109 protein-coding genes and 1 tRNA gene (2 of these 110 cut by a window edge) are annotated in these 115,343 nt (G+C 41.5%); 43 read left to right on the forward strand and 67 right to left on the reverse strand.

Going from position 1 to position 115,343, the window contains the following annotated elements; all coding sequences use genetic code 11:
* From N6H18_RS03635 to N6H18_RS03655, 5 genes are all read right to left on the reverse strand, one after another.
* Positions 1–162 carry the 5' end (the start) of an IS3 family transposase gene (locus N6H18_RS03635; protein WP_262308138.1) on the reverse strand. Its footprint begins 699 nt before the window's first position, so the window shows 162 of its 861 coding nt (coding positions 1–162); it begins with the start codon at positions 160–162; its stop codon lies beyond the left edge, outside the window.
* Positions 159–473, reverse strand: coding sequence for a transposase (locus tag N6H18_RS03640; protein WP_262308139.1), 315 nt, complete (start codon positions 471–473; stop codon positions 159–161). Before N6H18_RS03640 ends, N6H18_RS03635 begins: the two co-directional genes overlap by 4 nt.
* A 31-nt stretch (positions 474–504) precedes the next feature.
* Positions 505–816: a hypothetical protein gene (locus tag N6H18_RS03645; RefSeq protein WP_262310479.1), complete on the reverse strand. Its 312-nt coding sequence runs from the start codon at positions 814–816 to the stop codon at positions 505–507.
* Positions 817–1,009: 193 nt separating this feature from the next.
* Positions 1,010–1,675: a hypothetical protein gene (locus N6H18_RS03650; RefSeq protein WP_262310480.1), complete on the reverse strand. Its 666-nt coding sequence runs from the start codon at positions 1,673–1,675 to the stop codon at positions 1,010–1,012.
* 247 nt (positions 1,676–1,922) lie between these two features.
* Positions 1,923–2,384: a hypothetical protein gene (locus tag N6H18_RS03655; protein ID WP_262310481.1), complete on the reverse strand. Its 462-nt coding sequence runs from the start codon at positions 2,382–2,384 to the stop codon at positions 1,923–1,925.
* Between the two features lie 644 nt (positions 2,385–3,028).
* On the opposite strand from N6H18_RS03655, the gene N6H18_RS03660 reads away from it, so the two are divergent.
* Complete coding sequence (locus tag N6H18_RS03660; protein ID WP_262310482.1) at positions 3,029–3,220, forward strand: cold-shock protein; 192 nt, start codon at positions 3,029–3,031, stop codon at positions 3,218–3,220.
* Positions 3,221–3,340: 120 nt separating this feature from the next.
* Entirely contained in the window at positions 3,341–4,582 is a 1,242-nt protein-coding gene (locus N6H18_RS03665; protein ID WP_262310483.1) for a flavohemoglobin expression-modulating QEGLA motif protein, read from the forward strand.
* A gap of 6 nt (positions 4,583–4,588) precedes the next feature.
* Here the strand turns inward: N6H18_RS03665 and N6H18_RS03670 are convergent, their stop codons facing one another.
* The gene (locus N6H18_RS03670; RefSeq protein ID WP_262310484.1) at positions 4,589–5,314 is read right to left on the reverse strand and encodes an SDR family NAD(P)-dependent oxidoreductase; all 726 of its coding nucleotides are present in this window, start codon (positions 5,312–5,314) and stop codon (positions 4,589–4,591) included.
* Between the two features lie 150 nt (positions 5,315–5,464).
* On the opposite strand from N6H18_RS03670, the gene crtD reads away from it, so the two are divergent.
* The 6 genes from crtD to N6H18_RS03700 all read left to right on the forward strand — a co-directional run bounded on the left by crtD (position 5,465) and on the right by N6H18_RS03700 (position 9,980).
* Positions 5,465–6,931, forward strand: a complete 1,467-nt coding sequence (gene crtD / locus N6H18_RS03675) for a 1-hydroxycarotenoid 3,4-desaturase CrtD (protein WP_262310485.1) — start codon at positions 5,465–5,467, stop codon at positions 6,929–6,931.
* Positions 6,932–7,000: 69 nt separating this feature from the next.
* Positions 7,001–8,089, forward strand: a complete 1,089-nt coding sequence (gene gcvT / locus N6H18_RS03680; protein ID WP_262310486.1) for a glycine cleavage system aminomethyltransferase GcvT — start codon at positions 7,001–7,003, stop codon at positions 8,087–8,089.
* A gap of 4 nt (positions 8,090–8,093) precedes the next feature.
* Positions 8,094–8,804, forward strand: coding sequence for a 2-phosphosulfolactate phosphatase (locus N6H18_RS03685; protein ID WP_262310487.1), 711 nt, complete (start codon positions 8,094–8,096; stop codon positions 8,802–8,804).
* A 175-nt stretch (positions 8,805–8,979) separates the two neighbouring features.
* Entirely contained in the window at positions 8,980–9,366 is a 387-nt protein-coding gene (locus N6H18_RS03690; protein ID WP_262310488.1) for a DUF4783 domain-containing protein, read from the forward strand.
* A gap of 118 nt (positions 9,367–9,484) precedes the next feature.
* Positions 9,485–9,694 (forward strand): hypothetical protein, encoded by a 210-nt coding sequence (locus N6H18_RS03695; RefSeq protein ID WP_262310489.1) that lies wholly within the window; start codon positions 9,485–9,487, stop codon positions 9,692–9,694.
* 88 nt (positions 9,695–9,782) lie between these two features.
* The gene (locus N6H18_RS03700) at positions 9,783–9,980 is read left to right on the forward strand and encodes a hypothetical protein (RefSeq protein ID WP_262310490.1); all 198 of its coding nucleotides are present in this window, start codon (positions 9,783–9,785) and stop codon (positions 9,978–9,980) included.
* Positions 9,981–10,064: 84 nt separating this feature from the next.
* On the opposite strand, the gene N6H18_RS03705 is transcribed toward N6H18_RS03700, so the two are convergent.
* The 4 genes from N6H18_RS03705 to N6H18_RS03720 all read right to left on the reverse strand — a co-directional run bounded on the left by N6H18_RS03705 (position 10,065) and on the right by N6H18_RS03720 (position 14,155).
* Positions 10,065–11,066, reverse strand: coding sequence for a glycosyltransferase (locus tag N6H18_RS03705; protein WP_262310491.1), 1,002 nt, complete (start codon positions 11,064–11,066; stop codon positions 10,065–10,067).
* Between the two features lie 96 nt (positions 11,067–11,162).
* Positions 11,163–12,011: a hypothetical protein gene (locus N6H18_RS03710; RefSeq protein ID WP_262310492.1), complete on the reverse strand. Its 849-nt coding sequence runs from the start codon at positions 12,009–12,011 to the stop codon at positions 11,163–11,165.
* Between the two features lie 31 nt (positions 12,012–12,042).
* Complete coding sequence (locus N6H18_RS03715) at positions 12,043–13,395, reverse strand: deoxyguanosinetriphosphate triphosphohydrolase (protein WP_316044829.1); 1,353 nt, start codon at positions 13,393–13,395, stop codon at positions 12,043–12,045.
* A 4-nt stretch (positions 13,396–13,399) separates the two neighbouring features.
* Entirely contained in the window at positions 13,400–14,155 is a 756-nt protein-coding gene (locus tag N6H18_RS03720; protein ID WP_262310493.1) for an SDR family NAD(P)-dependent oxidoreductase, read from the reverse strand.
* Between the two features lie 179 nt (positions 14,156–14,334).
* On the opposite strand from N6H18_RS03720, the gene N6H18_RS03725 reads away from it, so the two are divergent.
* On the forward strand, positions 14,335–16,128 hold the full coding sequence (locus N6H18_RS03725) for a DUF885 domain-containing protein (RefSeq protein WP_262310494.1): 1,794 nt from the start codon (positions 14,335–14,337) through the stop codon (positions 16,126–16,128).
* 36 nt (positions 16,129–16,164) lie between these two features.
* On the opposite strand, the gene N6H18_RS03730 is transcribed toward N6H18_RS03725, so the two are convergent.
* Together N6H18_RS03730 and N6H18_RS03735 are read right to left on the reverse strand one after the other, a co-directional pair.
* Complete coding sequence (locus tag N6H18_RS03730) at positions 16,165–17,445, reverse strand: sterol desaturase family protein (protein WP_262310495.1); 1,281 nt, start codon at positions 17,443–17,445, stop codon at positions 16,165–16,167.
* A 100-nt stretch (positions 17,446–17,545) separates the two neighbouring features.
* Positions 17,546–17,980 carry an SRPBCC domain-containing protein gene (locus tag N6H18_RS03735; RefSeq protein ID WP_262310496.1) on the reverse strand — a complete coding sequence of 145 codons (435 nt, stop codon included), beginning with the start codon at positions 17,978–17,980 and terminating at the stop codon, positions 17,546–17,548.
* Positions 17,981–18,329: 349 nt separating this feature from the next.
* Between N6H18_RS03735 and N6H18_RS03740 the strand changes: the two genes are divergently transcribed.
* The 4 genes from N6H18_RS03740 to N6H18_RS03755 all read left to right on the forward strand — a co-directional run bounded on the left by N6H18_RS03740 (position 18,330) and on the right by N6H18_RS03755 (position 23,342).
* Positions 18,330–18,800, forward strand: a complete 471-nt coding sequence (locus N6H18_RS03740; protein WP_262310497.1) for a ribosome maturation factor RimP — start codon at positions 18,330–18,332, stop codon at positions 18,798–18,800.
* A gap of 4 nt (positions 18,801–18,804) precedes the next feature.
* Positions 18,805–20,049 (forward strand): transcription termination factor NusA, encoded by a 1,245-nt coding sequence (gene nusA / locus N6H18_RS03745; protein ID WP_262310498.1) that lies wholly within the window; start codon positions 18,805–18,807, stop codon positions 20,047–20,049.
* 36 nt (positions 20,050–20,085) lie between these two features.
* Positions 20,086–23,001: a translation initiation factor IF-2 gene (infB, locus tag N6H18_RS03750; protein ID WP_262310499.1), complete on the forward strand. Its 2,916-nt coding sequence runs from the start codon at positions 20,086–20,088 to the stop codon at positions 22,999–23,001.
* 267 nt (positions 23,002–23,268) lie between these two features.
* Positions 23,269–23,342, forward strand: a tRNA-Arg gene (locus N6H18_RS03755).
* 190 nt (positions 23,343–23,532) lie between these two features.
* Here N6H18_RS03755 and mutS read toward each other — a convergent pair.
* A complete protein-coding gene (gene mutS / locus N6H18_RS03760; protein ID WP_262310500.1) occupies positions 23,533–26,136 on the reverse strand; it encodes a DNA mismatch repair protein MutS in 2,604 nt (867 codons plus the stop codon).
* Positions 26,137–26,455: 319 nt separating this feature from the next.
* On the opposite strand from mutS, the gene N6H18_RS18625 reads away from it, so the two are divergent.
* Positions 26,456–26,773 (forward strand): helix-turn-helix transcriptional regulator, encoded by a 318-nt coding sequence (locus N6H18_RS18625; RefSeq protein WP_316044830.1) that lies wholly within the window; start codon positions 26,456–26,458, stop codon positions 26,771–26,773.
* 139 nt (positions 26,774–26,912) lie between these two features.
* On the opposite strand, the gene N6H18_RS03770 is transcribed toward N6H18_RS18625, so the two are convergent.
* Entirely contained in the window at positions 26,913–27,878 is a 966-nt protein-coding gene (locus N6H18_RS03770) for an App1 family protein (RefSeq protein ID WP_262310501.1), read from the reverse strand.
* Positions 27,879–27,986: 108 nt separating this feature from the next.
* Between N6H18_RS03770 and N6H18_RS03775 the strand changes: the two genes are divergently transcribed.
* Complete coding sequence (locus tag N6H18_RS03775; RefSeq protein WP_262310502.1) at positions 27,987–28,868, forward strand: diacylglycerol/lipid kinase family protein; 882 nt, start codon at positions 27,987–27,989, stop codon at positions 28,866–28,868.
* A gap of 9 nt (positions 28,869–28,877) precedes the next feature.
* Here N6H18_RS03775 and N6H18_RS03780 read toward each other — a convergent pair whose 3' ends face one another.
* Together N6H18_RS03780 and N6H18_RS03785 are read right to left on the reverse strand one after the other, a co-directional pair.
* Positions 28,878–29,561 (reverse strand): response regulator transcription factor, encoded by a 684-nt coding sequence (locus tag N6H18_RS03780; protein WP_262310503.1) that lies wholly within the window; start codon positions 29,559–29,561, stop codon positions 28,878–28,880.
* 2 nt (positions 29,562–29,563) lie between these two features.
* Positions 29,564–30,823, reverse strand: a complete 1,260-nt coding sequence (locus N6H18_RS03785; RefSeq protein ID WP_262310504.1) for a sensor histidine kinase — start codon at positions 30,821–30,823, stop codon at positions 29,564–29,566.
* Positions 30,824–30,973: 150 nt separating this feature from the next.
* Between N6H18_RS03785 and N6H18_RS03790 the strand changes: the two genes are divergently transcribed.
* A complete protein-coding gene (locus N6H18_RS03790) occupies positions 30,974–31,345 on the forward strand; it encodes a DUF1573 domain-containing protein (protein ID WP_262310505.1) in 372 nt (123 codons plus the stop codon).
* Positions 31,346–31,377: 32 nt separating this feature from the next.
* Here N6H18_RS03790 and N6H18_RS03795 read toward each other — a convergent pair whose 3' ends face one another.
* The 7 genes from N6H18_RS03795 to N6H18_RS03825 form a co-directional block, all read right to left on the reverse strand.
* Complete coding sequence (locus tag N6H18_RS03795) at positions 31,378–31,893, reverse strand: DUF3124 domain-containing protein (RefSeq protein ID WP_262310506.1); 516 nt, start codon at positions 31,891–31,893, stop codon at positions 31,378–31,380.
* A gap of 31 nt (positions 31,894–31,924) precedes the next feature.
* A complete protein-coding gene (locus tag N6H18_RS03800; RefSeq protein ID WP_262310507.1) occupies positions 31,925–34,129 on the reverse strand; it encodes a tetratricopeptide repeat protein in 2,205 nt (734 codons plus the stop codon).
* 57 nt (positions 34,130–34,186) lie between these two features.
* Entirely contained in the window at positions 34,187–34,885 is a 699-nt protein-coding gene (locus tag N6H18_RS03805; protein ID WP_262310508.1) for a hypothetical protein, read from the reverse strand.
* A gap of 62 nt (positions 34,886–34,947) precedes the next feature.
* Positions 34,948–35,733 carry a type I methionyl aminopeptidase gene (map, locus tag N6H18_RS03810; RefSeq protein WP_262310509.1) on the reverse strand — a complete coding sequence of 262 codons (786 nt, stop codon included), beginning with the start codon at positions 35,731–35,733 and terminating at the stop codon, positions 34,948–34,950.
* A 128-nt stretch (positions 35,734–35,861) separates the two neighbouring features.
* Complete coding sequence (locus tag N6H18_RS03815; RefSeq protein ID WP_262310510.1) at positions 35,862–36,467, reverse strand: Ezrin/radixin/moesin family protein; 606 nt, start codon at positions 36,465–36,467, stop codon at positions 35,862–35,864.
* A gap of 97 nt (positions 36,468–36,564) precedes the next feature.
* A complete protein-coding gene (fumC, locus tag N6H18_RS03820; protein WP_262310511.1) occupies positions 36,565–37,968 on the reverse strand; it encodes a class II fumarate hydratase in 1,404 nt (467 codons plus the stop codon).
* Positions 37,969–38,120: 152 nt separating this feature from the next.
* The gene (locus tag N6H18_RS03825) at positions 38,121–38,648 is read right to left on the reverse strand and encodes an RNA methyltransferase (protein ID WP_262310512.1); all 528 of its coding nucleotides are present in this window, start codon (positions 38,646–38,648) and stop codon (positions 38,121–38,123) included.
* A gap of 209 nt (positions 38,649–38,857) precedes the next feature.
* Between N6H18_RS03825 and N6H18_RS03830 the strand changes: the two genes are divergently transcribed.
* Positions 38,858–39,175: a hypothetical protein gene (locus N6H18_RS03830; protein ID WP_262310513.1), complete on the forward strand. Its 318-nt coding sequence runs from the start codon at positions 38,858–38,860 to the stop codon at positions 39,173–39,175.
* A 177-nt stretch (positions 39,176–39,352) separates the two neighbouring features.
* Here the strand turns inward: N6H18_RS03830 and accD are convergent, their stop codons facing one another.
* The 5 genes from accD to gltX form a co-directional block, all read right to left on the reverse strand.
* Positions 39,353–40,192, reverse strand: a complete 840-nt coding sequence (gene accD / locus N6H18_RS03835) for an acetyl-CoA carboxylase, carboxyltransferase subunit beta (RefSeq protein WP_262310514.1) — start codon at positions 40,190–40,192, stop codon at positions 39,353–39,355.
* Positions 40,193–40,292: 100 nt separating this feature from the next.
* Complete coding sequence (locus N6H18_RS03840) at positions 40,293–41,513, reverse strand: NAD(P)-dependent oxidoreductase (RefSeq protein ID WP_262310515.1); 1,221 nt, start codon at positions 41,511–41,513, stop codon at positions 40,293–40,295.
* Between the two features lie 69 nt (positions 41,514–41,582).
* Entirely contained in the window at positions 41,583–42,350 is a 768-nt protein-coding gene (locus N6H18_RS03845; protein ID WP_262310516.1) for a TIGR00266 family protein, read from the reverse strand.
* Between the two features lie 21 nt (positions 42,351–42,371).
* Positions 42,372–42,545: a hypothetical protein gene (locus N6H18_RS03850; protein ID WP_262310517.1), complete on the reverse strand. Its 174-nt coding sequence runs from the start codon at positions 42,543–42,545 to the stop codon at positions 42,372–42,374.
* The gene (gene gltX, locus N6H18_RS03855; protein WP_262310518.1) at positions 42,542–44,080 is read right to left on the reverse strand and encodes a glutamate--tRNA ligase; all 1,539 of its coding nucleotides are present in this window, start codon (positions 44,078–44,080) and stop codon (positions 42,542–42,544) included. The genes N6H18_RS03850 and gltX overlap by 4 nt, the downstream gene beginning before the upstream one ends.
* Before the next feature lie 288 nt (positions 44,081–44,368).
* Between gltX and N6H18_RS03860 the strand changes: the two genes are divergently transcribed.
* Complete coding sequence (locus N6H18_RS03860) at positions 44,369–44,893, forward strand: hypothetical protein (protein ID WP_262310519.1); 525 nt, start codon at positions 44,369–44,371, stop codon at positions 44,891–44,893.
* 821 nt (positions 44,894–45,714) lie between these two features.
* On the opposite strand, the gene N6H18_RS03865 is transcribed toward N6H18_RS03860, so the two are convergent.
* The 3 genes from N6H18_RS03865 to N6H18_RS03875 form a co-directional block, all read right to left on the reverse strand.
* Positions 45,715–46,095, reverse strand: coding sequence for a RidA family protein (locus N6H18_RS03865; protein ID WP_262310520.1), 381 nt, complete (start codon positions 46,093–46,095; stop codon positions 45,715–45,717).
* A gap of 232 nt (positions 46,096–46,327) precedes the next feature.
* Entirely contained in the window at positions 46,328–47,914 is a 1,587-nt protein-coding gene (locus N6H18_RS03870; RefSeq protein ID WP_262310521.1) for a RagB/SusD family nutrient uptake outer membrane protein, read from the reverse strand.
* A gap of 48 nt (positions 47,915–47,962) precedes the next feature.
* Positions 47,963–50,977: a SusC/RagA family TonB-linked outer membrane protein gene (locus tag N6H18_RS03875; RefSeq protein ID WP_262310522.1), complete on the reverse strand. Its 3,015-nt coding sequence runs from the start codon at positions 50,975–50,977 to the stop codon at positions 47,963–47,965.
* Between the two features lie 479 nt (positions 50,978–51,456).
* Between N6H18_RS03875 and N6H18_RS03880 the strand changes: the two genes are divergently transcribed.
* From N6H18_RS03880 to N6H18_RS03910, 5 genes are all read left to right on the forward strand, one after another.
* Complete coding sequence (locus N6H18_RS03880; protein ID WP_262310523.1) at positions 51,457–52,851, forward strand: polysaccharide lyase family 7 protein; 1,395 nt, start codon at positions 51,457–51,459, stop codon at positions 52,849–52,851.
* Between the two features lie 146 nt (positions 52,852–52,997).
* Complete coding sequence (locus N6H18_RS03885; protein WP_262310524.1) at positions 52,998–54,455, forward strand: polysaccharide lyase family 7 protein; 1,458 nt, start codon at positions 52,998–53,000, stop codon at positions 54,453–54,455.
* A gap of 409 nt (positions 54,456–54,864) precedes the next feature.
* Positions 54,865–55,701 carry a PKD domain-containing protein gene (locus N6H18_RS03890; protein WP_262310525.1) on the forward strand — a complete coding sequence of 279 codons (837 nt, stop codon included), beginning with the start codon at positions 54,865–54,867 and terminating at the stop codon, positions 55,699–55,701.
* Positions 55,702–56,018: 317 nt separating this feature from the next.
* Positions 56,019–57,362, forward strand: a complete 1,344-nt coding sequence (locus N6H18_RS18630) for a PKD domain-containing protein (RefSeq protein ID WP_316044831.1) — start codon at positions 56,019–56,021, stop codon at positions 57,360–57,362.
* Between the two features lie 85 nt (positions 57,363–57,447).
* Positions 57,448–58,458 carry an alpha/beta hydrolase gene (locus tag N6H18_RS03910; protein WP_262310526.1) on the forward strand — a complete coding sequence of 337 codons (1,011 nt, stop codon included), beginning with the start codon at positions 57,448–57,450 and terminating at the stop codon, positions 58,456–58,458.
* 199 nt (positions 58,459–58,657) lie between these two features.
* Here the strand turns inward: N6H18_RS03910 and N6H18_RS03915 are convergent, their stop codons facing one another.
* The 5 genes from N6H18_RS03915 to N6H18_RS03935 form a co-directional block, all read right to left on the reverse strand.
* Positions 58,658–59,419: an SDR family NAD(P)-dependent oxidoreductase gene (locus N6H18_RS03915; protein WP_262310527.1), complete on the reverse strand. Its 762-nt coding sequence runs from the start codon at positions 59,417–59,419 to the stop codon at positions 58,658–58,660.
* A 25-nt stretch (positions 59,420–59,444) separates the two neighbouring features.
* On the reverse strand, positions 59,445–60,710 hold the full coding sequence (locus N6H18_RS03920) for an MFS transporter (RefSeq protein WP_262310528.1): 1,266 nt from the start codon (positions 60,708–60,710) through the stop codon (positions 59,445–59,447).
* A gap of 66 nt (positions 60,711–60,776) precedes the next feature.
* Positions 60,777–61,148: a cupin domain-containing protein gene (locus N6H18_RS03925; RefSeq protein WP_262310529.1), complete on the reverse strand. Its 372-nt coding sequence runs from the start codon at positions 61,146–61,148 to the stop codon at positions 60,777–60,779.
* Positions 61,149–61,193: 45 nt separating this feature from the next.
* Positions 61,194–63,497 carry a heparinase II/III domain-containing protein gene (locus N6H18_RS03930; protein WP_262310530.1) on the reverse strand — a complete coding sequence of 768 codons (2,304 nt, stop codon included), beginning with the start codon at positions 63,495–63,497 and terminating at the stop codon, positions 61,194–61,196.
* 409 nt (positions 63,498–63,906) lie between these two features.
* On the reverse strand, positions 63,907–64,647 hold the full coding sequence (locus tag N6H18_RS03935) for a FadR/GntR family transcriptional regulator (RefSeq protein WP_262310531.1): 741 nt from the start codon (positions 64,645–64,647) through the stop codon (positions 63,907–63,909).
* A gap of 310 nt (positions 64,648–64,957) precedes the next feature.
* Between N6H18_RS03935 and N6H18_RS03940 the strand changes: the two genes are divergently transcribed.
* Complete coding sequence (locus N6H18_RS03940) at positions 64,958–66,745, forward strand: polysaccharide lyase family 7 protein (RefSeq protein ID WP_262310532.1); 1,788 nt, start codon at positions 64,958–64,960, stop codon at positions 66,743–66,745.
* Positions 66,746–66,970: 225 nt separating this feature from the next.
* Here the strand turns inward: N6H18_RS03940 and N6H18_RS03945 are convergent, their stop codons facing one another.
* The 8 genes from N6H18_RS03945 to N6H18_RS03980 form a co-directional block, all read right to left on the reverse strand.
* Positions 66,971–67,267, reverse strand: coding sequence for a type II toxin-antitoxin system RelE/ParE family toxin (locus tag N6H18_RS03945; protein ID WP_262310533.1), 297 nt, complete (start codon positions 67,265–67,267; stop codon positions 66,971–66,973).
* A complete protein-coding gene (locus N6H18_RS03950) occupies positions 67,252–67,476 on the reverse strand; it encodes a hypothetical protein (RefSeq protein ID WP_262310534.1) in 225 nt (74 codons plus the stop codon). Before N6H18_RS03950 ends, N6H18_RS03945 begins: the two co-directional genes overlap by 16 nt.
* Before the next feature lie 164 nt (positions 67,477–67,640).
* Positions 67,641–67,892 (reverse strand): hypothetical protein, encoded by a 252-nt coding sequence (locus N6H18_RS03955; RefSeq protein ID WP_262310535.1) that lies wholly within the window; start codon positions 67,890–67,892, stop codon positions 67,641–67,643.
* A gap of 161 nt (positions 67,893–68,053) precedes the next feature.
* Complete coding sequence (locus tag N6H18_RS03960) at positions 68,054–68,707, reverse strand: hypothetical protein (protein WP_262310536.1); 654 nt, start codon at positions 68,705–68,707, stop codon at positions 68,054–68,056.
* The gene (locus N6H18_RS03965) at positions 68,691–69,713 is read right to left on the reverse strand and encodes an RHS repeat domain-containing protein (protein ID WP_262310537.1); all 1,023 of its coding nucleotides are present in this window, start codon (positions 69,711–69,713) and stop codon (positions 68,691–68,693) included. Before N6H18_RS03965 ends, N6H18_RS03960 begins: the two co-directional genes overlap by 17 nt.
* A 308-nt stretch (positions 69,714–70,021) precedes the next feature.
* A complete protein-coding gene (gene glmS, locus N6H18_RS03970) occupies positions 70,022–71,860 on the reverse strand; it encodes a glutamine--fructose-6-phosphate transaminase (isomerizing) (RefSeq protein ID WP_262310538.1) in 1,839 nt (612 codons plus the stop codon).
* Positions 71,861–71,865: 5 nt separating this feature from the next.
* Positions 71,866–73,293 carry a DUF4270 domain-containing protein gene (locus N6H18_RS03975; RefSeq protein WP_262310539.1) on the reverse strand — a complete coding sequence of 476 codons (1,428 nt, stop codon included), beginning with the start codon at positions 73,291–73,293 and terminating at the stop codon, positions 71,866–71,868.
* Positions 73,277–74,089: a glycogen/starch synthase gene (locus N6H18_RS03980; protein WP_262310540.1), complete on the reverse strand. Its 813-nt coding sequence runs from the start codon at positions 74,087–74,089 to the stop codon at positions 73,277–73,279. The genes N6H18_RS03975 and N6H18_RS03980 overlap by 17 nt, the downstream gene beginning before the upstream one ends.
* 118 nt (positions 74,090–74,207) lie before the next feature.
* Between N6H18_RS03980 and panC the strand changes: the two genes are divergently transcribed.
* From panC to N6H18_RS04005, 5 genes are all read left to right on the forward strand, one after another.
* The gene (gene panC, locus N6H18_RS03985; RefSeq protein WP_262310541.1) at positions 74,208–75,062 is read left to right on the forward strand and encodes a pantoate--beta-alanine ligase; all 855 of its coding nucleotides are present in this window, start codon (positions 74,208–74,210) and stop codon (positions 75,060–75,062) included.
* Complete coding sequence (locus tag N6H18_RS03990; protein ID WP_262310542.1) at positions 75,059–76,069, forward strand: lysylphosphatidylglycerol synthase transmembrane domain-containing protein; 1,011 nt, start codon at positions 75,059–75,061, stop codon at positions 76,067–76,069. Before panC ends, N6H18_RS03990 begins: the two co-directional genes overlap by 4 nt.
* A 46-nt stretch (positions 76,070–76,115) precedes the next feature.
* Positions 76,116–76,805, forward strand: coding sequence for a zinc metallopeptidase (locus N6H18_RS03995; protein WP_262310543.1), 690 nt, complete (start codon positions 76,116–76,118; stop codon positions 76,803–76,805).
* A gap of 130 nt (positions 76,806–76,935) precedes the next feature.
* The gene (locus N6H18_RS04000; protein ID WP_262310544.1) at positions 76,936–78,075 is read left to right on the forward strand and encodes an acyl-CoA dehydrogenase; all 1,140 of its coding nucleotides are present in this window, start codon (positions 76,936–76,938) and stop codon (positions 78,073–78,075) included.
* 123 nt (positions 78,076–78,198) lie between these two features.
* On the forward strand, positions 78,199–79,119 hold the full coding sequence (locus N6H18_RS04005; protein WP_262310545.1) for an AraC family transcriptional regulator: 921 nt from the start codon (positions 78,199–78,201) through the stop codon (positions 79,117–79,119).
* Here the strand turns inward: N6H18_RS04005 and N6H18_RS04010 are convergent.
* From N6H18_RS04010 to N6H18_RS04065, 12 genes are all read right to left on the reverse strand, one after another.
* Positions 79,102–79,872: a phosphoglycerol geranylgeranyltransferase gene (locus tag N6H18_RS04010; RefSeq protein ID WP_262310546.1), complete on the reverse strand. Its 771-nt coding sequence runs from the start codon at positions 79,870–79,872 to the stop codon at positions 79,102–79,104. The two genes, N6H18_RS04005 and N6H18_RS04010, sit on opposite strands and share 18 nt — an antisense overlap.
* Entirely contained in the window at positions 79,835–80,203 is a 369-nt protein-coding gene (locus N6H18_RS04015; RefSeq protein ID WP_262310547.1) for a hypothetical protein, read from the reverse strand. Before N6H18_RS04015 ends, N6H18_RS04010 begins: the two co-directional genes overlap by 38 nt.
* Complete coding sequence (locus N6H18_RS04020; RefSeq protein ID WP_262310548.1) at positions 80,193–80,555, reverse strand: phage holin family protein; 363 nt, start codon at positions 80,553–80,555, stop codon at positions 80,193–80,195. Before N6H18_RS04020 ends, N6H18_RS04015 begins: the two co-directional genes overlap by 11 nt.
* Positions 80,556–80,610: 55 nt before the next feature.
* Positions 80,611–82,050 carry an SLC13 family permease gene (locus N6H18_RS04025; protein WP_262310549.1) on the reverse strand — a complete coding sequence of 480 codons (1,440 nt, stop codon included), beginning with the start codon at positions 82,048–82,050 and terminating at the stop codon, positions 80,611–80,613.
* Complete coding sequence (locus N6H18_RS04030; protein ID WP_262310550.1) at positions 82,047–83,237, reverse strand: M20 metallopeptidase family protein; 1,191 nt, start codon at positions 83,235–83,237, stop codon at positions 82,047–82,049. The genes N6H18_RS04025 and N6H18_RS04030 overlap by 4 nt, the downstream gene beginning before the upstream one ends.
* Before the next feature lie 133 nt (positions 83,238–83,370).
* Positions 83,371–83,877 (reverse strand): SPOR domain-containing protein, encoded by a 507-nt coding sequence (locus N6H18_RS04035; RefSeq protein WP_262310551.1) that lies wholly within the window; start codon positions 83,875–83,877, stop codon positions 83,371–83,373.
* A gap of 57 nt (positions 83,878–83,934) precedes the next feature.
* Positions 83,935–87,297: a preprotein translocase subunit SecA gene (gene secA / locus N6H18_RS04040; RefSeq protein WP_262310552.1), complete on the reverse strand. Its 3,363-nt coding sequence runs from the start codon at positions 87,295–87,297 to the stop codon at positions 83,935–83,937.
* 175 nt (positions 87,298–87,472) lie between these two features.
* The gene (gene dapF, locus N6H18_RS04045) at positions 87,473–88,240 is read right to left on the reverse strand and encodes a diaminopimelate epimerase (RefSeq protein WP_262310553.1); all 768 of its coding nucleotides are present in this window, start codon (positions 88,238–88,240) and stop codon (positions 87,473–87,475) included.
* A 110-nt stretch (positions 88,241–88,350) separates the two neighbouring features.
* Positions 88,351–88,704 carry a 50S ribosomal protein L19 gene (gene rplS / locus N6H18_RS04050; RefSeq protein WP_262310554.1) on the reverse strand — a complete coding sequence of 118 codons (354 nt, stop codon included), beginning with the start codon at positions 88,702–88,704 and terminating at the stop codon, positions 88,351–88,353.
* A gap of 119 nt (positions 88,705–88,823) precedes the next feature.
* A complete protein-coding gene (trmD, locus tag N6H18_RS04055) occupies positions 88,824–89,513 on the reverse strand; it encodes a tRNA (guanosine(37)-N1)-methyltransferase TrmD (protein WP_262310555.1) in 690 nt (229 codons plus the stop codon).
* On the reverse strand, positions 89,503–90,036 hold the full coding sequence (gene rimM, locus N6H18_RS04060; RefSeq protein ID WP_262310556.1) for a ribosome maturation factor RimM: 534 nt from the start codon (positions 90,034–90,036) through the stop codon (positions 89,503–89,505). The genes trmD and rimM overlap by 11 nt, the downstream gene beginning before the upstream one ends.
* A gap of 6 nt (positions 90,037–90,042) precedes the next feature.
* Complete coding sequence (locus N6H18_RS04065) at positions 90,043–90,618, reverse strand: 30S ribosomal protein S16 (protein WP_262310557.1); 576 nt, start codon at positions 90,616–90,618, stop codon at positions 90,043–90,045.
* 393 nt (positions 90,619–91,011) lie between these two features.
* On the opposite strand from N6H18_RS04065, the gene N6H18_RS04070 reads away from it, so the two are divergent.
* The 4 genes from N6H18_RS04070 to lpdA all read left to right on the forward strand — a co-directional run bounded on the left by N6H18_RS04070 (position 91,012) and on the right by lpdA (position 97,215).
* Complete coding sequence (locus N6H18_RS04070) at positions 91,012–93,750, forward strand: 2-oxoglutarate dehydrogenase E1 component (protein WP_262310558.1); 2,739 nt, start codon at positions 91,012–91,014, stop codon at positions 93,748–93,750.
* A 37-nt stretch (positions 93,751–93,787) separates the two neighbouring features.
* Positions 93,788–95,320 (forward strand): 2-oxoglutarate dehydrogenase complex dihydrolipoyllysine-residue succinyltransferase, encoded by a 1,533-nt coding sequence (odhB, locus tag N6H18_RS04075; RefSeq protein ID WP_262310559.1) that lies wholly within the window; start codon positions 93,788–93,790, stop codon positions 95,318–95,320.
* 95 nt (positions 95,321–95,415) lie between these two features.
* On the forward strand, positions 95,416–95,766 hold the full coding sequence (locus N6H18_RS04080; protein WP_262310560.1) for a four helix bundle protein: 351 nt from the start codon (positions 95,416–95,418) through the stop codon (positions 95,764–95,766).
* A 54-nt stretch (positions 95,767–95,820) separates the two neighbouring features.
* A complete protein-coding gene (lpdA, locus tag N6H18_RS04085; protein ID WP_262310561.1) occupies positions 95,821–97,215 on the forward strand; it encodes a dihydrolipoyl dehydrogenase in 1,395 nt (464 codons plus the stop codon).
* A gap of 92 nt (positions 97,216–97,307) precedes the next feature.
* On the opposite strand, the gene N6H18_RS04090 is transcribed toward lpdA, so the two are convergent.
* The 4 genes from N6H18_RS04090 to N6H18_RS04100 form a co-directional block, all read right to left on the reverse strand.
* Positions 97,308–97,565: a DUF6952 family protein gene (locus N6H18_RS04090; RefSeq protein WP_262310562.1), complete on the reverse strand. Its 258-nt coding sequence runs from the start codon at positions 97,563–97,565 to the stop codon at positions 97,308–97,310.
* Positions 97,566–97,753: 188 nt separating this feature from the next.
* Positions 97,754–98,053 carry an IS3 family transposase gene (locus N6H18_RS18785; RefSeq protein ID WP_407692839.1) on the reverse strand — a complete coding sequence of 100 codons (300 nt, stop codon included), beginning with the start codon at positions 98,051–98,053 and terminating at the stop codon, positions 97,754–97,756.
* Between the two features lie 136 nt (positions 98,054–98,189).
* Positions 98,190–98,558: a hypothetical protein gene (locus N6H18_RS04095; protein WP_262310563.1), complete on the reverse strand. Its 369-nt coding sequence runs from the start codon at positions 98,556–98,558 to the stop codon at positions 98,190–98,192.
* A 111-nt stretch (positions 98,559–98,669) separates the two neighbouring features.
* On the reverse strand, positions 98,670–99,518 hold the full coding sequence (locus N6H18_RS04100) for an SDR family oxidoreductase (RefSeq protein WP_262310564.1): 849 nt from the start codon (positions 99,516–99,518) through the stop codon (positions 98,670–98,672).
* Positions 99,519–100,988: 1,470 nt separating this feature from the next.
* Here N6H18_RS04100 and N6H18_RS04105 point away from each other — a divergent pair.
* From N6H18_RS04105 to N6H18_RS04120, 4 genes are all read left to right on the forward strand, one after another.
* Entirely contained in the window at positions 100,989–101,339 is a 351-nt protein-coding gene (locus N6H18_RS04105; RefSeq protein ID WP_262310565.1) for a T9SS type A sorting domain-containing protein, read from the forward strand.
* Positions 101,340–101,457: 118 nt separating this feature from the next.
* Complete coding sequence (locus N6H18_RS04110; RefSeq protein WP_262310566.1) at positions 101,458–102,537, forward strand: sensor histidine kinase; 1,080 nt, start codon at positions 101,458–101,460, stop codon at positions 102,535–102,537.
* On the forward strand, positions 102,512–103,297 hold the full coding sequence (locus tag N6H18_RS04115; RefSeq protein ID WP_262310567.1) for a LytR/AlgR family response regulator transcription factor: 786 nt from the start codon (positions 102,512–102,514) through the stop codon (positions 103,295–103,297). Before N6H18_RS04110 ends, N6H18_RS04115 begins: the two co-directional genes overlap by 26 nt.
* A 195-nt stretch (positions 103,298–103,492) precedes the next feature.
* A complete protein-coding gene (locus tag N6H18_RS04120) occupies positions 103,493–104,194 on the forward strand; it encodes a flavodoxin family protein (protein WP_262310568.1) in 702 nt (233 codons plus the stop codon).
* 61 nt (positions 104,195–104,255) lie between these two features.
* Here N6H18_RS04120 and N6H18_RS04125 read toward each other — a convergent pair whose 3' ends face one another.
* Genes N6H18_RS04125 through N6H18_RS04135 form a run of 3 tightly spaced genes read right to left on the reverse strand, consistent with a single transcriptional unit; the run spans position 104,256 to position 108,304 of the window.
* Entirely contained in the window at positions 104,256–106,811 is a 2,556-nt protein-coding gene (locus N6H18_RS04125; protein WP_262310569.1) for an ABC transporter permease, read from the reverse strand.
* 1 nt (position 106,812) lies between these two features.
* On the reverse strand, positions 106,813–107,508 hold the full coding sequence (locus N6H18_RS04130; RefSeq protein WP_262310570.1) for an ABC transporter ATP-binding protein: 696 nt from the start codon (positions 107,506–107,508) through the stop codon (positions 106,813–106,815).
* Between the two features lie 49 nt (positions 107,509–107,557).
* Positions 107,558–108,304 (reverse strand): LytR/AlgR family response regulator transcription factor, encoded by a 747-nt coding sequence (locus tag N6H18_RS04135; RefSeq protein ID WP_262310571.1) that lies wholly within the window; start codon positions 108,302–108,304, stop codon positions 107,558–107,560.
* Between the two features lie 138 nt (positions 108,305–108,442).
* Here N6H18_RS04135 and N6H18_RS04140 point away from each other — a divergent pair, with 138 nt between their 5' ends.
* Positions 108,443–108,823 carry a MotA/TolQ/ExbB proton channel family protein gene (locus N6H18_RS04140; RefSeq protein ID WP_262310572.1) on the forward strand — a complete coding sequence of 127 codons (381 nt, stop codon included), beginning with the start codon at positions 108,443–108,445 and terminating at the stop codon, positions 108,821–108,823.
* A gap of 66 nt (positions 108,824–108,889) precedes the next feature.
* Here the strand turns inward: N6H18_RS04140 and panD are convergent, their stop codons facing one another.
* Positions 108,890–109,252 (reverse strand): aspartate 1-decarboxylase, encoded by a 363-nt coding sequence (gene panD, locus N6H18_RS04145; RefSeq protein WP_316044832.1) that lies wholly within the window; start codon positions 109,250–109,252, stop codon positions 108,890–108,892.
* Between the two features lie 156 nt (positions 109,253–109,408).
* Positions 109,409–110,662 (reverse strand): hypothetical protein, encoded by a 1,254-nt coding sequence (locus tag N6H18_RS04150; protein WP_262310574.1) that lies wholly within the window; start codon positions 110,660–110,662, stop codon positions 109,409–109,411.
* Between N6H18_RS04150 and N6H18_RS04155 the strand changes: the two genes are divergently transcribed.
* The 4 genes from N6H18_RS04155 (at position 110,661) to N6H18_RS04170 (ending at position 113,433) form a co-directional block, all read left to right on the forward strand.
* Entirely contained in the window at positions 110,661–111,332 is a 672-nt protein-coding gene (locus N6H18_RS04155) for an arylesterase (protein WP_262310575.1), read from the forward strand. The genes N6H18_RS04150 and N6H18_RS04155 overlap by 2 nt on opposite strands.
* Before the next feature lie 10 nt (positions 111,333–111,342).
* A complete protein-coding gene (locus N6H18_RS04160) occupies positions 111,343–112,710 on the forward strand; it encodes an alanine/glycine:cation symporter family protein (RefSeq protein WP_262310576.1) in 1,368 nt (455 codons plus the stop codon).
* Between the two features lie 214 nt (positions 112,711–112,924).
* Positions 112,925–113,179, forward strand: a complete 255-nt coding sequence (locus N6H18_RS04165) for a type II toxin-antitoxin system Phd/YefM family antitoxin (RefSeq protein WP_262310577.1) — start codon at positions 112,925–112,927, stop codon at positions 113,177–113,179.
* Positions 113,176–113,433 (forward strand): Txe/YoeB family addiction module toxin, encoded by a 258-nt coding sequence (locus tag N6H18_RS04170; protein WP_262310578.1) that lies wholly within the window; start codon positions 113,176–113,178, stop codon positions 113,431–113,433. Before N6H18_RS04165 ends, N6H18_RS04170 begins: the two co-directional genes overlap by 4 nt.
* On the opposite strand, the gene N6H18_RS04175 is transcribed toward N6H18_RS04170, so the two are convergent.
* Positions 113,430–114,404, reverse strand: coding sequence for a YpdA family putative bacillithiol disulfide reductase (locus N6H18_RS04175; RefSeq protein WP_262310579.1), 975 nt, complete (start codon positions 114,402–114,404; stop codon positions 113,430–113,432). The genes N6H18_RS04170 and N6H18_RS04175 overlap by 4 nt on opposite strands.
* The gene (locus N6H18_RS04180; protein WP_262310580.1) at positions 114,397–114,981 is read right to left on the reverse strand and encodes a 5-formyltetrahydrofolate cyclo-ligase; all 585 of its coding nucleotides are present in this window, start codon (positions 114,979–114,981) and stop codon (positions 114,397–114,399) included. The genes N6H18_RS04175 and N6H18_RS04180 overlap by 8 nt, the downstream gene beginning before the upstream one ends.
* A gap of 125 nt (positions 114,982–115,106) precedes the next feature.
* Here N6H18_RS04180 and N6H18_RS04185 point away from each other — a divergent pair, with 125 nt between their 5' ends.
* Positions 115,107–115,343, forward strand: the 5' end (the start) of a protein-coding gene (locus tag N6H18_RS04185; protein ID WP_262310581.1) for an RNA polymerase sigma factor. The gene runs 306 nt beyond the window's last position; only the first 237 of its 543 coding nucleotides appear in the window; its start codon is at positions 115,107–115,109; its stop codon lies beyond the right edge, outside the window.

Below are 115,343 nucleotides of genomic sequence, written 5' to 3' on the forward strand. Positions count from 1 at the left end.
TTTACTGCTAAGATGAACCTTTTTGATGTCCTCCATGAGCTGTTTCCTTTGTTTATACCTTTTGGAAGGCTTGTGATGTAACCAACGATAGTAGCCGCTCCGACTTACCTTGAATACTCGACACATCTTCTCAACGGAATGTTTATCGTGGTTTGCCTTCATGAAGAAGAAAACTTCCCGTCGTTCTTGGAGAAGATGCTCACCGCCTTTTTTAGGATATCCCTTTCTTCCTGGGCATCTAGGAGCGCTTTGCGTAGTCTGGCTATCTCTTTTTGTTCATCAGTCATATTTGTGTTTCCCTGTCCAGAAAAACTCCCTTCCTGATATTGTTCATGTTCTCGTCTCCACCGTCTGACTAGGTCTGGTTTGATCCCCAGCTCCTCGGCTACTTCTTTGGTAGGCTTTCCTGATGAAACCAGGTTAACTACCATCATTTTAAACTCCTTATCGAAGTTCCTCCTTTCTCTTTTCATATGCAATAAATTTAACTCCTACGAGCTTAACTTACTGTCTCTTCAAATGTAGCAAGTTCAAGCGGTATTCATAGCCAATTGTATCGTTGACAAAGTTCAAGGTATCGACACAGTTAGGGAAGTCCTCAAATGGTCGGTGAATCCAAATCGTTCCGGTTAAGCTCTTAATTTCAATAACCTCTTCGGTTTCATTCGCCTCTGAAGGTTTGGTTGGTTCTGAAGTTGGTTGTTCAGCTGCGGATACTGCAGAGGTATCTTGTTGTTGGGAAGAATTGTTCTTCTCAGTTCCAGTAGAACAGCCGATGGCCGATAAAATAATGATTGATAAGATTAGGTTCTTCATGATATTACCGCTAACGCCTGTGTATAAATCGTGCGCTTTTTGGAAAGTTAATGCTTCTGATACTAAATAGCCAAATCTGTGAAATGGTCTATAATTTTTTTCTTTTCAATAGGCCAATTCGCAGAATTGGCGGGGCTTCCAAAACCGCCGCCCTTTCGTCTAGCACCGCCCGCGCATGATTTTATACACCATGTTATGCTTTTTTTCTTAGTCGGTTTATATACCCTTTTATTTGAAATATGAGTCTTGCCAAAACTAAAGTTCCTATTGTGAAAAATGCGATTGAAACTTTATTTGAAAAGTCATTCTCAACCATTTTTGAATAGCTTATTCCAATTACGAAAACTGTGACTATCAATATTAATGTAGAAAACCAAATGTTAGTTTTAGCTTGGTCATATCTGTTTTGGTTCCTAGTTTTTAAGTTAGGTTTATGGCTCGATGAGTTAATAATAACCTGTTCAAGGGAGTCGAAATTCTGAAATTCTAGATCGGAAATAGTAATCAATTGACCAGACTTGAAAGTAATATCTAGCATTCTATAGTCTCCAGCTCTAACTGTTCCCCAAAGTCTCCATGATAGCTTTTTTACTTCTGATAGCTCAAGTCTAATTATATGAAGTTTAAGAGGGTAAATAGCCGTAATTGAATTGCTGTTCAAAATTATCCATTTCGTTTTAATGGCTATAAAAAGAAGGGCTGCTGGAAAAATAAGATAGAAGCATAACATCCCTAATTGTTTAAAAGTATCTGCTTCATCAGTGAATTTGATTCCTGTTGAATAAATCAAATAACCACTTACCCAAAGGATTGATCCAAAGTAAAGAGATGTGAAAAATGATGGGATACTGATCTTCATTCAAGTCCTATAAAGCATAACGCCCATGTATGAGGCGTGTGCTCTCACTTTATGGACAGCACTAAAGTAGTGAAGTCTGCCGATGCTTCCAAAGTTTGTAGAATGCACTGCGTTCCAAAAGTCAAAAAATCCCGCGAGCTGAAGCTTCCAAACAGCACAGAACTTTCTCGGTGGCAGACTGTCCCGATGCAGTCTGTAGAAAGCACGTAAGCACATGCCTCATACATAATGTTGTGGTGCGTTTAGTTTAGAATTCTGGCATTTTCTTTAGAAGGTTTCTTCGGTCTATTCCTTCAAGTTCGGTAATGTCAATCTGCTGTTCCTCCTTCCCCTTAACTTGCCAGTTGGTATTGGTATGAATGCTTAGAATTAAATGATTCTTATTATGTTCCGATGTTGTTGGGTTGTTGAAGTTAGTCCAGATAGTTATCTCAAGCCTCATTAGGTTTTCTGGATCGCAGTTGTGTTTCAAGCAATGTTCTGGAAGCCAATCCATGTAGTCGTTCAAAAGTTGTTTGCTACTATCTGATATTGCTTCATTCGGTTCAATCGTTCCTTTCAAAAAATCGAAAGTTGCTTTTGGTTCTAGACCCAAGTTTGCAAGTTCCACCAGTACATTAAAAGACTGTTTTGGACTCTTCATATAGTCCAGACTCTGAAAGGAGTGCGCAAAGTTGTGAATTGCCGATTTGTAGTTCTTGTACTTCATGAGTTTCTATGCAGTGCTATGCACCACAACATTCGTGTATGCGGAACTTTTGTCCGCATACTTGCCTTATGGCATGAGTAAATCTAAGTTTTTTAATTTGTCGATAAGATAGCTTTTCTCACTCATGCCTCCTGCCAAATCTAACACCTCACCCTCATATCTCACCAAAAGATGGATGCTTTGTTGCACTGTTCATAGCAATATACCCAAATCTTGGTAGGTGATTTTCGTGCTTAGGGAGCCGTTTTCCTGGCTATCCGTTACTTCGACTCCTATGTAAGCTTACATCAGGTCCCAGGATAGCTTACATGGAGGCTCAAGTAAGCTATCTTGGAGGGTCATATAAGCTATCATGAAGGCTATAGTAAGCTTACTCCCAAACTACCTTAAAATACTCGTTTAGAAGGAGATAGAGCATGAAAACTATTGATCACAATTTTGTATCAAGACTTGTGGGTAAAAGCACCCATGAGCGCATAAAAAGCCAAAAGAGTCTTGTGTTTTTTTATTTCTCTTGATCAATAATTACAATTCATTTGATTTTTTATGGTCTGGTATTTTTCTTCCAATCTCAGAACTTTAGCTATAAATGATGCTGGATAGCGATAAAGCTCTACATTTGCGTTTCATTTAATATATAAGACATGAGTACCGGAACAGTAAAATTTTTCAATGACTCTAAAGGATTCGGATTCATCACTCCAGATCAAGGAGGTAAAGATGTATTTGTCCATGTAAATGGATTGACCGACGAAATAGCTGAAGGAGACAAAGTAAGCTACGACGTAGAGGAAGGAAAAAAAGGATTGAATGCAGTTAACGTAGAAGTTATCTAATTCAAGTTTTTTCCACATTGCAAGAATTGAAAGCCTGTCGTTATTGATAGGTTTTTTTATTTTATATCCCTACGCTTTAGCATTACTTCTATTTCGTTTTTTTACTAAATTCGGTGCATTATGACCGAAAAAGAACGAATCATTGCCATCTCGGATATATTGGATGGTGCCACTGCCCACATCAACATCCTGCGCAACATCGCCTGGCCCAACCAAGTTCAAACAGATTTTTTTCGGAACAAAGCCCAAAAGCTCCCAGTAGTAGTATATGCTCCATATGATGCCAAACCCGTATTGGATGAGGTCAAAAAAGCTCGAAACCTACTCTCTGGCAATGACGTCATCGACCAATGGGCAGGACGTATTGCTGATATGCTAGAAAGTAGCGCACTGTTGCTACAAACGAGAGGCACGCAGGAATTTTTCGAGCACTCCACCACCATGTACGGCAGTCCCAAAGACCTCTTGCCTGATGGTGAAAGTACGGCGCTAGATCTCGCCAACCACTTTGGGACACTGTTTGAGAACATCAAAAACTTCGACCTAGGCACACCGCCCAAAGACTCTGTCATGCCTGAATACTTGGCAAAAAAAATGAAACGAGCGGTCAAAAAAATGTTTGGGAAACTAGGTCCTAAAATAGAAATGGATGACAGCATCTCTTCCAACGCCATCGCTGGACGTAGAAGGATCGCTATCAATCCCAACGCCATCTTTAGCGACAAAGACATCAAGCAACTGATCGAGCATGAGGTGCACATCCATGTAGCTACCTCCATGAACGGCATGGCTCAGGATCAACTCAAAATCCTCGCAGCAGGGCACTCAGGGACGACAGAAACACAAGAAGGCTTGGCCGTGTTTTCTGAATTCATCACTGGATCGATAGATCTAGACAGAACCAGACGTCTGTCTGATCGTGTCATTGCCACCCAAATGGCCATAGATGGTGCAGATTTCATCCAAGTCTATCAATATTATTTAGAGAAAACAGACAATCCTGGCAAGGCCTTCGATGGTGCCAAAAGAGTCTTCCGTGGAGGTGACGTCAAAGGAAGAGCTCCCTTTACCAAAGACATTGTCTATCTACAGGGGCTAGTCAGAGTGCAAAATTTCCTAACCGTAGCGATCTCCACTGGCAAGTTTGAGTACATCAACTTGCTGTTTTGTGGCAAGCTGGATTTATCAGACATCCCTGCTCTCAAGCAACTCAACGAGATGGGGCTGATCCGTCCTCCACAATATTTGCCACCATGGATTGTTGACAAACGATACCTCCTGACTCACCTGACTTACACGTCATTCCTGAGCAACAAGGAATCGTCCGTTTTGCATGATCATTACAAGTCACTGTTGGTATAGAAAACCCTAGGGCAACTTGGCCACCAACTGCTCTGGCATCCATCGCAGTACGTGGTAGATCAGTTTCCACTTCAGTCCTGGAACAGACACAAACTGATTGCCGACATGTACTACGGCTCTGGCGATGTATGACGGCTCCAGCATCAGAGATTCGGTCAAGTCAAGACCTGCGGTCATTTTGCTACGGATATATCCCGCTACAATCACATTGACGGTGATGTTCCGATCATACAAATGCTGCCTTAGCCCCGCTAGATATTGAGTAAAGGCCGATTTGGAACTCCCATATACAAAATTGCTCTTCCGTCCTCGAACACCAGAAAGAGAAGACAAGCCTACAATTCTCTCCAAACCTACATTCTCTTGATCGGACACGATGAGATTCAATATTGATACCGCCCCACAATAATGCACATTCATCATCTGATAGGTACGATCCCAATCCAAGAGTGCCTCTTGGTTGTCTACCAGGTACCCCGCCGCGTAGAGTACAATGCTGGGTTTCGTCTTTATTCCCTGATAAAATCCCGCATGACTGGCGAAATCTACAGCATCAAAATACAGTACTTCAACTTTAGATGCGTCGAGACTTCGGTCTTGAACGAATCGATGCAAGGCATCTATGCTCCGAGATGCAGCGATTACGTGGCAACCATGCTGGAGGTATTGAACGATGGCTTCTTTGGCCACATCAGAGTTAGCTCCGAGGATAAGTACGGTTTTGGTATTCATGGAGGACTGTGGAAATATCTTTTGATCCAAAACTAACGACTCTTCGCTGAGTTGAAGACATATGGATGTAAAAATCGATAGCGACCTGTTGGTATAGGATATCATCGATAATGATAGCAAATTTGCAGTCATTGCAAAAAAGGAAGGAAGATGCATAAAAGTGTGGTGATAGGTGCAGGGATTGCTGGGCTAGCCTCAGGGATCAGGCTAGCAGCAAAGGGACATTCGGTAGATATATATGAAGCCAACAGCACTCCTGGAGGCAAAATGAGGCAGCAATTTGCACAAGGTTTTCGTTTCGACATGGGACCTTCCATCGTGACCTTACCACATCTGATTGACGAACTATTCGTCTTGCACAACAAAAACCCCAGAGATTATTTTGATTATTCTTTGCTCAACCGACCTTTCAAATATTATTATGAAGACGGTACCGTCATCTCTGCCTATGCTGATATTGAGCGGTTTGCCGAAGAGATTGAAAACAAAACCAAGGACAGCAAAAAAAGTTTTTACAAATACCTCAAAAACATCCGTAGAAAATACAGCATCACCAGACCCGTTTTCATCGAACGCTCCATTCACCGCGTCAAGGATATTCTTCATCACAACGTATTTCTTGGCATACTTCGATTCAGCAAAATCGAAGCTTTCAAAAGTATGGACAAGGCCAACAGAAACCACTTCAAAGACCCTAAATTGGTTACTTTGTTCAACAACTACGCCACCTATGTAGGCTCCAATCCCTTCGTGGCACCTGCCACCCTCAATGTGATTCAACACCTAGAGATGAGCCTAGGTATGTACCTGCCCAATCGTGGGATTTACTCGATCGTCGAAGCACTCTACCAGCTTGCAAAAGACGTAGGTGTACAATTTCATTTCAACACCAAAGTAGAGAAAATCATCACCGAAGAAAAGAAGGCAATTGGCATCATAGCCAATGGTCAAGCCCTCTCATATGACATAGTAGTTAGCAACATGGATGTTTACCTAACTTACCGTCATTTACTCCCCGACACAAATCCCCCACGACATGTCATACAGCAAGCCAAATCTAGTTCTGTGATCGCCTTCTATTGGGGAATTAATCGCGTATTCGAAGACTTGAATGTTCACAACCTGTTGTTTACTGAGAATCAAAAAGAAGAATTCCGCAGCATATACAGCGATCAAAAAATCAGCTCTGACCCCTCTCTCTATTTGTATATTTCTTCCAAGCATGTACCGACTGACGCACCGAGAGGAAAGGAAAATTGGTTTGTACTCATCACTGCGCCAAACAACCAAGGTCAAGACTGGAACTATATAGTGTCTCAGGCCCGAAAAGATGCCATAGCCAAACTCAACCGAGTCCTCAAGACTGACATCACCTCTCATATCGAGTATGAAGACCACATCGATCCCAAAAGCATCGAAACAGACCTTCTAAGTGCCTTTGGGTCAGTGTATGGCAATAGCTCCAACAGCATGTTTGCTGCCTTTCTGCGTCACGCCAACTTCTCCCGAAAGATCAAAAACCTCTACTTTGTGGGCGGCAGTGCCCACCCTGGAGCGGGCATCCCTATGTGCCTCAACTCAGCCAAAATCATGGAGCAGGTACTCAAGCAGTCCTAAAGCTGTTTTAGCACCAATCCTATCCATGATGGGAGATTTCTATTAGATTTGCGTCCTAAATTTGACAACATGACTGCAAAAAACATTACCCTCAATGATTTGCATGTTTCCCTTGGAGGAAAGATGGTTCCCTTCGCAGGCTTCAACATGCCTGTGAGATATAGCTCTGACAAAGAAGAGCACCTATGTGTAAGAGAAAATGTAGGCGTATTTGACGTCTCTCACATGGGAGAATTCCTCCTCGAAGGGCCTCACGCACTAGACCTAATCCAAAGAGTCACTAGCAACGATGCATCCAAAATCGTAGATGGCCAAGCACAATACTCCTGCCTACCCAACGAAGATAATGGGATCGTCGATGACCTGATCATATACAAAATGTCAGATGACAAGTACTTTCTAGTCGTCAATGCCTCCAACATCGAAAAAGATTGGAACTGGATCAGCCAGTACAACACCAAAGGCGTAAAGATGACCAATGTATCGGATGACTACTCGCTGTTTGCCGTACAGGGACCAAAAGCCATCTCAGCCCTACAAAAAATCACAAAAGTAGATTTGTCTGCGATTAAATTCTATCATTTCAACATAGGAGAGATAGGAGGAATTCAAGAAGTAATCATCTCTGCTACTGGATACACAGGCGCAGGAGGGTTCGAGCTCTATGTCAAAAATGCAGATGCCGAAACACTTTGGAATGCAGTATTTGCTGCTGGTGCAGAATTCGGCATCAAACCAATCGGTTTGGGTGCACGAGACACTTTGAGATTGGAGATGGGTTATTGCCTCTATGGCAATGACATAGACGACACCACTTCCCCTATCGAAGCAGGTTTAGGTTGGATCACCAAATTCACCAAAGAATTCACCAACAGTGCTGCCATTCTTAAGCAAAAAGAAGAAGGAGTAGACAAAAGACTTGTCGCCTTCATCATGGAAGACAAAGGGATTCCTAGAGGAGGGTATGAAATCCAAGATGCCAATGGCAAAGCCATCGGAAACGTGACCTCTGGTACGATGTCTCCATCTATGAATGTAGGAATCGGCATGGGCTATGTACAGACAGGCTTTCATACTATAGACAGCGAAATCTTCGTTCAGGTAAGAAATAAATCATTAAAAGCTATCATTACCAAGCTTCCACTTTATAAGAAATAGAAAATTGAATCACAGCATTGACGTATGTCTATCTCCTAACTTGATAGACCTGTATGACCTCAAGGGAAAAATTGTAGTAGTAGTGGACATACTTAGAGCCACTTCTGTCATGACCACTGCCCTGGCACATGGAGCCAAGGAAATCATCCCCGTAGAGCATCTCGATGAGGCCAAGGGGTATTTAACAAAAAAGGGATATTTGTGTGCCGCGGAGAGAGGTGGCCAACAAATAGAAGGATTTCCTCTCGACAACTCACCGTTTAGCTACATGGACGAAAGCATCGTAGGTGCATCCATTGTGATCACAACTACCAACGGTACTTTGGCAATCAAGCGATCAGAAGAAGCAGATGAAATCCTAATTGGGTCGTTTTTGAACCTATCGAGTATCGCAGATTACATCAAGATGCAAAACAAAGATGTGTTGGTACATTGTGCAGGATGGAAAGGCAAGACCAACATGGAGGATACACTCTTTGCAGGTGCATTGGTAGAAAAACTCAAACTCAGTCACCAACTGGGCTGTGACACACCTCATATGGCTCTTACCTACTGGGAAGCTGTGAAGGCGGACCTATCAGAGACCATCGCCAATTCATCTCATGCCAAGCGACTCAATGGACTGAACATCACAGAAGACATATCGTTTTGCATGCGCATAGATGAGTACCAGGTAGTCCCAAAAATGAAAGGAGACAAACTCGTCGCTGTCTAAATAGTCAGCGTCATCCGAAGGATCGTCAGGATGGCTCGGATGACGCTGACCAACTACATTTTCGTAGCAAATCAAGACCTATTGAGCCATTGGTTCATTCATTAGTTGCAAGATCTGCCTCATTATTCCTATCAAAAAGTTCAATTGGCACTATATTAGCTGCATGAATCTTCTCATGAGAAAACAAATCGTCACGACCCTTATCTTAGCATCCCTTTCGTTTTGGAGCTATGGACAAAGTACCACAGATCAAATTGAGCAAGCTTTCAATGCAGGCAGTGCCAAGGAATTGATCAAGTATTTTAACCAAGTGACAGAAGTAAAAATCAATGACGTAGGAGCCAATTATAGCAAAGCACAAGCTGAGCCCTTGCTTCGAGATTTCTTTCAACAAAACCCTCCAAACAGTTTTGAGTACATTCACAAAGGAAATTCTCCTGAAGGACTCAAGTACAACATAGGACTCTACTCCTCGCGATCCAAAAACTACCGTGTCGTTCTCCTCCTCAAAAAAGTAAAAGACGAATATGTAGTCGATACCATCAATTTCAATGAAGATTAAGACTTCAAAATACTGACACATCTCTTCAGCAGAGCCAGTTGGCAGGTTATTGAACTAATCTGACAGTATTGAAATATCCATATTGATTTGTTTTGATCAAAATTCAAAACCTGATCCTATGAATATAATTTGGTACAATTCAGAACTCAAAGCATACAGTACTGGTAGTTCTGCAGATTACATCAAACAAATCACCGCAGCCCAAAGCCCTTCTTCTCTCATCATCTTGATGAAATTCGATTCCAAATCGAAGAATCTTGCTAACAAAGTGCTGAAGCAACTCAACCTCGTAAACACTGAAATGAAAAAAACATGGTTGGTCTCGTAGTTGTCATCCTGATCATTATCTTCTTCTTATAATCTATCGTCTTACAAATTGATTTTCAGTAACTTTAATAAGAACTAACCAAAAAAGCATGAAACTCATCTGGTACAATTCGATCACCAAATGCTACGAATACGGCGACACAAAGGAGTTTAGAACGATCAAGAGCAACTTGGTAGACACCTCTACTATCACCATTTTGATGGAGTTTTCGCAAAACAACGACATGCTAGCTCAGAAAGTCATCAGCGAACTCAACATGGCAAAAAAAGAATCACTGACTGCATGATTCACAAAACACAAAAGGTCTTTTTCTCATAGCTTATCCCGTAGACGACAGGAAAGTGCTAATAATAAACCCTGACTAAACCGGTCAGGGTTTCTTTTTGTCGAAGAAAAAAGAAGGAAAGGCCTTTCGCTCTGGCAGACCCAAAACGTGAAGTTTCCACATTGACTTGAGAAACCCAAAACCATAAGCCAATAACTGAATCCAAGCTGCGGGTATAGCCATCAGTGACACTTTGAGAGAATTACCCAGTCGGATCGCGTCCACTAGCAGTAGGACCGAGTAGAGTATCAGCGGCAAGAAGAAAACCACTCGATAACACACAGCAAGTAGCACCGTGAGGCTCACTCCTATAAAAAATAGAGAGGGCAAAAAATAAACTGTTTTCTTGGTAGCAGGATACCATTTGTTCAGAATGACACGTACCACACCGAATTTATAGACTTGTTTGAGAAATTTAGAAAAATCTATTCTGCGCTTGTGAAACACCTTGGCCTGAGGGATCAATACTACCTTGAAACCTTGCTCCATGATACGAAAACTCAAATCAGGATCCTCTCCAGGGTGAATGTCCGAGAACCCACCTACTCGTGCATACACTTCCTTGGATATCCCCATGTTGAAACTCCGAGGTTGGTACTTGTCTAATTGCTTTTTGCCACCACGAATGCCCCCTGTTGTCAAGAAGGAGGTCATCGCATAATTAATGGCCTTTTGTACATCTGAGAAAGATGCATGAGCAGCATCCGGCCCTCCAAAGGCATCTGGCTGCTGGTGTGCGATCCCCCTATCCAACTGCTCAAAATAATCCTCCGGCAGTAAGCAATCCGAATCGAAAAAAAGCAAATAGTCTCCTTTGGCTTTGGTCATCCCAAAATTCCTACTATCTCCTGGTCCCGTATTCGGCTTGTAGAAATAATCAATATTCAGATCATACCCACTCATCAGATGATCACAGCGATCCGTTGATCCATCCTCCACCACAATAATCTCAATATCCTTTCGGGTTTGAACTGCCATACTATCTAGGAGTTCCTTCATCTCATGGGGACGGTTGTAAACTGGTACGATGACAGAATATTTGATCACGTTGAAGTATTTGAATAATGTATAATACTAAATCTACGACAAGGTTAATGTCAATAGTCAACACAAGCAATTTTTGATGCCTTGACCCAAAATAAACTACAGGTTTTTCAAGCTTTCAATTGCCGTTTCATAAAATCCCCTGACAGTCCGAATCTGATCTTGTATCAAATCCATTTTATTCATCTCGGAATAAAGCAGTACCGCTCCGATCCAATTGTTGCTATGCCAGTGTCCCAAAGTAGCCGAAATATCTGGTAGTTCCTTGACGGGGTATGGCCATGGTGCCACATAAAAATAGGGTTCATCATAGTGCTCATCCCCAGGGGACATCCCTATACTGATTTTTTTAGACGTATCAGGATCCCCCGTGTCTAATAAAATAATTGATCCTGCTATATCAAAATGATGGGGCCAGCATTTTATCTCAGAGACTTTCTCCTCTTTGGACAAAACCTCTGTAATAGCCAAAACCGAATTGTGATACAAACGACTCAACTCATGACTAGCCAATGGATTGACCACACCAAATGCCTCACCAGAGGCAGTAGGATAAACAGGCAGATCATAGGGATAATGTAAGTTAATTTTAGAAAAATCAGCTCCCAATTTACCTAGCTGCTGTTCTAGCCAAACCATCACATCTCTCTGTCTGCTGTCCTGCATGGAAATAGATGAAATGGTCTCAAATTGCTCATCCACCAGATAAACGATGAACTCATGTATGCTAATAGAAGATCGAAAAGTAATATCTGCATCAACCCAACGACCTACGAGACGTTGCAGTTTGGCATCCCATTCCAAATTGGCAGATTCATCACTTGGGCTCGGTGGCAAAAATGATCTGCCTACTGCTGCTACATTCTGTATCGCCTGATGACTCTGCTCTCTCGCTTGCTTGATGTCCTCCAAAGAGGGGTAGATAAACCGCTGCCAGTTCTTATTCATGGGTTCAATTGCTTTCACTCAAAATAGGGGCTTAATTTATACTAATTCCCTTTAATATTCTGAACAACTTGATGGCAGATCGATCAGTCATACCAGAAATATAATCTGTAATTAACAACATGGACTCATATGGAGTCTTTGCTTCATGATCGAGTTTGTAAATGATATCTTGAGGTAGTAGTCCAAATACACTTTTGAAACGTCCCGTGAAAGATTCCTTGCGGTAGTATTTGTTATATGTAGCCAACACAAAAGCCTCCAATAAGCCATCGATCACTTCAAAACCAGCAGCCTCTTTTTCTAAAACTTGACGACTCTGATACAGGTGTCTGATCGAAAACTTGCTGATCTCAGCCAAAACACTCGCCGAAGGAATCAAATCGGTAATTGCCTTGTCAAAGGTTCCAGCCAACATTTCTTCTTCATGGCTCAAGAATACCTCAGTACTCTCCTCAATCAACACCTGTATGGCAACAGCTCTCAGTACACCTATTTTCTCTTTGTCACTCGGTATTTTTTCAAGTTTGTCAGGCATGTACTTTTCTTTGAGAATAGCAGCCAAAAAATCTCTCGCCTCTACATAGCTCACCAAGCCTAATCCAAAGCCATCTTCCAAATCAATAATGCTGTAACAAATATCGTCTGCCGCTTCTACCAAAAATGCCAATGGATGCCTTGCCCAAACATGTTCAGTTAAGGAAATCAAACCCACACTTTCGGCCATTTCTTTGAATATGTTGCTTTCGGATTGAAAAAAACCATATTTCTTCTGACTCTTTCTAGATTTGTCTCTCCCTTCAAATGCGGCATAACAAGGATACTTGGTAAAGGCAGCCAAAGTAGCCTTGGTCAGTTTCAATCCCTGTCTTTGATTACTTGTCAACAGACGAAAACCTTGTGCATTGCCCTCAAAATGAGTCAAATCCTCCCATTCTTCCTTGGTCATTTCTTGTTTCAATTGTTGACCCATGTGATGATGCGAAAAAAAGTCAGAAATGGCAGTTTCTCCAGAATGACCGAAAGGCGGATTACCCACATCATGTGCCAATGCTGCAGCACCTACCACCGCTCCAAAATCACTAGGAGTCAGGTTTTCCAAAGTTGGGTATTTATGTAAAATCCTGGCACCAGCGTTTTTGCCCAACGAGCGACCCACACTAGACACCTCCAAGCTATGTGTCAATCTGGTATGTACAAAATCCTGATCCGGGAGAGGAAAGACTTGCGTTTTGTCCTGAAGGTTGCGAAACGGACGACTAAAGATAATTCGATCATAATCTGCCTCGAACTCGCTCCGCAAATTACCCTCGGGATGAGGCTTAGGTTTGAAATCCTCTCCCAATCGCTGAGAGGACATCAAATCATTCCAATTCATTTGGATCATGCTTTTATTTTTTAAAAACTTTAGTAGCACTGGCCTGTGCCCTTGCCAAAACCGTGGTATCGGCAAGATTAACATGAGCGGGCCTGTTCACCGCAAAATGCACCACATCGGCAATGTCTTGCGCCAGAAGAGGCAGCATCCCTTCGTACACAGCAGATGACTTTTCTTCATCTCCCTTGAATCGTACACTTGAAAACTCCGTATTAACCAAACCAGGATTGATGGACATCACACGTATGTCATGTTCTATCAACTCCATCCTCATGCTTTTGGTGATGGCATCTACCCCGAATTTGGTCGCGCAGTACACATTCCCATTTTCATAGGCTTCTTTGCCAGCAATAGACGATATATTGATTACATCACCAGATTTGGCAGCCACCATATTGGGCAAGATCGCACGAGTGACATGCAGTAGACCTTTGAGGTTAGAGTCGATCATGGCATCCCAATCAGCAATATCTCCTTCGTGCAAAGGAGCTCTACCATGAGCATTTCCTGCGTTGTTGACCAACAGGTCGACAGTTGACCAGTCCGTAGGCAAAGAAGCAACCGCATCTTGTACTGCCTTATTGTCTCCTACATCAAATGTCAGTGTTTTCACCTCAGTGATTGCCTCCAGCTCCACTCTCAATTCATCCAAGCGATTTTGTCTTCTCCCACAAATAATTAAGCGAAATTCGGGCGCAAGAGTACGTGCGATTGCTTGACCTATCCCAGAAGTAGCACCTGTCACAAAGGCTATTTTCGGTGTATTCATATTTCCATCTTTGTTGCGCTGGCAAGTTAATAAGGATAGATATAAAGCACGTGCTAAAACCAATCCCGAACCACTTTTAATAAGATACTCTCGATTCAAAGCACCAATTTGCCGCTCAAACAAAGCTCCTTAGCAATCGGTATTAAAACATATACCTTTATACAAACAACAAAATAGCTATGAAACTAAACATCATTACCCTTGGGTTATCTTTGCTTATTTTTTCATCCTGCAAAAAAGAAAAAGCAGTCATTGATTATGACAATAAGCTTAGTTCCTTTTTCCAGAGAACATTTGAAGCCAGAGTGGAAAGATCTCCAGAATTCCAAACTTCATTGGGATACAAAACCAACATGGACAAATGGGATAACAGATCTGAAAAATTTAGACTTGAGGAACTCCAAATTCAGAAAGAGCAACTGCAATGGATTAAAGACTCTATTGATTTTGAATCCCTCAATCCTGATTCTAAAATCAGCTATCGCCTATTTGTAGACAAAGCTCAAGACCAAATCGACAACTTCAAATTTAGTCTATACAACTATCCCGTCAATCAAATGTTTGGGGTACACTCAATGGTACCTAGCTTGCTGATCAATATGCACAAAATAGACAGCATCCCTGATGCTCAGGCATACATCTCTCGAATAAAAGCACTACCTGATCTATTCTCGCAATTGATTGACGAATTAAAACTTAGAGAAGAAAAAGGCATTATCCCACCCAAATTTGTATTCAGCAGAGTGATTGACGATTGTCAAAACATCATCTCTGGTTATCCATTTGTAGGGACTGATACTACCACACTGTACGAAGATTTCGTTGCTAAAATCACCAAGTTGGAATTAAAAGATTCTGCTAGTTCTGCCTTGAAAGAGCAGTTGACCACAGCATTGACAATGAATGCCAAACCTGCCTATGATTCCTTGATATCGTTCCTTAGCGATCAAATGTCAAGGGCCAACGATGAGGCTGGAGTCTGGAAGTTCCCTGAAGGAGCGGCTTTTTATCAAACAGCACTCAACCAAACCACAACCACCACGCTCACTGCAGAACAAATTCACGAAATAGGATTAAAGGAGGTTGATAGAATCCACGGGGAGATGAAAGAAATCATGTTAAAAGTAGGTTTTGAAGGAGATTTGCAGTCTTTTTTTTCCTACTTAAAGGAAGATGATCAATTTTATTACCCCAATACTGATGAAGCAAAAACCCTCTACATGGACTCTGCTACTACAATCATCAACAACATGAAAGCTCAGCTTGACAAACTTTTCATCACCAAGCCAAAAGCTGATATGATAGTCAAACGTGTAGAAGCATTCAGAGAGAAGTCAGCAGGCAAGGCATTTTATCAAAGACCCTCTAAGGATGGCAGCCGACCAGGTATTTATTATGCCAACTTGCACGACTCTCGCAACATGCCTAAGTTTGAAATGGAAGCACTCGCTTATCATGAAGGTATCCCTGGACACCATATGCAATTATCCATTGCACAAGAATTAGAGGGTATCCCTGAGTTTAGGAAATACGCTAGATACACCGCCTTTTCTGAAGGATGGGGACTCTACTGTGAGTTTATCCCCAAAGAGATGGGCATGTATAGCAACCCTTATTCAGACTATGGCCGATTAGCTATGGAGCTATGGAGAGCTTGTCGACTTGTGGTAGATACCGGTATTCATAGTAAAAAATGGACACGCGAAGAAGGTATAGAATACTATAAAAACAATACTTCTGGCACAGAGAGAGAGTGTACTAGAATGGTAGAGAGACACATAGTGATGCCTTCACAAGCTACTGCTTATAAAATTGGGATGATGAAAATTCTAGAGTTAAGAGAAATGGCGAAGGAAAAACTAGGTGAAAAGTTTGATCTCAGAGAATACCACGACGTGGTAATTACCAACGGCATGATCCCTTTGGACTTGCTGGAAGAGTTGGTCAATGACTGGATTGTATCCAAAAGTTAAGTAGGGAAATCATAAGACCATCCCATTTGTATGGTCTTATGATTTTAGATTTGAATTCAAACTGATTTGGACACTCTTCAATTCCCACAGTGTAAAACCCAAAACTACCAATACTGATACCAAAAAATACCCCATCAGCAAGAGGCTACCCTCAGCCACAAAGGCATTCAATCCAAACCAATCTCCCGACTCGGAGATCCAATACATGCCAGCAGCGCATTTGAGCAATTCTAAGTAAATCGCATACTTGTTCAAATCCATCAGGGTCGTGTAAGCATAGACGTGCAGAAACAAGATTGCCCCGTAAGCAAACAGACCTGGAAAACCAATAGCCTCAAAATTGTACAGCATAAAAAGCAACAAGAGCAACGCAATGGTCATTTGAACCCAAGACCAGGCATGTAGCCATCGAGATGCTGGTGTACTGTATTTGATCTGATCAAAAGGGTTTGTAATAACTTCTATTGGATACTTGACCGCCACATCAGCTGGTCTCCAGCCAGTAGGCTTGAACCAAATCGTGAATTTTGCCTTCCAATCCTTGGTTCGCCAAGCATCTTGGATCAAGATCCAAATGTGCTGAAAGTTGATCAAAACGGGATTCCAGGTTTGAGCAGGTTTTTTAATCCCATAGACACAAGGCACATCCTTCAATTCCTCTTGAAATGTCCCAAACATACGATCCCACCAAGGAAAGATCTGCCCCATGTTTTTATCCAAATACTCAGGGTTGATCGCATGATGAACACGATGTTGTGAAGGTGTGACGAGGATGTATTCTACCCATCCCAATTTAGGAATATGCTGCGTATGGTACCAAAACTGTAAGAACAAATGAATCGGAGCAATTGTCGCAATCACCACTGGAGACATACCTATCAAAGCGGCAGGAATTAATAAGAATGCGCCAATCGTAAAAAACTCTGAAATAGTCTGGCGCAATGCACAAGCCAAGTTGAACTCTTCACTGCTATGATGGATGACATGTTCATTCCAAAAATAGTTGACACGATGAGACAAAAAATGCTTGATATACCCTGCAAAATCAATCAACAAAAAACTAATGACATATACCAACCAAGTAGCCTCAATATGAATCAAAGCCATGTGCTCATACATCCAAGTGTAGCCAACAATGACCAAAGTCAGTCCCAATACAGTTTTGAGCAAATTGGTAATCCCCGAACTGAGGCTAGAAATAGTATCAAAACTTCTAAAGGTTTGCCTATTTACGAACCATCCATAGCTACCCTCGATGATGATGAGGACAACAAAAAATGGAATAGCAATGAGTAATACTTGGGCGTATGTAGTCATAATCTCTGCTGCTTAGTTTTCAAAAATACCGCACAACAGCTCAAAAGAAAAGATAAACGGGAGTTTTGTTATGCATGCATAACTCTTAAATACAAAGACACTATATCACCAAATCTTCAGCATATTCTTTGAGTGCTCGATTGAAAGCAACGAAGCCTTCTTCTGTCGATTTCCCAATCTTCTTCAAAATCGCTCGGCTAAAAATGCCAGAAAATCGCTCTCCATGAATAAAACGCGTTTGTCCCTCCCCCTCAGGGTAAAAATGAAAATAATGAGTCCCTGAAAATAAACGACCATGTCCCCAACTTCCCTTCCATTCAAATTTGCGTTCATCTTCTATCAAACTGACTTTGGGTTTGAAACTTGAGGCTTTACCGTTCAAGGAAACATTTACATGCAATCTATTCCCCAGCTCCGCTTCTCCTGAGACTGTCATCACTGTATTCCAATCTGGATAAGCAGAAAATAACATAAAAGCCTTCCACAATACCTCTATAGGCGCCTTTATCAAAATATTCGTTTCTATTGATTTCATATCTCACTCTTCTAGTCAACCGACCTTGAACCTAATATACCCTTGTGATAAGTTACAAAAAATAATTGAGCCAAAACCCTGCCAAATGAAACAAGTGCTTTGATTCAGGGGAGAACGCATGACTCCCGAGTCTCAAAAAATATTTTCTATCGTAAAATATCACTAGTTGCGGATCAGTGTACTTTCTATTCAACAGACAGCTCCTTGGGATGATTTCCAGACATGGTCTCCGTTTCAATATCCATCCATTTATTTGCTTTCATCGATATTTAAGCTATTTTTGCATCGAAATACCGTTTTCAAGGAGTGAGGGGACAACAGTCCCCTCTATTTTTATACTGAAAAATTAGTGAGCGAAGTAGTCAAACATATAGCGTCTTGGACAGCAGAGTGTCTTTCTGATCAGGAGGATTTGTTTTTGGTAGACATCATCCAAAAAGGGTCTGGTGCCATGAGCAAAGTCATCGTCCTATTGGATGGAGACAACGGTATATCCATTGACAAATGTGTGGAAGTAAGCAGAAGCATCTCCCGTCGTTTGGATGAGGAGTTGGAATTGCAAGAGCCACTCACATTAGAGGTTTCTTCACCAGGTCTTGACCATCCATTGAAATTGGATCGTCAATATCAAAAAAACATTGGGAAATCAGTGAAGATTACTTTACTAGATGGCTCTCAAATAGAAGGGGTTTTATCTAAGGCTGACCCAGACCATGTGGTGCTGGAGGTGCTTGTGGATAAAAAGAAAAAGATCTCTGAAAACAGAGAGCTTAAATTAAGTGAGATAAATAAAACTATTGTTCTAGTTTCATTCAAATAATAAAATGGATAGTTCTGTACTAATAGAATCATTTTCGGATTTTGCGAAAAGCAAAAATGTTGATAGACCAACAATGATCAGAATACTGGAGGATGTATTCAAAACAATGATCCGAAAGAAATTTGAATATGATGATAATTTCGACATTATCATCAACGCAGATAAAGGTGACCTTGAGATCTGGAGATTTAGAGAAATCGTAGACGACAACTCGGAAGATATCTGGGATCACGACAAGATCAGCTTGAGCGAAGCAAAGAAGATAGAACCTGATTTTGAAATTGGAGAAGAAGTAGCTGAAGAAGTAAAGCTGTTGGATTTTGGCCGTAGGATGGTCATGACAGCTCGTCAGACTTTGATCCAAAAAATCAAAGACCTTGAAAAAGACATTCTATTCCAAAAATACAAAGACCTAGTAGGTGAAATCATCGTCGGCGAGGTGTACCAGGTATTGGGTAGAGAAGTACTACTGATCGATGGAGAGGGCAATGAATTGACCATCCCTAAATCAGAGCAAATAAACAAAGACAGATACAGAAAAGGTGATTCTATCAGAGCCATCGTAGATCGCGTAGAAATCGTGAACGGTAACCCTAAGATCATCTTGTCTAGAATATCTCCGACTTTCTTGGAAAGACTGTTTGAAAGTGAAGTACCAGAAGTATATGACGGTCTGATCACCATCAAAAAAGTAGTAAGAGAACCAGGAGAAAGAGCAAAAGTAGCCGTTGAATCTTATGACGATCGTATCGACCCAGTCGGTGCCTGCGTGGGGATGAAAGGTTCTAGAATCCACAGCATAGTGAGGGAATTACAAAACGAGAATATCGATGTAATCAACTACACTGAAAACATGGATTTGTATATCTCTAGAGCACTTAGCCCTGCAAAAATCTCTAGCATTAAGATAGAGGCGGAAAGTAAAAGAGTTTCTGTATATCTGAAACCCGATCAAGTATCTCTTGCTATCGGCAAGGGAGGCCAAAACATCAAGTTGGCTAGTAGATTGGTAGATATGGAGATCGATGTGTTCAGAGAATTGGATGGTGCAGAGGACGAAGATGTGGCCTTGACCGAGTTCTCAGATGAAATCGAAGAGTGGGTAATTGAAGAATTGAGAAAAATCGGTTTGGACACTGCCAAAAGTGTATTGAACCTATCTGTCGAAGAGCTTCAAAGGAGAACCGACCTAGAAGAGGAAACAATTCAGTTCGTTCTCAACACCCTCAAGCAGGAATTTGAGCAATAATTAAGAATAAAGAATAGAAGGATAGTAAATTAGCATATGACAGAAGGTAAAATGGTTCGTCTCAATCAAGTGGCTCGTAAACTCAACGTGGGTATTGACACTGTCGTTGAATTCTTGACAGAAAAAGGACATGACGTAGAGCGTAGTCCTAACACGAAAATATCGTCTGAACAATACGATCTTCTTGCTAAAGAATATGCTGGTTCTGCTCACGAAAAAGAAGAAGCTTCTGGTTTAGTTATTGGTAACAAATCAGGAGAAAACTATGTGATCAAAGCAGGCTCGCCTGCTCCTGAAGAGAAGAAAGAGGAAGAATATTTCGTCCCTGAAAGTTCGACCCCTACAGCTCCTCCAAAAAAGGAAGAACCTAAGGAAGAAAAACCTAAAGAAGAATCTGTCATTCTTGAAAATAAGCTGCAAGGCATCAAGGTAGTTGGGAAAATTGATCTCGATCAAAACAAAAAGAAACCTACCGAAGAAGTCAAAGCTGAAGAGCCAAAAGTAGAGTCTCCTGCTCCAATCAAAGAAGAACCCAAAGCTGAAACTAAAGTAGAAGCGAAGGTAGAACCTGCAGTAAAAGCAGAACCCAAACCCGAAGCGAAAGAAGAACCTAAAGTAGAAGAAGTAAAAGCCAAAGAAGAGCCTAAAGTAGTTGCAGAGGAGAAGAAAGAGGTGAAGCCAGCCACACCTGCACCAGATGCTCCTAAAGTTGAAGAAATTAGTACGGCCTCAAAGCCCCAAGAATTCAAAACAATAGAAGCCAAGGCTGATTCACTCAGAGGACTCAAAGTACTCGGGAAAATCGAACTACCTTCTACCAACAAAAAATCTGATAAGCCTGTTGCTTCTTCTGACAAAAAAGACGCTGACAAAAAACGTCCTAGAAAACGCATCAGTAGATCAAAAACACCAGGAGGACCACAAGGACAAGGCGGTCAGGGAAATAACGCACCTCGTACGACTGGTGGGCCAGGCAATGGCAATGGTCCAAGAGGAAAATTCGGCAGCAAAGACACCAAGAAAAAGATCGTCAAGGAGGAACTGACCGACAAAGAAATTCAAGACAAGATCAAAGCAACCTTGGCCAAATTGAGCGGTGGAAAACCTAACTCAAATGTAAGCCGATCAAAATACCGTAAGGACAAAAGAAATGCAGTTGCAGAAGCCAACGAAGAAAGGCTCATGCAGGAAGAGGAAGACTCTAAAACACTAAAAGTAACAGAGTTTATCTCAGCCAATGATTTGGCTAGCTTGCTAGATGTGTCAGTCAACGAGGTAATTTCTACCTGTATGTCATTGGGTATGTTCGTATCGATCAACCAAAGATTGGATGCCGAGTCTATCACGATTATTGCTGATGAGTTTGGCTACAACGTAGAGTTCACTACCCATGATGACGATGTGGATGTCGCTGAAGAAGAAGATTCTGAAGAGTCATTGGAAGACAGAGCACCGATTGTTACGATCATGGGACACGTCGATCATGGTAAAACATCATTACTAGATTATATCCGTGACTCCAGTGTTACTTCGGGTGAAGCTGGAGGTATTACTCAACACATTGGTGCTTACGATGTAATGACACCATCTGGCAAAAGAGTGGCATTCCTAGATACTCCAGGTCACGAAGCGTTTACAGCGATGCGTGCAAGGGGAGCTAAAATCACAGATATTGTGATCATCGTAGTAGCGGCAGACGATGACGTCATGCCCCAAACCAAAGAAGCTATCAACCACGCACAGGTAGCAGGAGTTCCGATTATCATTGCGATCAACAAGGTGGATAAGCCAACGGCTAATCCTGATAAAATAAAGGAAGCACTTTCTGCAAACAATATCCTTGTAGAGGATTGGGGAGGAAAGTACCAATGTCAAGAAATTTCTGCTAAGACAGGACAAGGTATCGAAGACCTATTGGAGAAAGTATTGCTCGAAGCAGAAGTCCTTGAACTAAAAGCCAACCCCAAGAAAAAAGCAGTGGGTTCTGTCATAGAAGCAACATTGGACAAAGGTCGAGGCTATGTAACAACCATGATGGTACAAAGTGGCACGCTAGCTATAGGCGATGTAGTACTAGCAGGTTCTTACTTCGGCAAGGTCAAGGCGATGTTTGACCACACAGGTAAAAAATTGGCAAAAGCAGGGCCATCTACCCCTGTACAAATGCTAGGTCTAGATGGAGCAGCTCAAGCAGGTGACAAATTCAACGTCATGGAATCTGATAGAGATGCCCGAGAAATTGCAACCAAAAGAGAGCAGATACTGCGTGAGCAAAGTATCAGAACTAAAAAGCATATCACACTGGATGAAATCGGTAGACGTTTGGCTATTGGTTCGTTCAAGGAACTCAATGTCATCGTCAAAGGTGACGTGGATGGATCGGTAGAAGCCTTGTCTGATTCTTTGTTGAAGCTATCAACAAGCGAAGTTCAAGTCAACATCATTCACAAAGGTGTGGGTCAGATTTCTGAATCTGATGTATTGTTAGCTTCAGCATCTGATGCAGTCATCATTGGTTTCCAAGTGAGACCATCAGGCGGTGCGAAGAAAATTGCTGAGAAGGACGAAATTGAGATCAGATTGTACTCAATCATCTACGATGCGATCAACGATGTGAAAGATGCAATGGAAGGTCTGCTGGCACCAACAGTTGAAGAAATCATCACAGGTAACATTGAGGTAAGAGAGGTATTTAAAATCACTAAGGTTGGTACAGTAGCAGGATGTTATGTAACGGATGGTTATGTGAAGAGAGCCAACCATATCCGATTGATCAGAGATGGTATCGTGACCTACGAAGGTGAAATCGGTCAATTGAAACGATTCAAGGATGACGTTCAGGAAGTGAAATACAGCTACGAATGTGGTATCAGCATCAAAGGATTTAATGACATCAAAATCGGTGACGTAATCGAAGGTTACGAAACACGTGAAGTCAAAAGGTCTCTTTAACTAAAGAATAGTGGAAGCAATTGGTCACTTGGCTAATTTTCTTTTTTACTTTTCTTTATCGTGTGTCGTGATTGGATTGTTTTACAAACCATGGGTGGTACTCTGGTGGATGGATCAACAAAATCGGATGATGGTGTTGAAGTATTACGGGACGATTGGTCTCGCAAGTTTCCTAATAAAATATCTCCTCAATTGAACATAGTTTTTCTAAGAGAGGCTATATTTGCAGCTCGAAAAAAGTAGCTAAAGTGCTACACTAAGATAACTGGCCTTGTAGCTCAACTGAATAGAGCACCTGATTACGGCTCAGGAGGTTTCAGGTTTGAATCCTGACAAGGTCACAAAGGTCTGAGTAATACTCAGACCTTTTTTTGTTTCCCGATTCAATAAACCCAAAAGAGGGATCAATCTGGGAATAGAAAAGAATTCTCAAATGAGTTATTTTAAATGACCGAAACTTCTACCGCTATCCAAAAAACTCTTGGAGAGTTGTTTTGGATAATTACCCCTGTTACTTGTCTAATTATGGGATCAACTTCCCTTCAATATAGACTTGATCTCATTGAGCTTGAGCAAGGCCTCTACGGGGGAAATGGTATTGATGTCTAGCTTGCTCAGCAAAGCCAGTACCTCTTCGAAATGAGGGTCTGTCTCAAACATGCTCAGCTGAAAATTGTTCTTCGGCATGGTTTCAATTCTTTCGAGTTGATTTTCCTTGATCTTATCTTTTTCTAAGTGACCCAAAATTTCATTGGCGCGGATGACTACTTCATTGGGCATCCCAGCCATTTTGGCTACATGAATACCAAAACTATGCTCACTACCCCCTTCTTTGAGCTTGCGCATGAAAATGACGCGGTTGTCAAGTTCCTTGACGGACACGTTGAAGTTCTTGACACGAGGAAAATCCTGAGCGATCTGATTGAGTTCGTGGTAGTGTGTGGCAAACATCGTCTTGGCGCGGTGCTTGGGATGATTGTGCAGGTGCTCGACGATAGACCATGCGATGGACACACCGTCGTAAGTACTTGTCCCTCGTCCGATCTCATCCATCAGCACCAGCGTACTCCCACTTAGATTATTCAAAATACTGGCGGTCTCGGTCATCTCCACCATAAAGGTCGATTCACCTTTGGACAAGTTGTCTGAGGCACCCACTCTCGTAAATACCTTGTCGATGATCCCTATTTTGGCGTATGCTGCGGGCACATAGGAGCCCATCTGTGCCATCAGCACGATGAGCGCAGTCTGCCTCAGAAGTGCCGACTTACCCGCCATGTTGGGGCCCGTGATGACCATAATCTGTTGAGAAATATCGTCCAGCATCACACTGTTGGGGATGTACTCCTCTCCAGTCGGCAACTGCGCCTCGATCACTGGGTGACGTCCCTCTTTGATGTCAATGATATTCTCATTGTGGATGGATGGCTTACAATAGTTCTGTTTCTTCGCTACATGAGCAAATGACATCAAGCAATCGATCTCTGCGATGCACTTGGCGTTGGCCTGAATCTCGTAGACATAGTCTGCTGTGAAGGTGATCAACTCGTTGTAGAGTTTGAACTCTATCGTACCGAGCTTTTCCTCCGCTGTGAGGATTTTCTCTTCGTATCCTTTGAGCTCCTCGGTGATGTAGCGCTCGGCGTTGACGAGGGTCTGTTTTCTGATCCACTCGACGGGCACTTTGTCTTTGTGTGCATTGGATACTTCGAGGTAGTAGCCAAAGACCTTGTTGTAGGCGATCTTTAGGGATGAAATCCCCGTTCGTTCCTTCTCTCTCTCCTGAATCTGAAGCAGGTAATCTTTGCCAGAGAAAGCAATTTTCCTCAGTTCATCCAGCTCAGGATCTATCCCACTCTTGATGATGTTGCCTTGTGTGGCATTGAGAGGCACCTCTTCCTGCAGTTGGCTCTCAATTCTATCCAACAACTGTGCACAGGGGTTGAGTTTGTCACCGTATTTGGCAAGGGCTGCTTCGGACGAATTCTCCAGCTCCGCTTTGATGGGCTGGATGTGAGCCAATGCCTTTTTGAGGTAGAGCAACTCACGCGGATTGATGCGGAGAGCGGCTACTTTAGACACCAATCGCTCGATATCGGAGATTTGTTCCAGATGTGATTTGATCACTTCGGCTGTTTCCGTAGCGACGAGCAGAGATTCGACGACAGACAACCTGCTCTCGATCAAGGTCTTTTCTTTTAGAGGTAGCACCATCCATTTTTTGAGCAGTCGTGCTCCCATAGGAGTGGAAGTGTAATCCAAGATGTCCAATAGAGGGACACCGTCTTGCTGCTGGGGATAGACGAGTTCGAGATTACGGATGGTGAACTTGTCCAGCCAAACGTATTTTTCGGTATCGATCCTAGAGATCGACGAGATATGACTGATCTGCTTGTGTTCAGTCTCTTCGAGATAATAAAGAATAGCACCCGCGGCAGCTATGCCTTCCTTGGTTTCTTCTACGCCAAAGCCTTTCAGACTTTTGGTCTTGAAATGGGTGTTTAGTTTTTCGTATCCGAAATCAAAACCGAAGATCCACTCCTCCAGACAGAAGGTATTGTGATCTGTGCCGAGTAGTTTTTCGAAGTGGTTTTTCTGGTTCTTGCAGTAGATGATCTCGGCGGGGCTGAAACTCTGGATCAGCTTGTCGACATAGTCGTCCTGACCAGCAGACAACATAAATTCACCAGTACTCAGGTCGAGGAATGCCACACCATGAATCTCCTTGCCAAAAGCTATGGCTGCCAGGTAATTGTTTTTTCGTTGCTCAAGAACATTGTCGTTGAGTGTGAGCCCAGGGGTAACCAGTTCTGTAACGCCACGTTTGACGATACCTTTGACATCCTTTGGGTTTTCCAATTGGTCGCAGATAGCGACTCTGTTGCCCGCCTTGACGAGCTTGGGCAGGTAGGTGTCCAGCGAATGGTGCGGGAATCCTGCCAATTCTATGTGAGAGGCAGAACCGTTGGCTCGTTTGGTGAGTACGATGTTGAGAATTTTGCTGGCTCGGACTGCATCCTGCCCGAAGGTTTCGTAGAAATCCCCCACTCTAAAGAGTAGCAATGCATCAGGGTGTTTGGCCTTGATGGCATTGTATTGGGTCATTAGGGGTGTTTCTTTTTTTGCGACTGCCATGTTGATAGGTTCCAACCACGAATTTAAAAACTAGTGGGGTTTTTGGGAGGCTTGCACGGATTTCTTTTTGGGAAGAAGGGGAAAGAGTTGATGGTTGACTGTCAACGGTCGATCATCAACTGTAAAAATCAGACTCAGATCGCAACAATCGTAATCCAGGTCACTACTTATTAAAGTAGTAGTGTAGTAAAAAATCAATGATTCTCAAACCGCGTAAAACATGCTGTATCCCTTTTACTTTAACTGATTAATTTATACCCGATCAGGTATATCGCTTGGGTAAAACATAAATTTATACCCGATAGGGTATAATGTGACTATGAGAAAATTGAATCAATTCGCAAAAGAAAGGCGCAAAAGCCTAGATCTAACACAAGCAGATCTTTCGTTTAAAGCTGGAGTTGGCTTACGATTTATTCGCGACTTAGAACAAGGGAAAGAATCATTAATGATTGATAAAGTCAATCAAGTATTGTCATTATTCGGTCATGAACTTGACCCATTGCCAACGGCAACGAAACGAATACTCATAAACAACATCCTATTTAAAAAAAATGGTCAGGGGCGAGTCCCATGGGATCTGAAAGAAGAATACAAATTATTGCTTCATCTCAAATCGATCCAAATTGAACTCTAAAAATTAGGGTCAGCCATAAACCTCGGTACACCCTCTCAAACCATCAAACACACTGTTCATCTCATCCTGACCATTCACTACATCGAAATTTGACCTTAAAAAAGTAACCAATTGTTGACAATGCACAGTCAATTGACAATCAAAACAATCCCAAACCTTTGGCATGAATGTATGCCTCCGCCGTATCGTTGACCAAGAGCATCTCTACGCCATGTACAGCGGTTGACTTGACGAGGGACTGATCCAGTTCCTTTTTCTTGCCTATGGCTCTGATGTAGATGGCTTTGATTCTATGAGGGTAGTGCGCGACTGCATCCGCATAGATCTCTGGGTCTCGTTGTCCGCTGTCCCCTATCAGGACAAATGACAGACTAGGAAACAAATCCATGAGTCGTTTGATTTTTTCGATCTTGTGGGCATGACTGCCTCCTCCCGAAGAGATCAATTCTTTGAGTCCTGACTTGAAATTTTGCAGTAAAAATGGCCCCTTGGGCAGTTGCTTGGTAGCGAAGAAATCCACAAGGAAATCATAGAGATTCCATTCGCTGCTGCTCACATAAAATATCGGATTGGCAGCCTCTCCTGCCAAGGCATGATAAAATTCGCTGACTCCCGCAAAGGGCAGTCTGGTCTTGGCATTTTGTGTCAGAATCAGTCTGAGTTTGCGCAACAACTCTGTAGCGTGCGAAACAAGAACAGTGTCATCAATATCCGAAATGACACCATAGGTAGCTGTAGGATTGACGATCAAGACCTCACCATGCTCTACCGACTCACCCCACTCTGAGTCTTGGAGTTGGTACTCTACGCCTAACCATCCGGTATGCTTCAACTCCTCCTCCATCACAAACCAAGTAGCAAAGTAGCCTACTTCGTCTGTACGCACTGTTTTTTCATGTCCTGCAAAAGAAATCCGAATCTCCACATCGGGTATGGCGGTACTCAGATACCTCGCCACCATGTGTTTCAGATTTTTACTTCTCTTGTCATCGGCATGCGCCAAAAACTCAGGCCTATTTTCCAATACCATGCCTTTGATGTACACTTTCTTATTTGTACCATATCCGCGATAGGGCACAATCACTGGAGGATGAATGATACCCAAGGTTTTTTTTAGCCAAAGGGCAACCCGAATGCTTATTTTTCTGAATATTGCGATGAGTATGTATTAGTTTGGTCTTACAATACTAAAATAACGCTATTTCAAGAACCTATGAGCACAGCATCGCTTTTGTTTGTCATCAATCCCAAATCAGGCGCCTCAGACAAAAAAAATTTGGATGCGACCGTCTCAGAATTTTGTAATAGAAATGATTTGACATTTCATCTATACAAAACCACAGGAGATCAGGATGTCTCTCATATCAAAGAACTGATCGAAAAGTTGAAGCCTCAGATCGTCATAGCTGGTGGTGGTGATGGTACCGTCACGCTCGTCGCTGAACTGGTCATGGACACGACGATCAAGCTTGCGATATTGCCACTGGGATCCGCCAATGGTCTGGCAACAGAGCTAGGTATTCCAGAAGATTGGGAAGAAAATCTCTCTCTACTGCTGCATCCGAAAACCATGTCGATGCACGCTATCAAAATCAACGACAAATACCTATCCCTGCACTTGGCAGACTTAGGATTCAATGCAGACCTCATCAAAGAGTTTGAAAAAGAAGGCCAGCGAGGTATGCTAGGTTATGCCAAATCCTTTATCAAAAAAATGAGTCAACGCAAATCTGGCAGATTCAAGGTACAGACTCCAGAATCTGTCAACCGGTACAAAGCGGATATGATTGTCATTGCCAATGCGTCTAGCTACGGTACTGGCGCCATAGTCAATCCACGCTGTGACTTAGAAGATGATCTCTTTGAGGTATGTATATTCAAACCTCTGCCTTGGCACAATTTTTTGGAGTTTACCTGGTACAGTTTTGCAGGACAATTAGAGAACTCTAAATATTTTTCTATCTATCAAACCAATCAAGTGACTATCACATCCACTAAACCACATACATTGCAAATAGATGGAGAGGTGATCGGATCAGTGAACAAAGTCACTGCACGACTGTTGCCAAAGGCAGTGAATTTGGTGATTCCTTGAATTGTAATTTTAGTGCTTCAAGCTGAGTTTGAAGCCTACTCCATGTATATTTTCAATGTCAAGACAAGGATCATGAGAAAGGTATTTCCGGAGCTTAGAAATGAAAACATCCAAACTCCTGCCTTTGAAGTAGTCATCATCTCCCCATAGTGCCAAGAGCAATTCTTCCCTTTTACATACCACATTTATACGCTGATAGAGGTAATACAAAATCTCAGATTCCCGACGCGTGAGTTTGGTCATTTGATCCTGATAGTACAGTTTAAACTCGACTGAGTCAAAACGGTAGTTCCCCAAATGAATGTCTCCAGATGATTGGGAGATGATCATGCTTCGCTTCAAAAAGACCTCTATGCGGTAGATCAACTCTTCCATAGAAAAGGGTTTGGTGATGTAGTCATCCACACCTATTTCAAATCCAGCCAATTTATCCTCCTGCATAGATCGAGCCGTGAGGAAAATGATTGGAATTGCTCTGTTCACTCCACGGATATTCTTAGCCAAAGACAATCCATCCATATGAGGTAGCATGATATCCAAGAGGCAAATATCATAGTCACATGTCTGGTATTCCTGCCAGGCAGTGCTACCAGTCTCAAAGAGATCCACTGCATAACCTCGCAGTACCAAATTGTCCTTGATGACAAATCCAAGACTCTCGTCATCCTCCACTAGCAGTATCCTTTTGCTCATAATTATTCCATTGGTAATATGATTGATATCGTAGTTCCTTCATTCAGTTGGCTCACAACATTAATTTTGCCTCCATGTGCTGCTACCACCATTTTGACATAATACAGTCCCAAGCCAAATCCCTTCACATCATGCCTGTTTCCTGTAGGTACTCTATAAAATTTATCAAAAATCAAGGATTGATGCTTAGGATCGATCCCCTTACCGTGATCTTTAAAATTGATTTCTATGCGTTTTCTTCCATGTTGAGACCACGAAATTTCAACCATAGGCTCTTTGTCGCTGTATTTGATGGCATTGTCAATCAGGTTGTCAAAGACATTGCTCATATGTAGCTGATCTACAAATAGACGAGGCATCCCTGTGTCTACCGAGATCGAAACGTTAGGGTTGGACAAGGCACTTCGTTGAACTAGATCATGTATGATCAGATCAATTTCAATCCACTCTTTGTTGAGTTGAATCTGCTCCTGTTTGATACTGGACATCTGCAATACTCGCTCGACCTGACCCTGTAGTCGATCGATCTCCTTATTGATAATTTCGGTATATGTACTCAATCGTTTCGGGTCATCTGTTATCTCTGGTGATCTGAGTACATCCGCTGCGATCCTCATGGTAGCGATTGGTGTTTTGAATTCGTGGGTCATATTGTTCACAAAATCCTTTTGTATTTCGGACAAGCGCCTCTGTCTAAAAATCATGAACAAACTAAAGCCAAAAAAAAGCACGACGATCAACAATACTGCTGATGAAGAAATCCAGATTCCCATCTGTCCTACCAAATCCAAGGTCTTGCTAGGAAAGTAAATCCCAAAATAATACTCGTCTTTGGATAGGTTTGGAAAGGCATGCAGTGTATTTTCTCCCTCAATGGCTGTCATAGAGGGGTTGACACGTTGGCCATACACCATCTCTCCATTGCTACAATCAAAAATACCGTACTCGAATACCTCCTTGATTCCCCTACTTTTAAACTCTCTGGTAAGCAAGGTTTCTAGTGTCAAAGGTGTTATTTTGTTGTTGATTTTGACGATGAAATAATTGGATGAAATCTGCTCAATCGCGTCAGGTCTGGTTGCTTCTAGGTTGATAGAACAAAGAATCTCCGTAATATTTAACAAAGCACTTTTGACATTGTGATCAAATTGCTGACTCCTCACGTCAAAGGCCTTCTTCATCCAAAAAAGCTGAATTGTCAATGTCCCTCCTATTGAAATCACTGCCAATATCACCAATATCCGATATGCTCTTCGATTCATCTAGGTTAAAATCAGTCTATATTTTCTAAATCCATACAATCCGTATGCACTTTAACATTTCATTAACAACTAATAAGATTTCATTAACAGTCCATCAGATCATCCCACACCATCTTTGAATCATTATCTAAACAATTAAACATAACTATTATGAAACATGCAATAATGATTTGTATCACGGTACTCAGCTTGAGTTCGTTCAAAGTTCACGATGACAACACCACTTTCTCTTGGAACAAAACCACACATGATTTTGGAAAGATCGCACTGAATAATCCAGTGACTACCGAGTTTGAGTTTCAAAATCAAGGAGAAGACCCAATTGTAATTGTATCAGCCAAGGGCTCTTGTGGATGCACAGTTGCCAGTTTTACTAAAGGTGAGATATTGCCTGGTGACTATGGCAAAATCAGTGCTACATACAATGCAGCCAAGATTGGAACTTTCAATAAATCGGTGACAGTCACAACCAACATGGGCGACCCTGTCACACTTCAAATCAAAGGGGAAGTGATACAATAATAAGTAGAGTCCAGGTGGGTAGCGCAATGCTGCTACTCACCCATTTTGTCTCTCCTAATCCCTCTCGTGGTAAAAGAAATACCTTGTTGCCCTGACGAACGGATCATGACTGCCTCAAAAAATGGTTCAAGGCCAGTGCCTGCCTGCCAATCGAAAATGAAATTCCCTCCAGTACCTCCGTGTTCTTCTTCTTCGTCAATGATGATTTCTAAAGTCTCTAGTGGCAACAAATATATCGGCGATGTGAGGTAGGTGTGCAATAATTCTCCCGCTGTGTCATAGCTTTTGATCCCAGATAGATAGAGAGTGTCTGCATCGTAGATATTTCTCATACTCACCGTGACTGTCAAGCCTTGTTTGGTATCCCTGTCAAAACTGTTGATCTGACTGTATATGGACAAATAACTACTGGCCGACTCCAAAGAGTCCAAAGTTGACTTAGCCACCACTCTATTCGTCCATCCCAAATCATGGTGACTCTGTCGTGTACCTTGTTCATCACATGCGAACAGAGATACGACAGCTAGTATGGTTAATAGTTGTTTCATGTGACTCAATCGTTTGCTTGTTTGTGCTTCCTTACAATTTAGATTTTAGTTGGGAAAATATCTGCTGGTACTGCTGATTATTTGGAGACATCTGGATCAAAACCTGGCAAGTGGATACTGCACTTGTCACATCCCCATTTTGCATTTGAGCCAGCATTTTGACGTAGAGTAAATCCTCGAATGCATCAAAATACAATTCCCCTTTCTGCGCTACAGAGATGGCCTCCTCAAACTGCTGGTGCTGCAACAAAAGCGTGGCGTAATTGTAAAAAGCACGTGGATTAGCTGGTTGCTTTTCAGTGGCCAATTTCAAATACTTCATTGCAGATACAGCGTCTCCTTGTTCATTGTAGAGCAGCCCCAGCATATAGTAAGAATAACTGTAATCAGGCTCCTGAGTCGTGACCTTCTTATAGAGTGCTATCGCTTCCTCAGCCTTACCTTGATTGTACAGTGTCAGCGCTAGATTCATTCTGGCCTGATTGTAATAATTATCAATAGCGATGGCTTTTCGGTATGCTGCTATGGCTGCTTGCACATCACCTTGTCGTTCATAGTAGATAGCCAAGGCATGTTGTCCGGAGGCAAAATCCGATTGCAGTTTCAAGGATGTAAGGTTTTCTCTCATCGCGTTTTGATAAGCTGGAATATTCCGTGCCTGCGGGTCTATTCCCACCATGTACTGCGCAGCACTAATCCTCACCAAACGAATGCTATCATTCAAAAGCCCCGCAACTAAATCTCTCGAATCTACATCCGGTCTGTTGCTCAGCACATTGATCACTTCTTCGCGTACGATAGCGGAACTATCGTGTAGGAACTGCGTGATTTTCCTCATCTCCTCTGTAGTGGCGTTTCGTCCATAATAATTAACCGCAGTGGCTCGGGCAATATCTGGATATTTGGACCCCATGATCAGCGTCATCAACTTGTCCTGATCGCCATGATAACCTTCCAGAAACAAGTCCGAAAAATGATCAGGCCTGTTTGTGCCATATTCCTTCGTGATGAAGTCACTGGCCCATTTGGCTGATTTATCTGCATGACAGCCATTGCAAGCATTGGGCGTACCATACTTGACAGTCTGATCTGGACGCGGCACTCTAAAACTATGATCCCGTCTAAAATCATTGCCCATATAGGTCTTGCCTGTCATATGACAGTTGATACAGAGACTAGCATCGGTATTCATTTTGTGCTTGTGATGACTCACCTCATTGTATTTGGGCTCATGACACTGCAGACACAAAGCATTGCCTTGTCTTTTTAGTTTTAATGAATGTACATCGTGACAATCCTTACACGATACATTGTTGTGATACATTTTGCTCTGGGTGAAGGAATTGTACACGTACACCTCATCTTTGATCTGACCATCCAGTTCATACAAATCACTGGTCAGCAATGCAGGCCGATAGTGATCCAAAAAACTCCCTGTATAATCAAAATACGGCGTGATTTGTCCCCTACGAGAGTGACATCTGGCGCATTTGTCTACCAGCTCATGGCTTGACATATCCGATTTCATGTATAGTTCTGGGGCTTTACCCTGTTTGCCATTTTGATAAAAAGAAGCATGCTCACTGGCAGGACCATGGCAACTCTCACATGCTACATTGATTTCGCTGAAAGTCGTATGATAGGATTCATCCGTTGGGTTATAATTTTTATGGAGGTTGGTACTATGGCAATCAGCACACATGGTATTCCATCTGGCAGCACCTCTACTCCAGTGAAGCCATTCGGTGGTATCAATCTTTAAGTGTGATTGAACATTGAACCATTGACTTTTTTGGTCATCCCACGCTGCATGCAACGTCTGATAGGATCCTTTCGGGAAAGGGATCAAATATTGCTGCAAAGGAGTCACTCCAAAAGTGTACTCAATCATAAAATCTTTGTATTGGCCATCTCCATCTTGTGTATTGACCCAATATTTACCGTCTTTTTTGAAGAAAAAATACTTTACGTCATTAGAAACAAAAGACACGTTGTTGAAGTCACCCTTCACCGTGGTAGAGTCAGCCGCTTTCATCGCTTCGTCGTGATGTGATCCTTCCCAAGCAGCGTATTCTTTGGCATGACAAGTTTTACAAGTTTCAGCACCTACGAACGTGGACTGAGTGGGCAAGGTCGTCGAAGCGCTCGGGGTACTAGGCTGATAGCCCTCTTCCTTTTTGCTACAGGCCAATAGTAAAGTGATACCTAATATTACAGGGGTGATTTTCCAATTCATAGTCATGCGCAATTTGAAGCTTTATTATCAAAAAAGGGAGTTATTAGCTCCCTTTACTTATGCTCCTACGACCTTTTCTTTGTTCCCGCAATGCGAACAATTGTAGTATTTGGTTTTGTCGTTAGATATTTCATCAACTTCCTCTTTGACCATTTTCAAGGTACGGAAATTACATTTCCCACAGATTCTATTGGTTGTACCCTTATAGGTTTCTATGATGGTTTCACCTGTTCTATCATCAATCCACACATCAAAGTCAAACTCAAAGTCCTCCTCTTGTTTCATCATCTCTTCAGATAGATGTTCATCTTCCTCTTCCTCGTTGAGTAACCTCATCGCATGACCATTTTTTGGGTTTTTTCTGACTCTGAATCGGATATCTGCCAATCGTCTTTCAAGAATGAATGGATAATAGGTATTTAAATAAGCATTGAATGCAAAAGCAATCGTAATACCTATTCCGAGAGATAAGCCTGCCTTTAAGGAAAATACGAAAATATGGCTAAAATCTCTCTCGTTGAGCATAAACGCGTTGAGGATCAATGCTACTGCAATAGATACCCCTACTGCGGAGACCATCATCACTTTGGACTCATTGTTGAGCACGAAGCTGTATTTGCCCGAGCGATGTCCCATCACTGTGACAATCAACATGTAAACTATGTAATTCACACAAGCCATCAGTATAAGCACCAGCGCAGATATGTGGGCAATGTATGTCCATGATTCTAAATAGTTAGTAGGTTCAGCATTCATAATTCGGGATAATTAGGATAAACAATAGACTAAAAATAACTAAAAGCAACGAATATCTAGAACTAGCTTTGTCCCATGCTCTTCAGTGCTTCTTCTATGTAACTAAATGTTGATAGAACTTCGGCTTTTCCATCCACTACAGCTACGTCATGTTCAAAATGTGCAGACGGTTTACGATCTCCAGTGATGATCGTCCACCCATCGGACAATTGCCTCACATCTTTAGTACCTAGATTGATCATCGGTTCGATGGCGATGACAAGACCCTCTTTGATGACAGGACCTCTACCACGCTTGCCAAAATTGGGGACTTCAGGTCCTTCGTGCATTTTTCTACCCAAGCCGTGTCCTACCAACTCTCTCACGACACCATAACCGTGTTTTTCGGCATGTTGCTGGATGGCAAAGCTGACATCACCTATTCGGTTGCCCTTTTTTACTTGAGCTATGCCTAGGTCTAAGCATTCTTTGGTTACCTTGAGTAATTGCCGCACTTCTGGAGCTACCTCGCCGACTTCAAAAGTATAAGCATGATCACCATAAAACCCATTCTTCAACGCACCGCAATCAATGCTGATCACGTCTCCACTTTCGAGAGGACGGTTGTCAGGAATACCGTGGACTACCTGCTCATTGAGTGACATACAAAGCGTATTGGGAAAATCATAGAGCCCCAAAAAACCAGGAATTGCACCATGATCTCGGATACAGGCCTCAGCCATTGTGTCAAGTTGTAGAGGCGTCACTCCTGGTTTCACCTCAGCAGCCAACATTCCCAATGTTTTGGAAACAATGAGCGCACTCTCACGCATCAACTCTATTTCTTCTCTTGTTTTGTAATGAATCATATTGCTTTCATATTGTCAATCGGCAAAAGTATATCAAAATACAGTCCCCCTACAACAAAAAACCCTGATCCAAACACCAAGCTCACTCGGTCCTCAGATCAGGGTTTGTATCCTGAATGGTGTAATAATTATATTACCCCTTCTAAAACTTCTTTGATTGGCACTCTTTTGCCGTCTTTGTAAGCTACGATCCAAGCGTCCTTCACTCCCATTTCTCTTAGGTATTTTTTGAACGTATCTGCTTCCCAGTAATCCTTAAATACACCAATAGTGTATCTCATAGTTCCATCTTCACTGTCCACTTCGAAAGAAGGGTTTCCTTGAGAGAATTTAGATAAATCCTTTTGTTTGAAAGCCCCAATTTGGACTTTAAACAAAACTCCTTTTTGAGAAACGGTTCCCCTGCTTGCCAACCCCTCTTCTCCAGATCCTGATGAATTCTTCTTAGCTTCGGCCAATTCTTTTCTCAAACTAGATACTTGATCTTGATAATCTGAAATTTGATCATCCTTCTCTCTGAATTTACTGTCAAAATCAGCAGCCTCAGCTTTCAAGCTGCTCAACTGACCTTTCAGTGATTTGTTCTCTTCTAGCAGCGCCTTATATTGTTCTGGTGTCAGCGATTTGATTCTTTTTTTCCATTCTTTACTCTCACTTTTAGACATCTGTGCTGTAGCATCAAATGACATGCTTAGTGCTAGTAGAACAGAGAAAATTGCTAGTATACTCTTCATAATTTTATGATTTAATCCAATTTATAGTTACTAATGTACAAATATATTCATCTAATTAAAGTAATAATTAGACTTTTTTAGGCTATCTTTTAAAAGATCAGTCCTTTAAGCTGCCCACCATATCCGCTGGGACGACCCATTCGTCAAACTGCTCATTGGTCAATAACTCCAATTCCAAAGCAGCTTCTCTCAGTGTTTTCCCTTCTTTATGTGCCTTTTTTGCAATTTTAGCAGCATTTTCATATCCGATGTGTGGATTGAGTGCTGTCACCAACATCAAAGATTTTTCCAACTTGTCTGCAATCACAGGATAGTTCGGCTCGATACCTATGGCACAATGTTCATTGAACGATTCGCAAGCATCCCCCAGCAATCTAGCGGAATTGAGCAAGTTATAAATCATCATTGGTTTGAACACATTCAGCTCAAAATGTCCCGTCATACCTCCTACTGAAATCGCCACATCGTTACCGATTGCTTGAGCACAAACCATAGTCATGGCTTCACACTGGGTAGGGTTTACTTTGCCAGGCATGATTGACGATCCTGGTTCATTCTCTGGTATGGTGATTTCGCCGATTCCGCTTCTAGGTCCTGACGATAGCATTCTTATGTCGTTGGCAATTTTCATCAAACTCACAGCCAGTTGCTTCAATGCTCCACTGCTCTCTACGATCGCATCGTGAGCCGCCAATGCTTCAAATTTGTTTTGTGCTGTGACCAATGGCAAACCAGAATGCTTGGCAATGATGCTAGCCACTAATTCTGAATACCCCTTGGGTGTGTTCAAACCTGTACCAACTGCAGTACCTCCTAGTGCCAATTCTGACAAATGAGTGAGTGTATTGTTGATGGCTTTCATCGCAAAATCCAATTGCGCTACATAGCCAGAAAACTCATGACCCAAAGTCAATGGAGTAGCGTCCATGAAATGGGTGCGACCGATTTTCACCACGTCTTTGAATGCTACTGCCTTCTCATTCAAAGTATCTCTGAGCATTTTAACTTTTGGCAGGGTAGTCTCCACGATCATCTTGTATCCTGCGATGTGCATCGCTGTAGGAAAGGTATCATTAGATGATTGTGACTTATTCACATCATCATTGGGATGGATAAATTTCTTTGCATCCATTAGGTTTCCACCCTTGATCACATGTGCTCTGTTGGCAATCACCTCATTGGCATTCATATTGGATTGGGTACCTGACCCTGTTTGCCACACAACCAAGGGGAATTGATCATCGAGTTTTCCTGCTAAAATCTCGTCGCAAACTTGTCCGATCAAATCAGACTTTTCTTTGTCAAGCACGCCCAATTGGCAATTGGCCTCAGCAGCAGATTTTTTCAGAATGGCAAAAGCTTTGATGATTTCATTAGGCATATGCATGCTCTCTCCACCAATCTTAAAATTCATTTTTGATCTTTGGGTTTGAGCACCCCAATATTTGTCAGCGGGGACTTGCACCTCGCCCATCGTGTCTTTTTCGATTCTGTATTCCATGTCGTATTTGTTTGAGTCAAAATTAATCATAGAATCACTAGAATCAACAAATAATGAGTTTCAAATAATCTTCAGTCAATCAAAGAACACAGACTGGGCTAAAGAAACCCGAATATCTCTAGCTACGCCACGAGCTGAGAGCTACACACAGACTATAGTATCTTGTTGATATAGTGCCAAAGCACCACACCTATGGTTACAGAAATATTGAGCGAGTGTTTGGTGCCGAATTGTGGGATCTCCAAACAGCCATCACTGGCGGTGACTACTGTTTGTTCCACTCCAAACACCTCATTACCAAAGACAAAGCAGTATTTACCACCGTCAATGGGATGAAAATCATTGAGCATCGTCGCACCTTCAGCCTGTTCAATCGAGAACACCGTCCAACCATCTGCTTGCAATTGTTTGACAAGAGCCGTCGTGTCCGCGGCATGTTCCCAAGCAACCGTTTCTGTGGATCCCAGAGCTGTTTTGTTGATGTCACGATGTGGGGGGGTCCCTGTGATCCCACATAGATAAATCTTGCGTACATTGAATGCATCTGAGGTTCGAAAGGCAGATCCAACATTGTTCAAACTGCGAATATTGTCCAAAATAACAATTACGTCGTTCTTATCCTGTGCTATGAACTCCTCGACACTTGGACGGTTGAGCTCCTCATTTTTCAATTTTCGCATTTGTAAATTCATTGGCTGGCGCAAAGAAAAGGATAGTCTTTGCATTCTCTTAGCGATGAAGAAATAAAATCATCCGCTGGTCAAAATAGATAAACGCATCAGATTCAGGCTAAAAGAAAGAAATAATTGAATTCCTCTTTCTTTTCTTGGACAAGAGGATTTAACATTGCCAATAGGAAAAACAGGTTAACACTAAAATTACCATGACTATGTTTAAATCAATAGGTGCCTTTATCAGCGGTATTTTTACGCCAGAGCCAAAAGAATTGATCGTCAAAATCTCTAAAGCCAATCAAGAAGGTCTATACAAGTCTATCGAACTCGCTAAAAAAGTAGCTGAGGAACAAAAAAGACATGCCATTCTCGCCGAAAAAAGGGCTATCAAACAAGCCGCTATTGACAAAAAACTTGCAGAAAAGAAAGCCAAGCTAGAAGCAAAAGAAGCTTCGAAAAAGGCCGCTCTTGAAGCGAAAGCTGCACAAAAGGCAGCGAAACTTAAGGAAAAAGAGGCTAAGCAGAAAGCTTAAACGCTGACCGCAACACACTGTCCTCTCCAAAATGAATTGAGCAGCGAGTATTGTGACAATGCTTGTTTGGCTTCAACAAAAAAGGAACCCAAGCTTATCAGTTTGAGTTCCTTTTTTTGTTTCTTCATTTCACATGATCAGGTGCAAAACGCAAGTGGATAGTGTTCAGCCATAAGCCTACTCCAACATCCCTAGCAAAGTGGTCAACTTGCTCTTGAGTGTCCGACGATCTACAATGAAATCTAAAAACCCGTGATCCTGTACAAACTCTGCACTTTGGAATCCTTTTGGCAAATCCTTGCCTATAGTCTCTCTAATAACCCTAGGGCCAGCAAATCCGATCAGCGAGCCTGGTTCTGCTATGTTGAAATCGCCCAACATCGCATAAGATGCCGTCACGCCTCCAGTAGTCGGATCCGTGAGCAAAGAGATATATGGAATCTTGGCCTCAGCCAACAATGCCAATCTTGCTGAGGTCTTGGCCATCTGCATCAATGAAAATCCTGCTTCCATCATTCTCGCACCGCCAGATTTGGAAATCATCAAGAAAGGAATCTTGTGTTTCAATGAGTAATTGATCGCTCGTGCGATTTTTTCTCCCACCACAGATCCCATAGATCCTCCGATGAATCCAAAGTCCATACAGGCTACCACCAAGGGTTTTCCATTCATCTTGCCCACGGCACTTCTGAGTGCATCCGTCAAGCCAGACTTTTTCTGTGTCGCGACGATTCTCGCAGGATATGGTTTCGTGTCAGTAAATTTGAGCGGGTCACCAGAAGACAACTCTGCATCCAATTCGGTGAATTTATTACCATCAAACAAAATCTCAAAGTATTCTTTGGATCCGATTCTTACATGATAATCATCCTCAGGGCTGACATATGCATTGTTTCGAAGCTCTCTCATATGGACGATCTTCCCGCTAGGGGTCTTGTACCACAATCCGTCGGGCGCTTCTTTTTTTGATTCTGTAGGCGTCTGAATGCCTTTATTTGTTCTTTTAAACCAAGCCATAATTAACTTTTCTGTCCTCTCCAATTCCCCGAAACCCGAGTTTTGAAGGATTGCAAAGATAGGAATTCAATTGAAGATATGTGATCGTAAAGATTGTTTTTTAGCCTTCTGTAGTTTGACCATCGACATAGTCTTGCAGATAGGCGTATTTAGGTGTCAAGACGCCATCTTTTGCCAAGGTGGCTCGTGCGATGACTTGTTCTCGATCTTCGCCGATCAAATGAGGAATCACATTGTTGACCAATTCATACCCAAAATCTTCTGAGGCATTGCGAGGGAGCTCACAGGGGAGATTATCCACTGCCATCACAGTAATATTGCCTTCATCAGATAGAGGTGGGGCGATTTTTCCTTGTGTAGGATCATAATCATAGATCGGATCTGAGATGGTAGCAGGCTGCACTGTAGAAGGGATGGACCCCTGAATATCACAAGTCACATCTGCAATCACCTTGATACTAAAATCTCGCTGCGTCATGTGCTCACGCGTAAAAAGAACTGGTGCCTTAGGATGCCAATAGGCGCAAGCGATCAGTACATCCGCAGAGGTGGCAAAATCCATAAATGTAGATTCAAAATCTTGTGGATTGGCAAAAAACTCAGCTCTACTAAACGCCCTCCCATCACTGTGCTGATGATAGTCTCGGTTGTTGAGCTGACAATAAACTGGCTCACTGTATTCCTGATGGATGAATTTGTACGCTGACACACGTTTGATCCCAATACCGTTTAGAACTTCCATGGCCCCCTTGGCGACTCTACCTCCACCCGTAATCACTATTTTGATATTAGGCAGTTTGATTTGTTTAAATTCTGTTTTGAGATCATCCCAATCGAAACATTCGTGTGCTCTGCGAATATCGAAAAGGTTGTAGCGCTTGCCAAAAGTCCACAGTGCGTTGTATGCCCCTACCAATCCTGCATAGCGCCCAAATGCTATGATGCGCTGATTGGCGGTATTTGTTAAAGTTTCATAGTCTATGAGTGTGATGTTTTTCTTCAGTACTGCCCGCAACAAGTCACGGTTATAGGCTTGTTTTTTGATCGTGTGAGAGAAGAAAAAGTAGGTTTTGCTATCCATCAATTGTTCGATAGGGACTTCCTTGACACCAAATAGAATGTCACAATCTTCTACTGAATCTACCAGTTCGATCCCTGCCTTTGCATAATCATCATCCACAAAGCAGCGAATGTCACTGCGCATGCATACAATTTGCACATCAGGGTACTGCTCTTGGATCTGTTTGGCCTGATCAGGAGTCATAGGTACTCGCCTATCGACTGGAACTTTACCTTCTTTTAGTATTCCTATCTTGGGCATGGATTGTTGTTTTTGTTGTGTCCAAAGATGGCAAGAAGGAATGAATCTGCTATTAACTACCGAGACGATTTACTCTAAAAAGTCGCCAAGTATAGAAGAAGCTTCTTTTTTGGAGTTTTTGCCATATGGTGCGATGGCCTGAATAAGTTTTCGGATAGGCATAGATTGCAGCCAAACTTTGCCAGTACCTCTAATTGTCGCTAAGAACATACCCTCACCGCCAAACACCATAGATTTTAAACTACCCGATGATTCGATGTTGAAGTCCAGCGTAGATTCAAATGCCACGACACAACCAGTATCGATGCGCAAGGTCTCCCCATGCAATACTTTCTCGATCACTGTACCACCTGCATGTACGAAAGCCATGCCATCCCCCTGTAGTTTTTGGAGAATAAAGCCCTCACCTCCTAGAAGCCCCGAGCCAATCTTTCGGTTGAGGGTGATCGAAACTTTGGTGCCGAGAGCAGCGCATAAAAAGCCATCTTTCTGCACAATCAATTCCTGATTGGGTAACTGCTGCAAGTCAATGGGAATCACTGTCCCTGGATAAGGAGCAGAAAATGCTACCTTTCTCTTGGCAGCACCTAGATTGGTAAAATGCGTCATAAAAAGAGACTCTCCAGTCAACACGCGTGTACCAGCAGACAAGAGCTTGCCCAAAAATCCCTGATCTGGACTAGAGCCATCACCCATTTTGGTTTCAAAATTGATGCCTTCTTCCATGTAGAGCATCGCGCCAGCTTCGGCAATAACTGTTTCACGAGGATCTAATTCTACCTCTACGATTTGAATGCTTTCGCCTTTGATTTCATAATCAATTTCGTGACTTCTCATAGTAGTGTTCACTTTTTGGTGTTACTTTAGACCTTCTCTGTCTTTGAGTTTTTTATCCTCTACATGCTCATTCAAAAACTGATTGAGCTCATCAATATTCATAGAAGATTTGATCTCACCAAAACTATCTATGTTCAGTTCAAAGCCTTTGAGGGCAGAATTTACCTTGGGCTGTGTCGCTTTCTTTTTTTTCATAAAGTAGAGGTCATGGAAGAAAATGACTCCATGGCCTTTTTTATACGATCAGCCACTTCATTTGTTCCTAAGACTTCCATGGTTTTCATCAAATCAGGCCCTCCAGCCTCACCTGTGACTGCCACGCGCAAAATTTGCATCACCATACCTGCCTTGGTGTCATTGGCGGCTAAAACCTCTTCAAACACTGAATGAATCTCTTCTGCAGACAGTCCGTTCTTCTCCTTTAATCGAGCTGAAAAGGTCGTCAAGACAGATTGAGATAGGTCATTCCATTTCTTCTTGACCACTTTGTCATCAAAGCTATCGGGTGCAGAAAAGAAGAACTTTCCTTTAGAATATAACTCAGGGATGAAATCAATTCTTTCTTGGAGCAAAGCAGCTATTTTCTTTGCGTTCTCTGTGGTACATTCTACTTGGTTTTCTTTGGTCTGAGACAAAAGCTCCGTAGCTAGCACTTCCACCGAACTAGTTCTGATATATTGTTGGTTGAACCAGATAGCCTTTTGAATGTCAAATTTGGCTCCTGATTTATTGATTCTTTCGATGGTGAATGCTTCAATCAGTTCATCCAAAGTAAAGATTTCGTTTTCCGTCCCGGGATTCCATCCCAAGAAGGCCAAGAAATTAACAAAAGCATTGGATAGATAGCCCTCTTCTTTGAAGCCTTTGAGTTCTTCGTCCTGTCCTTGCCATGCCAATGGAAAAATAGGAAAACCATGCTTTTCTGCATCACGCTTACTCAACTTGCCATTACCATCAGGCTTGAGTAGCAGTGGCAAGTGCGCAAACTCTGGAATCTCATCTCCCCAACCCAAATACTGATAGAGCAACACGTGCAAGGGCGCAGAAGGCAACCACTCTTCTCCTCTGATCACATGAGTGATCTTCATCAGGTGATCATCTACGACGTTGGCCAGATGGTAGGTTGGCATGCCGTCGGACTTCATCAGCACCTTGTCATCCATGGTAGAGCTGTGTACATTGACCCACCCTCTGACCATATCCTTGAGTCTTATATCTTCTTTGGCTGGTACTTTGATTCGCACTACATAGGCTTCTCCTGAATCCAATCTTTCTTTGACCTCAGCTGCGGAGAGGGTCAAAGAGTTTTTCATGTTGTTTCTGGTGATGGAATTGTAGTTGAGCGAATTGGCCTTGGCAGCTTTCAACTCTTCGCGCATCACGTCCAGTTCCTCCGGGGTATCAAAAGCGTAGTAGGCCTTGTCCTCTGCGAGCAACTGATCTACATATTGCTTGTATAAATCCTTTCTTTCGGATTGCTTGTAGGGGGCATAAGGGCCGCCTTGATCAGGACCTTCGTCAGGAACAATCCCGCACCAAGCCAATGAGTCTTTGATGTATTTTTCGGCACCCTCTACAAACCTAGATTGGTCAGTATCTTCTATACGCAACAGGAATTTACCACCATGCTTTTTGGCAAACAGGTAGTTATACAATGCGGTACGAACTCCTCCTATATGCAATACTCCAGTTGGGCTGGGCGCAAATCTTACTCTAACTTCTTGACTCATTTTTGATTAATTATTCCTTCAAAAAAATACCGGATAGCATCCGGTAGCGCAAAGGTCGATATTTTAATTTTCTTAGCTAACTGCAAGGCTGGAAATTTATAAAGGGAGGCGATTTTGGAGAGGGTATAATTACCTGCATTGCACCAGTATGCCGGCCGGGAAGGATGTTCAAAAGGTTTGTTTGAGTCGCCTTTAGAAATACAACAGCGTGGAAGCTTAATTGCACGTGGATTCCAACCATATCTGAAAATACAGAGTCTATGAGTTAGTAACTAATCCTAAAACATTATGTATAAATACCGCTACACACTACTTCTTCTATCTTTGGCTATGCTAGGCTGTGTTGATGAACACTCCTCTCAAATCGAATCAAAGAGAACCCAACTGTTAGCCCACTGCGAATCCACCGATCGCTACAAGGACAATCAAATAATCGGAACCTGGGGATTGTATCCTGATCCCAATACAGGTTATTTTTCATTTACTGCTTACACTTTTACGTTCTACGAGGACGGTACTTTCGACATGCTGATCAATGGATTTACAGATGCCATTAGTCTGGAGGATCCATGCGGATATACCTGGAAACATTATATCCATGGAGGTTTATTTAATAATGGTGACCAAAAATACTTCTGTGGCATCTACACAGATGAGAAATATAAGGAACCAGCAGCCAACTGCAATGGAGATCAGTTTTATCACCAGATGTTCACGGTAGATGATATCAAAAACGAACAGCTTACCCTGATTTTTTATGAAACCCATAATGAAGAAGAGTATACTTACGAGGTGGTCTTGACAAAGGAATGATTCTGTAGTAAGGGTTGTTGGAAAAAGTAGATTCAGGATTTGCTATGTCTCTTCCAAAAGCAACATTAACCACGTCTGTAGGATGGGTATGCTATAGCTGGATTTTAGAGTTCTGGGGGAATATACATTTATAAAGGTTGAGCATGTTTATTTCCTGTTTAAAATCGTTTAGTAGTTCAATCATCGGACGTTTCTGATATTTACTCCACTTTTGATCCATATCACCTCATTTTTTTGATTTACAACAAATGAAATCCTTTTTGGTATCCCAATTATCGAATTCGCCCGAACTCGGTTTTTAGCACCTTCTAGAACAGACTCAACAATGACTGACTTGTATTATTCCAAGTGATCGTCTTCAAAGTCCTTTAAGAAAGGAGCATCTTTATCTCTATTATGTTGGATGTGCTCCAGTCTGTCCGCATATCACCGAATATCACATAGCAATCAATGTCAGCGTTTCGTTCGATCTTCCTAAAAAGTCTGATGAATTACATGCAAAAAGCATGATATCAACACTATCTAATATATTTAGAAAACTGATTCTCGCCATAATCATTCAAGCTCCCACACAGTTGACTAGGTGCGTCATGTCCTAAAAAAACACTAGTTCAGTTTCATCCATAATGGAAGAGCCATATGTTTCCTCTCCAGATCTTGGATGAGTAAAATAATCCAAAGCGCTGAAAGCATCAAACATTTCGCAGAATCTGATCAATGGCAGTTGATTTTGGAATGACCGTTAAGCAATGTATAGCATCACACTGTAAAACGGTCTCGCTGTAGTGAGACCGTTTTTGTTTTGTAGTGCTTAGAGTTAATTATGCGATGTAAGCGATGCAGGAGATCTCCACATTGACATTTTTGGGCAAAGCGCTTACTTCTACCGTTTCTCTGGCTGGAGGGTTGTCCAAGAAATATTGACCATACACCTCGTTGACCTTTGCAAAGTCCCCCATGTCTTTGACAAAGATGCCACACTTCACTACGTTCGAGAAATCAGCTCCAGCCTCTTTGAGGATGGCAGCTATATTTTTCATCACTTGGTGGGTTTCTTCTTCTATGCTAGACTTGATCAACTGAGTGGTCTCAGGATTGATAGGAATCTGTCCAGATACATAGAGTGTATTACCAGCTAAGATCGCTTGACTATATGGGCCTATTGGCTCAGGAGCGTGTTTGGTGTATATTACTTCGTGCATATTTGATTGTTTATTACAGTAGCTTTCTAGAAATCTAGTTGCCCAAAGATAGCTATATGTCATTCTAATTATTAGTGCTTTTCAATCCTATAAAAACTCGCGTTTGTCTCTTTCTTATGGCTAAGGAAATTCGCTCCATCCAGAAACCAATTCTCAGAAGTGTCAGATAAAAATTGACATAAAAAAAACCGAGCCATTAGACTCGGTTTTTTTTTATATCAATTATGTTGAATCAATTGTAACCTGGATTTTGATTTAATCCTTTCAGAAGAGTCACATCAACCTGATATTTAGGGAACAAGTAATCCTTGGCTGGATTAAATGTTCTGTTTTCCAATGCTGGTGCAGCACCAGAGAAAACATTACCCATCTTTCTTCTTACAATATCATACCATCTACCTCCTTCGAAGGCAAGCTCCAATCTTCTCTCTTCCACTACATCTTCCCAAGTCACTGTTCCAGAGATATCAGCAGGTACTGCACTCGGTGGGTATTTAGCGTCTCCAGCTCCAGCAGCAGCCCTTGCTCTGGCTCTCACCATATTCACATAGGTAACTGCAGATGCATTGTCTCCCAACTCTACTGCAGCTTCTGCAGCAATCAACAAGACCTCAGCGTATCTCAATATGATTTGCTTCGTATTTGAATCTCTCAAACTAGGACCTGTATTGACTCCATTTCTCAAACCAGACTCCCCAGTCGCTCTAAAGTACTTGGCAATATGCGGTCTTGCTACGTTTTGAGAAATAGTTCCCCAGTTGGTATAAGAATAATTCTCCGCACCTTGATATGTAATAGCCGTATCTAAACTAACAGCCTTGCGGTAATCCTTGCCATTCCAAGTTGAGTAAACTGAAAGCTCAGGAACAAGTGCACTCCATCCAAAAGCATCAGTATGTAAGGCCTTGAATCTTTCATCACCTCTTGGACCAGTGATAGAAGTAACCTGATCTGTACCAGAATTCGAGCCCCCTAGGCTACCATCTACTTTTTCATATGAATCATTTGCATTGAATCGTAGTTCCCACAAGATCTCATTAGAAGAGACAGCAGGATCAAAAAGATCATAATAATCTGCTTCCAAACCTACATTGTACTTACCTGCATTATCAATGACCTCTTTAGCATTGTCATAAGCCTTTTGCCACTCACCTCTAGTCAAGTAGACTGATGCTAACATACCATAGGCCGCTGCCTTTCCAGGGTGGAATCTATCTACTGGTACATCAGGTAATCCTGCAGCTGCCAACTCCAAATCGCTAATAATACCTGCATAAATATCGTCTACTTCAGATTCTACTTCGTCGTAAGGGTTAAGAATATTAGAACCATCCATGTATATGAATTTTCCATAAAGTCTAACCATAACATAATGGATATGTGCACGGATAAAATACGCCTGACCAACCACGCCATCAATTTCCTCTTGTGATCCAGACACTAAATCCTTAGCATTGATTACCTGATTAACCGCTGCCAAAATTTTGTAACCCATCGGCCAAGATATATCAACAAACGCATTGTTATTGACACTCATAGCCATCTTGTCACACTCCTGTCTATAGGCTGCAGTTGATGGATCTCCAATACCACACATGTCACCTCTGACCAAAAGAGCCAAAGATAATTTTCTCCCGTAGAAATTCTCGTCACATAAGAATGAATATGCACCATTCACTCCAGATTGCAAATCAGTTGGTGTATTAAACAACCCTTCGGGAGCCAAAACACTAGTTGGTCTTTCTTCTAAGTCCTCGCAAGACATCCCAAAGACCATCACTATGGCAAACATTGCCGATATTATATATGATTTTTTCATGATTTTATTTTTAAAAATTTACTGTTAGAATTGAGAATTAAGCCTTACTTAGAAACCTAAGTTCAGACCAACAGTATAAGTTTTTACGTTAGGATATCCAGCATAGTCCAATCCTAGGTTTCTATTAGAATCTCCATCATTGGTTCCCTCTCCTTCGTTTCCATACGCAGTTTCTGGATCCAAGCCAGAATAGTTAGTAATCGTAAAGAGGTTTTGCGCACTTACATAAAATCTCAAAGATCTAACTCTTACTTTCTCTAAAACTGACTGAGGTACTGTATAGCCCAATGCAATATTTTTCAATCTTACATAGCTACCATCTTCAACCCATCTAGAAGATATTTTTTGTGTTCTTGATGGATCTACAGAAGGAATTTTGCCATCTGGGTTATCAAATCTATATCTGTCTGCTGCAGTAGCAGAAGCATTAGCCGTACCTCTCATTGATTCCAATTCCATTCTAGTAATGTTCATCATGTCATTACCATGAACTCCCTGAATGAAAACATTCAAATCAAAATTCTTATATGTAAGATCATTGTTGAATGACCATGTAAAGTCAGGGTGAGGATTACCTATTATTTTCTTATCCTTTTCTGTCAATGCACCATCGCCATCCAAATCAGCAAATTGCTCACCTCCAATTTTTGCATCAGAACCTGTCAACAACACATCTCCAGGCTGTGTTACCCCTTCATAAACAAACCCATAGTAAACACCAACTGGCTGACCTTCCTGTAGCAATTGCCATCCAGAATTAATATTGAAATGACCTGGAGTAGAGCTATATGATGATGTAGTAGTGTCTGGCAATGACAATACTTGGTTTCTGTTCATTGAAAACACCAAGTTAGACGTCCATTTCAATTCTCCTACCAAATTTCTAGTGGTCAACATGAGTTCCACTCCTTGGTTTTGAACCTCACCGTAATTCTGTAATTGTACAGATGGAGTTGAATTCACACCAATAAATGATGGGATAGGTCTAAAAAAGAGCAAATCGGAAGTGATTTTATCATAGTAATCGCCTGTTAAAGTCACACGATCACCAAATAGGCCCAAATCAAACCCAATATCCAATTGAGCTGTAGTTTCCCAAGTCAGATCAGGGTTAGCTACACTACCCAAAATCAAAGAACCTTCACCAACCATATTAGAATAACGAGGATCTAATGTAGCAAGTGACTGATAGGCGCCAATACCTTGGTTACCAGTCAATCCATAGCTACCTCTCAATTTAAAGTTTGAGATGGCATCAATTGATTGCATAAATGCCTCATCTCCTAAATTCCATGCAACTGCAGCAGATGGGAAAAATGCCCACTTGTTGTTCTTTGCAAAGTTTGATGCTCCATCATACCTAATTGTACCAGTCAATACATATTTGTCTGACAATGTATATTGCGCTCTAGAATAATATGATTTCAAGATTCTAGTATCACGATAAGAAGTAGAAGGGTTAATACCTGCACCACTTTCTAGTAACCAGTAACCTGTACTCTCAGACAAGAAATCAGAAGCACTTGCTGTAAGGTTTTCACCTACTCTCTTCTGATAAGAATAACCATTCACCCAATTGATTCTATGAACACCTAACTCCTTATTGATAGTGAAATAATTCTCTGTCAATAAGTTGGTTGATTTATCAAACTCCAATGAGGCATTACCAGTGGTTCCTCCTCTTTTTAATTGAGAAGATGCAAATTGTCCTTCTCTGTATGAAGTAACACCTGCCCCCAAAGTAGATTTGAAACTCAACCAATCCAATATTTTAATATCTACAAATCCATTGGCTTGGAAGCGATCTGTTACCTTTTCTCTATCCAATGAATTGGCAATATTTACAGGGTTATCAATGTTGTCACCGATTCTTGAAAAGTTGTAATTCCCATCAGCGTCAAGAGGTGCGGTATCTGGCTCCAGACGCATGGCAGCTCCAATCACACCTGTTGAAGCAGATCCCCCAGTTGATTCCTGTGTCAAGATACCTGTATCAGTACTTCTTCTGCCATATAGGTTCATCCCTACATTGATTCTGTCTGAAGCTTTTACCTGTACATTACTTGTAATTGAGTATCGCTCATAACCAGAGTTTAATACTACCCCTGTTTGATCATATTGTGTAGCTGAAATATAAAACTTCGTGTTTTCACCCCCACCGCTTAATGATATTTGATTGTTCAAAATAGAACCCGCTTGGTAGATTTCATCCTGCCAGTCAGTATTCACTGTAGGGTCGTAGGCATAAGCTGGTAGAGCTTCTTTAATGTAGCTTTCGAAATCTTCTCCTTGAAGCAGATCCAATCTGTTGCTAGTTTGCTGATAAGAGTAAGAACTATTGAAGTCGATCTTTGTTTTGCCTACAGCTCCAGTCTTAGTAGTCACTAGTATTACACCATTGGCAGCTCTAGAACCATAGATAGCAGTAGCGGAAGCATCTTTTAGGATTTCCATGGATGCGATATCAGCTGGAGGAGGCATTTCTCCACCTACGAATCCGTCCACGACAACAAGTGGCGCACTACTTGCATTGATAGAGCTACCTCCTCTGATCTTCATGCTCATTTCTGCACCAGGCTGGCCTCCATTGGTAGATTGAATTTGCACACCTGCAGCTCGTCCTTGTAAACCTTGAACTGCACTTAGCGTAGGGAATGCATTCAAATCTTCTGCTTTCACTGAAGACAATGATCCTGATACGTCACTCTTCTTGACAGTACCGTATCCTACTACGACTACTTCTTCTAATTGCTTGTAATCAGGCTTAAGAGCCAAATCCACTACAGATCTACCAGCAACTGCTACCTCGGTCATTTCAAAACCAACGAAGCTAAATACTAATGTAGCTGATTCAGGAGCTGAGATACTGTATTTACCATCCAGATCAGTTACTGTACCATTGGATGTGCCTTTTACCAATACAGTTGCTCCTGGAATAGTCTCTCCATCTTCGGAGGACGTCACGACACCTGTCACAGTACTCTGCGCAGATGACCAAAACGACATCAAACACATGGCACCAATCGCCATGTATTTACTTTTTAATAGTAATAGTCTTTTCATAATTATTAGTTAAAAAATTTAGCAATTCACTCTAATTGGACGATCAATTAATTGGTCTACCAATTAATTGAGACGCCAATATAGATAATATCCAAATAAGTCCACAATGTTTTCAGAAAAAATCTGTGCTTTATGTAATCTGATCAAATTGATTACCCGCTATACAATATAACTTCTTTCACACTCTCCATCAAGCGAAAACACCTCCCACTCCGTGAATTTTAGAATGCTGAATACAGCTTCAAGAGATTTAACAGATCAGCACGACACTTAGATTATGAAAAACTGTCTGCCTCAAATAATGTAAGTGCCTAATCCTTATGCCCTCACATCTATAACATTATAGGTCAGTATCATGACAATTGATTTATTTTGGTCAACCAATTTAATATTTTTTAATCAACCAATAGATAGTATTCTAATAAATAGTTAGGTTTGTTTCATTCATCTGGGAATGAAACAAGATTAAAAGAAAGATTATGAAGCAGTATTTAATATTACTATCCAGTATTATATGCATCCTATTCCTTGTATTGACGGGGTGCAAAGAAGATGAAGGCGAAACCCAAGAGCTACTCAGTGATGCCAAGCAAATAGAAACATTTGTTTTTGATGAATTTGACCCAATCATAACAGGTACCATCACAGCAGACCATACAATTGAAATAACCGTTCCTTATGGTACAGATTTGACTAGCATTGTGCCTAGTATTAATATATCTAATTTAGCAACTGTATCTCCAGAATCAGGTGTCAGTCAAGACTTCACAAATCCAGTCAGCTATACAGTAACAGCAGAAGATGGCACAACACAGATCTATGTGGTGACAGCAGTGATTTCATTAAATGATGCCAAAGAAATCACCTCATTTATATTCAATGAACTTGATCCCGTTTCATCTGCCTACATAGAGGACGGTGAAATCAAGGCGTGGGTTCAAGTGGCAACAGACGTCACGAATCTAGTCCCTACTATAGTCACTTCTGACAATGCTACAGTTTCACCCCTCTCTGGAGTAGGACAAGATTTTTCAACTCCTGTCACTTATACAGTCACAGCTGAAGATGGTACAACGCAGACTTATACAGTCACTGTAGTAGAAGAAATGGAGTTAGATGTAGATTCAGGCCCTGCCTTCAACTGGATCAATTGGTATCTATCAGTACCTATAGGCACTAGTGGGGCTACTTCTATCTATTATGAAGACATCGAAAACGATGCATTGAGTGATGAAGCATCCGAATACTTCTATCTAAACGAAGATGATAGCTATACGATGTACACCAAGTTCACAGGACAAACTACCTCGGGGGTTTCTGGCATTAATGGTGGTAAGTATTGTAGAACAGAATTAAGAGAGTACTGGAGAGGAAATCAAAATACAAATGACAACTGGTTTATGGATGGAAAAAGTTCGCATGCTATGGCTTCTACATTAAAAGTAGATTTCTGCAATGGTATCGGACAAACATACGTGGCACAGATACATGGAAAATCTACTTTTGGTGTGCCTGGCGATCCTGCAACAGTCAAAGTACTATGGGATAACGGCGAACTGCTGATCGAATATTACAGAAAGCCTACCCAAGAAGGTGACGAATGGACTAGCAAGTACATCTTCAAGAAGGATATTGGACAAGTGGACAATGAAATCTTCACGATCAAACTCAAAGTTCAAAGAGGTGTACTCTACTATGCTCTGCACTGTGAAGCCAAGGACATTGATACTGAATACGTTGAACTATATGATTATGCGGCTAATGGCTATGTACATCACAATTACTTCAAAACAGGCAATTACTTTAAATGGAACAGTGACATGACGGAAGACAGTCAGGTCACATTGTATTCTGTAAGAACAGCCCATAACTAGTACTAAAAAATTAACAAAACTTCAGGGATTGATAAAAATGACGGCACTAGACATGATTTAACCACAAAAGAACGGGAATCAATGTCATTAAGATCAAACACTATCAATTCCTGAAACACTTAATTCAGGTTAAATAAAATACGATAATGAAACAATATTTACTATTACTATCAGGCATAACGCTCCTATCAATAATCACACTTGTGAGCTGCAAGGAAGATGAAGGTGAAAAAATACTCAGTGATGCAAAGCAAATAGAATCATTTGAGTTCAATGAATTGGATCCGATTATTACAGGAGTCATTTCTGAAAATAACATTGAACTTACTGTTCCTTATGGCACAGATTTGACTCAGCTAGTAAGCAGTATCACTATTTCAGACTTAGCTACAATTTCACCTGCTTCGGGCGTAGCCCAAGACTTTTCCGCTCCAGTGAATTATACAGTAACAGCGGAGGATGGTTCTACACAAGAATATGTAGTGACCGTGATCACTGCAGAAAACCCTTTTGATGAATCGAAGGAAATACTGTCTTTCGTCTTCGCCGATCTGAATCCTGAAGTCGAGGCTCACATTGATGAAAAATACAAAGAAGCAGAAGCTTGGCTTCCGTTTCAATCAGACCGCACGAATCTAAAGCCAACCATTGTAGTTTCCGAAAAAGCGACCATTTCTCCAGCATCTGGCGAGAGTCAAGATTTTTCTTCTCCAGTTACTTACACTGTCACGGCTGAAGATGGAACAACACAGGAATACATAGTATCAGTTTTTGAAGATGAAGATGAAACTGGATTTCCTCATGCCGTCCTCAATATGAGAGGTAAATGGAAAATAACATTGCCACTCAATAAATCCGACGAATATGTAACGGACAGCCATGCAGGTGATGCCAAAGAAATAAAACCAGAAGAACTCATCACTTATGAAGAGTTGACATACGGTTTTTTCAAAACAGTGCAACACCCAGATACCGATGAGTATGGAGTAGCTTTCTCAGCCAACTGTGGAGGAGAAAGAACCTCAACTGGCACACTTTACTCTAGGTCAGAACTGAGAGAATACAATAGAAATGGCGCCAGAGATTGGAGCAACGAAGGAAACACTCTTCATAAAATGGTTTTGCGTCAAGCCGTCACACAAGCCCCTACCAACAAACCTGAAGTAGCTGCCGGACAAATTCACAATGGCGATGACCAAATTCTCATTCGATTCACTGGCAATGGCAGAGGTAGATATGATGCATACACTGATGGAGATGGAGATATCTGCACAGGGACTATCACTGAGGCTGGAGATCCTAACAACAAGACTGGAGATTTAAGATGCTACTACGAAAACAGTAAGCGATATGTCGTACTGGATAACGACTATACACTAGGAGAAATATTCACTGTCGAAATCATTGCTCAAAACAATCAGGTAATCGTCAACTACAATGGTGAAAATAAATTGACCTGGGATGTCACTCTGAAAAATTGCTACTTCAAAGCAGGTTGTTACTCACAATCGAGTTCAAAAAACCAATGCAATGGCAAAAGTTACCCTGATGATGATGTGGATGACTTGGCAGAGGTTGTTATCTACGATATGGAACTCTACTAATTTCAGCACTGCATTTTATTTAGATTGGAAGTTTTGAGTTTTATCATCTATGCTAATCAAGATGTAAACATTTGGAGCAATCAAATGTTTACATCTATCTCTAGCTTTATTACTCTCTTCCATTTGGTATTCCAATATATTAATGTACCAATTTACAGCTTGACCGATAATATTGTCCCAAATCATCCATTTCTCAATATTTTTCAATTCTAAAACGTACTATTAGTTGTAAAAAAGGAATGTATTAATTAATTTGGTCTACCAATTTTTGGAACACCATTTCATGTTCCAGTTAAGATTAGGAAAAATTACTATACTAAAATTAAGAATGACTATGAAAAGAACGATTCTAACAAACAACAAGGTTGTAGCCTTCCTTTCAAAAGGTTTTGTAGCCTCAATAATGGCTATGAGTGTATTAATATTTGCCACTTCATGTGGCGAAGACGATGGTGGGGGGAAAAAAGTAGATCCTGTTGCTTCATTTACTGCTCAAGTAGAAGTATTTGAGGTCACTTTCTACAATACCTCTGAAGGAGCTGTAAGCTATGCTTGGAATTTTGGGGATGATGCAACATCTACTGATCAAAATGTTATACACACCTACGCATCTCCAGGCGACTACACTGTTACATTGACTATCACTGGTGCTGATGGCACTACTTCTACTGCAGAGAATGTCGTTTCTATTGTAATCCCAGAAGCCGCATTCAAAAATGGAAACTTTGATTTATATGCTAGTGATAGCCCTGACTATCAATTGAATAATGATGATTGGGAGCCTGTAGCAGAGAATGGATGGGTAATAGATGAAGCAGTATTTAGAGCTGGTGGTATGACTACTGACGGCAAGTTAGACGCAGAAGGCAACAAAACCAATGGCATTAAATACAATGCTCCAAACAGAGGAGTTTACCAAGTGGTTGACGTTACTGTTGGAGCTACATACGAGGTTAAATTCGAGGCTACTACAGAGGCGCTAGATGTACCAGAAGTTGACCTAGCTACTTTTTATATGTTGAGTGAAATCATCACGAACAAAGATGGCGTAACAGATGCAAACACTTTAGGCAAAGTCTCTGTTCAAAGTGATCCAAATGGTGGTAAAACATCTTGGAAAACTTTCACATTTGAATTCACTGCTACAACTGACAAAGTTCTTTTCTTCGGAAAATCTGTGGATCCAGTAGGATCAGACAGTAATCGTGAAGTTTGGTTTGACAACTTCGAGATCACGTTAAAATGATACCCTAGCAAAATATAGAATACAAAAAGCATTGAGTTTGACTCAATGCTTTTTTTTTACCTCTCCGTATTAGGACAGGTAAATTTGGCAAGATGGTGTAGTTATTTAGAAGAAATAAACTGAAGAAATATACTGTTCCAATCCAAATTTATTCTCTCAAAAAAATTTGCGTCATATTTGGAAAACCAATATATTGGTACACCAATCATTGGAAATCCAATGATTGGTACTAATTACTATATATTTAACATGAAAGACAGATTATGAAAAATTTTACTATTTTCAAAAAGCCATTATCAGGGCTAAAAACATTTACCATGATAATGGTATTAGGAGTAGTCTTTACCGCGTGTAAAGACGATGATCCTAAACCAGGTACTGAGCCTGTAGCTAATTTCACCTCAGTGGTGGATGAGTTGAAAGTAACCTTCACCAACACTTCCACTGACGCGACATCTTACGCGTGGAACTTCGGTGACGATGCTACATCTACTGATGAGTCTCCTGTTCATACTTATGCAGAATCAGGAACTTATACCGTCACGCTCGTAGCAACTGATGACGATGAGCAATCAAACACAAAAACAGAATCTATCACAGTAGAAGTAGCTGTAGTTGGACCAACTGCTGGGTTCACTTCTGCGGCTGATTTCTTGGTAGTTACATTCACCAATACCTCAGAAAATGCAACCAGTTATGCTTGGACATTTGGTGATGACCAAACCTCTACTGATGCTGCACCAGTGCATACTTATGCAGCGGCTGGTACGTACACCGTCACTTTGGTAGCTACAGGTGCCAACAATTTAACCAACACGACGACCGCTAGTATTACAGTTGAAGCATCAACTGAGCCAGTAGCAAGTTTTACCTCTGTAGCCAATGGACTTGAGGTGACATTTACCAACACATCCACTAATTCAACTACCTATTCTTGGGATTTTGGGGTAGATGGTGACGATACAGACGTCTCTACAGACAAAGATCCCGTTTATACTTACGCTACAGATGGCACCTACACTGTTAAATTGATAGCAAGTGATGACAATGGAACAACAAACGAAATTACTGCAGAAGTAACTGTGGCAGCTGCTGCTGTCCTTGTTGTAGAATTTAATAATGGCACATTTGATTTGTATGCTAGTACTGATACAGAAAACTATCAGAAAAATAACGATATGTGGGAAGAGCCTGATGGATGGGATGACGCTAATTTCCAAGTAGGGGGAATGAGTACTGACGGTAAAAAAATTGGTGAGACTAAAACCAACGGTATCAAGTTTGCTGATGCATTACGAGGATTGTACCAAGAAATAGTGGTTGAAATAGGTACCTCATACACTGTTACCTTCGATGCCTCAACAGAAACATGGATTGATGGTGTGCAAGTAGATAAACTAAAAGCCTATTTGCTAACAGGCCCTATAACTTCTGAAACGCAAATAATTGATGACGGGGGTGCAAGTGATAACGTTTATACGTCTGTTACAGCTAAGAGTCCCGTATTGCAAGCAGATGCTACTAAATCTGGATGGGTCACTTATACAATGAACTTCACAGCAGAAACGACGTCTTTGGTCTTCTTTTTGAAGAGCATTGATCCAGCAGCTGATAGTAATAATGAGAGCTGGTTGGACAACATCATCATTACTAAGGATTAATTAATATTAATCCTATAATTAAAAGCCGCTTAGAAACCCTAAGCGGCTTTTTTCTAACCAAACCTGAGAAAAAATTGCATTAAAAATGAAAAAGATAGCCCCTCTATTCACTTTACTTGCTTTCATTGTTTTTGCTTCATGTTTGCATGAAATCATTTATTCTGACGATACTCAATTTGCACCCTATCAACAAAATCCACCATTCACACTTCCAGACAATAGTACCTTTTATCAAAATATCCCCTATGATCAACATGAAAGGAATCAATTAGATATTTTCCTACCCGCCCCATCGAATGGAAACTCCTCACCATTGCTAATCATTATTCATGGAGGTGGTTTTGTACAGGGAGATAAAAAACAAGCATACTCCAGCTCTTACCACCGCCATTTGATCAATAATTTATTGTCCAAAAACATAGCCGTGTCTACCATCAATTACCGCTATGTAGATGACAATGGAGGCATCATGAGAAGCATCAATGATTGTAAAAGAGCCTTGCAGTTTATCAAACACCACCGCGATTCTTTAGGCATAAACAGCTCCAAAATCATCCTAATGGGAAGCTCTGCGGGCGCTGGGACAGCACTGTATATCGGACTAAGCAGTGACTTAGCCGACCTCACTAGTGCAGAGCCCATACTACACCAGTCTACCCAAGTACTAGGAGTCATAGGCACCGAAACACAAGCTACCTATGATATAGCCAAATGGGATCAATTGGTATTTTCAACGTACCAAACACTAGGATTTAATCATCAAGACATAATATCCATCATCGGAAAATCTAGAATTGAACAATACCTTGGAGCGAAGGATACAGACGTGAATTCTGATGAAACATGGGGTTCTCACCTAGATATACTGAGTCTGATGACTACCGATGATCCAGAAATCTACATTGCCAACCAAAAAATTGCCAATAGTGTCCCTACAAATAGTTCAGAGCTATACCATCATCCGTTACATGCCAAAGTACTGATGGATAAGGCAAAGGAAGCTGGTCTTTCTTCCAGATTTTACATTCCAGAACTGGATATTGACACCCGGGATGAGGAGTCGATAGAAGATTTTATCTTAAGAAAACTATTGTAAAAGGTAGGAAAAAATCATCCCCATGCAAGAATGAATAAACTGCCGTTCATAAAAGCCCACACTAGCCAATTAATTATCAGTCTTAATTCCAATTGAAACGTTGTAATAGGATAAAAGAAAAGGGAGATCTCGTTGAGATCTCCCTTTTCTTTTATAACATCTTTAAATAAAAATTATTCACTCAATTGTGCAAACAATATTAGATTCCTAAAGCCTGACCTCCACCAATTTGGATCGTCTCTGCTGTAATGAAAGATGCATCATTGCTAGCAAGGAATGCTACGACAGAAGCAACCTCTTCTGCTTCGCCTAATCTACCCAACAAAATGCTGTTCTTCCATGTAGCAAATACTTCAGGCTTAGTTTCCTTTATTTGCGCGTGGAATGGAGTATCAATTGTTCCAGGTGATACGGCATTTACTCTGATTCCATACTCAGCCAAGTCTTTAGCCAATGCTCTTGTAATTGCATGAACTCCAGCTTTAGAAGTACCATAAACACCAGCGCCTGGTCCACCTGCATTCCAACCTGCGTTAGATGTGTAATTGATGATTGAAGCATTCTCACCCTTTTTAAGGAATGGAATGGCAGCTCTTGAAGCAAAAAATACTGAATCAAGGTTGAGAGCCATCACGAATCTGTAAAATTCTGTTGTCATTTCTTCAAACCTAGCTCTTCCTCCAAGTCCACCTGCATTGTTTACAAGAAGATCAATTTTACCGTACTTTTCACCGATTTTAGTAATGTTTTCTGTTACAGCTTCATCGCTAGTCACATCAAACCCAACATATTCAGCCTTTATACCTTCTGCAGCTAACTCCTCTACGCATTTAGCTCCTTTTTCATCCTCAATGCCGTTTAAAACAACAGTGTAGCCATCTTTACCTAATCGTTTGGCTACTGCGAAACCGATTCCACCTGTGGCTCCCGTTACTACTGCTACTTTACCTTCTAATTTCATAGTTGTATAAATTTAATATCTAGTTCTATTTTATTTCTATTCTCTTAATTTCCTTACATAGTACAAATATTGCAATCACACTCAATGGCACGAATGCACCAATGATCACAAATGCTGGCGTGTATGAAGTCTCCGTAATGAATGGGATGAGGAAATTCATTCCTATCACACAGAAAAGACCAACTGTCCCTCCAAATCCAGCCAATGCACCCACAGATTTTCCGCTCAACAAATCACTAGGGATAGTCTGTACATTGCTAATTGAAAACTGAAAGCCAAACAGGACAACAGCCACAATACCTACAAACTTTTCAGGTGTATCTGCCATGAAAATGGTAGCTAGCAATCCCAAAAACATAAGTACCGCGCCAATGGAAATAGTTGTTTTTCGTGCCTTATCTACTCCCTTTCCTTGTGAGATCAGCTTTCCAGCGAACCATCCACCTGCCATACTACCAATAGCTGCACCTACATAAGGTACCCATGCAAACATCCCGATTTCTTTAACATCAAAACCATATGTGTCAGCCAAGTAAATAGGCATCCATCCTGCAAACAACCACCACAGTGGCTCTAGAAAGAATCGAGATGCAGGTACAGACCAAGCTTCTTTGTGAGATAAAATCTCACGCAAAGACAATACTCGTTCTTCCTCATCGCTAGTCTGAGCAGGCTGATCAGATAATATATGATCTTGCTCTTCTTTGGTAATCCAAGGGTGCTTCTTAGGAGCAGCCTTGTTGATGATCAACCATGGAATCACCCATAGCAATACCAAACTACCAACTATCACAAATGTCAATCTCCACCCATATCCAAGATATAGCATGGCAATAAGCGGTGGTGCAATCACAGATCCCATAGAGGCCCCAGCATTGAATATACCTTGTGCCATGGCTCTCTCCTTTGCGGGAAACCACTCTGCATTACTCTTCACGGCTCCAGGCCAATTACCCGCTTCGGATACGCCGAGCATCACTCTGAACAATCCAAATGACATGAGTCCTGATGCCACCGCATGCAAAGCAGTCGAGGCTCCCCAAGCCATAATACTGACGACATAGCCCATTCGAGTGCCTATTTTATCAAACATCCTCCCCGAGACTGACTGCCCAATAGCATAGGCCACCATAAACACATTCAACATGATAGAGTAATGATGCTTAGTAAATCCAAGCTCTTCTGATATACCAGGCCACATCACACTGATAGCCGTCCTGTCAATGTAGTTGATTACCGTCGCTATAAAAATCAACACTATAATCCACCACCTTAGTCCTTTTACTTTCATGTTCTAATATTTAGTCTTTCAATTCCAGTTGCAAACACTGTGTATTGCACTGCTTAGTACCCTAGCTTATTTATTTCCAAAATATGATACTTCACCTCCCTCAAGAAAATCCTCTCGTACGGGGCTAAACACATCAATAAGTATCCCTGCTTCTAGACAAACTGCACTATGAAGTACATTTGGTTCCATGTAGATACCATCGCCAGCTTTTACAATTTGCTTTTCTCCACCTACAGTAAACTCAAATTTACCTGCGGCACAATAAGTAGACTGTGTATGAAAATGAGCGTGAGGCGACCCCAAAGCACCTGCTTCGAATTTGACCTGTACCATCATGATCTGATTGTCATATCCTAAGAATTTACGAGAAACCCCTCCTCCCAATTCTTCCCATTCCATCTTATCAGCTAAAATAAATTTGTCACTAAACCTCTTCATAATATTCGTTTGTTAATCGCTTTTACTTGTCAGCAAACCATACGTCTACTTGACTTGATAATAATAAGGCCCTGTCCAGACCAATTTTTCTGCATCAATTTCTATTTCGTGTGTTGTATCTGTGCCATTGTCCAAGCGGCATACAACCAATCTGAGCTCAGATCCCCCCGTATGTCTGATACTCAAGGCAATGAATTCCTCGGATTGAAAAGTAATGGAGATGTTATCGACCATAGAAAAGGCATTGGTAGAAAACTCACTCACTGGCGAATACTGTCCATGTGACTCCAATACAGAAGCAAAAACCGCATTTTTGGCTTGTCTTCTCAACATAAACATCGGATCAGAACGTAGGTTGTGATGTGGATCATTGGCTCCTATTCTACCCAACAAAAACTCATCGCCATCACCTGTCACAGCAGTCCAAGAATAAAATTTATAATCCTGCATCCAAGTCATCTTGGTATTGGATGGCAACTGATCTGAGCGGCCTTCTTCCCAAATATGCTGGTAGCCATTTTTCTCACCCATTGGCTGGAGTGTCGCGTTTGTCTTGTAATTTGAATTGCTAGACAAAATCTGTCCGAAATAATAGTAGGGTAAATCGTAACTATGTGACTCAACTGCACGCACATCAAACAGATCTATAACGAGCGGCTTTTCAAACAATGAATCTGCGACGAGACAAATGGTTCTCTGCATAGCGACCCCTTCATAGGCATTTACATCTTTGGCACTAGCTATCTGAATATCAGAGCGGTTCTTATCAAAGAAAAATCGATCTGAATGATGGAGATTGGCTTTGTCTATTTTACCTCCATAGTTGGTGTTTTGATCCACTACCAGCGTATTGTGAGCAATCGTTTGCTTCGAAAAAGTCTTGTTTTCTTTGAGGTATCCTCCCCCATCCTTTTGTTCAATATTAACAAATCTCGCCACCCCATAATCCTGTAGCACTTCATCGCCATTTTCATACAGCGAATAAGAAAGTTTGTCATAGTGACCATGTCCCATTCCTTGGGCAGTGTATTTCAATACAGCGTTGATATCTCCACCACTGTGATTCATTCTGAGGATGCCTACACCACCTTCGCTACCGTCAGCTCCATCTCTCAGCTCCAAAGACTTGGGAATGAATGGTTTGGCTTTACCCTGAGTGATAGCTTGCGCCACACTAAAGCCCGTAGCATCCAAGAGTACTTTTTCTTGTTTTTCTGCTATAGAAAGTAGCTCAGGGTTTTGACCCGCAAAATGATACACAATATCTACTGCAGACACGAGTTCTCTGGAGTAATAAGACATGCCCTTTTGCGCATCATTGATCGGATAAAATTCCCCATCACTGTCTGCTAGATTGACCAGTGCATATACAGCTTTGGCCAAGATATTTTCTCTATGTTCGAATATTTTCAAATCAGGTCTGGCATTCTCAAGGCTCGCTGCAAATACCACAAAAGGATAAATTGCATACCGCTGATAATAGGGACCTTCGGCATAAAAGCCATCAGGTGAGAACAGCATATCCATCTGTGCCAAGAAGCCTGCTCTATTTTGACCAGGAGCCAAAATACTGCCTCCGTCGTTATCCTTGACACCCACTGCCAAAGTATCAATTTCTAATCCATACAAAGCACGTTGAATCAATTCTTCGTCCTTCATTACCAAGCCCATCATGCCTACACCTGCACAGGCCCAAGTACTATGATTATGAATACGGTTAAAGAACTGGGGATTTTCTACCGAAAGAAAATCTGCGTAGGGTCTGAATAAGTTTTTCTCTAGATTTTCTTTCTGCTCCTCATTCAACCAATCATATATACAATCATAGGCCTGGCTTGTGTACACCATCCAGTTGGCATCATTAAGAGACTGCCAAAAAAGCTTACCTCTAGTATAGGATTTTTCACTTGGGTGCAACGACAAGGTAGGGAAGAGTTTCGCATATTGCAGTAGCATATCATGGATATAAACAGCATATTTCTCATTACCAGTGATCATGAAAAGATTACCTGCCTTTTGCATGGTCAAGTAGTTCAGCTTGTGACGCTCATGGGTATATCCACCTGCCAAATCCTGAGGTACAGGAACCTCTATACCGTTGGCAATCTCCTGTTCCACTTGCCTCATCGCCTCTTGAATTGATTCATTGAACAAAGGAATATTTTTATACTCCTTTTGAATCAAAGCAAGAGACTGTTTATCAAACAAAATACTTTGGTGATTCAAACCCACTGTTGTCTTTTGTTCCTGACTGCATGATGCCATGACGCACAACAGCAGCAGGTTCAAACACCCAATAAGCACTATACGATGTACTACTAAATCTATCTTCACTATACGATCACTCATATTCAATTTCCTAGTCTTTATCATGCAGTTGATTAACCCAGCTCACGCTAGACACTTTTCATAAAGTGCATTTTGAGTCTGTCAGCAAAGTATTGGCGGACTTTCATCCACCAATATTCACATTCAAACTAATTATTAATTGTAACCCAAATCTTATTAGAGATATACCAAAATTGAGTTTTGCAAATCTGAATGGACATCAGAATGGCACTGTGACCAGGAGAGATTCTAATAAAATATAGTCGACCTGTAGAATTACAGATAATTACTATATTTGTAATGGTGATTAATCTAATTCAATGAAGATACCGACGGCCAAATTGATATTTATATTGATGTGATTATCCCTCCTAAATGGATTAGCACTTGGTTAATCCATTTTTTTTGCACTAACTTTTTAGTACCCCTTTTATTTTTTTCTCTTCTTAAGATTAAATTGTTCCACTTGTAGCGTATTTGAAAAATCCAATATATCGCTAAGGTGATCCCTCATCGCCTGAGTAGCCTTTTCAATATCCTGCTCTTTTATGTAGAACAATATTCTTTCGTGCAACTCCAATGCCGTGTCAGACCTTCCATCCCCACAAGCATCTAGTTCTCTATAATTTGTCAAAATATCGGGCGTAATCACCAACATCAACGATTTAAGCACCGAATTTTTACTAGCCTCTGCAATACTCAAGTGAAACATCAAATCCTCATCTACCGCATGAATACCTGCATCCTTTTTTTTCTTATAAGCAGCCAGAGCACTTTCAATATTTTCAATATCCTCCTCTGTCCTGTTTTGTGCAGCCAAAGCAGCAGCATTGGTTTCCAATATAACTCTGGTCTCTACGAGAGATCTAAAATCTTTCACTTCAAGTCTCAAAACATCTGAAATCAAACCTTCCAGGGCTGTCATTCCTAGTCCAGCAACGACTGTCCCACTTTGTGGAAGTGTCTTGAGGATCCCATAAAATTCAAGCTTTTTTATCGCATCCCTTACATGTGATCGACCGATACCAAAAACTTCACAAAGCTTCCTTTCTGGTGGAAGTTTATCTCCTGGTTTGAGTTGACCAGAAGTGATTAACTCCTTTATTTGGTTGATAATCTTATCTACTGGTGTTTCGATTACGATTTGTGTGAAGTTATTTAACAATTCCATTCGTTATTTGTTGACCCATTGTTAATTGGTTGACCAATTTAGTTATTTATTACCCAAGGACAAATTTTTTAAGAAAAATTTTATTTTCTAACAAAATATATCACAGGCAATTTACCATCAAAAACCATATTTTGCTATTCATAAAGTAGCTTTTTAGCTACGTCATGCCTGTGACAAACACGTGAGAAACAATCTCTTATTTTGATTTCAGGTCTTTTTTTGCGACATTCACTTTTGGTTAACCAATAATTGACATTCCAGTTTTTGGGAAGCCAAAAGAAAGACTATTTTTTAACTATTAAAAATTATTATGAAAAACTACCTGTTTAGATGGGGGGACTTTTATCAAAGTTTCGTCATCACAATCTTAGTTGCTGCCTTAGCCATAGGCTTTCAAGCATGCGACGAAAATCTTGATTTACAAGAACAAGATTTACTATTAAACTCACCATTAGCAGCTGGTGACCAAGTAAGTATCACCAATCCAGGGTTTGAGAGTAATTGGTCCGGATGGATCGATACAGACCCTTCGGCAACATCAAGTGACGCACATTCAGGATCCAAATCAGCTAAAATCACAGGGTCTAGTGGCAAATTCGAGCAAAGCATTGCAGTCAAACAAAACACTGACTACACACTCTCTGCCTATATTTTGGAAGCGGGTATTATTGGAGCCCAAGTTGGCAATAGCAACTTTAGTGATGGAGGAGATTACAGTGATTGGACTCAAGTATCTGTAACCTTCAACTCTGGATCGAACAGCGCTATCACAATCTATGGTGCATACGGTGGTGATACAGGGCGTTTCGATGATTTTGTACTAACAGAAGGCGGCAACACCGATGGAGGTGATGACGATGACGACAATGACCCAACAGATCCGACCACAGGAGAGCTATCCATCTCTAGTGTATCGGCCAGTGCCAATGATGGTAACGTCCCTGCCAATGCCATTGATGAAGACCCAAATCTATCTACCAGATGGTCTGCGAATGGTTCAGGGCAGTACATTACTTTTGACCTTGGATCATCTCAAACGGTAAGCAGTATCAAAATTGCTTGGTACAAGGGTAACGAGAGAAGTTCTTCGTTCAAAATCCGAATCGGCGATAGTACTTCTAACCTCACAGAGGTACTTTCAGCAAGCTCATCGGGCAGTACCTTAGGATTAGAGACCTACAACTTTGAAAGCACCACTGGACGATATGTACGCATCACTTGCCTTGGCAATTCTGCAAATACGTGGAACAGCATCACTGATGTAGAAATCTATGGACAGGCACAAGATGGAGGTACTGATCCAGACCCAGATCCAGACCCAGTTGACCCTGATCCTGTAGATCCTACTGAGCCTGGTACAGCAAACATCCCTTCTGATCTGATGGAAAATTGTAACCAATGGAAAATCACGTATCCAGATGGTGTAGAGGACAAAACATTGTGTGGCGAAAGCAACAATGAATATTTCTATGTCAACAACGATAAAAATGCCATCGTATTTAGAGTGCCAATCAGAAGCAACAATGGCTCTACCCCCAATTCAAATTACATCCGTTCTGAATTGAGAGAAAGAACAGAATCTGGCAGCTCAGATATCTACTGGACTACTAGCGGAAAACATGTAGTATATGTGGAGCAAGCCATTACACACCTGCCGATGAATAAAGACCACTTGGTTGCCACACAAATTCATGGTAACAAAGCAGATGGTATTGATGACGCCATGGTCATGAGACTTGAGGGTTCTCATTTATTCCTAAGCTTCAACGGTGGCAAACTCAGAAGTGACGTGACGATCAAGTCTAACTATACATTGGGAACCAAACATGAGGTAATCTTTGAGGTAATAGACGGTAAACACTACTGCTACTACAGTGAAGATGGCAATCTGGCCAGTGCCTATGCAAGTGGCAATGCCTCTAGCTACTTAATTAAAGACGGAAGCAACTCGTATGTCATGAACAAAAGCTACGGTGAAGCTTACTTTAAAGTAGGTAACTATACGCAGAGTAATGCAAACGAAGAAGGCAGTGATACAGGCAACCCAAATAACTATGGGGAGGTCTTAGTATATGACTTCTCTGTGTCACATCAATAGCAACCAGCACACAAACAAAAAGGAGGCTGTCTCAAAGTATGAGATAGCCTCCTTTTTCATTTCTACTCTAGCATCTTCACTGTATGTATCACCGCATTTACACGTGTCCGCCTGAGGAGGGAAATGCTCCCACGTTGCTCTACTCAAAATAGAAAGGAGTAGTCTCAGACATACACCTAGGGTTTTCCTTCCATTCTATGATCAGGTGGGGGGGCGTGGTTATTACTAATATGGTTTGGGTTCTTGTTTGACGTGACGGATTCTCAATATTCGTATTTGAGTATCTGTTACCCGATAAGCTACTCTATAACTATGTGTTTCAAAAGCTCTATGATCTCCTTTATTCTCTGATTTAAACTTATCTGGGGGATATCGTTCTGGTTGTTCTTGTATCCCTTCAATCGCAGATAAAACTGCGGCTTCAACTAGTTCAGCATTTTGATAAGATTCTAGACTGATATTTTTAAGTGCGCTAGCAAAAGACTTTGAGGGTCTTGTGTTCCAGACTATTTTTTTCTCCATGCACTGATTTCCTTGACCGCTTGCTGATGTGTTATGTATTCTCCTCTATCAATGGCTGCATCAGCCTCATCCAATTCCTTGTTGTATTGTTCGATACTGATGTGTTGATGCTCTTCTTTCCACTTGGATAGTTCCTTGATTATTTTTTGATCATGGACAGTAGCGAGCCACTCCATTAATTCCAGTTTTAAAGCTTGTGCAGTAGTCATATTAAAATGCTTTTATACAAAGTAACGATTTATCTTCATATTTTGATCTATTTATAGGGGGTGATATTGCTGTACTTCTTCAATCTGGTAGTTGTTGTCAAACACTAGGTAGTTGAGATAGACCTTGGGTGCGTTAGCGGGGGGACAATAAAACCTCCTATCTCTCAAAGGCTTTGTATTTTCTTCACCGCAATGCAATTGCTGTTTTTCCACCACTTTCCAAAATGTTTCAGTCGCATCACAGATGCGCCCGAGCTGGAATAAATTTCCATCCCTTTATTTTTTCGACAATAATCCAGACTCTCCAACATCAAATCAAAATACCTGTCTCGCACAAATACATCCAACCAATAAACCGTGGCAAAACTGATAAAATACAATCCCTCCGGATTATGAAACTTGTATTTCCTACTCATTACCTAAATCTAATTGATCCAAAGTAATATCTGTTGACTTTCTATCTCAAGAACGTAAAGCACAAGCTACAAGCTTGCGCCAGCGGGGTAGTCTCAGACATACGACTAGGGTTTTTCTTCTATTCTAAGATCAGGTGGGGGAGTTTCTGTTATATAATTAGCTATTTCAAATAATCAATTTCAAACTCCGTACTATAATAATGGGTATCATATTTAATACTATAGGTGCCGAATCCATAATTATCAAGGTCAAACTCAACAATGCTCCCTTCAGAATACTGACTTTCAAAAACGGTTCTCCCTTCCTTTCTTATTTTCAACTCAATTAAACCACCTTCCGTACGGAATAAAACAACATTGTTACTTCTAGAAGAGACCTCAAAATCACCCCCAGAATAATCACTATTCAAAATTTTTGCATACCTTTTTATTACATATCTATAATCCTTAACCAAACCTTTTTGCCTAACTCCAAAAGTAATAAACCAATATGGGTACTTTTCAGAAGCCTCTTTCGGAAACAGAATATCCAATTCAGTTTTCTTCTTCAAACTAATTATTTGACCATTCCATCTTTCAGATTCATAATAAACTTCCCCCAGATTGTTATCAATCTCAATTTTAACCAACTCACCCTTTATCTTATTGAAGTTTATACTAAGCACAAGTGTGTCTTTATCTGCAAAGTCATTTAGAGATAATTGCATATTATCAATTTCACCATTGACCTTTGATAAGATTTGAGCATTCAAATCCATCACAATGGATTGTAGCAAAGTCAACAACACAACTAGCCTTTTAATATGTTCTATCATATGTGTCTCTCTTTTCTATCTTATTAAAAATCCTGAACCTGTTTTTTTCTGTCCGAATTACATCAGTTTCATTAACGGCTCTTTGTTCTTCTTCAGGGGCAGTTTTTCCTGCTTTACCTTTTTCGATTGCAACTGCATGAGAAATTTCATGATCAATACCTGTTCCAACGTTTATTATATCACCTTTCTTTTGGAAATCCTTCATTTGATCTAAATCCAATCTTATAAGTGTACCATCGCCCTCTCCGTTATTATGATTATTCGCTGGTTTATTTCCCCTCCATTCATCTATCTCTTTTTGTCCATCGCCCTCTGGAAAAACCATATCTCCATTTTCATTAAACTCAACTTTTGGTGGTTCTGGTCTATCATTTTCCCATTTCTCCAATCCAGCTGGTACTACCTTGCTTTTCCTTCCACTGTTATTTTGGATTACGTGTAAATTTGCATCCTTCCCCATTAGAGTTTTAATGTTAGACCTAGCTTTTTTTGACAAAACAAAACTCGCAGCCATATTTGCAACCACCCTCATTTTGAATAACAAATTCGTAGATTTATTGTCTGCAAACCGAATTTCTTTCCCATCGGGATCAACATATTTCAAAGGGTTATTAGCTACATAATTGTATGGTGACAAATTTTTATACCTATCAGCTAATGGATCAATATTGAACCATCTAGCTAACGATGGATCTAACATCCTAGCCCCATAATCATACCACCCAGTCTCTTCCAGTTCCTCTTTCCCGTTGAACTTAAAAAGATTTTCAATACCGCTCGAATACGAGTTAAAAGTAAGCCCAAAAGGATAGTAATCATCCTTCTGCACAATGGGTGTGTGCTGCTGTACTACTTTGAAATCGTCAAAGAACACATCGATCGGATCGGTCGTGCCGTTTTCGTTCGATAGGTAAATATAGACATATCCTGCTTCTGCTATCGTGATGCTGTGAGACAAATGTTCATGATCGACATCTGTCCCATCCTCAGCTGCTGCCTCTGTCACTTGCTGGAAACCTGACTGGCCCAGTACCAGTTGGTAGTTGTTGTCAAACACCAGGATCGATGGCAGTTGATTTTGGATTGACCCTTACTTCAGCTCCCATGTAAGCTTACATCAGATCCCAAGATAGCTTACATGGAGGCTCAAGTAAGCTTACTTAGAGGGTCATATAAGCTATCATGAAGGCTATAGTAAGCTTACTTTAGAGTACTGCCTCCCAAACTACCTTAAAATCCTCGTTTAGAAGGAGATAGGGTATGAAAATCCTCTCGTTTTTTTAACATGTTTTGACCTAGTCAAAGTCTCAAATGTTACTCCACAGTCACAGATTTGGCCAAATTTCTTGGCTGATCGACATTGCAACCTCGCATGATAGCTATGTGATAGCTCAACAATTGCAGAGGAACGACAGAAACCAACGGCATCAGTGCTTCATCACATTTTGGCACTTCGATCACGTAATCTGCCATCTTGGGGATCAAAACATCCCCCTCTGTGACTACTGCTATGACAATACCCTTTCTTGCTTTGACTTCTTGGATGTTTGATACGATCTTGTCATACGAACTGTCTCTTGTCGCGATTACCACCACTGGCATTTCTTCATCAATCAAAGCAATCGGCCCATGCTTCATCTCTGCGGCAGGGTATCCTTCTGCATGGATATAAGAAATCTCCTTAAGCTTCAAAGCACCTTCAAGAGCAACTGGGAAATTGTACCCTCTACCCAAGTACAAAAAGTTGCGCGCGTCTTTGAAGAGACTGGCGATGTATTCAATCTTATCATTGCTAGCCAATACCTTTCTGATTTTGTCAGGAATACAAGCAAGGTCTGTCAACAATTCTTTGAGTCTAGCATCAGTGATAGTCTTTTTCCTGACCGCCACCGACAGAATAATCATGATCAAAACAGAAAGTTGACCTGTAAATGCTTTTGTACTAGCCACACCTATCTCTGGGCCTGTGTGCAAATAGGCTCCTTCGTGTGAAGCTCTTGAGATAGAGGACCCTACTACGTTGACCACACCTAGGATGATAGCCCCCCTCGACTTGGCCAGCTCTATGGCAGCCAAAGTATCGGCCGTTTCTCCTGATTGAGAAATAGCAATCACCACATCTCCTTTATTGATAACGGGGTTTCGGTACCTAAACTCAGAGGCATATTCTACCTCAACAGGGATTCTACAGAATTCTTCGAAGAGATATTCTGCGACCAAGCCAGAGTGCCAGCTGGTACCGCAGGCGATGATGATGATTCGATTGGCCTCCGTCAAAGCATCCGCATATTCTCTGATACCTCCAAGTGTGATTTTTGAGTTCTTGGCATCTAATCTACCCCTCATACTGTCCGCGATCGAATTGGGCTGCTCAAATATCTCTTTGAGCATGAAATGCTCGTATCCACCCTTTTCGATTTCATCCAGCTCCAACTCCACCTTTTGGATGTAGGGTGTGAGTTCTTCATTCTCAATGCTTGTGATCTTAAACCCGTCACGGTTGATTACAGCAATTTCTTCGTCGTTCAGATATACTACTTCATCAGTATATTCAATGATAGGTGTAGCATCTGATGCAACAAAGTATTCTTCCTTACCTATACCCAATACCATGGGACTACCTTTCCTAGCGGCAATCAGTTGATCAGGGTTGTCTTGATCCATGATCACTATGGCATATGCTCCCTCAATGGTAAACAGTGCCTGACGAACAGCAGCTTCTAGAGAAAGGTTGTTGTGTGTTTTGATATCTTCGATGAAAGTGATCAACACCTCTGTATCCGTCTCACTTACAAAAGAGTACCCTTTGGATATCAATTCCTTTTTGAGCGCATTGTAATTTTCAATAATCCCATTGTGGATGATCGAAAGTTGCTTGCTGCTGGAGAAATGTGGGTGAGCATTGATATCGTTTGGTTCTCCATGCGTTGCCCAACGAGTGTGTCCTATTCCAATCGTGCTTTTCAACGACTTCCCTGCCAATGAATTCTCTAACTCAGCAACCTTCCCTACCTTTTTAAATATCTGCAACTGACCATCCTGGTGTACGGAGACACCTGTACTGTCATAGCCACGATATTCCAATCTTTTGAGTCCTTTGATGATCAGAGGGTAAGCTTCTTGATTACCAAGATAAGCGACTATACCACACATGCGCCTTAATTAGGTTTTGAATAAAATACTTTTACTTTGATCCCGTCCTTTGGGATTACTGTTTGGTTCACTTTGCCCAGATCTACTGGCATGACCACTACTTTGTTGTACACTTCCTCATTTACATCCTCTGGTTCAGCGAAAATATACCCGTTAGCAATCGAATGACCAAAAAATGTGGCAGCACCACGATAAGAAAAACTAGTTGTGTCAATAGCCAAACTCAACAAATCCAGTGCTCCTGTCAAATACCCAATATCTTTCAAAACCCCAGTATTGTATATATCATTTGTTGTTAGACCTTGGACATTTATCTGAGTGCTATCGCCCACAAAATAAAGTCTCACTTGAGACACTTTTTCATCGAGCGTAGTTTCCTCTCCGTCTGTAGGCAGTTCAAATTCCAAATTATTGATCTGAATCAGTTCTTGCTCATCACCACGAAGAAAATCAACAAGAGGTTGCATATCGATTTTCGGATAAATACCAGCTGCCGCATTGAGATAGACATTGCCATCATCCACATCGAAATTCCCAAGATTAGTTATACCTGTACCTATCAAACTACCTGTTCGGTCCGTCGTAATTTTATTATACTTTGCAGCAGATGCAGAGAGCGAAAAATTAACTGCAAGACTATCGAAGTAAACTGAGTCGGCTTTGTTACTATCTGGTCCCACGATATGATAATGCACATTGAGTGCAGTATATCCTGTAGAGGTAAACCCAATAATTGACGTATTATCATCTCCCCCTCCAATGGCAATACCTTTGAAATCAGTAGCAAGCAGAGTAGCTCTATTAGATTGTCTGGCAATATCAAACAATCGATCGCCCCATTCCCTTTTCAAATAGAACTTGACAGTATCCACAGTTTCATTCACAATAGAATCTAAGCGCGGTACAAACGAAAATTCATTTCCAGCTTCGAGAGGTAAAATAGGCGTGTTAAATTTTGACAAATAGTAAACACCTGAAAATAGTTGATCATCGACTTCATAGACACGAATGGTCTGCGCCTTTATAGACTCCTTGCTATGGATATAATCATACCCCAAAGTCAATACTGTCGAATCCACTACATAAGAGTACCAAAGTGTATCTACAACCAATGGAGACGTAGATACAGTATCCAGTTTGAACCCTAGACTTTGAATCCCAGATGTCGTAGACAGTTGATTGTACGACATAGCACTAGTCTTGCCATACACATCATCCGTGACTGACCCTACCAACAACCTAGTATTTCCACTGGTTCTAAGGCTATCAATAAAGACATTTTGCGCAGGCAAGTATATTTCTTCATAAAAAACTCCTGATGCCACGCCATCAGGATCCAATCCCAAGCCAACTTCACTAGGATCCTCACACGAAAAAATGAAAAAGGCTGCGAATGTCAACAGCCCTAAACAATTTTTATCCAACAAGCTCATTATATAAATTGTAGTACGAATCTAAGTAGTTAGCGTCTTTTTGTATTGTTTCAACTTTTTTGTTCTTTGGTGCATTATTAATCAACTTGTCAATAATGTCACCAGCTTCTTCTTTGGACTTGATCACAGCATCTGCATACTCCATACCCAACCTTACGAATCCCTCAAAGTCTGCTGATCTTAAATGATCCAACATGCTTTCATCGATATCCATCATCATCGCCTTGCTGATCAAATCATCATTGAACTTGTGCTCAAAAGAGTTCCCATAGATGTTGTAGATAGATTTAGCATTTTTGAAAATCGGATCGTTTTTGTAGGTTGTCTTCAAATACAACGGGATGAAACTAGTCATCCAATCATTGCAATGAACGATATCAGGTGCCCAACCCAGCTTTTTCACTGTTTCCAAGGCGCCTTTACAGAAAAAGATGGCTCTTTCGTCGTTGTCTTCGTGGAATTTCTCCTCCTTATCAACAAATACAGATTTTCTGTGAAAATAATCTTCATTGTCAATAAAGTAAACTTGCAATTTGGCATTGGGGATAGAAGCTACCTTGATGATCAAAGGCTTTTCTTCATCTCCTACCGAAATGTTTATTCCAGATAATCTTACTACTTCGTGTAATCTATTCTTTCTTTCATTGATTAAACCGAATCTTGGGACCAAAATTCGTATTTCCATTCCTCGCTCCTGCATGGCCTGTGGTAAGGCTCTAACATAATCGGCCACTTCTGTGGTCTGTAAAAATGGGTTTATTTCATTTGCAACGTAGAGTATTTTATACTGTGACATAAACCTTTATTTTTAAATGTTATTGTTTCAAAATGACCACAAAATTACACTATTTTTGGATCATTTTCAACTAAAATGGCTTTTAACATCAAAAGACATCTTAGTTATACCTTCTCTTATGAAAGTAATACACAGTATTTTAGAGCTGAGATCAATTCTTAAAACGCAAAGACTAGAAGGTAAATCCATTGGTCTGGTAGCAACTATGGGGGCGCTTCATCAAGGCCACCTCAGCCTGCTCACACATAGCGTGGCTCAAAATGACCTGACTGTTTGTAGCATTTTTGTCAATCCGATACAGTTCAACAATCCCGAAGATTTGAAAAAATATCCTCGACAAGAACAAAAGGACTTGGATATGCTAAGGGAAGGCAATTGTGATTTGGTATTCATCCCCTCTACTGATGAAATGTATGAGCAAACAACCATGATTCAATTCAACTTTGGACACTTAGAAACAGTGCTGGAAGGTGAATTCAGACCTGGCCACTTTTCAGGTGTAGGGGTTGTGGTTTCCAAACTATTCAATATCATTCAGCCAGATAGAGCCTACTTTGGACAAAAGGATTTGCAACAATTGGCTGTGATCAAAAGACTAACCGTGGAATTAAACTTCCCTGTGGAGGTCATAGGAGTGCCCATCATGCGTGAGTCCAATGGACTAGCAATGAGCTCTAGGAATTTGAGGCTTTCTGACTCAGAAAAGGAAACAGCTGCACAATTGTATCAATCGATGCTCAAAACAAAAGACCTTATCGCCAGTGGGGTATCGTTCGCAGACGCCATTGAAAACACAAAAAATGAAATCATGTCTCTCGACAATCTCAACCTAGAATATCTAGAGATTGTAGCATCAGATACCATGAAAGTTCTACAAAACGCACATGACACCACAGATGTTTCTATTTGTGCTGCAGCATATGTGAGTGGTGTGAGAATAATTGATAACTTGTATTTAAAACAGAAAAATTGAAAACTTCAACAGTTGTAAAATTTAGCGTTTCACTTATTCTAGGCGGACTGATTTTCTACTTTGTATTTCGAAATGTTTCATTCGATGATTTTAGCGAGAAACTTTCTGAAGTGAACTATTGGTGGGTCTGGTTATCCATGGCACTGTCGATAGTGAGTCATTTGTTCAGATCCTACCGTTGGAATTTGGTATTAAAACCCTTAGGGTATGAAGTGACGCTTTGGAGAACATTTTTAGCTCTGATGACAGGATACCTAGCCAACTTGGCCTTCCCAAGATTGGGAGAGGTCACCAGGTGTGGTGTATTGAAACGCATCGATTCTGTACCCATCAGCGTAGGATTCGGCTCTGTCATTACCGAACGAGTATTAGATTTTCTAATTCTACTGAGTCTCGTTGCGCTGGACTTATTGGTTGAGTTTGACAAAATTTTTCAATATTTCATGACCTCTGTCAGATGGGAAGATTGGAAAGAAAAAAAAGAACTCATCTTCGGCATTGGTGCTTTGCTGGCCATATGTGGTGTGATTGGCATACTTGGACTCAGATATGTGCTGAGCAAAGAATTCAACAATGCTACATTCAACAAATTGAAAGGTAAATTCTTAGAAATATTAGATGGTCTCTGGTCCATCCGAAAAGTGGAAAGTCCCGTAGGCTATATCCTATCCACTATTGCTATTTGGGTACTATATTATTTGATGAGCTATGTGATTTTCTATTCCATGGATGAAACCATGGGACTTGGATTTGGCGCAGGGCTATCGATATTGGCAGCAGCAGGTGTATCCATGGCGATGCCTGTACAAGGAGGAATTGGTGCCTACCACGCATTGGTCAGCGGTGTACTCGTCATTTATGGAGTAGGTGCTACGACAGGCTTGTTTTTTGCCACTTTGTTGCACACCTCTCAGGTCATCATGATCATTGTCGTAGGAGGTGCCTGCCTAGGAATCAGTCTTTTTGTGCCTAAAAGAAATAAAACAGAAAAGGAAGTAATAACGTAATGTGATTTTGAAGTTCATTTGCTAAATAATTATAATCCACAGCGATATGATAGTAATATTAATAGTGTTCATGATAGTTGGCTTTTTCGTCAGTAGTCGACTGAAAAGCAAATTTAAAAAGTACTCACAGGTGGGACTTAAATCTGGCTTGTCAGGACGTGAAATTGCGGAATTGATGCTACGAGACAACGGAATCTATGATGTAAAAGTCATGTCCGTAGAAGGTCAATTGACAGATCATTATAACCCAGGCAACAAAACTGTAAACCTAAGCCCAGAAGTGTATGGTGGACGAAGTGCGGCAGCAGCAGCTGTGGCTTCACATGAGTGCGGACACGCCGTACAGCATGCCACTGCCTATAGCTTCTTGGAGTTCAGATCTGCGATGGTCCCTATCCAAAACCTAAGCGCCAAGGTTCTAAATTTTCTCATGATAGGCATGTTCTTGTTCGGAAGCATGGTCTACTCCATGGGACTCGATACGATCTTTCTAGTAGTGGTAATTGCGCAAGGAGTAATCACCTTGTTTGCTTTGGTGACATTACCAGTAGAATTTGATGCGAGCAAACGTGCATTGGCTTGGATAGATGAGCGTGGCATTGTGACCAAAGAAGAGCATGTCATGGCCAAGGATGCTTTGCACTGGGCAGCTATGACCTATGTCGTAGCAGCGATATCGGCAATTACACAATTGCTCTACTTCGTCATGATGTTTATGGGAGCCAATAGAGATTAATCTATTAAATAAGAATTGACTGAAGACCTGAGAAATCGGGTCTTTTTTTTGTTTGTCTGATAAAAAGTATGCGTGCATACTATTAAATATTTTGGATTCATTATTTTCACCACAACATCAATCGAATATTATGGACTTTCAATACACAGAAGAGCAAATGGCTGTAAGAGAAGCCGCTAGAGAGTTTGCACAAAACGAGCTCCTACCAGGAGTAATAGACCGTGATGAACATCAAAAATTCCCCGCCGAGCAAATAAAAATGATGGGTGAATTGGGATTTTTGGGCATGATGGTCAAGCCCGAGTATGGAGGTGGAGGCATGGACACCGTCTCCTATGTCTTGGCTATGGAAGAAATATCCAAAATAGATGCGTCCTGCTCCGTATCGATGTCTGTCAACAATTCTTTGGTCTGCTGGGGATTAGAAAAATATGGTACTGCCGAGCAAAAAGAAAAATACCTCAAGCCGCTCGCTTCTGGTCAAATCATCGGTGCTTTTGCCCTATCTGAGCCAGAGGCAGGCTCTGATGCCACCTCTCAACGTACTACCGCTGAAGACAAAGATGATCATTATCTGCTGAACGGAACAAAGAACTGGATCACCAATGGTAGTTCCGCTTCTGTATATATTGTGATCGCCCAGACACACCCAGACAAAAAACACAAAGGCATCAATGCGCTGATTGTCGAAAAAGGTCAATCTGGTTTCACCATTGGACCCAAAGAAAATAAAATGGGTATTAGGGGTTCTGACACCCATTCATTGATGTTTTCGGATGTCAAAGTTCCTAAAGAAAACAGAATTGGAGATGACGGTTTTGGGTTCAGCTTTGCCATGCAGGTACTCAATGGTGGTAGAATTGGTATCGCATCCCAGGCTTTGGGGATCGCCTCTGGTGCCCTCGAACTCTCGATCAAATATGCAAAAGAGCGTAAAGCGTTTGGCAAGTCCATCTCTGATCATCAAGCCATCCAGTTCAAACTCTCAAAAATGGCAACTGAGATAGAGGCAGCCCGATTGCTGATCCTCCAAGCAGCCATGAAAAAAGACCGTGGAGAATCTTTCGTCAAAGAAGCTGCCATGGCCAAATTATTTGCTTCTCAGACAGCCATGGATGCGACCATTGAGGCTGTACAGATACATGGAGGTTACGGCTATGTCAAGGAGTACCATGTAGAAAGATTGATGCGAGATGCCAAGATTACTCAGATATACGAAGGCACCTCTGAAATTCAAAACATTGTAATTGCACGAGAATTATTGAAATAATATAAATGATTGGGCATTGCATGAGAGTCATTTCCTTTGTGTTTTTTTAAGTAAATATTAGATTTATACAATAGAATATTTGATATTTGTCAATATTCGAAGGTAAATCCTAAATAAGTCACAGTGGAAGACTACAACAAAATCATAGAGTCGCTCGGAGTTAGATTTATATCGGCTAAGAATATTAATATTTTACAGCCGGTTACAATTGAAAATTATTACGATGTAGAGAACGTATTTCTCTATGTACACAAAGGCGAAGTTTCTTTTGGGAAGGAAAAGGAAGTCGTATCCGAGAGCGAGATTTTATTTGTACCAGGAGGAAAAATGGTCTCCATTACCTACGGTACTGGTCAGGCCATCAATTTATCCAATGATGACTTCATCAATAGCCGAGAGAAATACTTCCAAAACAATGAGAAGTTTACTCCTAAGCTGGAAAATGACAATGTCACCATGATTAATTTTGAAGCAAAGGTCTTTGACACGGTCAACTTCTTCGCTTCGTTGGACATTCCACCATTTGTCATCCGAAACAACAACAAATTGATTTCATTGGCAAAGCAAATTGTGAGTGAAATATATGCTGATCTACCAGGAAAGGCCAGAGTTGTCAAGTTACAGACCGATCAAGTCGTAGTAGAATTGATCCGTCACATCCTAGAGCAAGGCCTATTTGTAGAACAGTTGGCGACCAATTCTACCTACTTCAAAGACCCTCGATTAATAGACATCTTCTCTTACATCAAAGATAACCTCAGAGACGATTTGTCCAACAAAGCGCTGGCCAATGTTGCCAACGTATCTGAAGATTATGTAGGACAATATTTCAAAATGCTAACTGGTATCAACCCACAAGACTACATCGAGTACCAACGCATGGAGATGGCTGTCAACATGCTACGCACTTCTAAGAAAAGTATCCGAGAAATAGGGAAAGAGGTAGGATTCAAAGACACTGCCTATTTCTGCAGACGCTTCAAAATGATGTTTGGGATTCCCGCAGGTAAGATGAGACGCAGAGAATCACTGATGAATGTCTAAGGTAGCATTCATGCTATTGATTTTGTCCGAAGCTTCGATGAGTAAACTGTAATCATTCTCCAGTGCATTGCCGATCACAACCATGTCAGCTCCAGCTTCCAAAGCCAATCCTACTTTACTGATCGAATTCAGCCCGCCTCCAACGACCAGAGGTACAGATATAGACCTAGATACCGTTGATATGATCTTCTGTGGAATTGCCTTTTGCGCACCGCTCCCTGCATCCAAATAGATCGTTCTCAGTCCCAACATCTCTCCTGCCATCGCTGTACATGCGGCAATGGTCGGCTTGTCCGAAGGTATCGGGGTTGTATTACTCATATAACTGGCTGAGGTTGCTGGTCCAGAGTTGACTAACATGTAACCCATTGGGATGATTTCTAATTTGCTCTTCTTGAGAATGGGTGCAGCCAACACATGTTGTCCTATGAGGAAATCAGGGTTTCTTCCAGAGATAAGCGACAGCAGCAAAATGGCATCTGCATTAGAATCGATTTGAATGTTGTTGCCTGGAAAAATCAGTACTGGAATATTCGTGTTTGATTTGATGATCGAAATGACCTTAGAAAAATTATCATTTGTAATCAAACTCCCTCCCACAAACAGAAAATCAACTTTGTTTTCCGTACAGAGATGGATGGTTTGAATCAGACTAGAGGAATCCTCTACCTTATCTGGGTCGATGAGTATCGCAAGAGATTTCCTGTTGACCTTTTTATTTTCTACCAGTTGATTGAGTAGGCTCATTGTCATTTGCTTCTAGTTTGTTGCTCAATTTCTCAATAGCGATTGGGAGCAGGCTCTTGAGAGCCAATGTGAGGATAGACTGACTGATCATGCTGGCAGCCTTAGGTGGTCCAGACTTTATCTTAGTTTTGACTTTGGGACTAGGTCGTGAAGGCGAGACTAGTTTATAAATCAGATATCCTCCAGCCAAACCAGCCGCTATAGCTCCAACTACCGTGAGACTCTTTTTCAAGTTTTTTTCCAATTCTTGTGCCTCATAGTCCAAGTCACCTATAAGTTCCCTTTCCTCTCTCTGTAGTTTGCTTTTACGTGACAAGAGTTGCTGATTATTCTTCATTTGATTCTTCTTTCGAGCTAAAATTTTCCATCAATTTATCCTCAAAAAAGGACTTCAAATTTCCTGATTTCAGAAGATAAAGTACAATTAATAAAAACAAGAGATAAATCCCCGCCACGATAATAAACCCCAAATAGGTACTGGCTAGTAATTGATTGAATAAAAATGCCATGCCCATGCTGACAAAAAATACAACTAATCCTCCAATGAGAATAATGATAAAATAGGCGATCACTTGCGCCAGCGCATTGGAAATTTGAGTAGTCATATCAAGCTTGAACAACTCAATCTTGACCTTGACATAGTCTGATAGGGCGCTTTTTATTTTATTGATATTAAGTATATCTATCACGTGTAGAATGCTTTTTATGAGCTATAAATATAAGTGAAATGCGATAGAAGTAAATCTATTTTATGCCTGAGAATATTGGGGTTATGCCTATATCCCACAAAAGAGGCATAATTATGTACACGAAAAGCGTAATCAACAGGATTGACAGCATATTCAGAAAAACTCCTGCTCTAATCATATCCTTCATTGTCAAATGTCCACTCCCAAACACAATGGCATTGGGCGGTGTAGCTACTGGCAGCATAAATGCACAAGAAGCCGCCAATATAGCCCCAACCATGAGGTAATATGGGTGAATGTGCATGGCAATGGCCAAAGCTGCCAAAATTGGCAAAACCATACTCGCCGTGGCGACATTGGAAGTAAGTTCCGTTAGGAAATTGACCAAAGTCACAATGACCACAATCACGAGAAGCAGCGGTACAGCTTGAAGATGATTCAGTGAATTTCCAATCCAAGTGGCCAAATCTGTCTTGATAAAAGCATTAGCAATGGACAATCCTCCTCCAAAAAGCAATAGCACCCCCCATGGAATCTTTTTGGTAGTCTTCCAATCCAACAGTTTCCCTCCCTTGGTATCTGGAATGATAAAAAGCAACATTGCACCAGCTATCGCTATAATCGTGTCATCCAATGCAGGAATGAACCGGTTCAAAACATACTCTCTACTAATCCAACTAAATGCAACCAGTCCAAAAATCACAAGTACCCTCTTCTCTTCAGCAGAAAGCCGCCCAAGGTTATCCAATTTAACCTGAATCCCTAAGTCTCTACTTTGGTTGTCACCAGAACGGTACAGTACTTTGGTAAGGACAAACCATGTCAGGGCAATCATACAAATTGAAAACGGTAACCCAAATAGCATCCATTCTCCAAATGATATTTCAATTCCCAAACTCTCTTTGACCACACTGGCAAAAACAATATTGGGCGGAGTGCCTACCAAAGTAGCCATTCCTCCGATGGAAGCAGAATAGGCGATTGCTAATAATAGGGACTTAGAAAACCGTTTGTCTCCATTTAAATTGGCGATCACTGATAGGCCAATCGGCAGCATCATCAAGGTAGAAGCGGTGTTGGAAATCCACATGGACAGAAAGCCAGTAGCAATCATAAATCCCAAAACAACCTGACTGGGCTTGCTACCAATTAGCAAAATGATGTTGAGAGCGATTCTGGTATGAAGATTCCATTTCTCAATCGCTAATGCTATGATAAAGCCACCAAGAAAAAGAAAAATGAGTGGATGTGCATACGGAAAAGTAGTTTCTTTGATCGGGAGTACGCCCAAAAGAGGAAAAAGCAAAATTGGTAGCAGTGCAGTTGCTTCTATGGCGATTGCCTCGGTCATCCACCACCAACCAATCCATGCTGTAGAAGCCAAAACTGCCCGTCCTTGATCAGACAAGCCCTCAATCTCAAAGCCAAAATAGATCAGTAGAAACAACAAAGGCCCTAATAACACCTTGATTATTTTCTGACCATAGGCTGTCATGCTGACAGTTCATTGAGGGCTATCCATGCCATGAGTCCTGGACCTAACGCAAGCGCATCTTCGTCTATATCAAAAGTAGAAGTATGCACTGGAGAAATGATGTTTTTCTCTTCATTTCGCGTCCCTAAACGGTAAAAACAAGCACTGGTTTTTTGGGAATAATAGGCAAAATCCTCCGCACCCATCCACACATCCAGATCTACGACATTCTCTTCCCCTAAATACTGAATAGCCGCTTGTCGCGCTCTTTCGGTCAGTTCTGGTTGATTTTCGAGGTAGGGATACCCTACCTGGATATTAAAATCACAGTATCCTCCCATAGATTCGGCCAGACCTGATGCCAGTTTTTTCATGCGAGCGTGTGCTTCCTTTCTCCACTTTTCATCAAGTGTTCTAAAAGTACCTTCAATCTTCACTTCACTAGGTATGACATTGGTTGCACCCATAGCCATGACTTTACCGAAAGTCAATACACTAGGCGTAATGGGTTTTGCCATACGGCTAACTACCTGCTGCAAGGCAACTATGATGTGCGAAGCAATTAATACTGTATCCACACACATTTCAGGCAAAGCACCGTGACCACCTTTGCCACGTACTGTGACATAAATTTCATCTGCACTGGCCATGTACATCCCTTTTCGGAATCCTACTTTTCCTACTGGAATGAGCGGCATGACATGCTGCCCAAAAATGGATTCAGGACGAGGGTTTTTCAGTATTCCTTCTTTGATCATGAGGGAAGCGCCGCCTGGAAAGACTTCTTCTCCTGGTTGAAAAATAAATTTGACCGTCCCTTCAAAATCATTTTTTAGTTCATTGATGATTCTGAGAGTAGACATCAATGATGAAGTATGAACATCATGCCCACAGGCATGCATCACGCCTGGATTCTTAGATTTGTACGATTTTAAGCTTTCTTCCTTGATTGGCAGGGCGTCCATGTCTGCTCTCAAGGCAGTGACTTTCTTCTCTGGATTTTTGCCTTCGATGATCGCTTCTATACCATTTCCAGCAATGCCTGTTCTGTATTTTACTCCTAGTTTGTCCAAGGTTGCGATGACAAACGCAGCGGTTTCTGTTTCTTCAAAAGATAATTCTGGATTGGCATGCAGGTGTCTTCTGTTAGCAATCGTGTCTTCATGAAATGACTCAGAGAGTGATTTTATCTTATTGATCAAATCCATAGGTAAATTTTGGCTAAGGTAATCAATTTACACTTTTACCGTGTTCGACTTTTGTTCAAAGTCTATAAAATTGAATGATCTCCAACAAGCTGTTTGAATAATTGCGAAAATCACAATTTCCGTAATATCAATACTAATCTCGCAATGGAATCCTGTCTGGAATCAAGACAGCTCTTGAAAAAGAAGCTTTCAGGGTATTATAATCACGATTAGCCTCTAATTTGGAGTAATACTTACCCACTCTTACTTTGTAATTTGGCTGATCATAAATCACTCGTGGCTTCTGATCCTCCAGCAAATCATAGGCTCTACTTTTGTACCCATTGGCGTCATCTCTGCTGTTGCCAGAATAAATCTGAATCGTAAAGCCATCTACATAATTGACGTCCTTTCGAGAAGCAATGATGATGTTGGTCACACTATCCAAATCCGCATGGATATCATGCGTAGGCTCCACATCTTCTACCTCTGTCACAGTAGGATTTGTGACCACAGCCGATTCCTCGGTGGGTGCGACCTCTGTCGTGCTGTAATCATTTCTGTAAATGGACAAATCTTCGTTGTACGAACTGCTGCTGGCTGTTTTGGCACTAGGGGCACAAAACTGCAGCAGCGTAGCAATGGTGATGATTGGAAACACAGCCAGCGGATTAATATGACGATAGTTTTTCAATGTTCTAAAGATAATCTTTATGAATTAATTTTCGATGACTACACAACTGTTACTAGCCACATCAGCCTCTACACTCTTGAATTTGACGTCTTTCTTGATTGTACCATCTGCATATTGTACAGAAACTTTGTCATTTCGACCATAGATCTTTTGTGATTTGATAGGGGCAGTCTTCTCTACGGGTGCAGTTCTGTTGCCATTTCCTGCAGAATTCCCTCCTAAAGCTGAACCCGACTCCTCCTTGCTTTCCTTGTAGTTTTGAGACACACGCTGGCGTCTAGCCTCTTGCACCTGATCTGGATTTTGTACAGGTATTTCTGCCTTGGTCAGGAAAGAAACGGTGTCTTCGTTGACTCTTGCGATAAACTGCTTGAACATCTGATAAGACTCAAACTTATACACCAACAATGGGTCCTTCTGTTCGTGTACAGCCATTCTCACCGATTGTTTCAAATCATCCATTTCTCTAAGATGTTCTTTCCAACTCTGATCAATGATTGCTAGCGCGATAAGTTTCTCCATTTGTTTGATCAACTCACGGCCTTCCGTTTCTACCACCTTTTCTAGGTTGGCTACCACGCCGATTTGTTTTTGACCATCTGAAAATGGCACTTGCACCTCCTTGAACGTGGCTCCACGCTCGTTCAAGATATTTCTCATGATCGGCAAGGATCTCTCAGCCACATGCTTGTTCTTTGCTCTGTAGTTGACAAGTGCCTCATGGTACAAAGTGTCCGTCAACTTATTTTGATCGCTTGAAGCAAAAACCTCTTGGGTTGCTTTGCTATCCAAGCCAAGAATACTCAACGCGTTGAGCTTGAAACCATTGTAATCATTGGCATTCTTCGCATTGAACACCAATTCCTCCGTAGTATCATACATCATATTGAGGATATCTAGATCCAACCTCTCTCCAAACAGCGCATTCTTACGACGTGAATAGATTACTTCTCGTTGAGAGTTCATGACATCATCATACTCCAAAAGATGCTTTCTACTCGCAAAGTTATTTTCCTCTACTTTCTTCTGCGCTCTTTCGATGGATTTGGTAATCATACTGTGCTGGATTACCTCTCCTTCTTCCAGTCCCAATCTGTCCATGATCTTGGCGATTCTGTCTGAACCGAATAGACGCATGAGGTTGTCTTCCAGAGACACAAAGAATTGTGAAGAACCGACGTCTCCCTGACGACCAGATCGCCCTCTAAGCTGTCTATCCACACGTCTTGACTCGTGTCTTTCCGTACCGATGATGGCTAATCCACCAGCTGCCATAGATTCTTTGGTCAGTTTAATATCTGTACCACGACCCGCCATGTTGGTAGCGATCGTGACAGTGCCTGGCTTACCTGCTTCAGCCACTACATCTGCTTCTCTGGCGTGTTGCTTTGCATTCAGTACTTGATGCTGAATACCCTTCATGTTGAGCATTCTGCTCACGAGTTCCGATATTTCTACAGATGTCGTACCGACCAAGACAGGACGTCCTGCTTTGGACAAGTTGACAATTTCATCCGCCACAGCATTGAACTTTTCACGCATGGTTTTGAACACCATGTCTTCTCTATCGTCCCGTTGCATCGGACGATTGGTTGGGATGACAATGACGTCCATTTTGTAGATTTCCCAGAATTCCCCTGCCTCTGTCTCCGCAGTACCCGTCATACCAGCTAGTTTGTGGTACATCCTGAAATAATTCTGCAAGGTGACAGTAGCATAGGTCTGCGTGGCATCCTCTACTTTGACATTTTCCTTGGCTTCTATCGCTTGATGTAGGCCATCAGAATATCTACGGCCATCCATGGCACGTCCTGTCTGCTCATCAACGATCATTACCTTGCCATCCACTACGATGTATTCGGTATCTTTTTCGAACAACGAATAAGCCTTCAAGAGTTGGTTGACTGAGTGAATTCTTTGTGCCTTAGCAGAATAATCACGTACCAAAGCTTCCTTCTGATGCAGCATATCACTTTCGGAAAGCGTAGAATCATTTTCCAGTCTCGCGATTTCCATCCCAATATCTGGGAGAATAAAGAATGTAGGATCTTCCCCAGAACCTGTGATCAGATCAATACCATTGTCAGTCAGTTCGATACCATTGGTTTTTTCATCAATGGTAAAATAAAGAGGTGCATCTGCCTCTGGCATCAGTTTTTGATTGTCTGCCAGATAAATATTTTCGGTCTTTTGGAGAATCTGACGCATGCCAGTCTCACTTAAGAATTTGATCAAAGGTTTGTACTTCGGCAGCCCTCTAAAGGCTCTAAAAAGTGCCAGTCCTCCTTCGTTTTCATCACCACTGGCGATTTTCTTCTTGGCTTCATTTAGAAACTGAGAAACCTCTTTCTTTTGTGCCTCTACTAGTTTGGCTACCCTTGGTTTGAGTTCGTAAAACTCATGCTCATTTCCTTTTGGAATAGGACCAGAAATAATCAGCGGTGTTCTCGCATCATCAATCAAAACCGAATCTACCTCATCGACCATGGCATAATGATATTTCCTTTGAACCAGTTCGTCTGGGTGACGCGCCATGTTGTCTCTCAGGTAATCAAAGCCAAACTCGTTGTTTGTACCGTAGACAATGTCACACTTATAAGCTTGTCGCCTTTCAGGAGAATTGGCCTGGTATTTATCGATACAATCGATCGTCAGTCCATGGAATTCAAATATCGGTGCGTTCCACTCCGCATCTCTTTTGGCGAGGTAATCGTTGACTGTGATCACATGTACACCTTGTCCTGATAGACCATTGAGGAATGCTGGAAGAGTAGCTACGAGGGTTTTACCTTCACCTGTCATCATCTCAGCAATCTTACCTTGGTGGAGAACCACTCCCCCTATCAACTGTACGTCGTAGTGGATCATTTTCCAAACTACGTCTACTCCAGAGGCCTTCCATTTGTTGTGCCAGATGGCTGTCTCTCCTTGAATTTCTACGTTAGGTTTTTTGGCTGCAATGGCTTTGTCCATCATGGTAGCCTGTACAACCAGCTTCTCATTGACCGTCAATCTACGAGCCGTATCCTTCACTATCGCAAAAGCTTGAGGAAGTATAGAAAGGAGTACTTCTTCCAGACTTTTATCTCTTTCCTTGGCGAGTTTATCTATTTGTGCAAATACAGCCTCTTTGTCATTGATTTCCATCTCTGGATTGTCAGCAATGGTAGCATGATGAGCAGCGATCTGATCATCGATACTTTTGAGGTGTGCAGTGATTTTATCTTTTAATTCTTGAGTCTTGCCTCTGAGCTGATCGTCAGACAGTGAAGCAAGTTTTTCATATTCACCATTGATTAAATCTACATAAGGCATCAGCTCTTTGATATCTCTATCTGCTTTCGTTCCAAATACTTTTGCAATGCCCTTGGTTAATATATCCAACATAAAATGTAGTGATTAAATAAAGAGGTAAATTTAATTTCTTTTTGATTCTTGCCTACCTATTCATGTTTTATTCCCAGAAGAAATTTAACGAAAGGACACAATGAATCCATGACAGAGATTCATTGAAAATCTTGCCAAAAGAAAAAACAAAGACAAATTGACAGAGATGTACCCTTTATAGGCTGATAGTACCTTGGAATACTTGTACCGCTGGACCTATGAGATGAATGTTGGTGAAACCGCCATTTTTCTTCTCGAACTGCACTTGTAGATTACCTCCTTTGGATTGCACATGGATGGGACTCATCAAGCCTTTGTCTGCCGCGGCTAAACAAGACGCTGTGATTCCTGTGCCGCATGACAATGTTTCATCCTCCACTCCTCTTTCGTAGGTGCGGACAAAAACCTGATGCTGGTTGATCACTTCTACAAAATTCACATTGGTGCCGTGGGGCTTGTATTGCTCAGAATATCGGATGGTCGCTCCTTGCTTTACCACGGGAGACTCTTCTACTCGTTCTACAAAAATGATGTGGTGGGGCGAGCCATTGTTGAGGAAATAATGATCTTCAAACTTAGCTGGAGCTGCCTGATCTTTCATTTTCAAATGGACAATCTCCTCTTTGATTTGAGCAGAGTACTCACCGTCTATTGTTTGAAAATTAGTGCTATCGGAGATGATACCTAGGAACTTGGCAAAGTTCACCGCACAGCGACTGCCATTGCCACAAAGACTTTTGCTGCCATCGGCATTGAAATAAACCATTTCAAAATCCAAATTCGGGTGATTCTCAATGAGAATCAGACCATCTGCCCCAATCCCCGTTCTACGATTGCATAAGGTCGCGATGTGCTCAATATCATGCGCAAAGACATTTTCCCGGTTGTCTATCATGATGAAGTCATTGCCAGTGCCTTGGTATTTGTAGAAATTAATCGACATAGAAGAATGATAATCTAAGGTTGATACGATTTTAGACTAAGCTGGTTTGGACTATAAAAAAAGCCATTCATCTCATGATGAATGGCTTCAGATCTTTCAAGACTGAAGAATTATAGTTTATCCTTAATTCTAGCAGCTTTACCTTTTCTTCCTCTTAGGTAATAAAGTTTCGCTCTTCTCACTTTACCTTTTCTCAATACCTCGATCTTGTCGATGTTTGGTGAAGCTAATGGGAAAATTCTTTCTACAGCGATCCCGTTAGAGATTTTTCTTACAGTGAAAGTCTCACCAGTCGTGTTAGAATTTTTTCTCTGCATGACTGTTCCTTGGAACTGCTGGATTCTTTCTTTAGTCCCTTCAGTGATTTTCACGTGAATATTAACGGTATCACCAGGGCCGAACGAAGGAGCTGACTCTCTTCTTTCTTTATATTCTTCTTCGATAAGTTTTATTAACTCGCTCATTATATTAGCTTTTATGCCTTCTCAAAATTCGGACTGCAAATATAGGAAATATTATTTTTAAATTAAATCATGGATTCAAATATAATTCATTGAATCTCTGATCTTTTTTACCTGATCAGTTAGTTATTACTTTCATCTCCTAATAAATCAGGTCGTTTTTGTCTGGTACGCTTCACGGCTTGATCAAATCTCCAATCATTGATTTTGGCCTCATGGCCTGATGTCAAGACCTCTGGTACAGCCCACCCCTTGTAATCCGCAGGTCTAGTATAGACTGGCGGGGCAACAAGATTGTCCTGAAACGAATCCGTCAATGCTGATGTCTCGTCATTCATCACTCCTGGAAGCAATCGAATAATCGAGTCTGCAACCACTGCAGCGGCCAACTCACCTCCTGTCAACACATAGTTGCCAATACTGATCTCTCTTGTCACCAGATGCTCCCTCACTCTCTCGTCCACACCTTTGTAATGTCCACAGAGCAAGATCATGTTCTGATGCAAACTCAACTCATTGGAAATACCCTGAGATAGCAACTCGCCATCTGGACTCATATATATGATATCATCATAGCTTCTCTCTGCCTTGAGTTTCGAAATGCATTTGTCTATCGGTTCTATCATCAACACCATACCTGCTCCGCCGCCAAAAGCATAATCATCGATTTGATTATGCTTGTTGACTGCATAGTCTCTCAGATTATGAATATGGATTTGTGCAAGGCCTTTGTCCTCAGCACGCTTGAGTATGCTTTGATCCACAGTACCCTTGAACATCTCTGGTAGACAGGTAATAATATCAATTCTCATTGTCTTCTAGATATACATCTATGAGCCCTTCGGGCAAATTGGCATGAATTAACTTTTGGTCAAAATCCACAGACAGAATGATTTCATCGTTGATTGGAATCATGACTTCATGGCCCATATGTGTCAAAGAAATTAGGTTTTGAGGAGCGATTTCGTACACGCTATCTACAATCCCTATTTCTTTGCCCTCATCCAATAGCATCAATCCGACCAGTTGATGGAAATAATACTCGCCATCCTCAAGAGGAGGGAGATTATCCAACGGAAGATGCAATTCACAACCTACCAATTTCTCGGCATCTTCTAGTGCATTGACATCCTCAAACTTGGTGATTGACTTTCTTGGGTTGACCTGTATGTATTCCAAAAAAAATGGAACCAGTGTATTGCCTTGTTTCACAAACACTGATTCCAAATCTTGATAATCGTAAGGATCGTCCACATCCAAAAAAATCTGGATTTCACCCTTCAATCCGTGAGTCTTGATCACATAGCCTAACTGGTAGCAATCGTCGACTCTCATAAAACCTTATTCAGCTGCTTTTTCTTCTTCCGCTGCTGGGGCTTCTTCAGTAGTCTCAGCTACAGGTGCTTCTTCAGTGGCCTCCGCCGCTGGTGCTTCTTCAACCTCAGCCACTTCTTCCACTACGACTTGCTTTTTAGCAATCTCCTCGGCTCTAGCTGCGTTTACTTTAGCTTCTGCTTCCAATCTTGCCTTTCTATCAGCTGCCTGATTTTTAGCTAGATCATCTGCAGTACCTTTTACTTTAGACTCTTTTTCACTCCACCATGCATCAAATTTAGCATCTGCTGCTTCCTGAGTAATAGCTCCTTTGTTCACACCAACTTGCAAATGCTTTCTGAACATTACACCTTGATCTGAAAGGATTTTTTTGGCCGTTTCTGTTGGGATCGCACCATTCAAAACCCATTGAGTAGCACTTTCAATATTGATATTGACGTATGCTGGGTTTTGATTTGGGTTGAAAGTACCCAACTTCTCGATAAATTTACCATCACGTGGTGCTCGAGCGTCCGCTACAACTACGTCGTAGATCGGTTGTTTTTTTCGGCCTCTTCTGGCCAATCTGATTTTTACTGCCATTGTATTTAATGTTAAATGATCGCGGATCGCGTCCGCATTTATTTAAAAAAGTCCGCAAATATAGATTATTTATTTCTGAGAAGTAAATGATATACACTGAATTATATCAACCAGACCAGAAAACAGGATAAAGTATTCACTTGCAAAAAGTCTCATTGAGTTGGCCATAGAAGCCCATTTGGAATTTTAAATCATATATCTTAAAAATAATTGCCTTTACAACATGTTTTATTTTTACCTTATCAAGCGGGTATCTTGCTCCCACAGGGTCATTTGCAGGTTAAAACCTTTTCAAATTTCAATTTTAGACTATTATTCGATAAAGCGAATATACGGTTTTCAAATAAAAATAATAGCTTATATATTTGTCCCCGTTAAATCTAAATTGATGTGATGGACAAATTTACTTATATCGCAAACGCACATACCAATGTGATCGACGATATGTACCAATCGTATAAAGAAAACCCTGAGTCTGTTGATATTACTTGGCAGCGTTTTTTTGAAGGGTACGACTTCTCTCTAGCCAAATTTGGAGAGAATGGAGCAACAGCAGCATCTCCTGCTACTACCAGTACTTCTGCAGCTATTTCTAACAAAGAAATAGCCGTAAGAGATCTCATACATGCATATAGATCAAGAGGTCACTTAAAATCTACCACCAACCCAGTCAGAGAAAGAAAGGATAGAACGGCCTTGCTGGAAATCGAAGATTTCGGTTTGACATCTGCTGATTTGGACACAGAATTTGAATGTGGCAATTTGATCGGAATTGGCAAAGCACCCTTGAGGAAGATTGTAGCTTCGCTACAAGAAATCTACACTGGTTCTGTTGGGTTTGAGTACATGTACATCCGCAAGCCAGAAATCGTAGATTGGTTCAAAGAAAAAATAGAAAGAGAGGCATTGCAATACAATCCTCCTATCGAAGAGAAAAAACAAATCCTATCCAAACTCAATGAGGCGGTAGCATTTGAAAACTTCCTACATACCAAATACCTCGGTCAAAAAAGATTCTCACTAGAAGGTGGTGAGACCACAATCCCTGCTATGGACGCACTCATTACTAAAAGTGCAGAACTGGGAGTAGAAGAAGTGGTCATCGGTATGGCTCACCGTGGTAGATTGAATGTCCTAGTAAATATCATGGGCAAAACCTACGAACAGGTCTTCAACGAATTTGAAGGATCATTCGCTCCAGATCAGACGATGGGTGATGGTGACGTAAAATACCATATGGGGTTCTCGTCTCAAGTGGTGACCCCATCAGGGCATGAGGTCAATCTAAAATTGGCTCCAAACCCATCTCACCTCGAAGCTGTAAATCCAGTAGTAGAAGGTTTTGTCAGATCCAAAATTGACAACCTATACCTAGACAGTAAAAAGGCAATGCCTATTCTGATCCATGGTGATGCTGCTCTTGCTGGTCAGGGTATCGGTTATGAATTGATCCAGATGTCCAAATTAGACGCCTATGCAACAGGCGGTACCATTCATTTCATCATCAACAACCAAGTAGGTTTCACGACTGACTTTGATGAGGCTAGATCGAGTATATACTGTACTGATTTGGCTAAAACTGTGGATGCACCAGTGCTGCACGTCAATGGTGACAAACCTGAGGCAGTGGTGTTCTGTATGAAAATGGCTGCAGAATACAGACAAAAATTCCAAGGAGATATATTCATTGACATGGTATGCTACAGACGTCATGGACACAATGAAGCGGATGAACCTAAGTTTACTCAGCCCTCTCTCTATAATATTATATCCAAACATGCCAACCCAAGAGAAATCTACAACAAATCTCTCATCGAAAGAGGTGATGTTGATGCAAGTCTGGCTGTGAAAATGGACACGGAATTTAAGGAATTGCTCCAAGACCGACTCAACATGGTCAAGCAGGAAAAATTGCCTTATGTTCTTCAAGAAACTGAAAAGGAGTTCTCAGAAATGAGATTGTCCCGACCAGAAGATTTTGATGTGTCACCAGATACGGCCATCAGCCAAGATTATATCAACAAAGTTGGTAAAGCGTTGAGTGCTGTTCCTAAAGGTTTTAAACCAATCAAGCAGATCGAAAAAGTGCTAAAACAGCGCAAGGAAATGTTCTTTGACAAGAAGGAACTCAACTGGGCTTCTGCTGAACTTCTGGCTTACGGTTCGTTGCAATTGGATGGCAAGGTAGTAAGAATGTCAGGACAAGATTGTAAGAGAGGCACTTTCTCTCACCGTCATGCAGTGGTGAGAGACATGAACACCAATGCCCCTTATAGCTTCTTGGATCATATAGAAGGATCGGAGAGAAAATTCAATATCTTCAATTCACATTTATCCGAGTTTGGAGTTTTGGGTTTTGAATTTGGTTATGCCATGGCAGATCCAAATGCGGTAGTTATTTGGGAAGCACAATTTGGTGATTTTGCCAATGGTGCTCAAGTCATGATCGACCAGTTCATTTCTTGCTCTTATACAAAATGGAGAAGAATGAACAGCCTAGTAATGTTATTGCCGCATGGCTATGAAGGCCAAGGGCCAGAGCACTCCAATGCGCGACCAGAAAGATATTTGCAGCTGGCGTCTGGAAACAACATGTATATCTGTAACTTGACCAAGCCGTCAAATTACTTCCACATGATCAGAAGACAAATGGCACTGCCATTTAGAATGCCGTGTATCTTGATGTCGCCTAAATCATTGTTTAGACATCCTTTGGTCGTGTCTCCTTTGGAAGAATTCACTAATAGTAGATTCCAAGAGGTGATTGGGGACGATTACGCAGATGCCAAAAAAGTCTCAAAAGTCTTGCTATGTACGGGTAAAGTTTACTTTGACTTGCTCGAAAAACAGCAAAAAGACAAGAGAAAGGATGTGGCAATCATCAGAGTTGAGCAATTGCATCCATTCCCTAAAAAACAAGTGATGGCAGAGCTAGACAAATACAAGGTGGACATGGTACACTGGGTACAAGAAGAACCAGAAAACATGGGCGCTTGGTCATTTATGTTGAGGACGTTTAGAGAAGTGAAGAAAGACGTGATTTCTAGAAAATCCGCTGCTTCTCCAGCAACTGGATACTCCAAAGTACACAAACAAGAGCAGGAAGACATCATGAATGCTGCCTTCGCCTAATTAAATAGAGTTTTAAAAAAATTGAAAACATAGAAATATGATTGAGGTTAAAATACCAACAGTTGGAGAGTCGATCACGGAAGTGACTATTTCCCAATGGACCAAAAAGGACGGTGACTATGTCGAAATGGACGAAGTGATCTGTGAATTGGAATCTGACAAGGCTACTTTTGAGTTGAACGCTGAAGCGGCAGGTACGCTAAGCATCAAAGTAGAAGAAGGCGAGACCATCGAAATCGGCACCATAGTATGTACCATAGATGAAAGTGGAAGCCAAGGCAAATCTACCAAGGCCGCTGAAGCAGCTCCTGCAGCAAAAAGTGCTGAAAAAAGCAAACCATCATCTGGTGGAGGCAAAACTGGTGAAATTTACACCATGATTGTACCTACTGTGGGGGAATCGATTACAGAAGTGACCGTTGGCTCATGGGTGAAACAAGATGGCGACATGGTGGAATTGGACGAAATCATCGCTGAAATCGAATCTGACAAGGCAACCTTCGAATTGACTGCTGAGGCAAGAGGCATCTTGCAGATCGTGGCTCAAGAAGGTGATACCATCGAGATTGGTGGCGAAATCTGCAAAATAGAAGTGATAGAAGGCGATGCACCTGTAGCAAAAGCTGAAACAAGTTCTGCTCCTGCTGCCAGTACGGGGGGTAATTACGCAGAAGGTCACGCTTCTCCTGCAGCGGCCAAAATTTTGGCTGAAAAAGGAATCGATGCTAAGGGAATCAAAGGCACTGGCGTAGATGGCAGAATCACCAAAGAAGATGCACTTGCTGCTCAAAAATCTAAACCAGCAGCTGCTCCAGCAAAACCTGCTGCTGCAGAAGCCAAAGCAGCTGCTGCTCCATCTTTTGGTGTAAGCCGTGAGCAAACAAGAAAAAAATTGACTCCTTTGAGAAAGACTGTTTCTCGTCGATTGGTGTCTGTGAAAAATGAAACGGCAATGTTGACTACTTTCAACGAAGTAGACATGAAGCCTATCATGGATCTCCGTAAGAAGTACAAGGACGCATTCAAAGACAAATACGAAGTAGGTCTTGGATTCATGTCTTTCTTCATCAAAGCATCATGTATGGCGCTACAGGAATGGCCTGCAGTCAATGCCCAAATCGATGGAGACGAGATCGTGTACAATGACTACTGTGACGTATCTATCGCTGTATCAGCACCGAAAGGATTGGTGGTACCAGTGATCAGAAATGCAGAGTCTTTGTCCTTCAATCAGATTGAGAGCGAAGTGGTAAGATTGGCAGTCAAAGCAAGAGACAACAAGCTCAGCATCGACGAGATGCAGGGTGGTACCTTCACCGTGACCAACGGCGGTATCTTCGGTTCTATGCTCTCAACTCCGATCATCAATGCGCCACAAGCAGCGATACTAGGCATGCACAACATCGTAGAGAGACCTGTAGCGATCAACGGACAAGTGGAGATCAGACCGATCATGTACTTGGCACTGTCCTACGACCACAGAATCATCGATGGACGCGAGTCCGTCAGCTTCTTAGTTAGAGTGAAGCAGTTGTTGGAAGATCCAGCTAGGTTGATGCTTGGCATATAAGTATTGAGATTTGAGTATTGTGTATTGAGATTAGTTATGTATTGGGATAACGTATTGATGTTGTTATCTTAACTCTTGAAACCAAATCTAATTTTATGCACAATTACAAGGAACTCAATGTATGGAAGAAGTCTGTTGATTTAGCAGTTAAGGTTTATCAAGAGACTTCTTCATTTCCATCAGATGAGAAGTATGGTATGACGAGTCAAATAAGAAGGTGTTCTGTATCCATTTCTTCTAATATTGCTGAGGGATCAGGAAGATCCACAGACAAAGATTTCAATCTTTTCTTGGGATACTCCTACGGAAGCTCATGTGAACTAGAAACTCAATTGATAGTTTCTAATCGAGTTGGTTTGCTGGGGGATGATAAATTCAAGGGATTAAATAATGACATTCAGGAAATCCAAAAAATGCTTTTTAGCCTAAGGAATTCCTTAAAATAATAAAGAGTAGCAGAGTGTCTCAATACTCAATACTCAGTACTCAATACTAAAAAAATGAAATACGACGTAACCGTAATCGGATCGGGTCCTGGTGGATATGTTGCAGCCATCAGAGCGGCACAATTAGGATTCAAAGTAGCTATTGTAGAAAAATACAGCACCTTGGGTGGTACATGTCTCAACGTGGGATGTATTCCTTCTAAGGCATTGTTGGATTCTTCTGAGCATTTTCACAATGCACAGCATACCTTCAAAGAGCATGGTATTGACATTCCTGCTCCAAAAGTGAATTTCACACAGATGATTGCCCGCAAGGGGGATGTCGTGAAACAAAACGTGGAAGGCATTGCCTACTTGATGAAAAAGAACAAGATCGATGTGTTTACCGGTCACGGTTCTTTTGTCAATAAAAACACAATCAAAGTCGCAGGAGAGAAAAACGAAGAAATCTCTACAGATAAAGTGATCATCGCGACAGGTTCAAAACCTTCTTCTTTGCCTTTTATCAAAATTGATAAGAAGAGAATCATCACCAGCACAGAGGCCTTGGTGATGAAAGAGATACCAAAGCACTTGGTTATCATCGGTGGTGGTGTGATTGGATTGGAGTTGGGTTCGGTCTATGCGAGATTGGGAGCTGAGGTTTCGGTGGTGGAGTATTTCGATAGAATCATTCCAGGCATGGACGGTACCATGTCTAAAGAATTGACCAAGTCCTTGAAGAAACTCGGCATGAACTTCTACCTCAAGCACAAGGTGACTAGCGTAGAAGCCAAAGACAAAGAAGTAATCGTCAAAGCTGACACACCAAAAGGAGAAGTCTTGGAGCTCAAAGGAGATTACTGTTTGGTATCAGTAGGCAGACGCGCATATACGGACAACTTGGCTCTAGAGAATGTAGGCATCCAAACCGACAAAGCAGGTAGAATCGAAACCGACGCTCACCTGAGAACGAGCGTAGACAACATCTATGCGATCGGTGACGTGGTGAAAGGTGCCATGTTGGCTCACAAGGCTGAGGAAGAAGGCGTATTCGTCGCAGAGACGATGGCTGGTCAGAAGCCACACATCAACTACAACTTGATCCCTGGTGTCGTGTACACATGGCCAGAGGTAGCAGGTGTAGGACAGACCGAGGAGCAACTCAAAGAAGCGGGTGTGGCATACAAGACTGGTTCGTTCCCGTACAAAGCACTGGGAAGAGCGAGAGCAAGTATGGATACCGATGGCTTGGTCAAGGTCTTGGCAGATAAAACTACCGACGAAATTTTAGGTCTGCACATCATCGGTGCGAGAGCTGCAGATATGATTGCTGCGGGCGTCACTGCGATGGAGTTCAGAGCATCTGCAGAGGACGTATCGCGCATGTCGCATGCACACCCGACCTATATGGAGGCAGTCAAAGAAGCCTGCCTAGCAGCTACCGAAGACAGACCGATCCACATGTAAGAATTAGGTTTGAAACAAGTAGAAGCCCTTGTCCAGCAATTGGTCAAGGGCTTTTTATTTTCCATTCTAGATTTTTTGTCTAATGTCTAAAATTATTTCCCAATAGAACCCATCACACGGCTCATGAAGCCATTGAGGGCGTCTTTCTCTGGAGTACCTGATTTGATTTCTTTGTTGACCTCTAGGGCACCATACATGTTGGACAATAGCTCGGCGATCACTTCTACTTCTTCGTCTTTGATTCCTTTGGCATCTGCCATGTGCTCTAGAAAATCGATGGTCTCGTGCACCCAATCCTCGTCATGTTCGTGGATGAAGGCCAGGGTATGCTTGATGATAGGTAATTTCATATCTGTAGTTCTTTATTTTGATTCTAGTGATGTCGCAATATTAGGCATCTCTTGCAGTGTGTAGGAGATATTTTCATCAATAAAATTAATCATGCCATAGGTAATCATCGAGGACTTCAGCAGGTCAGCATATCATCATAGGGGGAAATCTACTGGATATAGAGAAGTGTTTACCTCTGCTGTACAAATCATGTCACGCCTTGTGCCGAGAAAGCTAAACATAAGCCAATCTGCCTACTAGGTCCGACTATCTGGACTTGCAACAAAAAAATGGACAAATAGTTAAGCGCATTTTGAATAATTATCTTTCCCAAATTCATTGGGTGTTTATAGCCTAGATAGGCATGTTTCCTTTTTCTATTGTACCAAACTTCAATGAATTCAAATATTTGAGTTTTAGCTTGAAGGATACTGTAGTAATTGACATGGCTGACCATTTCAGACTTGAGTATTTCGAAAAAGCTTTCAGCAACAGCCCCCCTACTCAGCCATACACATTATTCACTTGGTATTTGATTTTCAAAGGAGCTCATGAAATCGCAGGTTCGGCAAAGCCAATGCCTCGCATTTGCCAAATCACTCAAGGCAAGTATACAAATGCTTAAAATATTCTACCCCGTCAATTCAATCCTCCCCAACTAAATAATCCAAAGCTGCCGATTTAGTATCAAAGGGCTGCATGCCCTTTGCGCTACTGAGGGCATTGTATCCATTGAGTAGGATTCGTTTGATACCACTGATACCGATTGCGGCACTTTTGGTGGTTTTGGTTTGGTAGATTTTGTCTCTGCTTTCTTTAGCCAGTCTCATATACTCCGAACTGCCATGAGCATGTGTGTAGTCAAACAGGATCAGCAGGTGCTTGTCAGGCTGTGCCAAGAGATAATCCGTACTCTGCACAACCATATCCAGCATGTCCTGTTTGTTGCGACAACCTTCGTAATCTACGAATATAATTTTCTTTCCTTGGTGGGTGATTTGTGTGATAGGCATAAGTCAGGTTTTTTTGATAAATAAGAATTTAACAAAAAAATAGACAAATGCATTTGAAGGAATAAAGAATAATGTAGACCATGCTTGTTGCTCATGTACAGTCGACCGCATTTAACCACCCACAACCTCACCCCCGTTGACATGGATAATCTGCCCAGTGATGTAGGTACTGTCCTCAGATGCGAGGAACACATATGCCGGAGCTACCTCTGAGGGCTGTCCTGCTCGACCTAGAGGTGTATCTGATCCAAACTCACTGACATCATCAAAGGTGGCAGGAATCAGTGGTGTCCAAATAGGGCCAGGCGCCACGCCATTGACTAGTATACCTGATGGTGCTAGATTCTTTGCTAGAGATCGTGTGAAGGATACAATTGCTCCTTTGGTCGAGGCATAATCTATGAGGTGGTCGCTGCCTCTATATGCTGTGACGGAAGTAGTATTGATCACACGATCTCCCTTATGCATATGTGGCAAGGCAAGCTGAGTCATGTAAATAAACGAGAAGATATTGGTCTGGAAAGTTTCTACCATATGATCCTGACTCACGTCTTGTAAAGTATCCTCAGGAAACTGCACAGCTGCATTGTTGACTAGAATATTGATTTTCCCGAACTTGGCTATCACCTCTTGAATGCATTTTTTACAAAAAGATTTGTCTTTGACATCCCCCCGCAGCAATATGCACACACCTCCCAATGACTCCACCAGAGTACTTGTTTCCTCGGCATCTTCATCCTCATTGTAATAGACGATGGCAACACTGGCACCTTCTGCAGCATAATGCATGGCTATAGACCTACCTATTCCGCTATCCCCTCCAGTGATGATGGCCACTTTGCCTCTCAGTTTACCACTAGGTATGTATTCTGTCCGCATGGTTTCAGGTTGAGGTCTCATTCGTTTCTCTTCGCCTGGTTGCTTCTTTTGAGATTGATCTGGAAATTGAGCTGATGTCATGATTAGATAGTTTTAGTGATCAATAGATTGCTTGAACCATGTTGCATGAACCTTGCCAACTGAATTCTGACAATTTCAGCAATATTTACTCAATACATCGTAGAAGATAGACCCCTTGTTGGGGATTTTTGTCACCATGCAATACGAGCTAATCTACTCTCTACAGAAGACTGTTCTATCTCATTTATGATATACACGCCTTTCACTTATGCCATATATCATAAAGTACAATGTCTTGTGACAGACTATCAAAAACACATCCTATTTACCTTGAAAGCCACTTTCTATTGACCTACATTGAAATATAGTTCACCAAGAAAATCATACAGTTCACCGATTCTTGTTTTAAGAAATTGATTTGGGATAGTATCATTGCATTGTAGTCAAACGGTAAAAGAGAAGAGAAAAGTTGGAGTTGATTACAAGAGAAAAGGGAAACCTACTCAACCAAAATAGAATAGTAATTTAGTCTTTCATAATCATGCTTAAGCTGCTGATCCAGACGGGATGAGCAGCTTTTTTTGTACCCTCCTCGACGTACTAGATACGACAACACTCAAAACGTCTCTCCAAAAGATGAGTTTGACACCCAAGATTCAACATCGTCAATTCAAGAATTTATACCTAAACTCTTCAAACAATTATTCCTTCACTTCACCTAAATAATTATGCAGTTCACCGATTTCAACTTTAGAAATATACACTGCATGCATATCATTGCATTGTAGTTAAACAGGTAGTGAAGTAAGAACAGGAAAAATTAACTACATGAGCTGAGGCAACTCGCTCCACCAAAATAGAATAGTAATTTAGTCTTTCATAATCATGCTTAAGCTGCTGATCCGGACGGGATGAGCAGCTTTTTTTTGCGCCCTTGCGTACTAGCTGCATTCGTAAAGCGCAAGGCTTTTCTGATAACAACCCGAAAATGATTTGTGTGTTGCAAATCTGGAATCACTGCACATGAAAATTACTCGAAAACTCTTCAAACAATTATTCCTTCACTTCACCTGAATAATAATACAGTTCACCGATTTCAACTTTAGAAATATACGCTGCGTGCATATCATTGCATTGTAGTTGATCAGGTAGCGAAGTAGAAACAAGAGAAATTAACTACATGAGCTGAGGTAACTCGCTCCGCCAAAATAGAATAGTAATTTAGTCTTTCATAATCATGCTTAAGCTGCTGATCCGGACGGGATGAGCAGCTTTTTTTATGCCCTTACCAAAATAAGTCCCCCCACGGAATCCGTCCAATTGTTGGGCCAAGTGATAACCCTAATAGATGACAGGTTTTGAACTGTCACCTCCAAATACAGTCAAATCCAAGAATAGTTCTATTTGTTCAAATAATTTATCCTTCATTTCACCCAAAAAAAATTAAAGCTCACCGATTTTGGGTTTCAGACTCACTATAGTCCCCGTAATCTTGTATCGTAATCAATTTCAAAATTAAATATTGAACCCATGAAAACTACATTTAAAACAATTGCAATTGCAGTGATGGTAGCCATGTCTACTCTTTCATTTGCAGGTAAGAATGGAGAAAAAGCTGAAAAAGCAGTAAGTGCTGAATTGGCTGTAAGAATTGTGGCTGTAGACGAAGCTAGTGTCGCAGTAATATTCGCTAAACTAGAAGGCGAAGAAGTAAAGGTTAAGATCTACGATGCATACGGTGCATTGGTACATACTGAAAAGGAAACAGAAGGCACGAGCTTCACTAAAAAGTTTGACATCTCTGCTTTGCCTGCAGGAGACTACACATACATGGTTGCTAACGACCTGTATTCTGTAAAGAAAGTAATTGCTAAAAATTAATTCCCTTTTAGCCAAAAGAATAAGACCCTGAGCAGTTAACTGCTCAGGGTTTTTTGTGCATTACCTATTTTTATATTAGTAATTATGCACGTACTTCGTGTATCATACAATTGCATTGATGTCAGATTTTTTGAGAGTGTTTAGATGGTCTAGGGTTAATTGGTGGAGATGGTTGAGTGTCGTATTTATGGGTGCGGGTATTCGACTGTTCATCGATATTATTTACAGTGTATTTTATTCAGATTTACCCATCTTCCTAGAGTTGAATGAGTATCTATATGCCATCATACTTGCACTTTTCGTGCTGGAGGGTATTCGATTCATCAACCGACTACTAGACAAGGTTCGTCCCTGGGAGCAAGGAGCCAAGAGCCGATTCATTATTCAACTATCTTCCAATACCATCTACGCTTTCGCTATCATTGCGTTTTTTGGTGCGTACTTATACCAATTCATCAATGAGCATCATTCTAGACCTCTATTTGATGATATAGTAGTGATCTCCACTGCATCATCTTTGACTATTTTGGTAGTATCAATTGAGATGGGCATGTTTTTTCTCAACAAGTGGAAAGTATCTATGATAGAAATCGAGCGATTCAAAAAAGAAGGATTGGAGTTTAGACATGAAATGTTGAAAACACAGGTGAACCCTCATTTTTTGTTCAATAGTCTCAACACCTTGTCTTCTTTGGTATATTCGGATCCCAATACAGCCTATAGTTTCATTCGCAAATTGTCCAACGTCTATAGGAATGTGTTGGAGCATCGCAACAAAGGTCTGGTAAGCATCAAAGAAGAACTGGAATCCATAGAATCTTACGTAGAACTAATCCGTATGAGATTTGGTGAAAAACTGATCATCACGATAGACCCGATGAAAGAAGTAGAAGACTGGCAAGTGCCACCATTGATTTTTCAGTTGCTCATCGAAAACGCTATTAAACACAATGTCGTATCTACCAAGTATCCTTTGTCTATTTGGGTCTACCACGAAGGAGATCAGATTGTCATCAAGAATAGTTTGAGATTAAAATCCTCCAAGGGATATTCATCCAAAATAGGATTGGACAACATCATCAGTCACTATGACATTGTAACTGATAAAAATGTAGAAATAAAGCAGACAGAAGAACATTTTATTGTATTATTACCATTATTAAGCCCTGATTATGAAGGTATTGATTATAGAGGATGAAAAATTCGCCCAAGAAGAATTGAAAAGATTGCTGGCGGAGACATCTTATGACATAGAAGTTTTAGCCTGTTTTGAGTCTATCGAAGAAACGGTAGAATGGTACGAAGAAAATGACGAACCAGATTTGATCTTTATGGACATACAGTTGTCCGACGGATTGAGTTTTGAGATATTTCAGCAAGCAGAAGTGACCTGTCCCATTATTTTCACAACTGCTTTTGAAAACTACGCAATCAAGGCTTTCAAAGTCAATAGCATTGACTACCTACTCAAGCCTATCGAGAAGGACGATCTAGAAGCTGCTATCAAAAAGTACGATGACCTAAAAAACAACGCACCCCATTCAGCCGAAGAAGGTACCGTTTCGTTGAGTGTCGATCAGGTACAGCAGTTGCTCAAGTTGTCGGACGATCAAAAGGATTACAAAAAGAGATTTATCATCAAGTCTGGTGATAGAATGAGACATGTGTCCGTAGAGGACATCGCCTATTTTTTCGCAGAGGACGATTACACCTATTTGGTAGCCAAAGAAAATGCTAAATTCATTATTTCCTTCAAGCTCGACGAATTGGTCAAAATGCTGGATCCCAATGACTTTTTCCGTATCTCTAGGAAATACATCGTCAACATCCATTCGGTAAAATTGGTCAATAAATATTTCAACAGTAGACTAGAAGTAATTCTACAACCAGAGACCAAAGATCAAATTCTGATCAGTCGTGTGCGAGTCCCAGAGTTTTTGAACTGGCTGGAAAAGTAGTCAGGTTTCGACTCCCATCATTCGTGGCTATAATCATCGATGCAACAAATGAGACCTTAGATTTGGGGTCTCATTTGTCGTCATGCATCACTGCCTACAGTGTTTTTTGTCTTTCCTTCCTCTTTTACCTAGTTTCATACCTAGGGTTATCAATCGCCCGCTCATTTACATCTTGAATCCATCAACCATCTAGCTATGCACAATCCAGATTTTAGTCATCTCAAAGCAATATACATCAACTGTACGTTGAAAAAATCTCCTGAAACCAGTCACACAGCTGGTCTCATGAAGGTCTCACAAACAATCATGAAAAATGAAGGCGTCACCATAGATGAAGTCCGATTCATAGATCATGACGTAGCGAGTGGTGTGTACCCAGACATGACAGAGCATGGCTGGACAACAGACGAATGGCCACAGATTTTTGAGAGAATCGACCAAGCAGATATCCTCATCATCGGCACACCCATATGGCTGGGCGAAAAATCATCTGTTGCACAAAAACTCATCGAACGACTATATGCCATGAGCGGCATGACCAATGACAGAGGACAATACCTGTATTATGGAAAAGTAGGCGGCTGCATCATCACAGGCAATGAAGATGGTATCAAACACTGCGCCATGGGGATATTGTATGCACTACAGCATATAGGATACTCTATTCCTCCACAGGCTGACTGTGGATGGATCGGTGAAGTAGGACCAGGCCCCAGCTATTTGGACAAAGAGTCTCATGCTAGCAGCAATGACTTTACAAATCGTAATACTACCTTCATGACCTACAATCTTTTGCACCTAGCCAAATCCCTCAAAGAACAAAATGGATACCCAAGCTATGGCAACTCTCGAAAAGATTGGGACAAGGGATCGAGATGGGGATTTGAAAAACCCTGAAGAATGACTCTTCTCTAATATTCCGTTTTTATTGATGGCAGGATCAAAACGAATAGCACACTCATGCTTCCTTCCTCAAGATCGTCAGTGGCAGCTCCTTGAGAACTGGGCGAATGTTGAATAATCCCATTACCAAAGTAGCAACAGTCACAGCTAGCAAAATGTATAAGGTCGCATCACCATCAAAGGAATAATCTGCTTTGAACAGACTCTCTGATAGTACCCAAGTCATCAAGTGAGCTGTGATGATCCCTGTCATGGCAGAGATAAACCCCAGCACGCTGTATTCAATGGTAATAATGGCGATGATTTGTCGGGCTTTGGCTCCAATCGTACGCATCAGCACACTTTCTTTGACACGCTGCGACTTGCTCAGGACGATAGAGTTGATCAACACCAACAAACCTGTGATGACACTGATCAGCGCCATAAATCGAATTACAAAGGAAATTTTGGTCAGAACTTCTTCCACGGTTTTTAGAATCAATTCTAGGTCTATGATGGAGATGTTCGGAAAGTTTCTGACTATGGCCTGTTGAAACTTGGCAGAGACCTCATTGTTGTCCACTTTGGTCACTAGCACATGAAATTGCGGCGCTTGTTCGAGAACACCAGACGGAAAGAGAATAATGAAGTTGGTTTGTATCCGTCTCCAATCTATTTTTCGAAAGCTTCCGATGTAGGTTTTCATGACCGCTCCTTGTACGTTGAAGGTGATTTCATCTCCCAGTTTCCATTTGCGTCCCTCTGCAAAACCTTCTGCCACAGAGACGAAAATACTGTCTTGATGATAGGGTTTTAATTCACCGTCGGTGATTGTCTCAGAGTCGATGAGCGAGTCTCTGAAAGTCACCCTGTATTCTCTATTGTAGACCCAATCTGGGATTTCCAAGGTAGAGTCTAGGCTAGCTTCCTTTTTAGAAATCCCATTGATCTCTAACAACCGCATAGTTACCACTGGTACACTCTGAACGACTGGGAGATCAAAGTTGGTAACGAGATTTTCCACCTCCTCAGTTTGGTGCGTCTGGATGTCAAAGAGTACCATATTAGGACGCTCCTCCCTACCAGCCATGGTGATTTGGTCGATCAGCACGTGCCTGGAGAAATACATGATGGAGATCAACATCGTACACATCCCAATGGTGATGATGAGCAATCCCGTTTGGTTCTGTGGACGGTGAAGATTGGCTATCCCATGTCTCACAAGAAAATTCCACTTAGGAGAAACGATAGATTTGGCCAAATAAATTAAGCCTTTGGACAACACAAATAAAATCAAGAAAGTACCCAACAGCCCTCCCATGAAAATGCCTGCTTGCATCCATTCCTGAATTTGGAGATAGGAGAACAAAAACAAGAAAAGTGTGATCACACCATACAAGACACTTTTTAAAATCAAATTGGTCTGACGTGATTCTTCCAATTGATACCCCGATCTAATCGAGCTGAGCGGCGAGACTTTCAGAATGGATAGGAGTGGCAAAAGAGAAAACAGTACGGTCACCACCAATCCAAGCAACAGACCTTCCAGCGCAATAATCCAGTAAAAATGTGTTTCGATTGAGAATGGAAGCACTTCCTCTACCAACTCAGGCAGGAAAAACTGTATGCTTGTCCCTATCCCTGTCCCTACCAATGAGCCAAATGCTCCCATAAAGATGACTTGATAAAAATAGATAATGAAAGCATCTCGACCGCTCAAACCCAAACACCTGAGTATAGCCACGGAAGCGTTTTTCTCTTTGAGATAACTATACACAGCGCCTGCAACACCTATGCTGCCCAGTAGCAAAGCAATAAACGCCGACATATTCAAAAACACCGTTGTATTGTTAAAAGCCTCACTGGTGTTCTCTTTCCGCTTTTGCACCGTTTCGTATCTGAGTGACAACTCTTCAAACCTGTCTTCATACTGCTTGTCAAAAGCTTCTGTGTCTATTTCATCTGGTGTTTTATAGAAATACGAATAAGTAATGCGACTCCCTTTTTTGACTAATCCAGTTTGTTGTAGGTATTGATTTGGGATATAAACGACTGGTGAAACGGAGGTGTTGATGCCACTTTGTCCAGGGATGTTCTGTAGCTTTCCTTGGATTTGAAAATTCAAATTTCCGATTTTGATGTCATCTCCTATATCGACGTTGTACTGCAGCATCAATGTTTCATCCACCAATGCATACTGTCCAGATTTAAATGTTGAAGAAGCATGGGTTGGAACAGTTTCTATCTCACCATAATAGGGGTATTTCCCTTCTAGACTTCTGATCTGAACCAGACGTGTCCCTCCTGTGCTAGGGAAGTAAACCATGGATACAAATCGTGTCTGAAAGGATCGTTCGTCGCCCAGAGAATCTATCAATCCTGACTGCTCCTCAGTAAAAGGCTGCTGTGAGGACACTTCCAAATCTGCTCCAAGGAGAGACTTGGATTGTATATTGATCTCGTCATTGAGATTTTCTTTGAACGAATTGATAGCTACCAGTGCTGCTATGCCAATAGTAATGGATAGTGTGAAGAGCAAGAGCTTACCTCGACTGCTGCGACTGTCTCGCCAAGCCATTTTGAGCAACCAGAGATGAGAGAATTTTCTTGAGTTTTTGGGTGTAGCTTCCAACTTATGCTAGGGTTTTGCTGAGCATGTTTGATTCTAAGACTTTGCCGCCTTTGAGCCGGAGCAGGTGATCCGTTTTGTGAGCCAGTTCTATGTCATGGGTGACGAGGACAAGCGCCGTCCCTTTTTCTCGGTTCAGATCGAAGAGCAATTTTTCGATTTTCTCTCCAGTCTCTTCGTCCAAGTTACCCGTTGGCTCATCTGCAAATAGGATTTTGGGACTGTTGGAGAATGCGCGAGCCAGCGCAATCCTCTGTTGCTCTCCACCTGACAACTGGGTAGGGTAGTGATTTTTGCGATTGGACAAGCCCACTTGGTCTAGCAGCTCCATTGATTTTTGTATCGCACCATTGTCTCCCAATAGCTCCAGAGGAATCATTATATTTTCTAGGGCAGTGAGTGTAGGGATGAGCTGAAAATTTTGAAACACAAAACCTACATTTTCATTTCTGATCTGTGCTTTTTGGTCTTCTGAGAGCAAACTTAGATCTTGGCCATTAATTGTCACACTGCCTTCGTCGATCACATCCAAGCCAGCACATAGTCCAAGTAGCGTAGTTTTTCCACTACCAGACGGACCAACGATGGATAGTGATTTTCCTGATTCTAGTGCAAAATTGATGTCGGAGAGTACCGTGAGTTTCTTTTGACCACTTTGATAGGATTTGGTGAGTTGGTTTACTTCCAGGATATACGACATAGAATATAGACTTAAGTCACAATTTACGCAGGGAAGCCGAAATGGTTGGTTAGTTCAGGGATGAAAACACTTTTTGCTTGTAAGTCCTGCTGATGGGCAGAGTTTGATTGGCAATAGTAATCTGCTCCTTGTTGAAAGAAGAGATGTGTAGTCTGTTGACCATAAATGATCGGTGGATTCTCACGAAAATCTGGGGCATTCGGTTTTCCAAGGAACTGATTTTCTCTTTAGTAATGATTTTTTCATTGAATAGATGAATCGTGACGTAATCACCGAGACTCTCAATGTACCGTATGTCTTCGAAAAACACCTGCCTATTGCTCCGATTTTCTTTGATGGTAATTGAGTCTATTTTTGATTTTTCTACCTCGTCTTGGTAGTAACTAATCGATTTTTGATTGTGGAAATAGAAACGAATCAGGCGAATGAAGGATAAGCCAAAGACCACGAAGTACAAAGTGATGGTAAGAATGGAGACATCTGTGGTGATTGGATTCATATTGGCATAATCATACTCTGCCAATAGGATGAATGCAGTTGTGATCACTAGCATTTCTAGATTGAGGGAAATGATGAGCAGATAAAAACTGTAGAGCACAAATTTGAAATATCTCCTAGCGAACAAGTATTTCACGACTATGTAATAGTTAAAGAAATAGGCCGTGCCTACTATGACAGGCAGGAGTAGGCATACAAAGTAAAATGACTCGGAAAAGCTCTGGTACGATCTGCCAAATATCAACGTGAGCAATCCTGTGATCGTGATCCAAAACAAAATGTGTCCAACAATTTTCATGTTGCTAAAATGCCTAAAAAATAGGAATCTATAGGCTATAGTCGATGAGTTACCTATTTAGCGATGGATTCTACATTGACTTGACAAAGGCTCAATTCTACCTTTGATCTCAAATTATTTCACTTAAATTTAAAAATCATGGTAGATTTATTTTACATGGGCGGGAGCCTATTTATGGGGATTCTTACTCTATTGCTTTTAGTTATTATAGTTGTGATGACAATACAAGTTGTCGTGATGTTGAAACAGAAAGAAAGCTTTTCAATGGATCTTGGCATCATCAAGTCGATTGGTACGTTTGCAATGGTTTTTGGAGTACTTGGGCAGTTTATAGGATTGTATGCGGCGTTTCAGTCAATTGAAGTGGTGGGGCAAGTATCCCAAGCCTTGCTGGCAAGTGGATTGAAGGTCTCTTCGATTACAAGTATCTATGGTATACTCATTTTCTTGATCTCATATCTGCTGTGGTTTGGACTGAAAGCCTTGAAGGCCAATTTTCAGCAACCAACAGGAGTGTGACAGCACAAAAAAAGGTTGATGGACCTTATGCTCCATCAACCTTTTCAATCGTTATGTTTTTTCAGCTTACAAGAACCTGTTCAGTTCCACTGATTCTTCGAGGTATTCTACGAAGTTGTTGTGCTGATCTAGTAGGATCACACTTGGAGTGATTTCCTCATTGGTCAGTTCATAGCCAATGATGATGATTTCCTCTCCTTTGCCAATCAGATGCGATGCAGCACCATTCATACATATTTCTTTAGAGCCTCTTTCACCCTCGATGACATACGTTTCGAGTCTTGCCCCAGAGGTATTGCTCACGATCTGAACCTTCTCGTTTTTTCGCAAGCCAACCATCTCGATAAAATCTTTATCGATCGTGATACTCCCTACATAATTAAGATTCGCCTCGGTAACTACCGCTTTGTGAATCTTAGATCTCATCATCCATCTCATACTCAAGTCGTTCTATCAGGTTTTGCACTTACGATTTGTTGCAATTATATGTTGTTTATGAACCGACAAAATTAAATATTAATTTATTTCAAATCATTTAGAATCTGAAAGAAAGATACACAATAGCTCAATCCTCCCTCCTATCGTCTATTTGACAACAGCCGAACTGGTGTATTCCTTCCAATCCAAGGTGTTTTTGATGCTTCGGCTGATGGGATAGATGCTCCAGAGGCAAATCAATCCAAGGAGAACAACTCTTGTTGTCTTATGTTCGATGAGTGGTAACTTTTGACTCAACCAAACAAAAAGTAGGAGGATGACAGGGATGTAAATGATCGAAAGGTAACGTTCGAAATCAGACAAACCTCCAAATGTCATGTCAGGATGAATGATGGCAGAGTAGTCGATGAGATTGAGGAACAAAAAATAAACCCCCGATAAGATTAAAAGCGATTGAATTTCGAACTTGAATCGAGGTACTTTGAGCTGCTTACGAAATAGAATAACCAAAATCAGGGTGCCAAGTACATAATAGTGCCCAAGCTCGAATGTCAGAGAACTAGGGACGAACCAAGAGAAAAAGACATCTTGATAATAGCTGCGGTATAAGTTGCTGAAGAAGCTAGCATAGAGATTAGTCAAAAACATGCTGAATCCCCCGCCACTGGATTGGTAGCGACTATACATCCAAACCAGTACTGGAAGACAAGCAAGCCCTCCATAAACAAAGCTGATAAGAAAGGATCTCAGCTTATAGCCACGGTCCATGATGATCAACAGAGCAAAGCCAGGAATGATAAATAATCCTGCATAGCGTTGCAAACAGGACACGGCACTCAGGACAATCAAGAGTATCAGCCAACCCATTTTGTTTGTTTCGCGGTAGCGGAAGAAAACGATAATCTGAACGAGAAAAAGAAAGATGAAAATGGACTCGGACCACAAGAAATTGAACTGCATCAATACCGGGGTGGAAAACGCAATCCAGAGGGAAACCAACAACCTCAGTATGGGAGTATCAACCATACGAACAATCAGCAGATGACTCAGCCAAAACAACATAGCATACACGACCAAATTGACGGCTCGATAATTATCTACATCTGCCACAAAGGAAAGAATCACAGGAAACATAGGCCCCCAATTCGAATACACTGAGCCATCTGCATTGAGCAAAGTGCCTGAGTCGGCGAAACTTTGAGCAGCTGCCAAATATTGGTACGAATCAAAGGACATGTTCAGGTCATGACTGGAATAGTACAGCAGCAGAGCTGAGAGTATATAAATCAGCAAAGAAATGTAATGTATGAGCTTTGTGCTTTGATCCGTGGCAGCCAATTTCCCGTCTTTTAGTAAAAGCAAATGAAAAGGAATAACTTCGAATATTAATAAATTGAACATGAAACTTAACTTCATCATACTCATAGCACTGCTTGTGCTGGGGATCTCTTGTACGAGCAAAACAGAGAATACTACCGAAACCCAGACTCCTGTGGAAGAACGCAGCGAAGAGCTTACTAACCAAAAAACCATCCTCTTCTTTGGCAACAGCATCACAGCAGGCTACCAGTTGGATTTGACAGAGGCTTTTCCAGCCTTGATACAAGAGCGATTGGATTCCTTGGGATTGTCTTATCAGACTATCAATGCCGGCCTGAGTGGAGAGACAACTGCCAGCGGTGATTCGCGAGTGAATTGGGTACTGAAAAACCCAGTAGATATTTTCGTTCTCGAACTCGGAGCAAACGATGGCCTCAGAGGGATCAGCACCACCGAAACCCGCAAAAATCTGAAATCTATCATAGAGAAAGTACAAGCCAAATACCCCAAATGTAAAATCGTCCTAGCAGGAATGATGATCCCTCCCAATATGGGCATTGCCTATAGCAAGGATTTTCAAACCATCTATCCAGAGTTGGCTGCAGAGTATGATCTGGCATTGATTCCTTTTATTTTGGAAGGAGTGGCTGGCATCAAAGAATTAAATTTGGAGGATGGGATTCATCCTACCGCAGAGGGGCATCAGATACTTGCTGACAATGTTTGGAAGATACTGCAGCCTTTGCTTTAAACCCTTTTGAATGGAATTTTTATATACTTTAGAAGCCTTCTTCAAAGAGGCCGAGTCCTTTGTCTGGGGCAAGCCCTTGTTGTTTTTATTGATAGGAGGAGGTCTCTTTTTCACACTTTACTCGCGATTTTTACCCTTTAGATACCTCCGTCACGCCATCAATGTCCTCAGAGGAAAATATGATGAATCCGACGAACCTGGAGACATTTCTCACTTTCAAGCCTTGTCTGGACACCTAGCTGCCACAGTTGGGATGGGCAATGTCAGTGGAGTCGCCTTGGCGATTGTAGCGGGAGGTCCTGGAGCCATTTTTTGGATGTGGGTCAGTGCATTTGTAGGGATGGCTACCAAATTTTTCACTTGTACCCTGGCCGTCATGTACCGTGGCTATGACAGTGACGGCAAACTGCAAGGCGGACCTATGTATGTGATCCGTGAGGCCATGCCATCCTACTTCAAACCCCTAGCTGCTTTCTTTGCCATCGCTGGATTCTTTGGTGCCACGCCGATTTTTCAAGCCAACCAGATCGTACAAGTCACCAAAGATGTACTGATCAGGCCTCTTGGCTGGATCGATGGCAATGAGTTCATCGTAGACTTATCGATAGGCTTGGTGATTGTGTTTTTCGCTGCCTTGGTGATTTTTGGAGGAATCAAACGAATCGGAGAGGTAGCCTCTCGCATGGTGCCTATGATGGTAGTGGTCTACATATTGAGCGTGGTAGCAATCATGCTGATCAATTGGTCTCATGTAGTGGATAGTTTTATTTTGATTTTCCAAGATGCCTTTCAGGCCAAAGCAGTACTAGGTGGTGCAGTAGGTGCGATCATGATCGAAGGAGCGAAACGAGCGGCCTTTTCCAACGAAGCGGGAATCGGCACAGCACCCATGATGCACGGAGCTGCCAAAACCAACGAGCCCATCCGAGAGGGTTTGGTGGCGATGTTGGGCCCTTTTATAGATACTTTGGTGATCTGCACGATGACCGCACTTTGTATTCTTTCTACTGGCGTTTGGACAGATACTAGTTTGGACGGAATCTCATTGACAGCCAAGGCCTTTGATCACTCGATCCCTTATGTAGGCACCTATATACTTTTGGCTTGTGTATTGATTTTTGCATTCACTACCGTCTTCGGATTTTCCTATTTGGGACAGAAATGCCTTTCTTATTTGGTGGGCGTGAAATACGGCAAATATTTTAACTACTGGTATGTTGGGATCATCATCATCGGCTCGGTCTGGAGTCTTGACGGAGTAGTGAGTCTCATCTTTGTGATGTATGGATTGATGGCGATCCCTACGATGGTGTCCACGCTCTACCTAGCCCCAAAAGTCATGAAAGCCGCCAAGATTTATTTCGCGAAGGTGGAGTAAGTTGGTTTTTCTGGTTTGTCTAGTTTTCTGGTGGACTGGTTATGCTGGTTTTGTGGCTGGTAGTCGCCAATGCTTTAGTTTCCCTGTCATGGTGAGGTTCATGCTTATAGATGCTACGTGTCATGTTAGCATTGATAATATCAACTTAATATATCAAGTTTTATGATAATTGCTGATATTTGTACGTTATTGAGTACAAAATAAATACATAATCATGTTGACGACTACCATTTCAGATTTTAGAAAGGACATCAAAAGTTACTTTGATTCCGTGACAGAGAATTTTGAAACACTGATTATCAACCGTGGGAAGAAAAATGCAGTGGTCATTATTTCCTTGGATGAGTACAATTCTCTCTGTGCAACTCAACACGAATTATCCTCAAAGACCAACGAACAGCGGCTTGATTCTGCTATCTCCAAGTTAAACAAGCACGAGGGTGTCACGCGTGATCTCATAGTAGAATGAAGTATGTCTTCGTAGAGGAATCTTGGGAAGACTATTTGTATTGGCAAAAGATGGACAAAAAAATTCTTAAGAGAATCAATGCTTTGCTAAAAGAGATTTCTAGAAATCCATTTGACGGGATAGGGAAACCAGAACCACTGAAATATAAATATCAAGGATTTTGGTCTAGGAGAATAGATGGAGAACACAGAATCATTTACAAAGTCCGCGAAGATGAAATTTTGATCGCCAAATGTAGGCATCACTATGATTAGTTTTTCGAACTCACAATCTCCTTCATAATTACCTCAGCGTGTACGCGACTGTTTTCGATGAACCATTTGTTGGTTTGTAGGCCGCCGCATACCACTCCAGCAAGGTAGAGTCCTTTGACGTTGGTCTCCATGGTGTCGGGGTTGTGGACGGGCGTTTTCATGGGGTCGTCTCCGATCTGGATTCCCATTGCTTTCATCAGGGTGAAACTAGGTTGATAACCCGTCATCGCTAGAACGAAATCATTTTTGAGTGTCAAGCTACCTCCTGGTGTCAGGATATCCACTTCATGTTCTCTTATCTCCGTGAGAGACGAGTTGAAATAGGCCTTGATCGAACCCTCAGCGATGCGGTTTTCTATGTCTGGACGCACCCAATATTTTACTCTCGAATTGATCTCCGCATCGCGGATCACCATGGTGACTGCAGCTCCTTTTCGATAAGTCTCTAGTGCTACATCTACTGAAGAGTTGGCCGCTCCTATCACCACGACTTTCTGTCCAAAATAGGGGTGAGGTTCGGTGTAGTAGTGCTTTACTTTTGGTAGGTCTTCTCCAGGCACGTTGAGCAAGAATGGCAAATCATAGAATCCCGTCGATAGCACCACATGCTTGGAATGATAACTGTCTTTATCCGTCTGGATGAGAAATACTTCTTTCCTTTCTACGGAGGTCACCTTTTCATATAGTCTAATTTTTAAGTCCCAATTCATAGTGACTCTGCGGTAATATTCCAATGCTTCTGTGCGGGTAGGTTTGGGACTGTGTGAGATGAAGGGAACCCCACCGATTTCGAGTTTCTCCGAAGTGGAGAAAAAGGTCATGTTCATCGGGTAGTTGTAGAGGGAGTTGACCAAGCAGCCTTTCTCGATGATGAGGTAGCTCAAATTTTTCTTTTTTGCCTCGATCGCGCAGGCCAATCCTATCGGACCACCACCTATGATGATGACGTCATACACTTTGTGTTCACTCATGCCCAAAACTATACGTTTTTAGCGGTGTGACGCAGTAATCCAGCGCAATATCAAAGGGATCGGTACAAGAGATGACATCCAGTGGTGGCGACATACTCAGCCCCACTTTGATGCATGTATCGCGACAGTCACTCAAGAACTTGTCGTAGTAGCCCTTGCCATACCCGATCCGATGCCCTCGTCTATCAAAAGTGACCATCGGTATCAAAATAATATCCAGTTCTCCGCTCAACACCTCTTGTCCAAATGTCGGTTCGGGTATTCCCCATTTGTTGTTTTCTAGCTGCGATTCATGTTCAAAAATAAAATGAGTGAGTTCGTTTGACTCTACATTGGATTTGGACACCACGACGGTTGTTCCCCTTTCTTTGAGGTATTGGACGATGGGCCAAGTATTGATTTCGTTGTGTTTCAAAATAGGAAGAAAAACATGCACCATTTTGAACCGCTGCATACCCAAAAATGTAATCAAGCGATTCGTGATTTGTTGAGACAAAAACGCACACTGATCTGAGGAAAGCATTTTTCTTTTTCTCAGATACACGGCTCTTAGTTTGGCTTTGTCCACAGTACTCATCTCATGACAATTAAAGTGTTTTGAAATTAAATTGCTACAATTATTAATTTTTTGAACGAATAATTGTGACTTTATTGACCCTAACGGATTGTAGAGGTAAATAATTGCTCACATAAGCCAACGTGATGAACTCAGAAGCAGACATGATACTCAAGGCACAGGCTGATATCCAGCACTTTGAGCCGCTGTATCATCAATACTACGAGCCCATTTTTAGATTTGTGTATCGAAGAACTGACGAAGAAAATGCAGCGGCGGATATTACCTCTCGTGTATTCATGAATGCCATCAAAGCACTGCCAAAGTATCAGATCAGAGAGGTAGGATTCGGCGCATGGCTCTACAAAATTGCTGCCAATGAG

The sequence above is a fragment of the Reichenbachiella agarivorans genome, from assembly GCF_025502585.1.
GTDB lineage: Bacteria > Bacteroidota > Bacteroidia > Cytophagales > Cyclobacteriaceae > Reichenbachiella > Reichenbachiella agarivorans.

What these genes read in the sequence shown, in the direction of transcription:
- N6H18_RS03700 (WP_262310490.1), top strand. Translation starts at nt 9,783, where the DNA reads ATGAAACTCATCTGGTACAATTCGATCACCAAATGCTACGAATACGGC.
- N6H18_RS03670 (WP_262310484.1), bottom strand. Translation starts at nt 5,314, where the DNA reads ATGAATACCAAAACCGTACTTATCCTCGGAGCTAACTCTGATGTGGCC.
- N6H18_RS04105 (WP_262310565.1), top strand. Translation starts at nt 100,989, where the DNA reads ATGAAAACTACATTTAAAACAATTGCAATTGCAGTGATGGTAGCCATG.
- odhB (WP_262310559.1), top strand. Translation starts at nt 93,788, where the DNA reads ATGATTGAGGTTAAAATACCAACAGTTGGAGAGTCGATCACGGAAGTG.
- N6H18_RS03920 (WP_262310528.1), bottom strand. Translation starts at nt 60,710, where the DNA reads ATGAAAGTAAAAGGACTAAGGTGGTGGATTATAGTGTTGATTTTTATA.
- N6H18_RS03960 (WP_262310536.1), bottom strand. Translation starts at nt 68,707, where the DNA reads ATGATAGAACATATTAAAAGGCTAGTTGTGTTGTTGACTTTGCTACAA.
- N6H18_RS04135 (WP_262310571.1), bottom strand. Translation starts at nt 108,304, where the DNA reads ATGAAAATTGTTGGACACATTTTGTTTTGGATCACGATCACAGGATTG.
- N6H18_RS03845 (WP_262310516.1), bottom strand. Translation starts at nt 42,350, where the DNA reads ATGAGAAGTCACGAAATTGATTATGAAATCAAAGGCGAAAGCATTCAA.
- N6H18_RS03925 (WP_262310529.1), bottom strand. Translation starts at nt 61,148, where the DNA reads ATGAAGAGGTTTAGTGACAAATTTATTTTAGCTGATAAGATGGAATGG.
- N6H18_RS03780 (WP_262310503.1), bottom strand. Translation starts at nt 29,561, where the DNA reads ATGAGCAAAAGGATACTGCTAGTGGAGGATGACGAGAGTCTTGGATTT.
- rplS (WP_262310554.1), bottom strand. Translation starts at nt 88,704, where the DNA reads ATGAGCGAGTTAATAAAACTTATCGAAGAAGAATATAAAGAAAGAAGA.
- N6H18_RS03955 (WP_262310535.1), bottom strand. Translation starts at nt 67,892, where the DNA reads ATGAGTAGGAAATACAAGTTTCATAATCCGGAGGGATTGTATTTTATC.
- N6H18_RS03870 (WP_262310521.1), bottom strand. Translation starts at nt 47,914, where the DNA reads ATGAAAAAATCATATATAATATCGGCAATGTTTGCCATAGTGATGGTC.
- infB (WP_262310499.1), top strand. Translation starts at nt 20,086, where the DNA reads ATGACAGAAGGTAAAATGGTTCGTCTCAATCAAGTGGCTCGTAAACTC.
- map (WP_262310509.1), bottom strand. Translation starts at nt 35,733, where the DNA reads ATGATTCATTACAAAACAAGAGAAGAAATAGAGTTGATGCGTGAGAGT.
- N6H18_RS04110 (WP_262310566.1), top strand. Translation starts at nt 101,458, where the DNA reads ATGTCAGATTTTTTGAGAGTGTTTAGATGGTCTAGGGTTAATTGGTGG.
- N6H18_RS03800 (WP_262310507.1), bottom strand. Translation starts at nt 34,129, where the DNA reads ATGAATTGGAAAATCACCCCTGTAATATTAGGTATCACTTTACTATTG.
- nusA (WP_262310498.1), top strand. Translation starts at nt 18,805, where the DNA reads ATGGATAGTTCTGTACTAATAGAATCATTTTCGGATTTTGCGAAAAGC.
- N6H18_RS03850 (WP_262310517.1), bottom strand. Translation starts at nt 42,545, where the DNA reads ATGAAAAAAAAGAAAGCGACACAGCCCAAGGTAAATTCTGCCCTCAAA.
- N6H18_RS04070 (WP_262310558.1), top strand. Translation starts at nt 91,012, where the DNA reads ATGGACAAATTTACTTATATCGCAAACGCACATACCAATGTGATCGAC.
- fumC (WP_262310511.1), bottom strand. Translation starts at nt 37,968, where the DNA reads ATGGAATACAGAATCGAAAAAGACACGATGGGCGAGGTGCAAGTCCCC.
- N6H18_RS04175 (WP_262310579.1), bottom strand. Translation starts at nt 114,404, where the DNA reads ATGAGTGAACACAAAGTGTATGACGTCATCATCATAGGTGGTGGTCCG.
- N6H18_RS04095 (WP_262310563.1), bottom strand. Translation starts at nt 98,558, where the DNA reads ATGCCTATCACACAAATCACCCACCAAGGAAAGAAAATTATATTCGTA.
- dapF (WP_262310553.1), bottom strand. Translation starts at nt 88,240, where the DNA reads ATGTCGATTAATTTCTACAAATACCAAGGCACTGGCAATGACTTCATC.
- N6H18_RS03940 (WP_262310532.1), top strand. Translation starts at nt 64,958, where the DNA reads ATGAAAAACTACCTGTTTAGATGGGGGGACTTTTATCAAAGTTTCGTC.
- N6H18_RS04025 (WP_262310549.1), bottom strand. Translation starts at nt 82,050, where the DNA reads ATGACAGCCTATGGTCAGAAAATAATCAAGGTGTTATTAGGGCCTTTG.
- N6H18_RS03650 (WP_262310480.1), bottom strand. Translation starts at nt 1,675, where the DNA reads ATGAAGATCAGTATCCCATCATTTTTCACATCTCTTTACTTTGGATCA.
- N6H18_RS03640 (WP_262308139.1), bottom strand. Translation starts at nt 473, where the DNA reads ATGAAAAGAGAAAGGAGGAACTTCGATAAGGAGTTTAAAATGATGGTA.
- N6H18_RS03785 (WP_262310504.1), bottom strand. Translation starts at nt 30,823, where the DNA reads ATGAATCGAAGAGCATATCGGATATTGGTGATATTGGCAGTGATTTCA.
- N6H18_RS03880 (WP_262310523.1), top strand. Translation starts at nt 51,457, where the DNA reads ATGAAGCAGTATTTAATATTACTATCCAGTATTATATGCATCCTATTC.
- N6H18_RS03710 (WP_262310492.1), bottom strand. Translation starts at nt 12,011, where the DNA reads ATGAATAAGAACTGGCAGCGGTTTATCTACCCCTCTTTGGAGGACATC.
- N6H18_RS04160 (WP_262310576.1), top strand. Translation starts at nt 111,343, where the DNA reads ATGGAATTTTTATATACTTTAGAAGCCTTCTTCAAAGAGGCCGAGTCC.
- crtD (WP_262310485.1), top strand. Translation starts at nt 5,465, where the DNA reads ATGCATAAAAGTGTGGTGATAGGTGCAGGGATTGCTGGGCTAGCCTCA.
- N6H18_RS03840 (WP_262310515.1), bottom strand. Translation starts at nt 41,513, where the DNA reads ATGCCCAAGATAGGAATACTAAAAGAAGGTAAAGTTCCAGTCGATAGG.
- mutS (WP_262310500.1), bottom strand. Translation starts at nt 26,136, where the DNA reads ATGGCAGTCGCAAAAAAAGAAACACCCCTAATGACCCAATACAATGCC.
- N6H18_RS04015 (WP_262310547.1), bottom strand. Translation starts at nt 80,203, where the DNA reads ATGAAGAATAATCAGCAACTCTTGTCACGTAAAAGCAAACTACAGAGA.
- N6H18_RS03795 (WP_262310506.1), bottom strand. Translation starts at nt 31,893, where the DNA reads ATGAAACAACTATTAACCATACTAGCTGTCGTATCTCTGTTCGCATGT.
- N6H18_RS03775 (WP_262310502.1), top strand. Translation starts at nt 27,987, where the DNA reads ATGAGCACAGCATCGCTTTTGTTTGTCATCAATCCCAAATCAGGCGCC.
- N6H18_RS03860 (WP_262310519.1), top strand. Translation starts at nt 44,369, where the DNA reads ATGTATAAATACCGCTACACACTACTTCTTCTATCTTTGGCTATGCTA.
- N6H18_RS03690 (WP_262310488.1), top strand. Translation starts at nt 8,980, where the DNA reads ATGAGAAAACAAATCGTCACGACCCTTATCTTAGCATCCCTTTCGTTT.
- N6H18_RS03975 (WP_262310539.1), bottom strand. Translation starts at nt 73,293, where the DNA reads ATGAGCTTGTTGGATAAAAATTGTTTAGGGCTGTTGACATTCGCAGCC.
- N6H18_RS03695 (WP_262310489.1), top strand. Translation starts at nt 9,485, where the DNA reads ATGAATATAATTTGGTACAATTCAGAACTCAAAGCATACAGTACTGGT.
- N6H18_RS03915 (WP_262310527.1), bottom strand. Translation starts at nt 59,419, where the DNA reads ATGAAATTAGAAGGTAAAGTAGCAGTAGTAACGGGAGCCACAGGTGGA.
- N6H18_RS03655 (WP_262310481.1), bottom strand. Translation starts at nt 2,384, where the DNA reads ATGAAGTACAAGAACTACAAATCGGCAATTCACAACTTTGCGCACTCC.
- N6H18_RS03945 (WP_262310533.1), bottom strand. Translation starts at nt 67,267, where the DNA reads ATGGAGAAAAAAATAGTCTGGAACACAAGACCCTCAAAGTCTTTTGCT.
- N6H18_RS03830 (WP_262310513.1), top strand. Translation starts at nt 38,858, where the DNA reads ATGTTTAAATCAATAGGTGCCTTTATCAGCGGTATTTTTACGCCAGAG.
- panD (WP_316044832.1), bottom strand. Translation starts at nt 109,252, where the DNA reads ATGATGAGATCTAAGATTCACAAAGCGGTAGTTACCGAGGCGAATCTT.
- glmS (WP_262310538.1), bottom strand. Translation starts at nt 71,860, where the DNA reads ATGTGTGGTATAGTCGCTTATCTTGGTAATCAAGAAGCTTACCCTCTG.
- N6H18_RS03995 (WP_262310543.1), top strand. Translation starts at nt 76,116, where the DNA reads ATGATAGTAATATTAATAGTGTTCATGATAGTTGGCTTTTTCGTCAGT.
- N6H18_RS04080 (WP_262310560.1), top strand. Translation starts at nt 95,416, where the DNA reads ATGCACAATTACAAGGAACTCAATGTATGGAAGAAGTCTGTTGATTTA.
- N6H18_RS04170 (WP_262310578.1), top strand. Translation starts at nt 113,176, where the DNA reads ATGAAGTATGTCTTCGTAGAGGAATCTTGGGAAGACTATTTGTATTGG.
- N6H18_RS03825 (WP_262310512.1), bottom strand. Translation starts at nt 38,648, where the DNA reads ATGCGAAAATTGAAAAATGAGGAGCTCAACCGTCCAAGTGTCGAGGAG.
- gltX (WP_262310518.1), bottom strand. Translation starts at nt 44,080, where the DNA reads ATGAGTCAAGAAGTTAGAGTAAGATTTGCGCCCAGCCCAACTGGAGTA.
- N6H18_RS03660 (WP_262310482.1), top strand. Translation starts at nt 3,029, where the DNA reads ATGAGTACCGGAACAGTAAAATTTTTCAATGACTCTAAAGGATTCGGA.
- N6H18_RS03715 (WP_316044829.1), bottom strand. Translation starts at nt 13,395, where the DNA reads ATGATCCAAATGAATTGGAATGATTTGATGTCCTCTCAGCGATTGGGA.
- rimM (WP_262310556.1), bottom strand. Translation starts at nt 90,036, where the DNA reads ATGAGAGTCGACGATTGCTACCAGTTAGGCTATGTGATCAAGACTCAC.
- N6H18_RS03885 (WP_262310524.1), top strand. Translation starts at nt 52,998, where the DNA reads ATGAAACAATATTTACTATTACTATCAGGCATAACGCTCCTATCAATA.
- panC (WP_262310541.1), top strand. Translation starts at nt 74,208, where the DNA reads ATGAAAGTAATACACAGTATTTTAGAGCTGAGATCAATTCTTAAAACG.
- N6H18_RS04150 (WP_262310574.1), bottom strand. Translation starts at nt 110,662, where the DNA reads ATGTTCAATTTATTAATATTCGAAGTTATTCCTTTTCATTTGCTTTTA.
- N6H18_RS18625 (WP_316044830.1), top strand. Translation starts at nt 26,456, where the DNA reads ATGAGAAAATTGAATCAATTCGCAAAAGAAAGGCGCAAAAGCCTAGAT.
- N6H18_RS04140 (WP_262310572.1), top strand. Translation starts at nt 108,443, where the DNA reads ATGGTAGATTTATTTTACATGGGCGGGAGCCTATTTATGGGGATTCTT.
- trmD (WP_262310555.1), bottom strand. Translation starts at nt 89,513, where the DNA reads ATGAGAATTGATATTATTACCTGTCTACCAGAGATGTTCAAGGGTACT.
- N6H18_RS03805 (WP_262310508.1), bottom strand. Translation starts at nt 34,885, where the DNA reads ATGAATGCTGAACCTACTAACTATTTAGAATCATGGACATACATTGCC.
- accD (WP_262310514.1), bottom strand. Translation starts at nt 40,192, where the DNA reads ATGGCTTGGTTTAAAAGAACAAATAAAGGCATTCAGACGCCTACAGAA.
- N6H18_RS03725 (WP_262310494.1), top strand. Translation starts at nt 14,335, where the DNA reads ATGAAACTAAACATCATTACCCTTGGGTTATCTTTGCTTATTTTTTCA.
- N6H18_RS03790 (WP_262310505.1), top strand. Translation starts at nt 30,974, where the DNA reads ATGAAACATGCAATAATGATTTGTATCACGGTACTCAGCTTGAGTTCG.
- N6H18_RS04100 (WP_262310564.1), bottom strand. Translation starts at nt 99,518, where the DNA reads ATGACATCAGCTCAATTTCCAGATCAATCTCAAAAGAAGCAACCAGGC.
- N6H18_RS03720 (WP_262310493.1), bottom strand. Translation starts at nt 14,155, where the DNA reads ATGAATACACCGAAAATAGCCTTTGTGACAGGTGCTACTTCTGGGATA.
- N6H18_RS04065 (WP_262310557.1), bottom strand. Translation starts at nt 90,618, where the DNA reads ATGGCAGTAAAAATCAGATTGGCCAGAAGAGGCCGAAAAAAACAACCG.
- N6H18_RS04180 (WP_262310580.1), bottom strand. Translation starts at nt 114,981, where the DNA reads ATGAGTACTGTGGACAAAGCCAAACTAAGAGCCGTGTATCTGAGAAAA.
- N6H18_RS03730 (WP_262310495.1), bottom strand. Translation starts at nt 17,445, where the DNA reads ATGACTACATACGCCCAAGTATTACTCATTGCTATTCCATTTTTTGTT.
- N6H18_RS03910 (WP_262310526.1), top strand. Translation starts at nt 57,448, where the DNA reads ATGAAAAAGATAGCCCCTCTATTCACTTTACTTGCTTTCATTGTTTTT.
- N6H18_RS03930 (WP_262310530.1), bottom strand. Translation starts at nt 63,497, where the DNA reads ATGAGTGATCGTATAGTGAAGATAGATTTAGTAGTACATCGTATAGTG.
- N6H18_RS03935 (WP_262310531.1), bottom strand. Translation starts at nt 64,647, where the DNA reads ATGGAATTGTTAAATAACTTCACACAAATCGTAATCGAAACACCAGTA.
- N6H18_RS04115 (WP_262310567.1), top strand. Translation starts at nt 102,512, where the DNA reads ATGAAGGTATTGATTATAGAGGATGAAAAATTCGCCCAAGAAGAATTG.
- gcvT (WP_262310486.1), top strand. Translation starts at nt 7,001, where the DNA reads ATGACTGCAAAAAACATTACCCTCAATGATTTGCATGTTTCCCTTGGA.
- N6H18_RS03875 (WP_262310522.1), bottom strand. Translation starts at nt 50,977, where the DNA reads ATGAAAAGACTATTACTATTAAAAAGTAAATACATGGCGATTGGTGCC.
- N6H18_RS03645 (WP_262310479.1), bottom strand. Translation starts at nt 816, where the DNA reads ATGAAGAACCTAATCTTATCAATCATTATTTTATCGGCCATCGGCTGT.
- N6H18_RS04000 (WP_262310544.1), top strand. Translation starts at nt 76,936, where the DNA reads ATGGACTTTCAATACACAGAAGAGCAAATGGCTGTAAGAGAAGCCGCT.
- lpdA (WP_262310561.1), top strand. Translation starts at nt 95,821, where the DNA reads ATGAAATACGACGTAACCGTAATCGGATCGGGTCCTGGTGGATATGTT.
- N6H18_RS03865 (WP_262310520.1), bottom strand. Translation starts at nt 46,095, where the DNA reads ATGCACGAAGTAATATACACCAAACACGCTCCTGAGCCAATAGGCCCA.
- N6H18_RS04030 (WP_262310550.1), bottom strand. Translation starts at nt 83,237, where the DNA reads ATGGATTTGATCAATAAGATAAAATCACTCTCTGAGTCATTTCATGAA.
- N6H18_RS04120 (WP_262310568.1), top strand. Translation starts at nt 103,493, where the DNA reads ATGCACAATCCAGATTTTAGTCATCTCAAAGCAATATACATCAACTGT.
- secA (WP_262310552.1), bottom strand. Translation starts at nt 87,297, where the DNA reads ATGTTGGATATATTAACCAAGGGCATTGCAAAAGTATTTGGAACGAAA.
- N6H18_RS04010 (WP_262310546.1), bottom strand. Translation starts at nt 79,872, where the DNA reads ATGACAATGAGCCTACTCAATCAACTGGTAGAAAATAAAAAGGTCAAC.
- N6H18_RS03890 (WP_262310525.1), top strand. Translation starts at nt 54,865, where the DNA reads ATGAGTGTATTAATATTTGCCACTTCATGTGGCGAAGACGATGGTGGG.
- N6H18_RS04155 (WP_262310575.1), top strand. Translation starts at nt 110,661, where the DNA reads ATGAAACTTAACTTCATCATACTCATAGCACTGCTTGTGCTGGGGATC.
- N6H18_RS03950 (WP_262310534.1), bottom strand. Translation starts at nt 67,476, where the DNA reads ATGACTACTGCACAAGCTTTAAAACTGGAATTAATGGAGTGGCTCGCT.
- N6H18_RS18630 (WP_316044831.1), top strand. Translation starts at nt 56,019, where the DNA reads ATGATAATGGTATTAGGAGTAGTCTTTACCGCGTGTAAAGACGATGAT.
- N6H18_RS04130 (WP_262310570.1), bottom strand. Translation starts at nt 107,508, where the DNA reads ATGTCGTATATCCTGGAAGTAAACCAACTCACCAAATCCTATCAAAGT.
- N6H18_RS03815 (WP_262310510.1), bottom strand. Translation starts at nt 36,467, where the DNA reads ATGAAGAGTATACTAGCAATTTTCTCTGTTCTACTAGCACTAAGCATG.
- N6H18_RS04165 (WP_262310577.1), top strand. Translation starts at nt 112,925, where the DNA reads ATGTTGACGACTACCATTTCAGATTTTAGAAAGGACATCAAAAGTTAC.
- N6H18_RS04090 (WP_262310562.1), bottom strand. Translation starts at nt 97,565, where the DNA reads ATGAAATTACCTATCATCAAGCATACCCTGGCCTTCATCCACGAACAT.
- N6H18_RS03735 (WP_262310496.1), bottom strand. Translation starts at nt 17,980, where the DNA reads ATGAAATCAATAGAAACGAATATTTTGATAAAGGCGCCTATAGAGGTA.
- N6H18_RS03665 (WP_262310483.1), top strand. Translation starts at nt 3,341, where the DNA reads ATGACCGAAAAAGAACGAATCATTGCCATCTCGGATATATTGGATGGT.
- N6H18_RS03980 (WP_262310540.1), bottom strand. Translation starts at nt 74,089, where the DNA reads ATGTCACAGTATAAAATACTCTACGTTGCAAATGAAATAAACCCATTT.